This window comes from Paraburkholderia sp. SOS3, assembly GCF_001922345.1.
Lineage (GTDB): Bacteria > Pseudomonadota > Gammaproteobacteria > Burkholderiales > Burkholderiaceae > Paraburkholderia.
Window position 1 is genome coordinate 57,672 of the sequence record NZ_CP018811.1, and the last position, 115,343, is coordinate 173,014.

Below are 115,343 nucleotides of genomic sequence, written 5' to 3' on the forward strand. Positions count from 1 at the left end.
TGCCGCTCCTGATGCATGCGTATCGTGCCGTAATGCCCGTTATTCACGACGATAAAAATCACCGGCAATTCATATTGCATTGCGGTCGCCAGTTCGTGGCTCGACATCATGAAGCAGCCGTCGCCCGCGAAGGCGACGACCATTCGTTGCGGATACATCGACTTCGCCGCGACCGCGGCCGGCACGCCGTAGCCCATCGCACCGCTGGTCGGCGCCAGTTGCGAACGGAAGTGACGGTACGCGAAATGACGATGCAGCCAGATCGCGTAGTTGCCGGCGCCATTCGTGACGATCGCGTCGTCGGGCAAGCGCGCACGCAGTTGCTGCACGATCTCGCCAAGCTGCACGTCGCCCGGAATCGCGCGCGGCTTGCGCCATTCGAGATACGCCCGGTGCGCTTCTTCCGCGGCGCCATGCCACGCCGGTTGTTCAACCGACGGCCGCGTCGCCGCGAGCGCGGATGCGATCTCCGGCATGCCCGATACGATCGGCAAGTCCGCCGCATAGACGCGTCCGAGTTCGTCGGCGCCTTGATGCACGTGCACGAGCGTCTGTTTCGTCTTCGGGATGTCGAGCAGCGTATAGCCGCCCGTCGTCGATTCGCCAAGACGTGGCCCGACGACGATCAGCAGATCGGCGTCGCGAATGCGTTGCGCGAGCGCCGGATTGATGCCGAGGCCGACATCGCCTGCGTAGTTCGCGTGCTCGTTGTCGAAAGTGTCCTGGAAGCGGAATGCCAGGCCGATCGGCAACTGCCAGTTTTCGACGAAGCGGCGTAGATCGGCGCACGCATCGGGTGTCCAGCCGCTGCCGCCTGCAATCACCATCGGCCGCTGCGCGTCGTCGAGCAGTGCCGTCAGCCGCGCAATCTGCGCCGGCGACGGCGCGGCCGCGACGCGCTGATAGGCCGGCGCGCCCGGCACCATGGCGCATGCGTCGCTCAGTACGTCTTCGGGCAACGCGAGTACGACCGGCCCCGGCCTGCCCGACGTCGCCGTATGAAACGCATGGCTCATATATTCGGGAATGCGCCGCGCGTCGTCGATCTGCGCGACCCATTTCGCCATCTGACCGAACATGCGCCGGTAGTCGATTTCCTGGAAAGCCTCACGGTCGAGATGCTCGCGCGCGCATTGGCCGATCAGCAGAATCATCGGCGTCGAATCCTGAAACGCCGTGTGGACGCCGATCGAAGCATGCGTCGCGCCGGGTCCGCGCGTAACGATCGCCACGCCAGGCCGCCCGGTCAGCTTGCCGACCGCTTCGGCCATATTCGCGGCCGCGGCTTCATGCCGGCAGACCACCGTTTGAACGCGTTCGGTTTCGTCATGCAGCGAATCGAGCACGGCGAGAAAGCTCTCGCCCGGCACGCAGAAGACGCGCTCGACGCCATGCGTGAGCAGCGCATCGACGATCAGCCGCGCGCCCGTGGTCGTATCGGAAGAGGAATCAGCGGAAGCATTCGACTGAGGCATTGCGATGAGTCTCCGAATGGTGTTGTCGGGTGGGCGCCGCCCTGCAGCCATCAGTTCAGCACTCGATGATGTTCACCGCAAGGCCGCCGCGCGACGTTTCCTTGTATTTCGTTTTCATATCGGCGCCGGTCTCGCGCATCGTCTTGATGACCGAATCGAGCGACACGTAATGGCTGCCGTCGCCGCGCAGCGCCATGCGCGCCGCGTTGACGGCCTTCACCGACGCCATCGCATTGCGTTCGATGCACGGAATCTGCACCATGCCGCCGACCGGGTCGCAGGTGAGCCCGAGGTTGTGCTCCATGCCGATCTCGGCCGCGTTTTCGACCTGCGACGGCGTGCCGCCCATGACCGCGGCCAGCGCGCCGGCCGCCATCGAGCACGCGACGCCGACTTCGCCCTGACATCCGACTTCGGCGCCCGAAATCGACGCATTGAGCTTGTACAGAATGCCGATCGCCGCGGCCGTCATCAGAAAATCGATGACGCCTTGCTGGTTCGAGCCCGGCATGAAACGCGTGTAGTAGTGCAGCACGGCCGGGATAATGCCGGCCGCGCCATTGGTCGGCGCGGTGACGACGCGTCCGCCCGCGGCGTTTTCTTCGTTGACGGCGATTGCGTACAGATTGATCCAGTCGACCATCGACAGCGGATCCTGCAGCGCGCGCTCGGGGTTATTCGCGAGCGCGCGATACAGCTGCGGTGCGCGGCGCTTCACCTGGAACGGACCGGGCAGCGTGCCGTCCGCGTCGGGGTTGCCGATGCCGCAGCCGCGCGCGACGCACGATTGCATGACGTCCCAGATCTGCAGCAGGCCGGCGCGCGTTTCGTCGTCGGTATGCCATGCGCGCTCGTTTTCCCACATCAGTTGCGCGATCGACTTGCCCGCCGACTGGCACATCTCGAGCAGTTCGGTTCCGGTACGGAACGGATGCGCGCGCTCGTCGACGGCCGCTAGCACCTTCGTATTCGGCGCGCCCGCGGTGACGACGAATCCGCCGCCGACCGACAGATACGTCGATTCGCGCAACGTGCCGCCTTGCGCATCGAACGCGCGCAGCTTGAGCCCGTTCGGATGCTCGGGCAGCGCCTGGCGGTAAAACGAAATCTGATCTTTCGGCACGAACGGCACGTCGTGCTTGCCGAGCAGCGCAAGCGTGCGCGACGTTCGGATTGCGTCGAGCCGTTCGCCGATGGTTTGCGGATTGACGGTGTCGGGCGCGTCGCCGAGCAGGCCGAGCATGACGCCGCGGTCGGTGCCGTGGCCTTTGCCGGTCGCGCCGAGCGAGCCGTAGAGGTCGACCTTCACCGCTGCGGTCGATTCGAGCAGGCCATCGCGTTCGAGTCCTTGGGCAAACATCAGCGCGGCGCGCATCGGGCCGACGGTGTGCGAACTGGACGGACCGATTCCGATTTTGAAGAGGTCGAATACGCTGACTGCCATGTCTGCTCCTGCGATGAGTGATGCCGGGGCGATTCGCCTTGTGAGCGTGCCGCCGCAGTGGCCGCGGTGGCGGCCCTTTAACTGCTTTTTACTCTCTTTTGGCGCGATCCATTCATCGCGCCATGGCCGGGGCATTGCGGCCCGTCGAGCCTCGATGCGCCGTTACTGCGCGCGCTGCTACGGACGTTACTGCGCGCGCGCCGGCAACGGCAGGCACACGGCGAGCCACGCGGGCGGCGTCGGCGCCAGTTTTAGCGCGATCGGCGTGTATTTGCCGTCGAGCCGCGCGGCGAGGTGAAAGAGCTCCGCCGCGTCTTTCGGGTTCCAGGGCCCCGTGAAGCCGGGAATGCCCGCTTCGCGTCGTTTCGCATCGAATGGCACTTGCGAATGCACGAATTCGTCGTGTGTTTTCGCGCCCGTCGCGTACGGCGTGAGCCACGCGAGCGCCGCGGCCAGCGTCGCGCCGCTCGGCGCGCGTTGCGGCAGCCAGTTGCGGTTGTGCCGGCGCGCGGCGAGCGCCGCGACCACGAGCGGCTGCAGGTCGTACGTCACGTAGTGCAGCGCGTCGCGCTCGGCGAAATCGACGGTCGAGCCGTCCGGTGCGATGTTGTCGTTGATGTGCTCGATAAAGAGACGCTGCGCCGCATCGATCATCTTGCGGTTATCGAGCGTAAAGGCCGCCATCGAGATCAGCTTCACGCGGTGGCTTTGCCAATTGTTGCGAAAAGTGCCCGTGAGCGGCCGCGGCTGCGCGTCGATCTGCGCGATATAGCCATTTGCGAGCTTCGTCAGAAACGCCATGGCCGCATTGCGCGTTTTGACGGGCAGCGCGCTCGCGGTCATGTCGTAGGCCAGAATCAGTCCTTCGAACGGCGATTCGTCGATCGCGTTGAAGCTCGGCTGGTAGGTGGTCACCCATGCGTAGAGCACGCGGTCGACGTACTTCAGATAGCGCTCGTCGCCGGTTGCGCGCCAGGCGAGCGCCGCGTCGCGCAGCAGGTCGAGATCCTGCTCGGCCGCCTTGCTCTGATCGTAGATGCCTTCGTGCGGCAGCGTGCCTTCGGTGTGCAACTTCGGCAAGGCGCGCGGCGAGTCGTTCAGATGCGCCTGCACGTTCGCGACGAGCGCTTTCACGCCCGGGTCGGAGTTGGTGCGCTCGCTCGATTGCAGCGCGGGCGCGGCGCAGAAGTTCATTGCGGCGCGTGCTTGCCGGGACGGCAGCAGGGCGGCGCCGCATACCAGCAGGAAGATGATGGCGGCGCTGACTGGCCTTGTCTGCGATGGCTTCGGCGCATGCCTCGTGATCGCTTTCCACTGCCGCATTGTGCAAAACTCCTTTGGCCCTATCCGGGGTGGAATGTTATCTGGTCTTGTACGGGAATGGCAGCTAAAAACGTGCAAAAACCGCCCTTGCGCGGGCCGCCACAGCTTGTTCCCGACGCTCTGGCCGCGCACGTTTCGAGGCTGTGCCAGCCGGCCGGCGGTCGTTGCCCGGACCGCCCAACCGGCAAATTGACCTGTGTTCCGCCGGTTATTCCACGGCTTACCGGGAGGCGATCTCGCGGATACTTCAAAAGAATGACTGTAAGGAGGCTCCATGAGGGAGAAGAATCGGGTGATCGTCGGTGATTCTGCTTTCGCGGAGATCGCGCGCGAATACTTCGATCACGATTTCGACTATCAGGCGGTGGCGCATTCGGTCGAGCAGCCGTACCTGGAGCGGACAGAGCTGCATGGCTTGCCGGTGGTGAAATTTGCAACGCTCGATCAGCAGTTTTCGCCCGCGAATCATCGTGTGTATATGGCCATCGTCTACACGCAATTGAACCGGCTGCGCGTACGGCCCGCCAACACGGTGCGCGAGAAGAGCTTCGCGCTGGCGTCGTACGTTAGTTCGCGCGTTCGCGTGGCACAACGTGTCGCTCGGCGAACATGTGTTCATCTTCAAAGACGACACGGTTCAGCCGTTCGTGAAGATCGGCAACAATGTCGTATTGTAGAGCGGCAATCACATCGGCCTTCGCAGCGTAGTACGCGACAACGTTTTCCTCTCCTCGAACGTCGTGATTGTGGGCTTCTGCGACATCGGCGAATACAGCTTTCTGGGCGTCAACGCGACGCTCGCCAACAATCTCACGCTGGCCACGGACAACTGGCTCGATCCCAACAGGGTTATCGTAAAGACCACCGAACCCAGTGCGTTGTTCAAGGCCGAGCATGCCTACGACGCCGCCTTCTCGGTCAGCCGCATGTTCAGAGTGCCGACATGAAGTGGCTGAATCACGGCGTGGTGTGGACGCCCTCGGGGTCGCAATGGTGGGCGCGCAGTCACGCCACCTGCCCGACGCAGGTCTGGCTCGACGAACAAACCCTGCGCATCTATGTGCAATGCCGCAGCGAGCACAACGTGGGCCGCGTGGGCTATGTCGATTTCGATCCACGGGACCCGCGCAACGTGATCCGGTGTCGCGAAGAGCGGGTGCTGGATGTCGGCGCACCCGGCACGATCGACGACAACGGCGTCCTTCAGACCATTGTGCTACGCACTTCGGGTGGCCCGCTGCTGATGTATGACATAGGTTTTGAGCTATGCCATCAGATCCGTTACCGGTTGCTGACAGGCGTCGCGGTAAGCGAAGACAACGACGCGACGTTTCAACATGTGCAGACGACGCCGTTGCTTGAGCGGTCGCCCGGGGAAGAGCATTTCCGCTGCGGCCTGTGGGCAACGGAGGACGCGGGACGTTTTCGCATGTGGTACGTCGCGGGCGACTCGTGGAAGCAGATCGGCGATAAGCCGATGCCCGTGTACGACACTCGTTCCGGCGAGTCGGAGGACGCATTCACTGGCCGTCTCAGGGACGTCTCGTATTGCTGCTAGACCTCGCCAAAGAACACTTTTTGGGACGGCCCGTGGTGCGCCATGGACCGAATGGCCATTGCATATATTGTTCGATCCGGAATCGCCACCCTACGCGTTATCTGATCAGCTACTCGGAGTTCCGCGACGGCGAGGCCGAAGCAGGACACGGTCGCGCACGCGCAATATATTGCGTCCAGCGAGACCGGTTACGAGGTCAACGCGCTGGACCTTGTGTTCGAAGCGGCAACCGAGCAAAAAACGGCCTCCCTGCAAACGCATTTTCGATCTCGGCATCCGCACGGAAAACCAAGGGAGTCACTCTCAACGAAGGGCTCAACCGTTTCAAGAATGAGTTCGACGCGCGGGTGCATCGTCCACGAATTCTACGAACTCAATCCAAAAGGAAGTAGCGATGCCGCTGAATGATTGCCGAATCATCGAGCTGCCGAAGATTACCGACCCGCGCGGCAATCTGACCTTCGTCGAAGGCGGCAATCACATTCCATTCGACATCCGTCGCGTGTATTACCTGTACGACGTGCCGGGCGGGTCGGATCGCGGCGCGCACGCGCACAGGAATCTGCATCAGTTCGTGGTGGCGATGTCGGGCAGCTGCGACATCGTGCTCGACGACGGCGACCGTCAGCGGCGTTTTCATCTGAACCGCTCGTACTACGGTCTCTATATCTGCCCGATGATGTGGCGCACGCTCGACAACTTCTCATCGGGCGGCGTGTGCATGGTGCTAGCATCGGAAGTCTACGATCCGGCCGACTACATTCGCGACCACAACGAATTTCTGTCGATCGCGCGCCGCAAAGAAACCGTGACGGCCTGATCGTCAGCGACACACCCCACGCCTTGCCATGACAATCGATTTTCTCAATCTCAAACGGGTCAACGCGCCGCACGATGCGGCGATTCGCGTGGCGATCGACCGGGTGCTGCAATCCGGCTGGTATGTGCTCGGCGACGAAACGTCGGCGTTCGAGCGCGAGTTCGCCGATTACTGCGGCGTTGCGCATTGCATTGGGGTCGCCAACGGCCTCGACGCGCTGCACCTGATCTTGCGCGCGTACGGAATCGGCGCGGGCGACGAAGTGATCGTGCCGTCCAACACGTTTATTGCGACCTGGCTCGCGGTGAGCCAGGCGGGCGCGCGCGTCGTGCCCGTCGAACCGGACGAGCGCACCTGCAACATCGATCCGAAGCTGATCGAAGCCGCCATCACACCGCGCACGCGCGCCATCATGCCGGAGCATCTGTACGGCCAGCCAGCAGACATGGAACCGATCAACGCGATCGCACGAAGGCACGGAGTGCGCGTGATCGAGGATGCCGCCCAGGCACACGGCGCGCGCTATCGCGGCCGGCGCGCGGGCAGCCTCGGCGACGGCGGCGCCATCACCACGAACGACCACGCGCTCGCCGCAACGCTGCGCAAACTGCGCAACTACGGATCGAGCGTGAAATACGGGCACGACATGGCGGGCGTCAATTCGCGACTCGACGAGATGCAGTCCGCTGTTCTGCGCGTGAAGCTGCGTCACCTCGATGCCGAGAACGCTCGACGTGCCGCGGTGGCTGCCGCCTATACGGAAGCGCTCGGGCATACGCCGCTGGAATTACCGCATGTGTTGGAGGGCGCCGAGCCCGTGTGGCATCTGTACGTCGTCAGAGCCGCGAATCGCGCTGCGCTGCAGGCGCATCTGAACGCAAAAGGAATCGGCACGCTGGTGCACTACCCGACGGCGTGTCACCGTCAGCAAGCCTATGCGAACGAAGCGTGGCCCGCGTTACCGATTGCTGAGCGTCTGCAGGATCGCGTACTGAGCCTGCCGATGGCGCCGTACCTCGACGCCTCCGACATCGAAGCCGTGACCGCGAGCGTGCTCGAGCATTTCTCCTGACCGCTTCTCTTTTCCGCAACCGTTAGTGCGAACCCAAGCCTCTCATGCAAATCACCACCGTTGTCCCAGCGTTCAAGCCAAAGTATCTAAACGAGCTTCTGACGGCGCTACATCATCAGACGGTCAAGCCAGCGCGAATCATTATCTCGGACGACAGCCCTAACGGCGCCTTCAAGGCGGCGCTGCTGAGCGAGCCGCTCAAGTCCGCAACCCAGGCGATGAATATCGAGGTGATCGACGGCCCGCGCCAGGGCGCGTTCGCCAATTGCCGTCATCTGCTGAAAGCGTGGAACGGCGCGACACCACTCATCCATTTCCTGCTGGACGACGACGTGATCTACCCGCTCTTCTACGAACGGCACACGATGGCTCATGCGACCGGCAAGTTCGATTGCACGGTCAGCATGCGCTGGACGGCCATCGAGTCGGGGCAACCGGTCGCGCAATTGCCTCGTCCCGATGTGATTGCGCAGCATCAGCATCGCATCCTGTCGCTGGAGCCGGATTTCGTATTCGCTACCACGATCCCTCAATGCAATAACTGGTTTGGCGAGCTATCGAATGCAGTGTTCAATCATGAGGTCGCGGACTTGCTGGCGGAATCGCGTATGGAAGGCATCTCATTCGAAGGCCTCGGCGATATCGGCTTCTTCCTGTCCGCCAGCCTTAAAAAGCCTCTTGGTTACCTGAACGAACCGCTCAGTTATTTCCGGACCAGCCCGACGCAGAACACGCAACAGATTGCCAGTCACGATTTCAAATGCGGGCTGATGGCCTGGATTGCGCTCGCGCTGGCCGGCAAGCGCATGCAGAAGGTACAGCCGCAGCAGGCGGCGCAATGCTTCGCTCAAATAGGGGCAGCGCTGCAGCATCGCTATCCGGCTGACCAACAAATGGCGCAGTTTTGCGAACTGGCATCCGCGATGGCTCGCGGCGATGCGCATGCCGAAGCGCGTTTCGTGGACGCGTGGCACGCTTTCATTCCGGCGCGTTGATACGCGCTTTAGTTCAGCTGCAACTTCACTTACGACCGCAACTCACCGCCGCCGCGACGCACGCCACATCGAGGCGCGTGCGTCGCCGGGCGGAAACTCGCCTTAGCGCTTACTCGTAATCCGCCACCGGCACGCACGAGCAAAACAGATTGCGATCGCCATACGCGTTATCGGCACGACCCACCGGCGGCCAATACTTCCGCGCGATCAGCGTCGGCAGCGGATAAGCAGCCGTTTCGCGCGAATACGCGTGCTTCCAGTCATCCGCCACCACCGCCGCCGCCGTATGCGGCGCGTGCTTGAGCGGATTGTCCTCGCGATCGGCGCGGCCTTCTTCGACGGCGCGGATTTCGTCGCGAATCGCGATCATCGCTTCGATAAAGCGGTCGAGCTCTTCCTTCGACTCCGACTCGGTCGGCTCGACCATCAGCGTGCCCGGCACCGGGAAGCTCATGGTCGGCGCGTGGAAGCCGTAGTCCATCAGCCGCTTCGCGACGTCGTCCACCGAAATGCCGCTCGTGTCCTTGATCGGCCGCAGATCGAGAATGCACTCGTGCGCGACGAGCCCGCCCGGCCCCGCATACAGCACCGGATAGTGCGGCGCGAGCTGCTTCGCGACGTAGTTCGCGTTCAGGATCGCGGTCTCGCTGGCCGCCGTGAGATTGGCCGCGCCCATCATCGCGATATACATCCACGAGATCGGCAGAATCGACGCCGAGCCGTATGGCGCCGCGGACACCGCGCCGATGCCGTGCGCGTCGCGCTCGTAGCCGGTCGACGTCTGGTTCGGCAGGAACTGCGCAAGGTGCGCGCCGACCGCAACCGGCCCGACGCCCGGTCCGCCGCCGCCGTGCGGAATGCAGAACGTCTTGTGCAGATTCAGGTGCGACACGTCGCCGCCGAACTGACCCGGCGCGCTCAACCCGACCATCGCGTTCATGTTCGCGCCGTCCACGTAGACCTGGCCGCCGTGCGCATGCACGATCTCGCAAATCTCGCGCACGTTCTGCTCGAACACGCCGTGCGTCGACGGATACGTGATCATGATCGCGGCGAGCTTTTCAGCGTGCTGCGCGGCCTTCTTCTTCAGATCTTCGATATCGACGTTGCCCTGCCCATCGCATGCAACGACCACCACCTGCATGCCCGCCATTTGCGCCGACGCCGGGTTCGTGCCGTGCGCGGACGCCGGAATCAGGCACACATTGCGATGCCCTTCGCCGCGCGACGCGTGATACGCGTGAATGATCAACAGACCCGCGTACTCGCCCTGCGAGCCTGCATTCGGCTGCAGCGAGACAGCCGCGTAGCCGGTCGCGGCGACGAGCATCTGTTCGAGCTGATCGATCATTTCGCGGTAGCCGACCGTCTGCTCGGCCGGCGCGAACGGGTGGATCTGGCCGAACTCGGGCCACGTGACCGGCAGCATTTCCGAGGTCGCGTTCAGCTTCATCGTGCACGAGCCGAGCGGGATCATCGAGCGGTCGAGCGCGAGATCCTTGTCCGACAGGCTGCGCAGATAGCGCAGCATTTCCGTTTCCGAATGGTGCCGGTTGAACACATGATGCGTGAGGTACGCGCTCGTGCGTTCGAGCGACGCCGGAAACGTGTTCGAGGCGCCCAGTTGCGCGTCGAGTTCGTCGACGGTCGGCACGTTATCGACGAACGCAGCTTGCGCGAAAGCGGCGAGCAGATCGGCGAGGTCCGCGCGCGTCGTGGTTTCGTCGAGCGAGAGGCCGACGCGCGTGTCGCTGACATGGCGCAGATTGATGCGCTTGCCCGTCGCCGCGTCGTGCAGCGCCTGCGTGCGCGCGCCCGTTTCGAACGTCAGCGTATCGAAGAACGTTTCGTTGACGAGCGTATAGCCGAGGTGTTTCGCGCCTGCTGCAAGCAAGGCGGCCATGCGGTTCACGCGCAGCGCGATCGTCTTCAGGCCTTGCGGGCCGTGATAGACCGCATACATGCTCGCCATGATCGCGAGCAGCGCCTGCGCGGTACACACATTCGACGTCGCCTTTTCGCGGCGGATATGCTGCTCGCGCGTTTGCAGCGCGAGACGCAGCGCCGGGTTGCCCTGCGCGTCGACGGTCACGCCGACAAGGCGCCCCGGCATCTGCCGCTTGAATTCGTCGCGCACCGCGAGATACGCGGCATGCGGGCCGCCGAAGCCGACCGGCACGCCGAAGCGCTGCGAGTTGCCGACGGCGACGTCCGCGCCCCATTCGGCGGGCGGCGTCAGCACGGTCAGCGCGAGCAGATCGGCGGCGGCGATCACGTGGCCGCCCGCTGCGTGCACCGCATCGGCGAGCGCGCGGTAGTCGCGCACATCGCCGTTCGCGCCCGGATACTGCAGCAGCACGCCGAACGCGTTCGCTTTCGCGGCATCGGCAGCCGGGCCCACTTTCACTTCGATGCCGACCGGCGTCGCGCGCGTTTTCACCACTTCGATGGTTTGCGGCAGAACGTCGTCGGCCACGTAGAACACGTTCGACTGCGATTTGCCGACGCGCTGCAGCAGCGTCATCGCTTCGGCGGCAGCGGTCGCTTCGTCGAGCAGCGACGCATTCGACATCGCGAGGCCCGTCAGGTCGACGATCATCTGCTGATAGTTGAGCAGCGCCTCGAGACGGCCTTGCGAGATTTCCGGCTGATACGGCGTGTACGCCGTGTACCACGCCGGGTTCTCCATCACGTTGCGCAAAATCACGGCCGGCGTGTGCGCGTTGTAGTAGCCCTGCCCGATATACGAGCGGAACACCTGGTTCTTGTCCGCGAGCGCGCGCAACGCAGCGAGCGCCTCTGCCTCGCTTTTCGGTTCCGCGAACGGACCGAGCGGCAGCGCATCGGCACGCCGGATCGCCTTAGGAATCACCGCATCGATCAACGCGGCGCGCGAGGCGAAGCCAAGCGCGTCGAGCATCGCCTGCTGATCGGCGGCATCGGGACCGATGTGCCGTTCGGCAAAGGCATCGTGCACTTCGAGCGCAGCGAGCGAGAGAGGGGTGCGGTTCATCAGACGGTCCGGGTGTTCGAGCTTCATTGAAAATTCCTGCTGGCGCGGCGTGTACGGCTGATGCGACGTGTGTGCGTGTCGGCCCGCCGCGCCGGTTGTTGAAAGTTACTCGCCGATCGACTTGCCGTAGGCGGCGGCGTCGATCAGCCGGTCTTGCGCTGCGCCGGCGGTCGGCTTGACCTTGAAGAGCCAGTTTTCATACGGTGCGCTGTTCACCGAATCGGGCGTATCCACCACGCTCTGATTCATCTCGATGATCTCGCCCGAAACCGGCGCATAGATATCGGAAGCGGCCTTGACCGATTCGATGACGGCGACCGTGTCGCCGGCTGCGACGGTCTTGCCCAGTTGCTGCACTTCGAAGAAGACGATATCGCCGAGCGCTTCCTGCGCGTGGTCGGTGATACCGACCGTCAGCGTGCCGTCCGCTTCGGTGCGGACCCATTCATGCGATTCGGTGTATTTCAGATCGGCCGGGATGCTCATCGGTTGCTCCTGTGCGGTTGATTGCGCGATTGATGCGGTTAGAGGTGAACGGGGAACGCACGCGACGGACTGGACTGCGCGTCGTCGATGGCCGGACCGCCGTTCAACTGACGAGCACCTTGCCGTTGCGCACGAACGGCAGTTTTACCACGCTTGCGGGAAACGCTCTGTCGCGGATGTGCACATGCACGACATCGCCGGGCTGCACGCCTTTGGGCACGCGCGCGAAGGCGATCGATTCCTGCATCGTGGGCGAGAACGTGCCGCTCGTGATCTCGCCTGCGCCATGCGGCGTATCGACTTTCTGATGCGCGCGCAGCACGCCCGCGGCCTTGCCGTTTTCCTTCTGCAGGATCAGGCCGACGAATGCCTGCTGCGAGCCTTTCGCCTCGAGCGCGGCACGGCCGACGAAGTCGCGCGGCGCGCTCAGGTCGACGGTCCAGGCAAGGCCGGCATCGAGCGGCGAGACGCCGTCGTCCATATCCTGGCCGTACAGGTTCATGCCGGCTTCGAGGCGCAGCGTGTCGCGCGCGCCGAGGCCGGCCGGGCGCACGCCCTGCGCCTGCAGCGCTTTCCACAACGCTTCGACGTGCACGGCCGGCGCAATGATCTCGAAGCCGTCTTCGCCCGTGTAACCGGTGCGCGCGACGGTCAGGTCGCCGAACGGCGTGGCGTTCACCCGCGCCGCGTTGAACGGCTTCAACGCTTCGGTCGCGGTGCGCGCGGCCGGCACCGTTTGCCAGACTTTTTCACGCGCCTGCGGACCTTGCACCGCGACGATCGCGAGATCGCGGCGCGGCGCGATCGTCACGCCGAAGCCGCGGTCCGCGTTGAGCTGGTTGAACCACGCGATATCTTTGTCGGCGGTCGCCGCGTTGACGACAATGCGAAAGTTCGTTTCGTCGAAGAAATAGACGATCAGATCGTCGATCACGCCGCCTTCGGGATTGAGCAGGCACGAGTACAGCGCGCGGCCTGCCGTTTGCAGCTTGCCGACGTTGTTGGCAAGTGCGTAAGCGAGGAACTCACGCGTGCGCGGGCCGCTCAGATCGACGGCGCACATATGCGACACGTCGAACATGCCGGCGTCGGTGCGCACGGCTTTGTGCTCTTCGATCTGCGAGCCGTAGTTGACGGGCATGTCCCAGCCGCCGAAATCGACCATGCGTGCATTGAGCGCACGATGCGTGGCGTTGAGCGGGGTGCGTTTGAGTTCGGTCATCGGGGCGCGGCCTCAGGGTGTTCGACGGATTCGGAGCCATGCTGTGCAGCCTCGCAGCCCTTCGGCCGACGAGTGATGCCTGCATGCCCCCTCTGTCCTCGGTACCTGAGAGATTGCGCCGACGTTGCTACGTAGCGCGCGCCCCTTCGGTGGGCAGCTTGCGTGCGCTGCACGCTACTGCCGCTCTCCAGAGTGCGAAGAACCGGTGCCCGATCGAGCCCGTTAGCCCGATGAGCCAACGATTGTCAGACGGATTCTTCGACGCGGTCGGTCCTTTTGCCTGAGAGTTTGCGGGTGTGCCCCTTCGGCGGCGCGGCTTTGCATGGCGTATGTTGCGATGCGGCCAGCGCGCTCTCCCGACGCGTGCGGCGAATGTACGCGACGGTATTTCGCTTGTCAATTGAAGCTTTGGGCGCGGGCGTCCTGACGCGGGTCGGGCCCGCGGCATGCGCCGCACGCGCGAGGCGCGGAGCAGATTGTGCGCTGCGGTGGATGCTCTGCGCTTCGCGCGGTCCGATTGCCGATTTGTCGAAGTCGGCGCAATCAGCGAGATCAGCGAGATCAGCGGTTATCAGCGGTTGATGGCGATCGCGGTCGAATCGAGTTCGTCGTTCAGCGTGCGCTGCTCGTCGCCGGAAATGCCGCCGTCACGGTGTGCGGCCATCTCGTTTGCCTGGTGGCGGATCGTGTCGAGACGGCGGTGCATGTCGGCGCCGACCGGCGGCGGATAGTAGCCCTGGTTCACGCGCGCGTCGACATGGCGGCTCATATTGTCGATCCGACCTTCGACCTGGTCGAAGCGCTGCACCGCGACTTCATGCGGGTTAGGGATAGGACGCGCGGCCTGCGGCGGCTCGACGACGCAAGCAGCCAGCGACGAAACCAGCACGCAGCAGCCGAGTGCGCGAATCAGACGTTGCATGGAAGGCTCTCCTTATCAGGGTTGGTTATTGTGATCGATAAGGGGAAGCAACGGGCGAACGGCCGCTCGCGATGACGCGGCCGTGTCACGTTTGTGTAACTGTTGGTTGCTCGTGCGGTGAGAAGAAACCGAGACCGCTGTCGAAACCTCGCGGTCGAAATCCGATTGTCAGCTTAGCTACTGCGCTTGAACGGCAGGCGCACGCCTTCGTCATTGCTGCGCTGGGCCAGTTCGATCACCGTCATCACGTCGACGGCATCCTGCGCGCTGACCGGGAACGGCGCGCCGTCGCGAATCGACGCGGCCAATGCGCGATAGAAATCGACGTACGCCCCGTCGCGAGTCGGCCATGCACGCTCGACTTCCTGAGCGCCTGCTGCGTCGAGCGCGCGCAGCGTGCCCGCTGCGTTGCCGCCGCCGAAGCCCGCATCGCCAGGCCGCAAGCCGGCTTTGAGCTGGTCCTCCTGCGTATCGAGGCCGTACTTCACGTAGCTGCCGCGTGTGCCGTGAATCGTGAAGCGCGGCGCGACGATCGCCGTCAGCGCACTCGCATGCAGCAGCACTTCATGCGATGCATAGCCGAGTTGCAGGTGCACGTAGTCGGGCGCGGCGGCCCGATCGCGATGCGCTTTCACCGATGCATAGACCGTCTGCGGTACGCCGAACAACGCAAGCGCCTGATCGATCAGATGCGGGCCGAGGTCGAGCAGCAGGCCGCCGCCGCGCGTTGCGTCCTCGCGCCAGCGTTGCCGGATCTCCGGGCGAAAGCGGTCGAAGTGCGATTCGAAGACGGTGACGCGACCGAGTTCGCCGCTTTCGAACAACGCGCGCACGGTCATGAAGTCGCCGTCCCAGCGGCGATTGTGGAACGGTGCGAAGACGCGCTTGCGGCTAGTCGCAAGGTCGGCCAGTGTGCGTGCTTCGGCGGCCGTCAGTGTGACCGGCTTGTCGACTACGACGTGCTTGCCTGCTTCGAGGACGCGCTTCGCAAGTGCGAAGTGCGTGTCGTTCGGCGTCGCGATCACGATGCATTCGATGTCGGCAAGCGCGAGCAGCGCATCGAGATCGGGCACGACCGTGGCCTTCGGATAGTCGGCGCGCGCCTTGTCGGGCTGGCCCGTCGCGATTGCCGCGACCTGCGCCCGGCCGCTGTGTTCGATGACCGGCGCGTGAAATGTCGCGCCGGCAAAGCCATAACCCATCAATCCAATTTTCAGCGGCGAAGTCATGCGAACGTCGTGCTCCTGCAAAAACGGCGCGCGGCGGGGGCTGCGCGCACGCCTCAATTGTGGCATGCGCGCGGACGTCACTCATTGGATTTGCTAACGCTCAGTCGTCCACCAATACCGCCTCGGCGACCGGCTGCGGCACGACCGTCGGGCGGCTTGGCGTGCGCCACGTCACCGGCTCGCGCCGCTCGCGATCGACGGTCAGCGAAAACACATCGAAGCGGTTGTAGTAACCGACCACGTCGTGAAACTGCTTCGGCTCGATGCACCGGTTCAGATCGAATTGCGCGTACGCAATGCCTTCTTCGTCGGACAGCATGTCGCCAAGCGGCGTGCCGGTCGGGTCGACGAACATCGTTGCGGCGCGCGGCGAGCCGTCCAGCACCGCGGCAGCCGCGGGGTCGCGCGCAACGAGAAAGTCGCGCATCTCCGCATCCATATAGCCCGCGCAGATAATGCCGAACGCCTTGGCTTCGAACGAATGCGCGCCGGCGCGCAGCCGGTTGGCCGCGACGTTGTCGAAGTTGCCGCCGGTAACCGGGCGGCGCGTCGGCCACAGCGCGGGCCAGCTCGAAATATGAATCTGTTCGCCCTGAGCGATCAGCGAATAGCGCGCGAGCGGATTCGTGTTCTCGCCGCAAATCAGTCCGCCGATGCGGCCGATCCGCGTATCGGCCACTTGCAGACCGGCGCCGTCGCCTGCTGCCCACACGAGTTTTTCGTAGAACGTCGGCACCAGTTTCCGATGCAGGTTCAGCACTTCGCCGCGATCGTCGATCAGCACGTTCGAATTCCACAGGCAGCCGACACTCGCGTGCGAACGCTCGCTGAAACCCATCGATACGAACACGCCGTTGCGCTCGGCTTCGGCGGCGATTTCCGCGATTTCGCTGCCGTCCGCGTAGAGGCTTTCGTTCGCGAACCGTTCGAACAGATCGTGATTGTCGATCGGCGCCCACAGCGACGCCCACACCGGAAACGCGGGGATATACGACTCGGGAAACGCGACGAGTTGCGCGCCGTGGCGGCTCGCCTCGCGGATCAGCGAAACGGCTTTCGCGACCGTTGCGCGCTTGTTCAGGAACACGGGCGCCGCATGAACCGCGGCAACCTTCACGACAGGAAGAGAGGACATGGTGATAGAACTCGAAGGGTGAATGTCAGTGATCGACGGCGGTCATCGCGCCGTAGCCCGTCTCGCGACGCACGACGAGTTCGGCCCAGCGCTTGCGCGCCGAGGCGTCCCGCGTGAACAGCGAAACCATGAAAACCAGCAGGAATCCGATCGGAATCGAAATAATTCCGGGATTGCGCAAAGCGATAAGCGGCGCTTTGAGCCCGACGATGCTCGTCGCGTCGGGCGCGATCGCATCGGCGGCCGATTGCGCGGCGGCGCGGGTGCTCAGCAACTGCTGTTGCTTTGCGGTATCGACTAGCGGCGCGCCGGCGGCCAGTTGCCGGTCGATATCGGCGACCTGATGCAGCGCCTGCGCGCGGACCATCGCCGGATACGTCATGTTCGGCGAGACGAGCACGAGGCCAATCGCCACGAGCGTTCCGCCGACGATGCCGACCAGCACGCCTTGCGTCGTCGTGCGCTTCCAGTAAAGCGTGAGCACAAGCGCCGGAAGATTCGCCGACGCCGCGACCGCATAGCCGAGGCCGACGAGCTGTGCGACGTTCTGTCCACGCTCGAGAATGCTGACCGCGATCGCCACCGCACCGACCACGAGCGTCGCGATACGCGCGGCCGTGACCTGCTGCCTGTCCGTCGCGCGTCCGCTCTTCACCGCGCCGACATACACGTCGTGCGCAAGCGACGAAGCAGCGGCCAGCGTGAGGCCCGCGACCACGGCCACGATCGTCGCAAACGCCACTGCGGCAATAAACGCGAGCATCAGGTCGCCGCCCACGCTGCCCCGGCCGCCGGCCAGCGCCTGAGCGAGCAGCGGCGCCGCGAGGTTGCCGCCCTTGTCGAGCGAAGCGATCAGCGGCGCGCCGACGAAATACGCAGCCGCAAAACCGATCACGACGATCGACAGATGACAGACGCCGATGCCGAGCATCGCCCACATCACCGACTGGCGCGCCGCTTTCGCATCCTTCACGGTGAACAGGCGCATCAGGATATGCGGCATCGCGGCGGTACCAAGCACGAGTGCGAGCCCGAGCGACAGCAGTTCGAGCGGCTTGTTCAGATACAGGCCCGGTTCGAGGAAGCGCCAGCCGAGTGCGTCGCCGGTGAGGCCGTGCGCGGCCGACATCGATGCGACGTGAGCCTGTACGAACGGACTGTGCACGACGGCATCCATGAATGCGGGCACATGGAAACCGAACGGCAGCCACGCGAGCACGACGAGCACGAACGACGTGCCGATCAGCAGCACGGCCTTGATGACCTGCACCCAGGTGGTTGCCTTCATGCCGCCGCACGCGACGTACACGAGCATCAATCCGCCGACGCCGCAGACCGACACGTTGTAGTCGATGCCGACGAGCGCGCGCACGATCACCGCGCCGCCGACGATCTGCGGAATCATGTACGCGAGCGCAACGACCACGCTCGACACGGCCGATACCGCTTTGGTCGAACGGAAGCTGTTGCGCGCGACGAGCACGTCGCCGATCGTGTAGCGGCCGAGATTGCGGCACGGTTCGGCGATAAACAGCAGCACCGGGATGAACGCCGCGAAGAAGCCGACCAGATAGATCATGCCGTCGAAGCCGTACAGCGCGATCAGCCCTGACGCGCCGAGGAACGCGGCGGCGGACAGATAATCGCCGGCGATCGCAAGGCCGTTTTTCGCGGGGCCGATGCCACCGCCCGCCGTATAGAAGTCGCCTGCGGTGCGGTTGCTGCGCGAGGCGAACCATGTGATCAATAGCGTCGAGGCGATGACGAGGGCAAACACCGTGTAGGTCAGCAGCGGATGGCTGACGGCGCTACCGCCGGCGCCCGTTCCGGCGGCATGCGCGCAGAGCGTCGTGCCGCCGAAGATCGCCGCCGCCCAGGCGGCGCGCAGCAGACTAGAACGCATGATGTTCCTCCGCGAGGGAAATGCCTGCTTCGGGCTGCTGCCTGGCAAGACCGGCTGCCGTGCGATCGAGCGCAGCCGTGCGGCGCATGAAAACGTAGACAATCAGTCCGCCGAACGGATACTGCGAGACCGCGAACACGGTGCCCACATTGAGGCCCGCGGCCAGCTTGATGCGGAACACGTCCGGGCCCCACGCGATCAGCGCGGGAATCGAAAAGTAGTAGATCGCGGCCAGCACGCCGAGCACGACGATCGTGTTGCGGCGCTGGCGCGCCAGCCGTTTGAAGCGTTCGCTTGCGAGGATCGCTTCCCAGTCCGTGTCGCTTTGGGCCATCGGTGTTCTCCGTCAGGTCGTCAGATGGGCCGCGACGAAGCGCCGGCCACTGATGCGAAGTCTATGAAAGCAACTTGTCAACGCGAACCGGAAAACAATCTATGGCATGTGCAAATTTGCACTGCGAGAATGGCGCCATGAAAACAGAACACCGGCTGCTGCCATGAACATGAATCGTCTGAGCTGGGACGACTTGCGGGTGTTTCTCGCGGTGGCGCGCGCGGGCAATCTTTCGAAAGCGGGGCGTGTGCTCGGCATGGACCACGCAACGGTCGGCCGGCGCATCTCGGCGCTCGAATTCGCACTCGAAACGCCGGTATTCGAACGCGACCGGCAGGGCTACCGGCTCAATGCGCAGGGGCGCGAGATGCTCGCGCATGTCGAAGCGGTCGAGGCGAATGTGCTGACGCTCGGCGATCTGCTGAACGGGGAGCAGCCGGGGTTATCCGGTCATGTGCGCATCGCGACGATGGAGGGCATTGCTTCGCTGTATCTGAGCGAGCAGTTTGTCGAGTTCAAGCGGCGTCAGCCGGGGATCGTCGTGGAGCTCGTGACGTCGGCGACCGATGTACGCATTTCGCACCGCGAGGCGGACCTCTTTCTCGGTTTCTTCGAACCGCGCGGCAATAACCTCAATATCGAGCCGATCGGGCGCTTCACGCTTTATCTGTATGCGCATCCCGATTACCTGGCGTCGTTCGGCACGCCGCACAGCGTCGAGGCGTTGAGGCAGCACCGCTTCGTCGGTTATGTCGACGATCTGATCCAGCTCGACGCGGTGCGCTGGCTCGAAGATGCGATCGACAATCCGCCGATCGCGTTTCACTCCACGAGCATGATCGCGCAGATGTTTGCGGCCGCGGCCGGTGCGGGCATCGTCATGCTGCCGACGTTCGCGCGCGCGGAGCGCTTCGGGCTTGTGCGGATTCTGGCGGAGCAGGTGCAGGTGAAACGCGATGTGTGGATGAGCGCGCATCAGTATTTGCGGCGCGTGCCGCGGATTACGGCGGTCGCGGCGTTTCTTGCCGAGGTGATGAAGCGCGATTATCCGTCGGTGTGAGGGATGGGGCGCTGCGGCGTGATGGGTTGTTGATGATCGACGTCTTGCCACCGTTGCGCCCCGGTCATCCGTGTTAACATCGCGGGTCCTTGCAAGCGGCAGCGCGAGTCGAACCCATCCGCGCCGACGGTTCGCGCTTTTCGCGCGCGGTTATCGCCGCCGCTCGCAGCAGCCACGTATCACGGGCCGGGCCTTTGCGCCGCGCGCCCTTCATTGCCAAACCCACTGACGATGTCCGCAGGCCTTAACTCCGCGCAAAGCGAAGCGGTGCGCTATCTCGACGGTCCCTGTCTCGTGCTCGCCGGCGCGGGCAGCGGCAAGACGCGCGTCATCACGCAGAAAATCGCGCACCTGATCGAAGCGAAGGGCTTCGAGCCGCGCCATATCGCGGCCGTCACCTTCACGAACAAGGCCGCCGCCGAAATGCGCGAGCGCGTCGGCAAGCTGCTCGAAGGCAAGACGCTGACCACGCCCGGCAAGGAAGGCCGCAAGGTACCCGTCAATCAGTTGACCGTCTGCACGTTCCACTCGCTCGGCGTGCAGATTCTGCGTCAGGAAGCCGAGCATGTCGGCCTCAAGCCGCAGTTCTCGATCATGGATGCGGACGACTGCTTCGCGATGATCCAGGAGCAGGTCGGCTCGACCGACAAGGGCTTTATCCGCAAAATCCAGTCGATCATTTCACTGTGGAAAAACGGGCTGATCATGCCCGATCAGGCGATGGCGATCGCCGCGAACGAAGACGAGCATCAGGCCGCGATCGTCTACCGCAATTACGTCGCCACGCTGCATGCGTATCAGGCCGTCGACTTCGACGATCTGATCCGCCTGCCCGCCGAGCTCTTCGCGCAGAACGAACCGGTGCGCGACCGCTGGCAGAACAAGCTGCGTTATCTGCTGATCGACGAGTATCAGGACACCAACGCGTGCCAGTACGAATTGCTGAAGCTGCTGGCCGGCCCGCGCGCCGCGTTCACCGCGGTCGGCGACGACGATCAGGCGATCTACGGCTGGCGCGGCGCGACGCTCGAAAATCTCGCGCAGCTCGGCAAGGATTTCCCGAAGCTGCATGTGATCAAGCTCGAGCAGAACTACCGTTCGACGGTGCGCATTCTGACCGCCGCGAACAACGTGATCGCGAACAATCCGAAACTGTTCGAAAAGAAGCTGTGGTCCGAGCACGGCATGGGCGATTCGATCACCGTCACGCCGTGCAACGACGAGGAGCACGAGGCCGAGTCCGTCGTGTTCCGGCTGTCCGCGCACAAGTTCGAGCGGCGCGCGCAGTTTCGCGATTACGCGATTCTGTATCGCGGCAATTTTCAGGCGCGCATTTTCGAGCAGGTGTTGCGGCGCGAGCGGATTCCGTATGTGCTGTCGGGTGGGCAATCGTTTTTCGATCGCGCGGAGATCAAGGATATTTGCGCGTACTTGCGGCTGATCGCGAATGCCGACGACGATCCGGCCTTTATCCGCGCGATCACCACGCCGCGGCGCGGCGTCGGCAATACCACGCTCGAGGCGCTCGGCTCGTTCGCGGGACAGGCGAAGGTGTCGCTGTTCGAGGCCGTGTATATGGGCGGCATCGAAGCGCGGTTGTCGGCGCGGCAAGTCGAGCCGCTGCGCATGTTCTGCGATTTCATCCAGCGGCTCACCGAGCGCGCCGATAAGGATCCGGCCACCACGGTGCTCGACGATCTGATGGAGGCGATCCATTACGAGGCTTATCTGTACGATGCGTTCGACGAACGGCAGGCGCAGACGAAATGGCAGAACGTGCTCGAGTTTCTCGAGTGGTTAAAGCGCAAGGGCACGAAGCCCGAGCCTGAAGTGACCGAAGACGGCGACGCCACCGGCTTCGATAACGCCGACGGCCTCGCGGACACCGGTAAAAACCTGCTCGGCCTGATTCAGACGGTCGCGCTGATGTCGATGCTCGAAGGCAAGGAAGAAGACCCGGACGCGGTGCGGTTGTCCACCGTGCATGCGTCGAAGGGGCTCGAGTATCCGCACGTGTTTCTCGTTGGTGTCGAGGAAGGGATCATGCCGCACCGCGGCGGCAGCGACGACGATACCCCGGTTGACGATGCGCGCATCGAGGAAGAACGCCGGCTGATGTACGTCGCGATTACGCGCGCGCAACGCAGTTTGCATCTGAACTGGTGCAAGAAGCGCAAGCGCGCGCGAGAGACCATTGTGTGCGAGCCGTCGCGCTTTATTCCGGAGATGGGGCTCGACGAAGCGCCGCCGCCCACCGAAGACGAAGCGCCGATGACGCCGAAGGACCGGTTGGCGAGTTTGAAGGCGTTGTTGCAGAAGGGGTGAGTCGGACGATTTGCTTTGCTTGCTCAATGAAAAATCCCTGCGAAAGAGGCGTTGATTGCCTTTTGTTCGCAGGGATTTTTTTTGTCCCGGTTTGGTGACGCTGGACCGGGGCGCCCGAGGCCGGTTCCGGACCGCGCGCGTCCGGGTCCGGGTTCGGTGACGCCTATTTGGCCGCGTTGAGCATATAGTCGACGGCCGCTTTGACATCCGCGTCGGACGCGTTCGAACCGCCTTTCGGCGGCATGGCGCCTTTGCCGTGCAATGCGTAGTTGTAGATCGTGTCGATCGGGTCTTTCAGGCGCGGCGCCCATGCGGCTTTATCGCCGAACTTCGGCGCGTTCAGCACGCCGGCCGCGTGACACGCCTGGCAAACTTGCTGGTACAGCGCCTTGCCGGCCTGGGCCGAATCCGCGGCGGTTTGCTGACCGCCGCCCGCGGCCGTTTGCGGCACGTTGGCGAGGGCCGCGACGGCGGCGGCCGCTTGTGCGGCGCCCGGTTCGGAGGCGGCTGCGCCCTGATCGGCAGCGGCGACGGCGCCGGAGGCACCGGCCGCACCGGCGGGCGCGGCAGCGGACGACGCGCCCGCTGCGGGCGCGCCGGGCACGGGCTTGGGCGGGTCTTCGAAATGGGCGCCGGCGTTGTTGGCCATGTAGGCGACGGCGCGGCCGATTTCGTAGTCGCTGTAGTCGTCGGGGCTGGTGCCGCCGCGCGGGGGCATGGCGCCTTTGCCGGTCAGCGCGGTGTGCCAGAGCGTGTCGAAGCCTTGGGCGATACGCGGGGCCCAGTCGGCGGTATTGGTGAATTTGGGGGCGCCGGCGGCGCCGGTCGCGTGACAGGCCGAGCAGACGGCCTTGTAGACCTCTTCGCCGGTCTTGTAGGTGCGCGGCGCGTTCGCGTCGCGGATCTCGACTTGCGCGATGGGGGCGATGCGCTTGGCCACTTCCGCGTCGGACAGGCCGTCGGTACCGGCGCCGGTGCGGGTCGAACTGTCGACGTAATGAGCGAGCAGAACGATGACGATAATGGGGATGGCAAAGCTGGCGATGACTGCGGCAATCAGCTGCCCGGGGGTTTTGATCGGGGCTCCGTGTGGTGCTTCGCTCATGCTTGTCTCGTCTCCCGTGAATTGTGAGCGGTACAGCGCGACGGCAACGACTGTTATTGTTGATCAGGCCACGGTCGATTATAAGCGGAAGGTTTCGGCGCGGGCGAGCGTGCGGCGGGGGTGTTCAGCAGGCGTTTACCCGCAGTTTTGGGTTGTTTGTTGCGCGATTTGGGGTGGGTTTGGGGGGAGTTCGATGCAGGGCGGATAGGCGCCGCGCGGCTGACGCGGTGGACGGGTCAGGGGAAACAAGGTATGCTTTCGGACTTGCCTGGCGCTGGTTTTGTTTGGTTTTTCTCGTTTGTTCCGGTTTTTTCCGGGTCTTTCGGTTCTCAGCGCCTGCGCAGCATCCCTCCCGATACGCGCCCGTAGCTCAATGGATAGAGTACTGCCCTCCGAAGGCAGGGGTTGCTGGTTCGATCCCAGCCGGGCGCGCCAAAATTCGAAGTGGTACGTAAATCCAGGCCCTAAGGCAAATGCCGAGGCTTTTTTCATTTCCAGCGTCGTCCGAAACACCGCCTTATGCTCCATGTAGCGGAAAAGCGGCAGACTTGCGATTAGTCCAGACGCAACAAGAGCACAAAACGTCCGGAACGATGGTGGAATATGAAAAAAGGGCAACTACTTCAAGCCGAGATTCGTAGCGTGAGGTAACCCAGACCGTTGCTCGGCAGTCGTTCGAATGTGCCCCGCTTCGTGGAAAATGCCAAAGTGACGGTCAACGTAGCATCACTGCGGACCGGAGAGCCTACCTCCCCGGCCCTAACACTCTAAATCAAGCAGGCGTTATAACAAGCCTCCCCTTCTCCACTTCCACCCGAACCTTCCCAGAAATATCAAACCCCGCCTCATTCAGCCAGCGCCCCGAAAGACGAATCCAGGGCACAGGCGGATAGTCCTCGTAGCTGCTCTTCCAGGACGGCCAATGCTTAGGCCGATTAAACGGCTGGCGTAGTCTAGACACGGTCAAGTAGCGAACCGAAGTTCCGTTCTCTGTTTTATGATTGCGTTCAGCCATGGTCAACTCTCCTGTGAGTTGGTTGTGGTTAGCGGGTCGTTTGGGTTGCCGCCCATTCGGCCCGCGCTTCTTCTCCTTCCTCTCCTCTCTTATCGCGAAGTTCATCCCTTGCCGGGACTACGTTCTAATTGATTAGCGATCCAATCAATTTTCCCCGATAGTTTTGGATAATGCAAACCAGCTACCGAAGATGGGAAGGATCCGAATGTTCTGCTCAAGACATTTGAATAACTAAGACAACATCTCTCCAAATCTTCATTCGTTTGCCTTAGCGATTAGCGCCGCGCCACACACTGTCGAATATCGGCAATCTAGGCCGGTCCCCTGTTTGCCGACGCAACACTCGACCGCTGCTGCACGCAAGTCGGCGAAGACCGCCTCGCAGCGCTTCAGGCAAACAACAAGCCCGCCAAGGAACCGCGTGCGGATTGCGTGATCCTCGCCACCAAGGTTTATCGTATCGGCGGCCACACCGCCGTGATCGAAGACCTGCTCAAGACCAAACGCTTCGGACCGCGCACCGTCCTCATGCTCACCGACGCGCTGAACACGGCTGATCTCTCCGTTATCGGCGAACGCTTCGGCAAGGCCGTGATAAGCGAGGTCGCACCGAAAGGCGGTCTGGCCGGCAAGCTCGACTGGACGTTGAACCGCTTGCGCGCGCTTCGTCCGCGCAAGCTGATCCTGATGAATCACCACAACGATCCGGTGGCGATCGCAGCGGCTCAGAAATGCGCTGATCTCGCTCGGCATCCCGCCGCAACGTTTCGTGCATATACCGTGGGTGCGCAGCGTATGGAAGGCGTTTCAGTCGCTAGGGATCGACGTCGTGATCGCGTCCTTCCCGCAAGGCGGGGGCAAGGCACTGATCGAGGCGATGGGTTCCGCTACGCCGGTGATTGGTCACCCGTGCTATCGCTCGTCGTTCCTCGGTGGAGTGGATCTGTACTATCCGGGCGCATTCCACTGGATTCGCATCGAAGAACTGTTAGAACACCTGCGCGGCTTGACACCCGCCCAGCTTCAACGCGAATCAGACGATGCGAGACGGCATTTCGAACAGTTTCATACGGTTGAGGCGCTTTCGCGGGCAATCGATGGCGGGCCGGATGCGCCGGTGGTTCCGGCGCCGCGCGCACATCAATACGATCCGCTGCAATCGTTTCTCGATGACATTGCTAACGCGCAGCGCGATTACACAATCCACATGCATCTGATCAAGTGAATCCTGTATTCGAGGCGGCGTGCAATGCCGCCTCGTTCCCGGTCGCTACTCCTCATACTTCCGCAAATACCGCTCATACCCTTCACGCCAACTCGGCGTCCCAAACGCCCCACCGCTTTCATGCACAACCGAAAGCGGCCAGGTCCCCATCCTCAGCCCTTTCAATTCCGCCTGACGGCAGAAGTCCATGTCATAGAAGTGGAACTTGAATTGATCGTCAAAGCGCAGCCCGGTTTGAACCAGCTTCGCGCTATCGGCAACCAGCATGAGCCCATCGAGCAGCTTGCACTCCTGCCCCGCAGGCCCGAACGAAGACACGTTCTCGCAAGGAAACCCCTTGCCATGCCCAACCGTCCCGCTCAGAAACTGGCGCTCGTCCCATTTGAAGTCAGCCGTCACAAACGCCCAAGCCGGCTGTCGCGGCACGCGGCGCGTGTTGCCCGCAAGCCCCACCACATCGAAGCGCCCCAGCGCTTCATGAATCCGCTCGAGCCAGAAGAAGTCCTGCAACCAGATGTCATCGTGAATAAACACCAGAATGGCCGGTTGCTGCTCGGCGTACCGAATCGCTTCGTTATAGATCGTGGATAGCCCGCGACTGTTGCTGTCGAACAGATGCAACTGCGCTTGCTGCGCATTATGGTTGTAGAGCTTCAGCGAGCGTCCCAGCGCAGTCTCGGTCGAGAACTGCTGCCGGGTGCTGCGCGTGCCACAGACTAATCGGATCGGCTTCATGGGTCACAAAGGATGGGCGACCGGGTCGGACGTCCGCGCAACGTCGCTGTGAAGCGCCAGCTGCAAACCCATCGCAGGTCGACCCGATGTGGCAAAAGCACGACCGCGCGTCGTCTCCCGGACGCGCTGGACGTGCTGACTTAGGGAAGCAGTCTATCGATCCCTGGCGCAACCGATTCGATGAGTAAGCGCCGGATTCCCTTGCTTTTCGCCCGAATTGAAACTGCAGCGCGCCTTTCTTCGCTAACCGTGGGCATAGGGCCCGCGGTATTTGAGTTGATGTATTCATGAGAATGCCCAGACGCATCATCAATCGCCGCCATACCGCCTTCTGAACTGAAAGTACCGTAGCCAATCGCCGCGCCAGCACTCGTGTTGAATTGCCATTTACTCCGTCTCAGAACCTTCAATGATTCCTCCAGTTCTCGAAGGACTCGCCGCGTAACCCGGTAACGACGAAAGCGGCCGCGAGAAAGGAGACGAAAAGAGGCCATTTCCACAAATCGACAGTGCTGTCGATCATGGCCGTGGCGCCGGGGTCAGTTGGACGATATCGAATCAGAATTGTCTGACCAGCTTCGAAGGACCGCGTTGTCCCGGTTGGCCGCTCATAACGCCGCCCATCGTTCGCGGTAAAAGCTATCTGAGGGTGATGTCCCCCGGCATTCAAGCGAAGTACCGTGCCAGCGGTCGTGACCGATGACAGTTGAAAATCAATGGCCAAATAAATGGAGATCGCTGCCGCGACGGATGCGCACACCCCTATCGCCAGCGCGAAATGGTTTGTGCGTTTCATCGCTCGGCATTCTCGTTGATGTCGAAGCTGGCGGCGATGGTCCCCGCATTTCCCCCGCGTGGATTTTGCAACGTGTATTCCTGCTGCACACGCGAGAAGGATAGTCCGACGTGTTCGCAATAGCTCGCGCCAACGATGATCGGCTCGACAGACGTAATAATCACATTCCTCACTGTGATTTTCAGAAAATCGACCGGCACACCGCCTGCCTTTCGCATGGAGAGCACGACCTTAGGAACTTTGACAAATATGTCCGACACGTCGCCCTCCCAAAACTTGGTGAGGGGCTTTTATCATCGTCCAAAACCTGGATTGTCGTAATTTGCAAAGGCTCGAATTTCGATCGCTTCGACGTGGCTCCAGCGATTACGCATTCAACCGCTATTTCAACGGACGGGACAGCGCGCAGCTCTAGCGATACGACGACGAGGCGCACCGCATCGCCATCAACGCCGAAGCGAGCAATCAATCCCGATCGATCAACGAAGTCTTCTTCGTCTCCGGCATCAACAGATAGGTAATCAACGAAGCGCAGATACAAGCCGACACGTACCAGAAGAACCAGTTCTCGTGTCCTTCCTTGCGCGTCCACAGCGCGATGTACTCCACCGTTCCGCTAAACACGGAGACGCTGATCGCATACGGCACCGCCAGCCCGAACGTGCGCACTTCAACCGGAAACAGTTCCGCCTTGGTAATCGTGCTCACCGACGAATACATCGCCACCGCAGCCAGCGCAGCCATCACCGCCACGAACGCGACGTAAGGACTTTGTGTGCCCTTGAGAAATGTGAACAGCGGCACCGTCCCGAACGTCCCGAGAATGCCGAACGTGAGCAGCAACGGCTTGCGCCCAATCCGATCCGACAACGCGCCATAAACCGGCTGCAACACGGTAAAGCCAACCAGCGACAACACCGAAATCAGGCTCGCCGTGCTCTTGGCCATTCCCGCACTATTCACGAGAAACTTCTGCATATAAGCCGCAAACGCGTAGTTCCCCACCGACCCGCCAAGCGTCAGCCCAAACACCATCCAGCACGCCTTCTTATGCCGCAGCGCCTCGCGAATCGCGCTGACCTTCTTCGCCTTTTTAGCGTGCTTCCGAAACGATTCCGTTTCCTGCATATTCCGCCGCAACAGAATGCCGACCACGGAAATCAATGCGCCAATCAGAAACGGAATTCGCCATCCCCAGCTCTGCAGTTGCTCCGCCGTCAAAAACAACTGCTGCAACAGCACGAGCGTGGCCATCGCAAGCAGTTGCCCGAGCGAAATGGTCGTATAGAGGAAACTCGAATAGAAACCGCGGCTGCCTTTCGGCGCAGTCTCACTCAGATACGCGGCCGCGCTGCCGCCCTCGCCGCCAATGCTCAAGCCCTGCAGAATCCGCGCGAGCAGCAGAATAAGCGGCGCGGCAATCCCGATCGTCTGATACCCTGGTGTAAGCGCGATCATCAGCGAACCGAAGCACATCATCGAAACCGATAGCAGCAGCGCCGCACGTCGGCCGTGCTTGTCGGCGTAAATCCCCAGCACCCAGCCGCCGATCGGCCGCACCAGAAACCCGATCGCAAAAACCGCGGCGGTCCTTAACAGCGAGACCGTCGCATCGCCGGACGGAAAGAACGCTTTAGAAAAATAAATCTCGAGCCCGACATAAACGAACCAGTCGTAATACTCGATCAGGTTCCCTATCGATCCGCTGAAAATGCCCCACAGCCGCGAGCTCGTTTTCATATCGGCGGCGGCTGCATAGCGCCGGTCTTCCGCGCGCAGACGAGCGAAGTCGTCCGCGCTCTCGCGTACGTCCTGAGTCATGTGTGTCCCCTCCGCGCATTGCTTCGTTTTTGGTTTTTGCAATGCGCTCAGATGTATTCCGATACCGCCAGCGTGACGACAGGCGTCACGACTGGCGCTACAACGACAACCAGCAACAGGCCAGGCAATCGATACTTAGCCTTTCGAGCCGCCGCTCTTCTTCGCCCACTCGGCATAGCGCGCCTTGTTGGCCTCGTTCGGCGGATACAGGCCCGGCAGCGACGCACCGTTAGCCACTTCATTCATGATCCAGCCCTCGAGCTGCTCCTGTTCGACCGATGCCGCCACCACCTCGTTCACCATCGCAGCGGGAACCACCACCGCGCCGTCCTGATCGATCACGATCACGTCGTTCGGGAATACCGCCACGCCGCCGCACGCAATCGGCTCCTGCCAGCCGACGAACGTCAGGCTCGCCACCGATGGCGGCGCCGCAGTCCCCTGGCACCACACGGGCAGCTGGCTCTGCAACACGCCTTCCACGTCGCGCACCACGCCGTCCGTCACCAGCCCCGCCACGCCGCGCTTGTGCATGCGCGAGCACAGGATGTCGCCGAAAATACCTGCATCGGTCACGCCCATCGCATCGACCACCGCGATGCAGCCCTCGGGCATCGCTTCGATCGCGGCACGCGTCGAAATCGGCGAACCCCACGAGGCCGGCGTCGCAAGGTCCTCGCGAGCCGGCACGAAGCGCAGCGTGAAGGCGCGTCCAACGAGTCGCGGCTGGCCCGGTGCGATCGGCCGCGTGCCGCGCAGCCACACATTGCGCAGCCCGTGCTTGAGCAGCACCGTCGTCAGCGTGGCAGTCGACACGCCCGCGAGCGCGGAGATCACGCCTGCATCGAGAGGCTTGAATTCGGTAGTCATAGGTCGAGGTTCGAGAAGGGTTGCTTGAAGAAGGAAATCAGACGCTCGCGATCAGTCCGCCGTCGATGCGGATCGTCGAGCCGGTGATATACGACGCGCGCGGACTCGCGAGAAACGTCACCATGTCGCCGTATTCGCGCGGCTCGCCATAGCGGCCCACCGGAATCGATGCGGTGCTTTCGGCCGACACGTCTTCAACCGGCCGGCCTTCGCGCTTCGCTTTCGCTTCGTCGAGGAAGCGGATGCGATCGGTTGCAATGCGTCCCGGCAATACGATGTTGCAGGTCACGCCGTCGCGGCCGACCTCTTTCGCCAGCGTCTTCGACCAGCCGACCAGCGACAGCCGCAGCGCATTCGAAAGACCGAGATTCGGAATCGGCGCGACCACGCCCGACGACGTGCTCGTGATAATCCGGCCGAATTTGCGGCTCTTCATGCCCGGCAGCACGCGGTCCGTAATCGCGACCACGGACAGCACCATGCTGTCGAAGTGCTTGCGCCACAGCGCCGGATCCTGCCCGCTCGCCGGTGTCGGCGGCGGCCCGCCCGTGTTGTTCACGAGGATATCGACAGGGCCGAGTTCGCTTTCGATCTTGCTCACATGCCCATCGATGCTCGCGAGATCGGCGAGGTCCCATTGCACGGACAGCGCGCGGCCGCCAGCATCGTCGATCGCGTGCGTGGTCTTTTCCGCAGCGGCCAGATCGACATCGGCCACCGCGACGCGCACACCCTCAGCGGCAAGCGCACGCGCAATCGCGCCGCCCAAACCGCCGCCGGCGCCGAGTACGAGCGCCACCTTGCCATTCAGTTGCAAATCCACCGAGATCCTCACTTAGGCAGTCGACCGGACGACTGCACGGACCTCGTCTCCTTGAGGCTCGCGTCGCGATCGAAGTTGAAAGCCAGTATAGGAACGAGGGAATTTGCGTGTAAAACGGAAATTTACGGGGCTTAGCCTAAGAAAATTAGATAGCTCGTGATGTCGGTCGCGCGAATCGGCGCGCTGCTGCGCGGTCCGCAACTGCGACTTTTATTCGATGCCAGGCGGGTGAGAATCGACATCGACGCCCGTCAATTTCGCGATCGGACTCCACAGCAGAGGGTGGATAACCGGCTTGTCGAACGTCTGGAAGATCGGCCCGAGCCCGCTTGCCGAAATGAGCGTTTCGGCAGTCGCGTGAAGCCCTTTCGCCACCTCGCCGAAGCCGCCAAGAATGTTTTTCGGCGCTCCGGTCGAGTCGCCGGAGGGAGCCGCGTTGGGCTCCACATTGATTTCCTGATACGAGTGTTGCGAAGCTTGTCCTACCATCATTGCGCGTTACCTCTTCATTAGGGCGTCGATCGCCTCAACGTCGGGTTGCAGCGAACCCTTCCTTGAAGCCAGTGAATGGTTCCTCGCGTATTGCAGGAACCGTTCTGAAAGGCTAAGGCGCTTTCTGATGAAGAGGGTCGTAATCGGCTATCGCACGCCGCGCATCACACCGCATGACCGGCCGGGGTCATCAGGCGGACCGGCCTGAACGCTTGCCGATTTTCGATGCCTGCACGGTGAGGCTGTCGACGAAGGTTTGCGTCGAAGGACGGTCGAACACTTCGAGTCGCACGAGAATGCCGATCTCGCGAATCAACGGGCTGCCCGGTAAGCGCAGCGTCTTGATGCCGCGCGCTTTGCCGACCGGAACGAGATCGCCCGGAATGATCGAACAGCCAAGCCCTTCGCTGACCATGTTCAGGATCACCGAGGGTTCGTCGAGCTCCATCGTGTCCATCGTCGCGAGCCCGTGTTGCTTCAGATAGCGGTCGACCAGCTGGCCGCCCGGCGAGCGGCGGTCGTAGCGGATAAACGGTTGCGTGCGCAGCACGTCGCCGAGGTCGCCCGCTGTTCCTTTAGGCGCGATGCCCACATACCGCTCGCGAATCAGCGGAATCCATTTGAGGTCCGGCGGCAAGCCGAGCCGCGGCTTGATCATCACGGCGAGATCGAGTTCGTGCGAATCGACTTTCGCGAGCAGGTCGGTCGATACGCCAGGCGCGATATTGATCGACGCGGCAGGCTGCGCGCGCCTGAAATGCTGCAACGCCTTCGGCAGCAAGCTCGCCTGGACCGTCGAAATCGCGCCGATATTCAAGCCGCGCGGGTCCGGAAAACCGCGCTGCTGTTTCATGCCGTCGAACAGATCGAGAATCTGCGTCGCCTGTTCGAGCGCATGACGGCCCTCGCTGCACAGCGTGACCGACTTCGCCTTGCGGTCGAATAGCGGAAAGCCGAGCTCGTCCTCGAGCCGTCGTATCTGGGTGCTGACCGCCGACTGCGTCAAGCCGAGCCGGTTGCCGGCCGCCGAAAACGACTCGGCCTCGGCCGCGACGACGAAGGTGCGAAGATAGCGGATCATGATGCGATGTTCTGTCCCGTCGTGCAGCGGTTGAAAAGCGGTTGAAATGGGCAACCTGACGATCTTATAGCCGCTCGCGATACCGCGTCACCAAGGCCCGAATCGCGAGGTCCGCCGGTACCGCCCGCATCGTTTATACTCGCCGCGCATCGATCCGTTCCTGATTGTAAGGAAAAGCGGTAGATTCACATTCGTGGTTAATGAAACAAGTCGGAGGTCGGTGAGTATGTTTAAGCGCTTAATCGCTTTGTCGTTGTTGATGGGTGGCCTGCTGGCCCTGGTGGGCTGCAACACGGTAGCAGGGGCGGGTAAAGATTTGACGGACTCCGCCAATGCCGTCAAGCACGCGCTATAAGTTGCGTGCAAGACCGGCCGCGCGACCGAGGCCTGGTCGCGACTACGCAGTACCGATGAGGACCGGGGCAAGCCCCGGTCTTCTCACATCAGGATCACAATAAGCCGCAATGGAAGGGCTATTCGTGTCGATCAGGAAGCCGGCAGCCGAGATTGGCCGTGCGTGCGCGGCGCCTTCGCCGCATGGCTCGATCGTATCGAAGGCGCGGCCCTCTTGGCTCGGCGTCCATGATCGAACGGCTGCACGACGCGACGCGGCGATATCAAGCGATATCAAGCCACATCCGGCGACGTCCAATGCCGCCCCTCGCGCTCATTGCGGGCCGCGCATCTGCACAAGCGTGCGCTGCCCCCAACCGAAAAGCCAGCTGACCAGAAGCGTCGACAGCGTACCGATCACCACCTGGACGAGCCTGAACAGCGGCACATCCCACAACGGTCCTTGCATCGGCACGAGCAGCACGATCGTCGCGGTGATTGCGCCGAGCCGCGCAGCGCTACCTACATTCACGCACCAGCACGCGACGATAACCGCGGCGACCGTCGTCGCATAGCCGAGCAGTTCGTGCGCGCCCGCGCCAAGCCATGCACCGGCGAAGCCGAACAGCCCGCCCGCCATCGCGCCGATAAACTGGTCGCGCGACAGGTTGCGCGTATCCGCGTAGTTATGCTGCGTAACCGCGATCGCGGTAATCGCAGCCCAGAACGGCTGCTGCGTATGCAGCGCAATCGACAGACCGTAGGCGAGACACGCGCCGCACACCGCCTGCAATGCGACGAGACCGCCCTCGAGCACGCGTTCGCGAAACGGCAGGCTTTTTACGAGGCCGATCAGGATGTCGGCGGCCCGGGTCCGCGCTTCGTGCCGTGTCTGCCTGGTGTCGTTCATCGTTTGGTTGCCGTTGTCGGTCGGGAGCGGCTTCATTATGCGGCAACGCTGCGCGCACGCGGCGCAGCGTTGCCGCAGGATGGCTCAGACCGGCCCGGACGCGGCGGCGCGCGTCTGTTGCGGCACGGCGCGGAGCGCCGCATAGACGAACGCCGGCTTCATGTCGGGGCCGAGCGCGTTCGCACCGAAGTACGGGTCGCAAAAGCCCGGCGGCCCGACGCAGTCGCCCGGACCATTGGGCTGTCCGTGCAGGCCGGCGCAGCCCGATAGCGCCGCCGCGGCCGCCACGCCGACAGCGGCGCGCCATATATTCGCAATGATGTGTCGTTTCATATCGATTCACGTCCCGTCTTTCATATCGAAACCAAAGTCGCCGTCGCGCGGCAACGCCCTCGCTCACCTGCTCACCCGGATCGGGCCGGGCGCCGCTGCTTTCGCCGCCGCTTTCGCCGCTTCCTTGCGAGCCCGTGGAATCCAGCATAGAGACGCGAGGGTTCCGTTACGCCAACACAAACATGAAGAGAAATTTAAGGCGATCGCGACGATCCGCCGTGCGCGCACGCGCGCCTGTTTAAATTATTTTTCATCTTCGCTTCATGGCTTTTTAAATGGGCGTGTCTCGCGCGACCCGATAATCGCTGACGTTTAGGGAACAAGCCGCGTGCAGGCGTCCGGTGTCATCTGCACGAGCGGCTTACGATCTTTGCCGCGATCACCAGCGCGACTTCGTTCGCAAGGCCTGCAAAATGAACCAACTACAAGCCATGCGCGTGTTCATGCGCGTCGTCGAACTGAGCAGCTTCAGCGTCGCCGGGCGGCAGCTCGGCATGTCCGCGGCGGCGGTCACGCGAAGCGTCAGCATGCTCGAAGCGCATCTGAACATGCGCCTCCTCAATCGTTCGACGCGCAGTCTTTCGCTCACCGAAACCGGCCGTCTGTACCTCGAAGGTTGCCGCGCCGTGATCGAAAAATTCGATCAGGTCGAGTCCGATCTTCTGCGTGCGACACGCAATCCGAGCGGCATGCTGCGCATCGCCGCGCCGGTTCCTTTTGCCAATACCGAGCTCGCGCCGCTGTTTCGCGCTTATCGCCTGGCCAATCCGCGCGTCGAGTTCGAGGTGACGTCTTACGACACGCAGATCGACATGATCGAAGGCGGCTTCGATATCTGCTTTGCGACCAACCGTCATCCGGTCAACGCATCGCTCGTCAGCCGCAAGCTGATTGCCGTGCGAGAGGTCGCGGTCGCGTCACCCGCTTATCTCGCCGAACGCGGCATTCCGCCCTCTCCGCTTCAGTTGGCCCAGCACGACCGGCTCACGCTCTCGGAGCAGTCGCGCGTCTGGGAGTTCTCCGGTGCCGACGGCGTCCAGCGCATCGAGGCAAGCGGGCCGCTCAGCGCGACCGGCTACACGATGGTCCGTGCCGCGGCGCTGGCCGGCATGGGCATCGCCCTGCTTCCCTATCATTTCGTCGCCGGCGACCTTGCGGCAGGCGCCCTGAAAACCGTGCTTCCTCAATACGAGGTCACGGGCGGAACCCGCTACGTCTCCATCGTCTACTCGGGCCGCAACTATCTGACCACGAAGGTTCGCAATTTCATCGACTTCACGGTCGAGCAGTTCCGGCAATCGCCCGCAGGCCTGTCGGGCACCGCGTCGCCGTTGCGCGCGGTCGCATGAGGGAGCGCCGTCGCGAGCCGCGCATTCTGGGTACTTCCTGAAATTCTCAGTTTTCGATTGCGCTGCGTTCAGCGGAAATTGGCTTCTTAGACTGCACACGGTTTCACATTCATTGCGCACATCGTCGTAGCGATGACTGTGCTAACCACGGTACATGCTTAGGCATCCAAAGTCATGATTCGTCAATCGACGCTGAGAACCCACACAATGAAGAGATTCAGATGGACTGTATTGGCCTTTCCCTTGATGACGCTGTGCGGTGCGGCCCACGCACAAAACAGCGTGACCCTGTATGGCCTCATCGACGAAGGCGTCAATTTCACGAACAACGCGGGATCGGGGTCCGCCGTTCAGTTGCGTAGCGGCGATACCGCCGGCGACCGCTGGGGACTCAAGGGCAGCGAAGACCTCGGCGCCGGTCTTTCCGCTATCTTTCGCGTCGAAGGCGGCTTCAATGGCAGTAACGGCCAGCTGGGCCAGGAAGGTCGGCTATTCGGGCGCCAGGCTTATGTCGGGTTGAGCTCGGACCGCTACGGCACGCTTACGCTCGGGCGTCAGTACGATCCGACCATCGACCTGTTCAGCTCGATTACCGCCGCGGGCAGCTGGGGCGGAGACGTCGGCGCCGTGCCGTTCGACAACGACAACGCCGATTGGGATTTCCGCGTCAATAACTCGGTCAAGTACACGACGCCGAATTACCGCGGCCTCACCGGCGAAGCCATGTACGGCTTCAGCAATACGGCGGGCGGCTTCCAGAACAACCGCATGTACAGCGCGGCGGGGCAGTATCAGCATGGCGGCCTGACCGCGGAAGCCGCTTATATGCGCATCGATCATCCGGGCAGCGGCACGTCCGGCGCGGTAACGGACGACGCCGTGTTCAGCGGGTCTTCGCAGGAAAACATCGATGCGGGCGTCGCGTACAAGTTCAGCAACCTGCAACTGGGCCTCGCGTATTCGCACACGAAAATCGACGATCCGACCAACAACGCATTCCTGAGCGGCGATCAGAATCCCGCCAACGGCGGCACGTGGACAGGCTGGCGCTTCGACAATCTTCAGGTCAACGGCGACTACTACTTCAAGCCCGACCTGTGGCTCGCGGCCTCGTACACGTACACATGGGGCGAGCTGTCGTCCACCGAGGGAGACTTCGCTCCGCGCTGGCACAGCCTCGCGTTGATGCTCGACTACGACTTGAGCGGTCGCACATCCGTGTACATTCAGGGCGCCTATCAGCACGTCGAAAGCGCGCATACGGGCACGCAGTTCGACGATGCGCAGAGTCTTCTCGCCCCGGGCGCGTCTTCGTCGCCGAATCAGCTCGTGTACCGCGTGGCGATGATTCACCGGTTCTAGCCGCCGGCTCCAGACACCGATCGCCGCGCGCGGCGATGGCGCAAAAAAAGCCCCGCGAGCGCGTTTCCGCTCGCGGGGCTTTTTGCTTACGACTACTTCACCGGTTACAGTCGCAAATCATGCACCGGCACGCAGCGGACCGGCTTACTTGCCGCCCACGCTCTCGAGCGTCGTCCACTTGCCGTCGACCACCTTGTACAGCGTGATGCCGCCGTTCTTCAGGTCGCCCTTGCTGTCATACGCGAGATCCTTCGTCGTCACGGCCGGCATATTGGTCTTCGCGAGCACCGGCAGGTACTTCGCCGGATCGGTCGAGTTCGCCTTCTTCATCGCGTCGAACATCGCCATCGCGCCGTCGTAGGCGTACGGCGAGTACGTCTGCACGTCTTCGTTGAAGCGCTTCTTGTACTTCTCCACATAGTCCTTGCCGCCCGGCATTTCTTCGAGCGGCAGGCCCGCGAGCGACGCCACCGTGCCATTCGCCGCATCGCCGGCCACGCTCAGGAAGGTCGGCGTATGGACCATTTCGCCGCCCATCAGCGGCGCCTTGATGCCGAGCGTCTTCATCTGCTTGACCATCGGCGCAGCCTGCGAATCGGCGCCGCCGTAATAGATGAGGTCCGGGTTCATCGACTTCAGCTTGGTCAGGATCGACTTGAAGTCGACGGCCTTGTCGTTCGTGTATTCACGGTCGACGATCGTGGCGCCCGACGCTTTCGCGGCCTTCTCGAACTGGTCTGCGAGACCCTGGCCGTAGGCGGTGCGGTCGTCGACAATCGCGATCTTCTTCATGCCGAGCTTCTTGACCGCGAACGTGCCGGCCACCGAACCTTGCTGCGTATCGGACGTCATCATCCGGAACGTGGTCTTGAAGCCCTGCTGCGTGTATTCGGGCGCGGTTGCCATCGCGATCTGCGGAATGCCCGCGTTCGCGTAAATGCGCGAAGCCGGAATCGTCGTGCCCGAGTTGAAGTGGCCGAGCATGCCCTTGATGCCGTCGTCGACGAGCTTCTGCGCGACCGTCGTGCCCGTGCGCGGGTCGGCCTGATCGTCGGCCACATCAAGCACGAAGCGAACCGGCTTGCCGCCGATCGTCGGCTTCGTCGCGTTCATGTCTTCGACCGCGAGCGTGATGCCGTTCTGGAAGTCCTTGCCGTAGTGCGCCTGCGCACCGGTCATCGGGCCTGCGAAACCAATCTTCACTTCTTCGACCTGCTGAGCGTGCGCTGCCCCCGCAAGCGACATAGCGGCAACCAGCGTTGCGCCTGCCAGCTTTTTCATCGTGTGTTGCATATCATCTCCTTGGTACCAGGTGTGGATGGAGCGGATGTCGGGGTCGCCGTGCCGCTGCCGTTTTTTTGAATCGATTGGCGAAGGTTCGCTCAGCCGATCGTCATCAAATTCGCATTACCGCCTGCCGCCGCCGTGTTCACGCTGACCGAACGCTCCGTCAGCAGACGCTCGAGCGCATAGTCTTCGTCGCCGTTTTCGAGCGCCCGTGCCGCGACGCCCTGCACGGAGACGATCGGACCATCGCGCTTCGCGATCTCTTTCGTCAGCGCGAGCAGTTCGTCGCTGTCGCCTTCGAACAGCACGGCATCGAACGAGGCATCGGCATTCTTCTTCGTGCTCGCATAGCGTTTCAGCGAGGCGGGCAGCGCAGCAACGAGTGCCTCGCCTGCCGCGCCCTCGAACAGCGCGCGATTATCGGTCGCCAGCACGGCCGCGAGTTGCACGCGCGCGCCGCTTGCCGTCGACGCGATGCACAGCACCGTGCCGCGCGCGCCGAGCGAATACGTATTGCGCTCGCCGGTCGGGCCCGGCAATACCGCCGTCGCGCCAGCCGGCACGTTTGCGATGTAGCCGTCGCAGCGCGCCGCGAGCGCGGGCTCGCGCTCGGCGATCAGCCAGTCGCGCAGCGCGGTCAGCGCGGCCGATGGCTTGTCGTTGCCTGCGGCGCCGTCGCCTGTTCCGCTTCCCGCTGCGTTGGCCGCCGCGCCGTTCTGCGCGGATGCGGATGCCAGCGCAGGCTGCTGCACCGGCGCGTCCGCGATCAACGTCTGCGCGAGCGACCTCGGCAAGCCCGCCGGCCGCTTCGCGAGCAGCCGCTGCAGATACAACGCGCCGCCCGCCTTCGGCCCGGTGCCCGAGAGACCTTCGCCGCCGAACGGCTGCACACCGACCACGGCGCCGATCACGTTGCGATTCACGTAGATGTTCCCCACGTGCGCGCGGCTAATCACATGCGCGATCGTCTCGTCGATGCGCGTGTGGATGCCGAGCGTGAGCCCGTAACCGGTCGCGCGAATCTGCTCGAGCAGCTTATCGAGCGCGCTGCGGCGATAGCGCACCACATGCAGCACGGGCCCGAACACCTCGCGTTTCAGTTCGTCGATGCTGTCGAGTTCGATCAGCGTCGGCGGCACGAAGGTGCCGGCCGCGCAGCCTTCCGGCATCGGCATCTGTACGACGTTGCGGCCCTTCTCGCGCATCGCCGCGATATGCGCATCGATGCCGCGCTGCGCTTGCGCGTCGATCACCGGCCCGACGTCGGTCGACAGACGGTCGGGGTTCGCCACCGCCAGTTCCTTCATCGCGCCGGTCAGCATCTCGAGCGTGCGGTCCGCAATATCTTCCTGCAGACAAAGAACGCGCAGCGCCGAACAGCGTTGACCGGCCGAGTCGAATGCCGATTGCAGCACGTCCGCGACGACCTGCTCCGCGAGCGCCGACGAATCGACGATCATCGCGTTCTGGCCACCGGTTTCGGCGATCAGCGGAATCGGCTTGCCGTCCGCATCGAGGCGCTCGGACAGCGTTTTATTGATGTACCGCGCAACTTCGGTCGAGCCCGTGAACATTACGCCGCGCGTGCGTGCATCGGCGACGAGCGCCGCGCCGACCGTTTCGCCGTCGCCGGGCAGCAGTTGCACCGCGCCCGCGGGCACGCCGGCTTCGCGCAGAATGCGCACGCCTTGCGCGGCGATCAGCGAGGTCTGCTCGGCCGGTTTGGCGAGCACCGTATTGCCGGCCGCCAGCGCCGCGGCCACCTGGCCCATGAAGATCGCGAGCGGGAAGTTCCACGGGCTGATACAGACAACCGGGCCCAGCGGCCGGTGCGTATCGTTCGAGAACTCGTTGCGGATCTGCATCGAGTAGTAGCGCAGGAAGTCGATCGCTTCGCGGATCTCCGACACCGCGTTCGGCAGCGACTTGCCGGCTTCGCGGACGACGAGGCCCATCAGCGTGTGCATTTGCGCTTCGAGCAGATCGGCGGCACGCGCGAGGCAATCGGCGCGCGCGTCGACGGGCGTCGCCTGCCAGATCGGCGCGGCGGCCAGCGCGTGCGTCAGCGCCGCGCTCACATGCTCGGGTGTCGCATCGACGACCGTGCCGACCAGATCGCGATGATCGGCCGGGTTGCGCACGTCGCGCGCGGTGCCGCCGTGGATGGCCGCGGCGTCGTCGGCGAGCATCGGCGCGGCGCGCCACGGATGATGCGCGCTTGCGAGCAGCGCCGACGACAGCGACGCGAGCCGATGTTCATTCGACAGATCGAGGCCCATCGAATTGACGCGCTCGGCGCCATAGAGCTGACGCGGCAGCGCAATCTTCGCGTGCGGCGCGCCGAGCGGCACGATCTTCGATGCGTCCTCGACCGGGTCGGCGACGAGTTCCTTGACCGGCACGGTTTCGTCGGCGATGCGATTGACGAACGACGTGTTCGCGCCGTTCTCGAGCAGACGGCGCACGAGATACGCAAGCAGCGTTTCATGCGTGCCGACCGGCGCGTAGACGCGGCACGGACGGTTCAGTTTGTCGCGGCCCGTCACTTCCTCGTAGAGCGGTTCGCCCATGCCGTGCAGGCATTGAAACTCGTACTGGCCCGGGTAGTAGTTCTGGCCCGCGAGGTGATAGATGGCCGACAGCGTGTGCGCATTGTGCGTCGCGAATTGCGGATAAACCGCGTCGGGCGCGCCGAGCAGCTTCTTCGCGCACGCGAGATACGACACGTCCGTATAGATCTTGCGCGTGTACACCGGATAGCCTTCGAGGCCGTCCACCTGCGCGCGCTTGATTTCCGTGTCCCAGTACGCGCCCTTCACGAGCCGCACCATGATGCGGTGACGGCTGCGGCGCGCGAGGTCGACGATATAGTCGATCACGAACGGGCAGCGCTTCTGGTACGCCTGCACGACGAAACCGATGCCGTTCCAGCCCGCGAGCTCCGGATCGAAACACAGCGCTTCGAGCAGATCGAGCGAGATTTCGAGGCGGTCCGCTTCTTCGGCGTCGATATTGAGGCCGATGTCGTAGCGGCGCGCGAGAATCGCGAGCGCGCGCACGCGCGGCAGCAGTTCGCTCATCGTGCGTTCCTGCTGCGAGCGCGAATAGCGCGGATGCAGCGCGGAAAGCTTGATCGAAATGCCGGGGCCTTCGTAAATACCGCGGCCGCCCGCGGCTTTGCCGATCGCGTGAATCGCCTGCTCGTACGACGCGTAGTAGCGCTGCGCGTCCGCTTCGGTAGTCGCTGCTTCGCCGAGCATGTCGTACGAGTAACGGAAGCCGCGCGCTTCGTATTTGCGGCTGTTCGCGAGCGCCTCCGAGATGTTCTCGCCGGTGACGAACTGCTCGCCCATCAGGCGCATCGCCATATCGACGCCCTTGCGGATCAGCGGCTCGCCGCCCTTGCCGATCATGCGCGTGAGCGCCGACGAAAGCCCCGTTTCGCTATTCGTCGTCACGAGCTTGCCGGTGATCATAAGCCCCCACGTCGCCGCGTTCACAAACAGCGACGGCGCGTGGCCGACGTGCGAGCGCCAGTCGCCCTTGCTGATCTTGTCGCGAATCAACGCATCGCGCGTCGCGCGGTCCGGAATGCGCAGCAGCGCTTCGGCGAGGCACATCAGCGCGACGCCTTCCTGGCTCGACAGCGAGAACTCGTGAATCAGCCCTTCGACGCCGCCGCCCTTGCTTTTCGAGCGCAGCGTTTCGACGAGCTTCGCGGCCATCTTCTGGACGTCGGCGGCAAGGTTCGCCGGCAGGCGCGCCTGGCCGAGCAGAAACGGCACGCACTCGGGCTCCGGCCGGCGGTACGCGGCCGTGATCGCCGCGCGCAGCACCGATTGCGGCTGCACGCTTTGCGCGAATTCGAGGAAGGGATGCGAGGCACTGTCTTCGTCCGAGGCGCCGGTGGTGCCCTCGAGATCGACGCCGCTGTGGGTGGCGGACAGTTCCGCGGGAAGCTGGCCGTGCTCGATTTTTTCGAGGTACGCGAAGATCGCCTGCTTGATCAGCCAGTGCGGCGTGCGCTCGAGGCGCGTGGCGGCGTCTTTGAGCCGGGAACGCAGGAGATCGTCGACTTTGACGCCGAGGGTAGTGCTCGCCATGTTTCCTTCTTGATGCTGAAGCGCCGGCGCGCGGGCACCGGCCAGAGACTGAAAAGTTGGCGCATCGTACCTCTCTCAATAAAAAGGTGCAACCAGTTTGCAAGCTTGGTTGCACCCACGCCGAATCCTTGCTGGGCAAGGCTTTCCGGAACCCGCGAGCGGCTGGTCGCACCACAGCGGCGCTCGGTACTTTCCCTGGCGATAAAGTTTGCGCGACACCCTAAGCGATTGGCGCGGCGCGCCGTTATACAGGAAAGCAATACGCGTAGTTGCATTTAACAAGTAAAAACGACCGGTAATCAGGGAAGAAGTGAAATGGAAAAGTGGTGGGTAGTCGCAGCAATCTGGACCCTGTGTGCGATGTGCGCGGCGCTGTTCATCCGCGGCGCCGCGAGCGGCGCGTCACGTGGCGAGCGTGGGCCGCGCCGGAATGTACGTTCCGGCAACGTGCGCGTTCGCGGCTAACGACGCGTCAGGTTCTTGCGGTTGCAGGTTGCCAGCGGGTTGCGGCAGGGTGTAGCGCGGGGTCTGTCGTGCCGTGCCGGTCCACCATGCGCGTGCGCGCAGGCGGCCGGCACGAACATCGGCGCGAAGGCGCGTGCCTTTGCGCGAACGGATTGCAGGCGTCGTCGGGCGACACGAAGCGGTCGTGCAGCGTGCACCGCCGCGTCGTGGTCACGCTCGCACCGAAGCCTGAACTGAAGACAGCGAGGCCGGGAATGCTCTGTTCGATGGAATGCCGATCGTCGGCGCGGTATCGGCAACCGGCGCACCGCGGCCGGCGCGCGGCGAGGTCAGCGGCCACATTTGCAGGTTCCGCGAGCGGCGGTATGCACCGTGCGGACCGGCCAGGCGCGGCGGTGCTCACGAGCCCTGCCCCAAGCTGTTCAAGTACGGCGCGAACAGCACGTAACCGATCGCGATACTGACAGCGACACCGCCGCAAAGGCGACGAACCCGGCGATGCTTGTGCTTTTAGCCCGTCGATGGATACGCGCCGGCCGGCAGCGTATGTTTCGTATCGCTGATCATTCATTTCCGCGAGTCCGATGGCGACAGGCCGCATGCCGATTCTCGCTAAAACATACGGCAACGGATTTGCGCGGACGCCGATATCCGTTCAGATATCGAGCGGATCGACCTCGATACTCCAGCGCAGTACGCCTTTAAGCGTGCGAAGCATCGGCTGCCATGCGCGCAGTGTCGCTTGCAGCGCCGCACGCGACGCGCTTTCGACGAGCAGCTGGGCGCGATGCACATGCATCACCTTCACGATAGTCAGCGGCACAGCGTCATACACCGTCACGCGTTCGGCCGCGGGAATCTCATGCAGCGCCCGCGCGGCTTGCTGCAAAAACGCGAGCGCGGCCTCCAGCGTGCGGCCCTCGGCACGCAGCATCGCCTGATAGACGAACGGCGGCAGATGCGCGTCGCGCCGTTCGGCCAGCGTTGCGTTCGCAAAGCCGATGTAGTCGTGACGCGAAAGCGCGTGATACAGCGCATGCCGCGGATAGCGCGTTTGCACGAGCACTTCGCCGGGCAGGCCGGCCCGGCCCGCACGGCCGCTGACCTGCATCAGCTGCGCGAAGAGGCGCTCGCCGGCGCGAAAGTCGTGTGAGAACAGCGCCATGTCCGCATTCAGCACGCCAACCAGCGATACGCGACGAAAATCGTGACCCTTCGCGACCATCTGCGTGCCGACGAGAATGTCGACTTCGCCCGCGTGCACATCCGAAAACAGCGCCTGCGCGCTGCCTTTGCGGCGCGTGCTGTCGGCATCGATGCGCAGCACGCGCGCGCCCGGCACGACCGTCGCGAGCGTTTCCTCGACGCGCTGCGTACCGCGACCGAGCGGCGCGATATCGACGTTGCCGCACTCGGGGCACGCGCGCGGAATGCGCGCCTCCCAGCCGCAGTGATGGCAACGCAGCGCGCGCTCGGGCTTGTGCAGCACGACGTACGCGCTGCAGCGCGGACAGCCCGCGACCCAGCCGCACGCGTCGCAAGCGAGTTGCGGTGCGTAGCCGCGCCGATTCAGAAACACGAGGCTCTGCTCGCCGCGCTCGAGACGCGCTTTCAGCGCGGCGATCAGCGGACCCGACAGGCCTTCCACCGATGCGCGGCCGCGGCGCCGTTCGTCTTCGAGATCGATCAGCTTGACCGCCGGTAGTGCGGCGTCGGCGACGGCGCGGCGCGCAAGCGTCAGCCGCTTGTAGCGGCCCTGGTCCGCTTGCCACCAGCTTTCGAGCGACGGCGTCGCCGAGCCGAGCACGACCGGAATGCCCAGTTGCTTCGCGCGCCAGATCGCGAGGTCGCGCGCCGAATAACGCAGGCCTTCCTGCTGCTTGTAGGCCGGGTCGTGCTCCTCGTCGACGCAGATAATCGCGAGACGCGGCAGCGAGGCAAGCACCGCGAGGCGCGTGCCGAGCACGATGCGCGCGCGGCCCGTGTGCGCGGCGAACCAGTTGCGCGCGCGCTCGCCTTCGGCAAGGCCGCTGTGCAGCGTGACGATGGCACCGTCGTCGAGCGCGGCAAAACGCGCGCGAAACGCGGTTTCGAATTGCGGCGTCAGATTGATTTCGGGCACGAGCACCAGCGCTTGCGCGGTCGGGTCCGTCGCGAGCAAAGCGGCTAGCGCGCGTAGGTAGACCTCCGTTTTGCCGCTGCCGGTCACGCCGTGCAGCAGAAAGGCGGCGAAGCCGTGCGCGTCGTGGATCGCGGAGACGGCGGCGGATTGTTCGTCGGTGAGCGTGGGCAGCGTGGCGGCCGGGTGGGCGTCGTCGATTGATGCGGCGGGCGTCTGGATGCCGCCCGGTGTGGCCGTCGCGGCCGGCGACGTCGACGCGGCCGCAGCCTCGATCACCTCGAGCTCGACCCAGCCTTTCGCCCGCCAGGCGTCGAGCGTAGCCACCGCCTTCGGATGCAGCGCCCGCGCTTCGGCTGCCGACAGCGATCCGGCGCGCACGAGCTCGTCGGCCAGCCGCCGCAGCGCGCTCGCGCGCACCGGCAACGCATCGGGCAACGAATCCCGCCCGGCCGCCAGCAACCGATAATGCTCTTCGGGCGCGAGCAGCCGCGTCCACCGCGACGCATCGCGCAGCGCCTGCGGCAGCGCCGGCAATGCAACTTCGCCGAGGCCGCGCTGATAGTAGTCGGCCGCAAACGACACAAGCTCGAGCCATGACGCGGACAGCGGCGGGCATGCGCTGCACAGGTTATCCACCGAGCGCAGGCGATCTTCCGGCACCTCGCTGTGAGCAGCCACTTCGCAGACGAGACCGACCACCATCCGCTTGCCGAACGGCACACTGACGAGCATGCCGGGTTGCGGCGCGGCCTCGACGGCGCCCATTTCGCATCGGTAATCGAAAAGAGTCGGCAGCGGATGGTCGAGCGCGACCCGGACGAACATCTGGCTCACAAGCCGACGCAGCGACGCGCCGCCGATGCGCGAATCAGCACAGACAGCGAACACGCGCGCGTGGCCTCACCGAACTTAAAGTGAAACATCACATTTGGCGCTAAGTTTTGGATTCGGCAGAACAATTGGCTGCTTCCGGGTCCTGTGGATAACTTTGTTGAGAACTTGGTCCCGCGTGCTCGCAGACCGAGTCCACGTGGGCCTTTTGTGGTTTCCCGCACATATGTTCCGGCCCCGGTCAAACCCTTACTGGCTAAGGCGCTCACACGAAGTTCCCGCGTTTGGCAAGCACAATCTGACCTCGCGCCCCTCTTCCGCGCCGCAGCGTGATGAATGTGTATAAGTCAAGCCTTGACAACCAGCAGAACGCCATTCGACGGGCTGTGGAATGTAATTTTCCCCTTAGGGCGAGAGCCCACGTCATTGCGACGCAACAAAACTGTCATCACCTTGACGTAGTGCTGATCGCTTACGCCTCGCCCGCTGCGCGTAGCGCACGGCTATGCCGATGCACTTCGTCGACGAGTTCCGCGACGTGCTCGGGCGGCGTGTACTGCGAAATTCCGTGCCCGAGATTGAACACGTGGCCACGGTGATTGCCATAGCTGTCGAGCACCGCGCGCGCCTCGGCGCGGATCGTGGCCGGCGGCGCGAACAGCACCGACGGGTCGATGTTGCCCTGGAGCGCGACCTTGCCCGCGACGCGTTCGCGCGCGCGCGCGAGATTCACGGTCCAGTCGAGACCGACTGCGTCGACGCCTGACGCGGCAATTTCTTCGAGCCACAGGCCGCCGCCCTTCGTGAAGGCGATGACGGGCACGCGGCGCCCCTCGTGCTCGCGCTCGAGCGCGCTCACGATCTGTTCGATGTAGTGCAGCGAGAAGCGCTGATAGATTCCGTCCGCAAGCGTGCCGCCCCACGTATCGAAGATCATCACGGCCTGCGCGCCCGCTTCGATCTGAGCATTCAGATAGGCGGTAACCGCGCGCGCGTTCACATCGAGAATGCGATGCATGAGGTCCGGCCGCGCGTACAGCATCGACTTCACGGTGCGGAAGTCGTCCGAGCCGCCGCCTTCGACCATGTAGCACGCAAGCGTCCACGGGCTGCCCGAAAAACCGATCAGCGGCACGCTCTGCCGACCTTGCGCATCGGTCAGCGCGCGGCGGATCTGGCTGACCGCATCGGTCACGTAGCGCAGCGTCGCGTCGATGTCGGGTACCGCGAGGCGCGCGACGTCGTCTTCGGTGCGCACCGGGTGTGCGAATTTCGGGCCCTCGCCGGCAGCGAACTCGAGGCCGAGGCCCATCGCGTCGGGAATCGTCAGAATGTCGGAGAACAGGATCGCGGCGTCGAGCGGATAGCGCTCGAGCGGCTGCAGCGTTACTTCGGTGGCGTAGTCGGGGTTCTTCGCGAGGCCAAGGAAGCTGCCGGCACGGCTACGCGTCGCGTTGTATTCGGGCAGATAGCGGCCCGCCTGTCGCATGAGCCAGATCGGCGTGTAGTCGGTCGGCTCGCGCAGCAGCGCGCGCAGGAAGGTGTCGTTGATCAGTTGTTGAGCCACGTCGCGTAAGCCTGAAAGCAAAGGGCCATTCTACCGGACACGCGTTTGCGCGGGCATCGCTGGCCGGTCACCGGTTGTCTGCGCCGAACATCGCTTGATCCGTCAGGCCGGGTTGCCGCGTCAGCGACGGTTTTCAGCGCTCGCTACGTAGAATGGACGGCGCCTTGAAGAGGAGATTCCATGAGCAAAGCGTTATCCGTTTCGCAACGCGTGTTGTCACGCACCTTCGCAGGCGCGCTGTCCTGCGTGTTGTCCGGGGCGCTGTTGTATGCGGGTCCGGCCGGTGCGCAGGCGCCGTCGTCATCGACGGTCGCCGCTGCGGGTTCGTCGCAGTCGCGGCTCGATGAAGTGATCGCGCGCGGCACCTTGCGTGCATGCACGACCGGCGATTACAAACCCTACTCGTATTACAAACCGGACGGTCAGTTCGAAGGCATCGACATCGATATGGTCGAATCGCTCGCGAAGTCGCTCGGCGTGAAAGCGGCGTTCATCAAGACGACGTGGCCAAACCTGACGAACGATTTCATCGCGAAGTGCGATATCGCGGTGGGCGGCGTATCGACGACGCTCGACCGGCAAAAGCGCGCATTCTTCACGCAGCCGTATCAGGTCGACGGCAAGACGCCGATCGTCCGTTGCGACGATGTGCGCAAGTACCAGACGGTCGAACAGATCGACCAGCCGTCGACACGCGTCATCGTGAATCCGGGCGGCACGAACGAGCGCTTCGCCAAGCAGTACTTCCCGCACGCGAAACTGACCGTCTACGCGGATAACGTGACCGTGTTCAAGCAGATCCTGGCGGGCAAGGCGGACGTCATGGTCACCGACGCGTCTGAAACGCTCCTGCAGCAGAAGCTCAATCCTGGCCTTTGCTCGGTGCATCCCGACCAGCCGTTCCAGTACGGCGAGAAGGCGTGGATGGTGCCGCGCGGCGACGTCGTTTTTCAGCAATATGTCGACCAATGGCTGCATCTCGCGCGAGAAAGCGGCGAGTATCAGGCTATTTCGGACAAGTGGCTGAAGTAGATCCGGGAGCCGGCGCGCACCGGCGATAACACGCGCGCTCCGACGCGGTGAACCTGTAGCCGGTGCGGCGCCGAGGGCTTCATTCCGCCGTGCGCTTCATTTCTTTGACGGCGTCGTCGTCCAGGACCGCGCAGCCGCGGTCGCGCGCTGCGCCGCATCATTTCTTGCGAACGACTGTTTCCCATCTTGCAAAGCGATTCAGAACGACTACGCTTCAACCGATTCTCGCGGCGGACCCGCTTATTCAAGGTAAAAATGCTTGCTGCATATGCGCGGTGAAGCAGCGCAAATGCAGCGCCACTCGAATTAGCTGTCTACGATTTATTCGATTTCAGCCGATCGGTAAAAACGAACTTTTAACCGGAAAATAACGGCAAAAAATCCCGGAGAGCCTTATCTGGCGGGCGTTACAACCTGAAACACTTTGTTACCGCGCTCCCGGTTTAATTCGCCCACAATGCCTCTCACGGGTTCAACACGGATGTGGCTTGGTGTGCGGTGTGAGCGGACATCTTTTACCAAGCCGGTCGGCAGATTGCCGGGTCCCTGCGAAGGGGCATCCCTGTTGGAGTCGTGTCGACGATCGCGTCGTCGAGTCGATTCCTCCTTTGGTCTCCTCGCGCTAACCCCGTAGCGTGTGGTTTTTAGCGGGCTCCAGGCCCGCTTTTTTTTTGCCTCGCTAAACGTTTGCGCACTGCAGCGGTTGGCGCTCCCCAAAGCGCGTCGTTCTCGACGCGCTTTTTGCATTTGAGGTCTGCGCACCCTCGGTTTGCGCACCGTTGCCGTGCTCGCCGCCCGCAGCGCTCAGGCGGTCTTGCCGACCGCTAGCTTCAGCTCTTCGATCATCCGCTCGCGCATCACGAACTTCTGGATCTTGCCGGTCACCGTCATCGGCAACTCGTCGACGAAGCGGATGGTCTTCGGCACCTTGTAATGCGCGATCTGGCCGTGGCAAAACGCCTGGACATCGTCTGCAGTCATCTGCTCGCCGGAGCGCAACACGATCCAGGCGCAAACCTCCTCGCCGTATTTGGGATCAGGCACGCCAAACACTTGCACGCTCTGAATCTTTGGGTGGCGAAATAGGAATTCCTCGATCTCGCGCGGGTAGATGTTTTCGCCGCCGCGGATCAGCATGTCCTTCAGGCGGCCAACGATATTGCAGTAGCCGTCTGCATCGATCACGGCGAGGTCGCCCGTATGCATCCAGCCGTCGACAACGCTTTCGCGCGTTCTCGCATCGTCGTTCCAGTAGCCGCGCATCACCGAATAGCCCTTCGTGCAGAGTTCGCCGATTTCGCCGACCGGCACGATGTTGCCGGCGGCATCGACGACCTTCACTTCGAGATGCGGCTGCACGCGGCCGACGGTCGTCGTGCGCCGGTCGAGCGGATCGGTGGTCGAGCTCTGGAACGACACCGGGCTCGTCTCGGTCATCCCGTACGCGATCGTGATCTCCGATAGATGCATCTTCGAAACGACGCGCTTCATCGTCTCGATCGGGCACGGCGAGCCGGCCATGATGCCGGTGCGCAGATGCGAGAGATCGAAGGTGTCGAAGCCGGGGTGATCGAGCTCGGCGATGAACATCGTCGGCACGCCATGCAGCGCCGTGCATTGTTCTTCGGCGACGGCCGCGAGCGTCGCCGCCGGGTCGAATGCTTCGCCCGGGAACACCATGTTCGCGCCGACCGACACGCACGCGAGCACCGCCAGCACCATGCCGAAGCAGTGATACAGCGGCACGGGAATGCACAGCGAATCGTGCTCCGAGAGCCGCATCGCCATGGCGATAAAACGCGCGTTATTGACGACGTTGCTGTGCGTCAGCGTCGCGCCTTTCGGGCTGCCTGTCGTGCCGCTCGTGAACTGGATGTTGATCGGATCGTGCGGCGACAGGCTCGCGGCGATCGCGTCGAGTTTCGCCGTATCGAGCGTCTCGCGGCCGAGTTCGATCACTTCCGAAAGGCAATGCATGCCCGGCGCTTCCGTGTCGCCGAGGCGGATCACGATGCGCAGATCGGGCAAGCGCGCGATGCGCAGGTCGCCGGGCGTTTGCGTCGCGAGTTCCGGCGCGAGCTCGCCGAGCATGTCGAGGTACATCGACGACTTGAAGCGTTCGGCCGCGACGATCGCCTTGCAGCCGACCTTGTTCAGCGCGAATTCGAGTTCGGCGAGCCGGTACGCAGGATTGATGTTGACGAGGATCGCGCCAATACGTGCAGTCGCGAACTGCGTAAGCAGCCATTCGATGCGATTCGGCGACCAGATGCCGACGCGATCGCCTTTGCCGATGCCGAGCGCCGTGAAACCGGACGCCAGAATGTCGACCTCTTCGGCGAACGCTTTCCAGCTCCAGCGGATGCGTTGCTCGCGAAATACGACGGCTGGCCGGTCGGCAAAGCGTCGTGCGGTCTCGCGCAGGAACTGGCCGACCGTCGCGGTGCTAAGCGGGATGTCGGTTGAGCCGCGCACGTATGAGAGGCCGTCTTTCGGCGCAATCTGTGCGGGGGTGCCTGTCGCTTGCATGCTTGCCTCCTGAGTCCTGTGCCGACCGGACGAGCGAAGGTCGTGCTTTGACGCGCTTCGCGCAGTCTCGTCGAAGGTGAATGCTGGAAAGGGATGCCCGCTGAAGGAAACTGGTGGCGAAAAGATTGTGCGCCGGCTGTATCGTGCGCGGCATCGAGGCTTTCCCTCACCGTTCGGCGTGCGCCGAAGAAGCCGGCACGCCGCCCAAATAAAAAAGCAGCCGCGAGGGCTGCCTTTCTATCATCGTCGCGCGAGTCGACGACGGTGCTTCCTAGTGCTGTCCGCGCAGTTTCCGCAGACGCTGGATCGCCGCAAGCTGAGCCGTCGCATACGCGAGTTCCGCCTGCGCGGTTGCGTATTCAAGGTTCGAGCCCGTGTTCTGCAGCGCCTCTTCCGCGCGCTTGCGGGCCTGCTCGGCCTTCGCCTCGTCGAGATCCTTGCCGCGGATCGCCGTGTCGGCCAGAACCGTCACCGCACCGGGCTGCACCTCGAGAATGCCGCCGGCGACGAACACGAATTCCTCTTCGCCATTCTCGGCCTCGATACGCACCGCACCCGGACGAATCCGCGTGATCAGCGGCGTGTGGCCCGGCAGAATGCCGAGCTCGCCCGCCTCGCCCGGCAGCGCGACGAACTTCGCCTGGCCCGAGAAGATTTCCTCTTCCGCGCTGACGACGTCTACCTTGATAGTTGCCATAAAGTCTCGACTCCTGTCGACAGGTTGAGTGTAGGACGAGGCGCCGGTTGAAGCGGACCGGATACGTCGGATACGTCACGCGTACCGATACACGCCGGCCGGCGCCACCTTCGTTACACCCAGCCGTTACTGGATCTTCTTGGCCTTTTCAAAGGCTTCGTCGATCGTGCCGACCATGTAGAACGCCTGCTCCGGCAGGTGATCGCACTCGCCCTCGACGATCATCTTGAAGCCGCGGATCGTTTCCTTCAGCGGCACGTACTTGCCCGGCGAGCCCGTGAAGACTTCCGCGACGTGGAACGGCTGCGACAGGAAACGCTGGATCTTGCGCGCGCGAGCGACCGACAGCTTGTCTTCCGGCGACAGTTCATCCATGCCCAGAATCGCGATAATGTCGCGCAATTCCTTGTAGCGCTGCAGCGTTTGCTGGACCGAGCGCGTAATGCCGTAGTGCTCTTCGCCGATCACGTGCGGATCGATCTGGCGCGATGTCGAATCGAGCGGGTCCACCGCGGGGTAGATACCGAGCGACGCGATGTCACGCGACAGCACGACCGTTGCGTCCAGGTGGCCGAAGGTCGTAGCCGGCGACGGGTCCGTCAAGTCATCGGCAGGCACGTACACGGCCTGCACCGACGTGATCGAGCCGGTCTTCGTCGACGTGATGCGCTCTTGCAGCTTGCCCATTTCTTCAGCGAGCGTCGGCTGATAGCCCACGGCCGACGGCATACGGCCGAGCAGTGCCGACACTTCGGTGCCAGCCAGCGTGAAACGGTAGATGTTGTCGACGAAGAACAGCACGTCGAGGCCTTCGTCACGGAAGTGCTCGGCCATCGTCAGGCCCGTCAGCGCAACGCGCAGACGGTTGCCCGGCGGCTCGTTCATCTGGCCGTACACGAGCGCGACCTTATCGAGAACGTTCGAGTCCTTCATTTCGTGGTAGAAGTCGTTGCCCTCACGGGTACGCTCGCCCACGCCCGCGAACACGGAGTAACCGCCGTGCTCCTTCGCGATGTTGTTGATGAGCTCCATCATGTTGACGGTCTTGCCCACGCCCGCACCGCCGAACAGACCGACCTTGCCGCCCTTCGCGAACGGGCAGATCAGGTCGATCACCTTGATGCCCGTTTCGAGCAGCTCGGTGGACGGCGACAGTTCGTCGAACGCCGGCGCCTTCTGGTGGATCGAGCGCATCGTGTCGCTCGCGATCGGGCCCGCTTCGTCGATCGGGCGGCCCAGCACGTCCATGATGCGGCCCAGCGTCGGCTTGCCGACCGGCACGCTGATCGGCTTCGCGGTGTTCTTCACCACGACGCCGCGGCGCAGACCATCGGACGAACCCAGACAGATGGTGCGGACCACGCCGTCGCCCAGCTGCTGCTGGACTTCGAGCGTCAGCTCCGAACCTTCGAGAATGAGCGCGTCGTACACCTTCGGCATGTGTTCACGCGGGAATTCCACGTCGATCACCGCGCCGATGCACTGTACGATCTTGCCTTCTACCAAAGCAGTTGTACTCATCGCTTTTCCTTTAGATACTCAATTCTTCACTCGCGCTACGGCGCGGTTGGTTGCCCGCAGCTCATTTTCTTTGCGCGGTCGCTTTCGATTGCTTTCAGTCGCCTGGCGCGTCGTCGCTACGCTCAGACTGCCGCGGCGCCGCCGACGATCTCCGACAGTTCCTTCGTGATCGCGGCCTGGCGGCTCTTGTTGTACGACAGCTGCAACTCGTTGATGACCGTCTTTGCGTTATCCGAAGCGGCCTTCATTGCGACCATGCGTGCCGACTGTTCCGACGCCATGTTTTCCGCGACGGCCTGATAGACCAGCGCTTCGACATAACGCACGAGCAGTTCGTCGACCACCGTCTGCGCGTCCGGCTCGTAGATGTAGTCCCACGACGTGCTCGGCGTCGCCTTGTCGCCTTCTTCCGTCGCCTCGAACTTCTCGGCCGACAGCGGCAACAGCTGCTCGATCACGGGCTCCTGCTTCATCGTGTTGATGAAGCGCGTGTACGCGAGGTACACCGCCGAGACCTTGCCTTCCGAGTACAGGTCGAGCTGCACCTTCACCGCGCCGATCAGCTTCTCGAGGTGCGGCGTGTCGCCGAGCTGCACGACGTTCGATGCGACCTTCGCGCGCAGACGGTTCAGAAAACCGAGGCCCTTGCTGCCGATCGCCGTTGCGTCGATCGTCTTGCCTTCGGCTTCGAGCTCCTTGAACTTCTGCAGCGACGCACGCAGGATGTTCGTGTTCATCCCGCCGCACAGACCTTTGTCAGTCGTGACGAGGATGAAACCGGCCGTCTTCGCGCCCTCGTTCGCCACCATGAACGGATGGCGATACTCGGGGTTCGCACGGCTCATGTGCGCGGCGATGTCACGGACCTTGTCGGCGTACGGACGGGCAGCGCGCATGCGCTCCTGGGCGCGGCGCATCTTCGATGCCGCGACCATCTCCATCGCTTTCGTGATCTTGCGCGTGTTTTGCACGCTCTTGATCTTGCCGCGAATTTCCTTCATTCCAGCCATTGCTTGCTCCTTGATCGAAACCGCGCGGGCTTATTTCGCTGCTTCAGTTGCCCGCGCTGCTTCGAGGTCCGGTTATGTCTCGCGGATCGGCTCAGTACGCGATCAATAAGCGCCGGACTTCTTGAAGTCCTTCAGAGCCGCATGCAGCGCGGCTTCGTCGTCCTTCGACAGGTCCTTGTTATCTTCGATGCGCTTGATCAGATCGGCGTGGCTCGTCTTCAGGTATTCGCGCAGGCCGCGCTCGAATGCGAGCACGTCCTTCACTTCCAGATCGTCGAGGTAACCGTTGTTCGCGGCGAACAGCGCGACCGACAGTTCCCACACCTGCAGCGGCTGGTACTGCGGCTGCTTCAACAGTTCCGTCACGCGGCGGCCGCGCTCGAGCTGCTTGCGGGTCGCTTCGTCGAGGTCCGATGCGAACTGCGCGAATGCCGCCAGTTCACGGTACTGCGCGAGGTCGGTACGGATACCGCCCGACAGCTTCTTCACGACCTTCGTCTGCGCCGCGCCACCGACTCGCGACACCGACACGCCGGCGTTGATCGCCGGGCGGATGCCTGCGTTGAAGAGGTCGGTTTCGAGGAAGATCTGGCCGTCGGTAATCGAAATCACGTTCGTCGGAACGAACGCGGTCACGTCGCCGGCTTGCGTTTCGATCACGGGCAGCGCCGTGAGCGAGCCGCTCTTGCCCTTCACTTCGCCCTTCGTGAATTTCTCGACGTACTCTTCCGACACGCGCGCGGCGCGTTCGAGCAGACGCGAGTGCAGATAGAACACGTCGCCCGGATACGCTTCGCGGCCCGGCGGACGGCGCAGCAGCAGCGAGATCTGACGGTAGGCCCAGGCCTGCTTGGTCAAATCGTCGTAAATGATCAGCGCGTCCTGGCCGCGGTCGCGGAAGTATTCGCCCATCGTGCAACCGGCATACGGCGCGAGGTATTGCATCGCAGCCGATTCCGACGCCGAAGCGGCGACGACGATCGTGTATTCGAGCGCGCCCGTTTCTTCGAGCTTGCGCACCACGTTCATGATCGACGAAGCCTTCTGGCCGATCGCGACGTAGATACAGATCAGATCCTTGCCCTTCTGGTTGATGATCGTATCGACAGCCACCGCGGTCTTGCCGCACTGACGGTCGCCGATGATCAGCTCGCGCTGGCCACGGCCGATCGGCACCATCGAGTCGATCGACTTCAGACCCGTTTGCACCGGCTGCGACACCGACTTACGCCAGATCACGCCCGGCGCGATCTTTTCGATCGCGTCGGTCAGCTTCGCGTTGACCGGGCCCTTGCCGTCGATCGGGTTGCCGAGCGCATCGACCACGCGACCGACCAGTTCGGGGCCGACCGGCACTTCGAGAATGCGGCCCGTCGTCTTGACGATGTCGCCTTCCGAGATGCTTTCGTATTCGCCCAGAATCACGGCGCCGACCGAGTCGCGCTCGAGGTTCAGCGCGAGGCCGTACACGTTGCCCGGAAATTCGAGCATTTCGCCCTGCATCACTTCCGACAGGCCGTGAATGCGCACGATGCCGTCGGTCACGGAGATCACGGTGCCCTGGTTGCGAACGTCTGCGCTCGCTTCAAGGCCCTGGATCCGGCTCTTGATCAGCTCGCTGATCTCAGAGGGATTGAGTTGCATTATTCGCTCCTGATAGTCAATTCTGTTGCGTGCCAGCGGCTCTGCGATTCACGCGCCGACGTCTGCAAAATCACGCGGTCAGCGCCGTCTGCATTCTGGCGAGCCGCGCGCGGACCGAGGTATCGAGCACTTCGTCGCCCACCGTCACGCGCACGCCGCCGATCAGCGACGCGTCCACTTCGACGGTCGGCTTCAGCTTGCATTTGAACTTGCGCTCGAGCGCCGCGACGAGTTCGTCCAGTGCCTGGCCTTCGAGCGGGAATGCGCTCACGATATGCGCATCGGCCGCGCCTTCGCGTGCGTTCTTCAGCGCGTCGAACTGCGTCGCGATTTCCGGCAACAGCGGCAGCCGGTGATTGTCGACCAGCATCTGCACGAAGTTCTTTGCCTGCGCGTCGTCTTTAAGTGGCGACTTCACCGCGGCGAGCACGAGGTCGACGACCTGCGCGCGGCCCACCTTCGGGCTCGTCGCGACCGATTCGACTTCGGGCAAGCTCGCAACCTGAGCCAGTTCCTGCACGAGCGTGGACCAGGCGTTGACGTCGCCCGCTTGCGCGACGGCAAACAGCGCTTCAGCGTACGGACGGGCGATGGTGGCAAGTTCGGCCATGATCAGAGCTCGGTTTTGAGTTGATTCAGCAGATCGGCGTGAACCGACTGGTTCACTTCACGCTTCAGGATCTGTTCGGCACCCTTCACCGCAAGCGCCGCCACTTCACCGCGCAGCGCTTCGCGCGCCTTCACGATTTGCTGGTCGGCATCGGCCTTCGCCTGAGCGATGATCCGGGCGGCTTCGGCATGCGCCTGCGCCTTGATTTCGTCAGCGACGGACACGGCGCGCTTTTCGGCTTCGGCGATGCGCTGCTGGCCGTCGTTGCGAGCCTGCGCAAGCTCCTCGCCGACGCGCTTGTGCGCGGCTTCGAGTTCCGCCTTGCCCTTTTCGGCAGCCGACAGGCCATCGGCGATTTTCTTCGCGCGCTCGTCGAGGGCGTTGACCAACGGCGGCCACACGAACTTCATCGTGAACCACGCGAGGATCAGGAACACGACCATTTGCGCAAACAGAGTTGCGTTGAGATTCACGGTGTTTCCTTAAATGTTGCTAGTTCGGACGGGGAGACGGGAAACGGCAAGGCGCTCATCGAATCAGTGCTCGATCAGCGCCCAGTACCCGTTCCGCTTAGCGCCATTCCTGTTATAGGTCAGGGCGCGCAGTTCCGAGGAACCTCAGCCTGCCAGCTTCGACAGCAGCGGGTTCGCGAACGCAAACAGCATGGCCACACCAACGCCGATCAGGAACGCCGCATCGATCAGACCCGCGAGCAGGAACATCTTCGTTTGCAGCGGGTTCATCAGTTCCGGCTGGCGGGCGCACGCTTCGATGTACTTGCCGCCCATCAGGCCGATACCGATACAGGCGCCGATTGCACCCAGGCCGATGATGATGCCGATACCGATGGCGGTCAGACCCTGGATGTTGGCGATGAAAGCTTGCATGATCACTCCTTTGTGAAAAGTCTTTTTGGAACTGGGATTTAGAAAAATAAAAGCGATTCTTTTAGCCGACAGGACCGGGGTTAGTGGCTGTCGTGTGCCTGGCCGATATACACCAGCGTCAGCATCATGAAAATGAACGCCTGCAACAGAACGATCAGGATGTGGAAGATCGCCCACACGCTGCCCGCGATCACATGGCCGATGAAGCCAAGCACCGTCGTGTCCGCACCGAAGTTCCAGATGCTGCCCAGCAGGGCGATCAGCAGGAACAGCAGTTCACCCGCGTACATGTTGCCGAAAAGCCGCATGCCGAGCGAAACCGTCTTGGCGACGAACTCGATGATGTTCAGTGCAAGGTTCGGGATCCACAAAAGCGGATGCGCGCCGAACGGGGCCGACAGCAGTTCGTGCACGAAGCCGCCCGCGCCCTTGATCTTGAAGTTGTAGTAAATCATCAGCACGAACACGCCGAGCGCGATGCCGAGCGTGCCGTTCAGATCTGCCGTCGGCACGATGCGATGATGGGGGATGATTTCCGAGAGGCCCAGCCAGCCGATCACGCGGCCCGGCAGGTCGACGGGGATGAAGTCGAGCGCGTTCATCAGCGCGACCCAAACGAACACCGTGAGCGCGAGCGGCGCGATGAAACGGCGGTTGCCGTGGATCATCGCTTTCGATTGGTCTTCGACCATTTCGACGAGCATCTCGACCGCGCACTGGAAGCGGCCCGGAACGCCCGGCGTGGCTTTGCGCGCAGCGAGGCGCAAGATGAGGATGGTGACGAGGCCGCAAACGATCGACCAGAAGAGCGTATCCAGATTCCAGACATGGATGTCGAAAATCGACGTCTGATGCGCGGTGGAGAAATTCTGCAAGTGATGCGCGATGTACTCGGACGGATCCAGAGCGCGCGTTCCTTCGCTAGCTGCCATATCGTTATTGCCACCCAAATTGTCGAAAATCGTTCCAGGCCGCCTGCCGCCGTTCGCGTCGCAGGCCAACCCGGTGCGAGCCGTCTCGAGCCCGCACGCCGTTCGGCGACGCGTTGCCGCGTCAGCCAGTGTTCTTTACCTTCGCTTGACCTGCGTTACCGCCAGGCTAGTGCTATCCAGTACGTCTTGAGCGCGACCAGGTAGGTCACGAGCAGCGGAACCCACTGCACGCCGTGATACCCGAACGCGATGGCAACGAACATGGCGATCGTCGCCCCCATCTTGAGCGCTTCGCCGATCATCCAGCTCATCACCGTCTCGGCGCCGCTCAACTTCTTCAGACGTGCCGCGAACAACGCGCTCGGCACCCAGCAAATCGCTCCCCCGAGAAATGCGGACAGCGCAGCATCGCCCGGCGGCTTGTAGAACAGCCACCACAGCAGCGTCGCACCCAGGGACAAAACCATTTGCGCCGCCACGACCTTGTAAGGCGTAACGCGCGATGGACGACTCACGTTCGGACCGAATAGCTTCTCAGCCTCTGCCCGAGTGAGCGGAACGATATTGTTATCTTGCTGCTCGACATCCCACGCATCGTCATGCCCGGTTCGCTGCTCATTACGCTGAACAACGTGCTGAACTTTCGATGGATCTGAAGCCGTTCCAGAGACGCCATGCTCAGTACGGTGTTTGTCGTCGCTTTGCTTCGGCGCTTGATGCAGCGCCGCGTCCGACTTTTGTACCGCCATTGCAGTGTCCCGCCAAGTTCTGTTCAGCCCGCGAGCTTACTCACCGCTTACGGGGGTGCCAAGCAAATAAATCCGGGGGATTGTAAGCGATAGTTGCAACCAATTCAAGACTTTAGGGTACTCAATAAATACCGTGGCGGCGTGTCTCGCGACACGCAAATATGCCTTTTTTGAATGAATCGCCCTGCGATTGTAAGCGACCTGCCAATGCATCGAAGTCGCGCGCTTTTCGACATTTTTCCTTCCCTTCGCCGATGCTTCATGCAGCGAAGGCCGATGTCAGAAATGCAGCAGAATCCATCCGCCGAACACGCCGGCGATTATCCAGAAAGGCACTGAAAAAAGATGAAACTGCGTCCACATGCCGCGCTCGTTCGAGAGCCGCATCGCGATCAGATTCGCGAGCGAGCCGATCGCGAAACCGAAGCCGCCGACGCTGACGCCGAATGCGAGCGCGCGCCAGTCTTTGGAAAATTCAGCGAGCATGATCGCAGCCGGAACGTTGCTGATGCCTTGCGACAAAACCGCGCCTGCCACATAGGTTCTGAATGGCGTCGCGAGGTGCCACGCACTCACCGACTGATGGACGAACGGCAACGCGGCGACGCTGCGCAGCACGATAAACATCAGCACAAAGATCAGCAGCAGCAGCCAGTCGATCTTCAGCACAATCGATGGGCGCCACAGCAGAAAACCGATTGCGACGCCCGCAAGGCCGATGCCGGGACGATGCGCGTCCGCGAGCACGACGAATGCGATGAACAGCAAAGCCGCCACGCCGACGAGCGGCCGGTCCACCGGATGCGGCTCGACGTCCTTCGACAGATCGAGCGGCGCGCCGCGGAAAGACACTGCCGTCATCACATACAACATCGCCATCAGCACTGCGCATAATGGCGCGAGCGCCCAGACGAAGCGGCCGAACGACACGCCGCTCGTTTGCCACAGGAACAGATTCTGAGGATTACCAAGCGGTGTCAGAATCGAGCCCGCGTTGACCGCGAGCGCGATGAAGATGACGAGGCGCCTGAGCGGCAACGGCGTCAGTTTGTGCAGCGACAACGCAAGCGGCACGACGACGAAGAGCGCGACGTCGTTTGTCAGTAGTGTCGATAATGCGGCCGCGAGCCCGATCAGCAGACACGCGAGCGCGCGCTCCGTATGGATATGATGAACGACACGATGCGCGGACCACATCAGGAATCCTGAGCGTTCCACGGCTTTCGTCAGGATGAGCAGACCGGTGAGCGTCAGCACGGTCTGCCAGTCGACGAGCGACGGCAGCGACGTCCATGCGCGCGGGTGGAGGATTTGCAACAGGATCAGTGCGATCGCGAGGATCGCGAGCACCGGTTCCTTTGCGACGAATAGCCAGACGGCCCGCAGCACATGGTGCGCGGGCGTCGACGCGCGTTCCGCTGACGGCACGATCGAACGCGCTTACGCAGGAGCGTTGGTGCCACGCAGACGCGCGAGAATACCCTCGAGCGCGTCCAGGTCGCCGAATTCGACCGTTACCTGGCCCCGTCCGCGGCGGCCGAGCTTGATCTTCACCGTTGCCGCGAGCAGATCCGACAGTTCTTCTTCGAGGCGCCGCGTATCGCGGCCGCCGTCGTGGTCGATGCGCGCTTTCGGCGCCGGCGTGGCCTTGTTGGTCGCGGTCACGAGCTTTTCGGTTTCGCGTACCGACATGCCCTTGTTGACAACCTGGTTTGCGAGCGTGATCTGCGTCGCCGAGTCGACGGCAAGCAGCGCGCGCGCGTGACCCATATCGAGATCGCCAGCGAGCAGCATGGTCTGCACAGGCGCCGCAAGATTCAGCAGACGCAGCAGGTTCGATACCGCACTGCGCGAGCGGCCGACCGATTCCGCCGCCTGCTCGTGCGTGAACTTGAATTCGTCGAGCAAACGCTGGATGCCCTGCGCCTCTTCGAGCGGGTTTAGATCTTCGCGCTGGATGTTCTCGATCAGCGCCATCGCCGCGGCGGCCTGGTCCGGCACGTCGCGCACGAGCACCGGCACTTCTTCGAGGCCCGCGATATGCGCGGCGCGATAGCGGCGCTCGCCCGCGATGATTTCGAATCTGTCGCCGCCAATCGGCCGCACGAGAATCGGCTGCATCAGACCCTGCGCACGGATGCTCGCCGCGAGCTCCTGCAAGGCGCCCTCGTCCATCCGCGTACGCGGCTGGTATTTGCCCGCCTGCATCCGCGACAACGGCAGCGTATGCGGCGCACCATCGATCTTGACCGCTTCCGTGATGTCCGCGCTTCCGCCAAGCAGTGCCTCGAGTCCTCTGCCTAGCCCCTTCTTTCTTGCTACTGCGTTCATCGTGTTTCCTCGATCCGATTTCGACGATTGGCGTTGTGTACTCATAGCGCGCGCACCCGTTCGATCATTTCCGCGCCGAACTGCACGTAGGCTTGCGCGCCGCGCGACGCACGGTCGAACACGACGCCGGGCAGCCCGTAACTGGGCGCCTCGGCCAGACGCACGTTGCGCGGGATGACCGCGTCGAACACCTTGTCGCCGAAATGCTCTTTCAACTGGTCGGACACCTGTTGCTGCAAGGTGATGCGCGGATCGAACATCACGCGCAACAGGCCGATCACTTTCAGATCGCGATTCATGTTCGCGTGAACCTGCTTGATCGTATTGACGAGGTCCGACAGACCTTCGAGCGCAAAGTACTCGCATTGCATCGGGATCACGACGCCGTGCGCGGCGCACAGGCCGTTCAGCGTCAGCAGCGACAGCGCCGGCGGGCAGTCGATCAGCACGAAATCGTAGTCTTCGACGACATGCAGCAGCGCTTCCTTCAGTTGACGCTCGCGGTTTTCGACACCGACCAGCTCGATCTCGGCGCCCGCGAGTTCGCGGTTCGCCGGCAGCACATCGTAGGAAACCGCTTCGGATTTGACGCGCGCGTCGGCTACCGCGACGCCGTCGCACAGCACCTCATAGACGGTGTTCTCGCACGCGGCCTTGTCGATACCGCTGCCCATCGTCGCGTTGCCCTGCGGATCGAGATCGATAAGCAGAACACGTTGTCCCTGCGATGCGAGGCTCGCGGCGAGATTGACAGCTGTCGTCGTTTTGCCGACTCCGCCCTTCTGGTTCGCAACGCAGAAGATTTTTGCCATCTTGGATGTGTCCCTTTGCAGCCTTGGATGTTTGGTATGAATTCGCTTGTGCGTCGGCTTTGCCACCTGCGCTCGCCGCGTCGACCTGGCGACGTCGGCCTAGTTTGACGCACGCGCAGCCGCCGCACCAGGTTCTTCGACAAGAATTTCCAGCAAATGCCGCTCAGCATCGAGCGAGGGCACATCAAGCCGGATAATTTGCTTCACTTTCGCACCGGCGGGCAACCGCGCGATCTCGGCATCGGGACGCACACCCTTCATCGCCCAGATCGAACCCTTTTCCGCGACGAGATGCCGGGCCAGTGTAACGAAATCCGCGAGCTCTGCGAATGCGCGCGATACGATCACATCGAATTTTTCAGGCACTTCGATATCGGGACGCAACGTTTCGACACGCCCGGTCACCACCGACAGATTCGCAAGGCCCAGTTCGGCCTTCGCCTGCGCCTGAAACGCGGTTTTCTTATGAACGATGTCGTTGAGCGTGACGCGCCAGTCCGGCAACGTGATTGCGAGCACGATGCCGGGCAGTCCGCCGCCTGACCCGACGTCGAGCACCGACGACGCGGCTCGCCCCGCCAGAAGATGCGGCACGATCGATAGCGAGTCGAGAATGTGCTGGATCAGCATCTGCCGCGGGTCACGTATCGCCGTCAGGTTATAGACGGCGTTCCATTTCGCGAGCAACGCGACGTAGTCGAGCAGCTTTGTGTGTTGCGTATCGGTGAGTTCAATGCTCAGCGCGCGCGCGCCTTCGACCAGCAGTGCCGCCAGCGACTCGCGACTGGCAGCGACCGGACCGCTGGGACGCGCCGTCATTGAGCTACCGGCGTGCTGTCCGTGCCGGAATCGGTGTTGACTGGCTGCGTCGCGGCCACTGGACGGCGGCCCAGACCACGCTTCAGGTGGACCATCAGCAGCGAGATCGCGGCCGGCGTGATGCCCGAAATCCGCGAAGCCTGACCGATCGTCTCGGGACGGTGCTGCGTGAGCTTCTGGCGCGCCTCGAACGACAGTCCGCGCACGTCCGCGTAGTCGAGCGCGTCCGGCAGACGCGTGTTCTCGTGCGCCCCGTTGCGCTCAATCTCGTCGGCCTGACGCTCAATGTAGCCTTGGTACTTGATGCCGATTTCGATCTGTTCCTTGATCTGCTCGAGCAGAATCGGATCGTCGGCGAGTGCCTCAATGGGCGCACACGCACCGTCACGCAATGCGCAGACGCCATCGTATGAAACGCCCGGACGGCGCAACAACTCCGCGAGGTTGTACTCGTGATCGATCGGTTTGCCGAGCAAGGCCGTGGCTTCGTCAGAGGAAAGTGTCTTCGGTGTGACCCATGTCGCGCGCAATCGCTCTGTTTCACGTGAAACCGCGTCGCGCTTGCGACTGAAAGCGTCCCACCGCTCGTCGCCGACGACGCCAAGTTCGCGACCGATCTCCGTCAGACGCATATCGGCATTGTCTTCGCGCAGACTGAGACGATACTCGGCGCGGCTCGTGAACATCCGGTACGGCTCGGAAACGCCGCGCGTGACCAGATCGTCGACCAGCACGCCAAGATAGGCCTGGTCGCGGCGCGGGCACCATGCTGCCTTGCCCTGCACCTGCAATCCGGCATTAATGCCGGCGAGAAGACCTTGGGCGGCGGCTTCTTCGTAGCCGGTTGTCCCGTTGATCTGCCCCGCAAAGAACAGTCCGCCGATCGCCTTGGTTTCAAGCGAAGCCTTCAGCGCGCGCGGATCGAAGTAGTCGTATTCGATCGCATAGCCGGGCCGCAGGATATGCGCATGCTCAAGGCCACGCATCGAGCGGACCAGATCCAGTTGCACATCGAACGGCAGGCTCGTCGAGATACCGTTCGGGTAGAACTCATTAGTGCTCAGCCCTTCCGGCTCGAGGAAGATCTGATGCGATTCCTTCGACGCAAACCGATGGATCTTGTCCTCAATCGAAGGACAGTAGCGCGGACCGACGCCTTCGATCACGCCCGTGTACATCGGCGACCGATCGAGGCCGCCGCGGATGATGTCGTGCGTCTGCGCGTTCGTGTGCGTGATCCAGCACGGCACCTGACGCGGGTGTTGTTCGGCCCGACCTAGGAATGAAAACACCGGCACCGGATCGAGATCGCCAGGTTGCTCTTCGACCTTCGAAAAGTCGATGGTGCGACCGTCGATGCGCGGCGGGGTACCGGTCTTCAGGCGCCCTTGAGGCAGCTTCAGTTCCTTGAGGCGTGACGATAGGGACACGGCCGCCGGATCGCCGGCGCGGCCGCCCGTGTAATTGTTGAGCCCGACGTGAATCTTGCCGTCCAGAAACGTCCCGGCCGTCAGCACCACGGCGCGCGCGCGAAAACGGATACCAACCTGCGTAACAGCGCCGACCACGCGATCGCCTTCCACCATCAGATCGTCGACCGACTGCTGGAACAGCCACAGATTCGGCTGATTTTCGAGGCGGCTCCGGATCGCCTGCTTATACAGCAGTCGATCCGCCTGCGCCCGCGTCGCGCGGACCGCGGGCCCCTTCGAAGAGTTCAGGATCCGAAACTGGATACCGCCTTCGTCGGTCGCAGCCGCCATCGCACCGCCGAGTGCGTCGACTTCCTTGACCAGATGGCCCTTGCCGATACCGCCAATCGACGGATTGCAGCTCATCTGGCCGAGCGTTTCGATGTTGTGTGTGAGCAGCAGCGTCTTGTTGCCCATGCGTGCCGAAGCCAGTGCGGCTTCAGTGCCGGCGTGCCCGCCACCGACGACGATTACGTCAAACTCTGTGGGATAAAGCATCGGAGATCTCACGCGGACCGTTGGCGTGAGCCTTTCAGAAAAATGTATTGGCGAATTATAACGGGTTCGCTTTTGGCCCGATTTACGTCGAGTTGTGCACGGATATAAAAACGGCGTGTTTCACGTGAAACACACCGTTCCCGCGGGACGAAATTCGTGGAACCGCTGCAAATCACCACGCGGCGGACGAATCTTCCGCGCCGCAGCAACCCGGCGACAGGTGTCAAGCGACCTTCTTCGCCAACCCGAGATAGGTTTCTATCACCCGCGGATTGTGCGCCAGTTCGGCCGCCACCCCCTCGAGCGCGATTTCGCCCGTCTCCAGAACGTAGCCATAATCGGAGATCTGCAGTGCCGCCCGCGCATTCTGCTCGATCAACAGCGTTGCGACGCCGGTCTCGCGTAGCGCGCTGACGATATGAAAGATCTCCTTCACGATCAGCGGCGCGAGCCCAAGGCTCGGCTCGTCGAGCATCAGCAGATCGGGCTTACCCATCAGCGCGCGCCCGAGCGCGAGCATCTGGCGCTCGCCACCCGACAAGGTCCCAGCCGCCTGCTTCCGACGCTCCTTCAGCCGCGGGAACAAGCCGAATACCGGATCAAGTTGATCGAGGTAATTGCGCTCACCCGACTTTCTCCGTCGATACGCACCGAGCACGAGATTGTCCTCGACCGTCATCGTCGCGAATAGCTCACGCTTTTCCGGGACGAGGCACATTCCACCGGCAACCCGCTGTTCGACTGGCAACGCGCTAACGTCGCGCGAGCGAAACAGAATCTCGCCCTTCGAGAATCCCGTCACCGGCAGCGAACCCATGATCGCGTTCAGCAGCGTCGACTTCCCTGCTCCATTCGGCCCGATCACCGAGACGATCTGCCCCGGCCGCACCTCGATCCGGGCGCGATGCAACGCTTCGACTTTCCCATAACGGACCGACAAACCGTCGACTCGCAAAATCGGCCCCGACGTAGCGGCCGTTACGTTAGTCATCGTCATCACTCCACCCCGCCCAGATACGCTTCGAGCACAGCCGGATTTTTTTGCACCTCCTCCGGTAAACCTTCGGCGATGCGTGTACCGAACTCCATCACCACAACCCGATCCGTCAGATTCATCACGAAGTCCATATCGTGCTCGACAAGCAGAATGCTCATCCCCTCTTCGCGCAGCCGGCGCAGCAACGCAGCCAGCTGCTGCTTCTCCTGATAGCGAAGGCCGGCGGCCGGCTCGTCGAGCAGCAGCAACAACGGATCGCAGCACAACGCGCGCGCAATCTCGAGAATTCGCTGCTGGCCAAGCGCGAGGCTTCCGGCTTCGTCGTCCCTATGCTGCTCGAGCCCGACGCGCCGGATTTGCCTGGCGGCTTCGGCCATCAAGCGCGCTTCCTCCGCGCGGTTGAGCCGCGCCATGCTGCGCCACACGCCGGCGCGGCCGCGCAGATGCGCGCCGATCGCGACATTCTCGAGTACCGACATGCCCGGCAGCAGCTTGACGTGCTGAAATGTCCGCCCGATTCCGCGCCTCGCAATCGCGCGTGAATTCAGCCCATCGATCCGCTCGCCGCGGAACGTGACCGTACCGCGCGTTGGCGGCGTCACACCGGTGACAAGATTGAAGGTGGTCGACTTGCCGGCGCCGTTCGGTCCGATCAGCCCGACGATCTCGCCCGACTTCACATCGAAACTGACGTCGTTCACAGCGACGAGCCCGCCGAACTCCTTACGCACGTTGTCGACACTCAGCAACCGTTCGCCAGCCGCCGGCTTACTGCGCATCGGCAACGGCGGCTGCATGTCGTCCGGAACATGGACGCGCGGCCCGCGAGGGAAAAATCGGGCGACCCACGGCCAGACGCCGCCGCGCGCGTACTGGAGCAGCACAACCATCAGAATGCCGAACACGATCACTTCGAAGTTGCCGTTCTCGCCGAGCAGCTTCGGCAGCAGCGTTTGAAGATAGTCCTGCAGCACCGTCAGAATCGCGGCACCGAGCACGGCGCCCCACACGTGCGACACGCCGCCGACCACGGCCATAAACAGATACTCGATGCCGTGATTGAGTCCGAACGGCGTCGGATTCACCGCGCGCTGCAGATGCGCATAGAGAAAGCCCGAAACTGCCGCCAGTACCGCTGCATAGATAAAGATCACGACGCGCATCCACGCGGTATCGACACCCATCGCCTCAGCCATCGATCCACCGCCGCGCAGCGCACGAATCGCTCGTCCGGGCCGACTATTAAGCAGATTCTGAACAGAGACGACTGCACCGAGCACGACGACCCAGATCAGGTAATAGATATGCCGCCCCGTCTCCAGATCGATGCCGAGCAGGTTCAGCGCTGGAATGCCGTTGATGCCGTCGTACTTGCCGAGCCATTCGAGATTGCCGAACAGAAAGAACAGCGCGAGACCCCACGCGATCGTGCCGAGCGGCAGAAAATGCCCGGACAGCCGCATGGTGACAAGGCCGAGCATGAGCGCGATCAATGCGGTCAACAGGACGCCGGCGATCAATCCAAACCACGGCGATACGCCGAATTGCGTCGTCAGATACGCAGTCGAATACGCGCCGATGCCGACGAATGCAGCCTGCCCGAAACTCGTCATGCCTCCGATGCCCGTCAACAATACGAGGCCGATTGCGACGATCGAATACAGGCCGATGTAGTTGAGCAGCGTGATCCAGTATTCGGGCACGTGAACCGGTTTCGGCAGGACCGGCAGCGCAAACAGCACGACCAGAAATAGATAGAACGGTCCGTTCCGAACGAGGCGTTTCATCGTGTCACTCCTCCGCCTCTTCTGCGTGCGGCGTCGCGAGACTACGCCACAGCAGCACCGGAATGATCAGCGTGAACACGATCACTTCCTTGTAAGCGCTCGCCCAGAACGACGAGTACGACTCGAGTAAGCCGACCAGCAACGAGCCGGCTGCCGCGAGCGGATAGCTGACGAGCCCGCCGATGATCGCGCCGACGAAGCCCTTGAGACCGATCAGAAAGCCGGAGTCGTAGTAAATCGTCGTCAGCGGTGCGACGAGCATGCCGCACAGCGCGCCGAGACCCGCTGCGAGCGTGAACGCGAGGCGCCCCGCCTGCGTCGTGCCGATGCCGACCAGTTGTGCGCCGACGCGGTTCACCGAAGTCGCGCGCAGCGCCTTGCCGGAAAGCGAGCGGTCGAAGTACAGATACAGCGCGACGATCAGCACGAGCGCCGTGCCGATCACCCAGAGGCTCTGCCCGGAAATCGCCAACGTGCCGACATTGAATGTCGCGTCCGAGAATGCATTCGTGCGCGAGCCTTCCGCGCCGAACATCACGAGCCCCAGGCCCACCATCGCGAAGTGCACCGCGACTGCGACGATCAACAGCAGAAGCGTCGTGGTTTCGGCGATTGGCTCGAAGGCCAACCGGTAGACCAGTGGACCCATGGGAATCACGATCAGCAGCGCGAGCGCGATCTGCACGGCCATCGGCAGCGGATGCATGAAGAGCGCGCGCGTCAGCGCATAGACGGCGACCGGGAACAGCAGATACTTGCCGGCCAGCACAGCGAACGTGCGCGCCGCAGCGCCGCGTCGTTCGGGATGCCGAACGAGTCCGGCCGCTTCCACGACGAAGCACGCGGCGCCTAACGCGACGAGCATCGTGCACGTAGCCGGAAACTTCTGCGATTGCAGGCCGGCGAGCGTCAACGCGCCATATGAAACGAACTCTCCTTGCGGGATAAAGATCACGCGCGTCACCGAAAAAACGAGCACGAGCGCGAGTGCGAGCAATGCGTAGATCGCGCCGGTCGTGATGCCGTCCTGCGCGAGGATCGCCGCGATTGATAGATCCATAAAGAATCGTCCTTCGTGGAGCGTCGAAAACCGGAATGGGGAGAAACAGAAAGCGTGTGGAAAAGCGGGAACGCGTCGCGCGCTGGTCAATGCCTCATCGCGACCGTCGATCGCAACGATTCATCGACACAGCGGCGCCTGCCATTGTCCCCGATACGAAGCTTGCGCGCCGACGTCGCGGCCGCAGGCTACGGAAGGCGTGTTCTAGTCTTTCTGCAGTTGCCATTTGCCGTCGACGATCCGCACGATCACGCGTGCGCGACTGTCGAGGCCATTGTGATCGGTCGTCGTCATGTTGAAGATGCCGTGCGACGCGGGCATGTTTTTCACGTTTTCGAGCGCATCGCGCAGCGCGGTGCGAAACGCGACCGTGCCCGGCTGCCCCTTCTTCAGCGCCTCGGGGACCGCCCGCTGCAGCAACTGGCCGGCATCCCATGCATGGCCGCCGAACGTCGACACCGAGCCCGCGCCATAGACCCTCTCATAGGCATTCTTGTAGGCTTGCGACGACTGCTTGACCGGGTTCGAGTCCGGCAGCTGATCGGTAACGAGAATCGGCCCCGCAGGTAGCAGTTCGCCGTCGCAATCCTTGCCGCACACGCGCAGGAACTCGTTATTCGCGACGCCATGCGTTTGATAGATGTTGCCCTTGTAGCCGCGCTCCTTCAGCGTCTTCGCAGGCAACGCGGCGGGCGTGCCGGAACCTGCGATCAGCACCGCATCGGGGTTCTGCGACATCATTTTCAACACCTGGCCGGTTACCGATGCATCGGTGCGGTTATAGCGTTCGTTGGCAACGAGCTTCAGATGATGCGCGTTCGCAGCCGCATTGAAGACCGAGTACCAGCTCTCGCCATACGCGTCCGCAAAGCCGAGAAACGCGACCGACTTCACGCCGTGCTGCTCCATGTAAGCGGCGATCGCATCGGCCATCAGCGCATCGTTTTGCGGCGTCTTGAACGCCCATTCGCGCTTCGCATCGATCGGCGCGACGATCGACCCGGATGCTGCAAGCGAGATCATCGGCGTTCTGCTTTCGGCAATGGGGTCGAGCATCGCCAGCGAGGCGGGCGTGACCGTCGAGCCGATGATCGCATCGACATGGTCTTCGTCGATCAGCTTATGCACGTTCTGCACCGCATGCGTGCTGTCGCTTGCATCGTCGAGCACGATGTATTGCACGCTCTTGCCGCCGATTTGTTTCGGCAGCAGCGCGATGGTGTTCTTCTCGGGAATGCCGAGCGACGCGGCAGGACCGGTCGTCGACAGCGTCACGCCGATCTTCACCTGCGCCGCGGCCGAGCCGGCGCCGCAGACGAATGCCGCGGCGCACGTGGCCAACACCGCGGCGCGCATCCATCGTTTCCTGTTGTTCATGGTTCGACCTGTTCAGATATCCGGGGCTTCGGTTTCGCTGCGAGCAGGCAGAAAAAAAGGCGCGTCGAGCTGCACGCGCCTTCTTTCCGGGGATGCATCAATGCACCGGCACCGATGCAAATCAGTCCGACACGAGCTTCCACTTGCCATCGACGATCTGCACCATCACGCGCGCCCGCTCGTCGAGGCCGGCGTGATCGTTGGCGCTCATGTTAAAGATGCCTTGCGAAGCCGGCAGGTCATGCGTGCTTTCGAGCGCCGCACGCAGCGCTTCGCGGAACGCCGGCGTACCCGGTTGACCTTGCTTGAGCGCGATCGGAATCGCACGCTGCAGCAACAGTCCAGCATCCCACATATGACCGCCGAATGTCGACACTGACCCGGCGCCGTACGCGGATTCGTACGCATGCTTATACGTAAGTGCGGCCTGTTTCGCGGGATTCGACGCCGGCAGCTGATCGGCAACGAGCAGCGGACCGGCCGGCAGATAGGTGCCGTCGCAATCCTTGCCGCACACGCGCAGGAAGTCGTTGTTCGCGACGCCGTGCGTCTGGTAGTACTTGCCGTTGTAGCCGCGTTCCTTGAGCGTGCGCTGCGGCAACGCGGCCGGCGTGCCGGCGCCCGCGATCAGCACCGCATCCGGGTGCTGCGCCATCATTTTCAGCACTTGCCCTGTCACCGAAGTGTCATTGCGCGCAAAGCGCTCGCTGGCGACGACCTTGATGTTCGCCTGCTGCGCCGCCTTCGAGAACTCCTTGAACCAGCTCTCGCCATAGGCGTCCGCGAAGCCGATGAACGCGACCGTTTTCACGCCGTGCCTTGCCATATGCTGCGCGATCGCACTCGCCATCAGGATGTCGTTTTGCGGCGTCTTGAACACCCAGGCCCGCTTCGCATCCATCGGCTCCACGATCGCCGCGGCCGCGCCGAGCGAAATCATCGGCGTGTGAGCTTCGCTTGCAATGTCGATCATCGCAAGCGAGTTCGGCACGACAGTCGAGCCGATCAATGCGTCGACGTGGTCTTCGCTTATCAGCTTGCGCGTGTTCTTCACGGCCTGCGTCGAATCGGTCGCATCGTCGAGCACGATGTAGTCGACCTTCTGCCCTGCAATTTCTTTCGGCAGCAACGTGGTGGTATTTTTCTCGGGGATGCCGAGCGACGCCGCCGGGCCCGTCGCCGATACCGTGATGCCGATCTTTACGCCTGCCGCTATCGCGCCGTGATATGCCACACACAAAAGCGCTGCGCTCATCCATCGCCATGCCGACTTCATTCCACTCCTTACGCCCGTAGTCGAAAAGCAATCGATATAAAGGGCCGGTTTTAAGTGGCATGACCTTGTGGCCACACCAGGAACGTCAATATCAGGGAATGGCGAGTGTAGCCGAACGCGCCAAGGCGTGCGGCGAGGCGAGCAAGGCGGTATCGCGACCGTCGGAAAAAGAAGCAAGGCTTATCGAGGGGCCTCGCGCACGGAAACTCAGCTTCCGGCGCCATTCATTGACGCGGCAAGATGCGCGCGCCGGATACTTCGCGAAAGGACAGACAAAAAGTAAAAAGCGCTGTTGGATCCAGTCCAACAGCGCTTTTGTATGGGCGCTTAGCGCCTCATTGTCTCCTCGTTCTCCACCTGCAAAATTCGGGTGCATCAGAACTGTGTGAAGATTAAACAAGCGGGCTTTATCGAACAACTAGCATTTACCCTAGTGGTGCAGCTGCGCACCGTATCGGGGCGCGCGGTGTCGACACTTTGACATGCTTGTCGAACTCGTTTCGCGCTCGTTTGACTGCGCTAATTTTGCATCGGATAACGAAGCAACGAGACATGGCCGGAAGCGTTTCCACCTCGCCCTGCCCGACCCGCTCACGCACGCAACGGCTTCACCCGCGCGACGATTTCGCCGACAATGCCGCGCCTGAATGCCAGCACGCAAGCGATAAAGATCAGGCCCGTGACGATCGTCACCGATTCGCCGAGCGAGCGGAACCAGTCGAGCCCCGTTGCCGACGCGATCACGTTACCGATATCGCCGAGCCGCTCTTCGAGCGAGACAATCAGCGCGGCGCCGAGCAGCGGCCCAAACAGCGTGCCCATGCCGCCGACGAGCGTCATCAGCACGACGAGGCCCGACATCGTCCAGTACGCATCGCTCAACGTTTCGAACCCGAGCACGAGCACCTTCATCGAACCGGCGAGACCCGCGAGACCCGCGGACAGCACGAACGCGAGCAGCTTGAAGCGGTTCGTATCGTAGCCAAGCGAAATCGCTCGCGGCTCGTTCTCCTTGATCGCGACCAGCACCTGCCCGAATGGCGAGTGCACGATGCGCACGATCAGCATGAACGCGAGCACCATCACGAGCAGTACGACGAAATACAGCGTGAGGTCCGACGAGAGATCGAGCAGGCCGAACAGCCTGCCGCGCGGCACGCCCTGCATTCCATCCTCGCCATGCGTAAACGGCGCCTGCAGAAACACGAAGTAGATCATCTGCGCGAGCGCAAGCGTGATCATCGCGAAGTAGATGCCCTGCCGGCGGATCGCGAACAGCCCGACAATCAACCCCAGCAGCGTCGCGGCCGCGGTGCCGGCAAGCACGCCGATTTCAGGTGTCGTGCCGAGCGACTGGATCGCATAGCCGGTGATATACCCTGCGCTCGAGAGAAACATCGCATGCCCGAACGACAGCAGCCCCGTGTAACCGATCAGAAGATTGAACGCCGCCGCAAACAGCGCAAAGCACAGCACCTTCATCACGAACACCGGGTACATGCCGGCAAACGGCGCGACGATGAGACCGATGAGCAGCAGCACGTAAAGCGCTTTTCTCTGCATTATTTCTCCTTGCCGAAAAGGCCTGTCGGCCGCACGAGCAGCACGAGCGCCATGATCACGAATACGACGGTGGCCGACGCCTCCGGATAGAACACGCGCGTGAAGCCTTCGATCACGCCGAGCAGCAGGCCCGTCAGAATCGAGCCCATGATCGACCCCATCCCGCCGATCACTACCACGGCGAATACCGTGACGATCAGCGGTTGCCCCATCAGCGGCGAGACCTGGATGACAGGCGCGGCCAGCACGCCGGCAAACGCCGCGAGCGCGACGCCGAAACCATAGGTGAGCGTGACCATCAGCGGCACATTGACGCCGAAGGCTTCGACGAGCTTCGGATTCTCGGTACCGGCGCGCAGGTAAGCGCCAAGGCGCGTCTTATCGATCACGAACCACGTCGCGAAGCAGACGATCAGCGACGCGACCACCACCCACGCGCGATAGTTCGGCAGAAACATGAAGCCGAGATTGGTCGCGCCGGAAAGCAGATCGGGCACATCGTACGGTTGACCGGACGCGCCGTAGATCGAGCGGAACACGCCTTCGACGACCAGCGTGAGCCCGAACGTCAGCAACAGCCCATACAGGTGATCGAGCTTGTAGAGCCAGCGCAGCATCGACCGTTCGATCAGCATCCCGAACAATCCGACGATGATGGGCGCGAGCACGAGCATCACCCAGTACGGCAGGCCGAAATACGCGAGGCCCATCCAGGTGAGCATCGCGCCGAGCATGAACAATGCGCCGTGCGCGAAGTTGATCACGTTGAGCAGACCGAAAATCACCGCCAGCCCGAGGCTCAGGATCGCGTAGAACGAACCGTTCACGAGACCGAGCAGCAACTGGCTCAACATGGCCGGCAGCGGGATGCCAAAGATATCCATTGAACGCGTCGTCAAAGTGAAAGCAAAAGCGCGCTGGGCGCATCAGGCCAACCGCACATCCACCGTAGCCCAATGCGCCCAGCACGCGGAACGTGCGCGCCTGCCGCCGCCTGTCCGCGGCAGGCCATCGCCGGCGCTTATTTCCACAACGCGCAGCGCGTTTCCTGCTTTGTCGTAAATGCCTGTTCGCCCGGAATCGTCGCCGTGATCTTGTAGTAGTCCCACGGTTCTTTCGACTCGGCGGGCGTCTTCACCTGCATCAGGTACATGTCGTGAATAAAGCTGCCGTCCTGGCGGATATAGCCCTTACCGTAGAAATCGTCGATCTTCGTCTTCTTGAGCTGCGCCATCACCTTGTCCGGATCGGTCGAGCCGACCGCCTTCACGGCGTTCAGATACGTCATCGTGGCCGAGTAGTCGGCTGCCTGCAGGCTCGACGGCATCTTCTTCATCTTCTCGAAATAACGCTGCGCCCATTTGCGCGTGTTCGCGTCCTTGTTCCAGTACCAGCTGTCGGTCGCGATCAGGCCTTGCGTCGTCTCGAGCCCGAGACTGTGGATGTCGTCGATGAAGATCAGCAGTGCGGCGATCTTCATCGTCTTCGTGATGCCGAATTCCTTAGCGGCCTTGATCGCATTGATCGTATCGCCGCCCGCATTCGCGAGCCCGAGAATCTGCGCCTTCGACGCTTGCGCCTGCAACAGGAACGACGAGAAGTCCGATGCGGACAGCGGATGCCGCACTTCGCCGAGCACCTGGCCGCCGTTGGCCTTCACGACGTCCGCGGTGTTCTTTTCGAGCGCCTTGCCGAATGCGTAATCGGCGGTCAGAAAATACCAGGTCTTGCCGCCCTGCTTCGTGATCGCGGAACCGGTGCCTTTGGCGAGCGCGGTCGTGTCGTACGCATAGTGGACCGTGTACGGCGTGCACTGCTCGTTGGTCAGCGTATCGGCGCCCGCACCGATGTTGATGTACACCTTGTGCTTCTCGCCCGCGACCTGGTTCGTCGACAACGCGGTTGCCGAGTTCGTGCCGCCGATCACGGCGTCGACGCCGTCGCGGTCGAACCACTCGCGTGCGCGCGAGGCGGCGATATCGGCCTTGTTCTGGTGGTCCGCGTAGAGAATCTGGATCGGCTTGCCGTTCACCTTGCCGCCGAAATCCGCAACGGCCATGCGAATCGCCTCGAGGCCGCCCTGGCCATCGATGTCCGCATAGAGCCCCGACATGTCGGTGATAAAGCCGATCTTCACGGCGTCGTCGGCTGCCCGCGCGCTGCCCGCGGTCAGCGCGATACCGGCGGCGGCCGCGAAACAGAGGGACGTGAGGCGCGCGAGAGTTTTCCTTTTCATCTGTGTGTCTCCTTGGTTCTGCGTTGTGTTTATCAGAGGCAATGTGCGTCGCGCGAGCGGTGGGCGCGGTGCCGCGACATCGAAGCGCCCGCGCCGCTTACACGCCGAGCAGGTCGTGCAGGACCGGCATTTTGCTTTCGAGCTCCTGCGCGCCGAAATGCTCGACGATGCGGCCGTGCTCCATCACATAGAAGCGATCCGCAAGCGGCGCGGCGAAGCGGAAATTCTGCTCGACCATCACGATCGTGTAGCCGCGCGATTTCAATGTGACGATCATTCGCGCAAGCGCCTGCACGATCACCGGCGCGAGTCCTTCCGAGATTTCGTCGAGCAGCAGCAGGTTCGCGCCGGTGCGCAGAATGCGCGCGACCGCGAGCATCTGCTGCTCGCCGCCCGATAGCCGCGTGCCCTGGCTCATGCGGCGTTCCTGCAGATTCGGGAACATCTCGTAGATTTCGGAAAGCGACATCATGTGTGCCGCGTCGCCGACCGGCGGCGGCAGCAGCAGGTTTTCCTCGCACGAGAGGCTCGAGAAAATGCCCCGTTCTTCGGGGCAGTAACCGATGCCGCAATGCGCGACGCGGTGCGTGGGCAGATCGATCGTTTCGCGGCCGCTCACGCGTATCGAACCCGTACGACGCCCCGTCAGGCCCATGATCGCGCGCAAGGTGGTCGTGCGACCGGCGCCGTTGCGGCCAAGCAGCGTGACCACCTCGCCGCGCGCAACGGTCAGATCGACGCCGTGCAGGATGTGCGACTCGCCGTACCACGCCTGCAGCCCGGCGATTTCGAGCGCGGGTTCCGCGCTCAACGCCCCGTTCGTTTCGACGTTCTCGTTCTCGGTGACCGTGCTCATGCGTGCGCTCCGGCCAGCGCGGCATCGGCACTGCCCATATAGGCCTGCGTCACGAGCGGATTCTTCGATACGTCCGCATAGGTTCCTTCAGCGAGCACCTCGCCGCGCTGCAGAACCGTGATCGTATCGGAGATGCCGGCAATCACATTCATGTTGTGTTCGACCATCAGGATCGTGCGGCCCGCCGATACTTTTTTGATCAACGCCGTGACGCGGTCCACGTCTTCGTGGCCCATGCCCTGCGTCGGCTCGTCGAGCAGCATCAGTTCGGGCTCCATCGCGAGCGTCGTCGCGATTTCGAGCGCGCGCTTGCGGCCATACGACAGTTCGACCGTCGGTACGTCTGCGAAATCGGCAAGGCCGACTTGCGTGAGCAGATCGAGCGCATTGTCGTCGAGCCGATGCAGCGTGCGCTCGCTCTTCCAGAAATGAAACGCGGTGCCTAACGCGCGCTGCAAGCCGATGCGCACGTTTTGCAAGGCGGTCAGATGCGGGAAAACTGCGGAAATCTGAAACGAGCGGATGATGCCGCGCCGCGCGATCTGCGCCGGCCGCTCGCGTGTGATGTCGACGCCGTTGAAGACGATCTGCCCGGCTGTCGGTTCGAGAAACTTCGTAAGCAGATTGAAGCAAGTGGTCTTGCCCGCGCCGTTCGGGCCGATCAGCGCATGAATCGAGCCGCGCCGCACCCGCAGGTTGACGCCGTTGACCGCCGTGAAACCCTTGAACTCCCTCGTCAGCCCGCGCGTCTCGAGTATCGTATCGCCGAGAATCATGTTCCCTTCCATGCGAAGTAAGGCGAAGCACTACGGTAATCCGCGCAGCGTTGCGCAAGGTCGGATGGCGTTGAAACCCCCGTTGCCGGTCGTGGCGTGATGCACCAATACAGACGGCAAGCCATGCCGCACTACGCAGCATGGCTGCCATTGTCGCGCCATTGATGCAGCGCATTCATTGGGATTTGCACTAACTGATGCTGCGCACACCCGGGGCAGGCACCCGCCGAAGGCGCCCCCTCAGGCATGCGCCGCCGCCAGTAATGTCACGCGACCGACACGGTCGCCGCGGCAGACGTCGCTTCGTTTTGCATCGTGCTGCGCTGCGCGCGGCGATCGGCACGGATCATTTCGCTCGCGCGCTCGGCGATCATTAACGTCGGCGAGTTCGTGTTGCCCGATGTAATGTTGGGCATGACCGATGCATCGACCACACGCAAGCCGTCGACACCGATCACGCGAAGCCGCGTATCGACTACCGCAGCGGGATCGTCGGTCGTTCCCATGCGGCATGTGCCGACCGGATGAAAGATCGTCGTGCCGACCTCGCCCGCCGCGCGCTGCAATTCCTCTTCGGTCTGAAACTGCACGCCGGGCAGAATCTCTTCGGGCGTGTAGCGCGCGAGCGCCGGTGCAGCCGTAATGCGGCGCGTGAGCCGCAACGCGTTGGCCGCGACATGCCGGTCGTAATCGGTCGACAGATAGTTCGGTGCGATCAGCGGCGGCGCATGTGGATCGGGCGAGCCGATATGAATGCTGCCGCGCGACGTCGGCCGCAGGTGGCATACCGACGCCGTAAACGCATTGAAACGATGCAGCGGTTCGCCAAAGCGGTCGAGCGACAGCGGTTGCACGTGGTACTCGAGGTCAGGACGCGTAATCGACACATCGCCGGCATCCGATTTCGCGAATGCGCCGAGCTGCGACGGTGCCATCGACATCGGACCGCTTTGCATCAGCAGATACTGAAGCCCGATCATCAGCTTGCCCCACCAGTGCGCCGAAGACGTGTTCAACGTCCGCACGCCGCGCACTTTATAAGCCATCCTCAATTGCAGATGATCCTGCAGGTTCTCGCCGACGCCGCGCAAATCCCGCACGACGTCGATGCCGAGGTTCTGCAGGCGCGCACCATTGCCGATCCCCGACAACTCGAGCAATTGCGGCGAATTGACGGCGCCGGCGCTCAGGATCACCTCGCATTTCGCCTTGGCGACGTAGTCGACGTCGTTGCCGCGATATTCGACGCCGACGCAGCGTTTGCCTTCGAACACCAGACGCTGCGTATGCGCACCCGTGATGATCGTCAGATTCGGCCGCCCGAGCGCAGGCCGCAAGAATGCCTTCGACGCATTCCAGCGAATGCCGTGCTTCTGGTTCACTTCGAAGTAGCCGACGCCGCTGTTGTCGCCACGATTGAAATCTTCGGTATGCGGAATGCCGGTTTCGTGCGCCGCATGGGCGAACGTCTCGAGAATCCTCCATTTGAGGCGCTGTTTCTCGACGCGCCATTGGCCGCCCGCGCCGTGCCATTCGTTGCCGCCGCCGTGATGGTCTTCGCTGCGTTTGAACACCGGCAGCACCGCATCCCAGGCCCACGACGAATCGTTCGTGACGCGCGCCCATTCGTCGTAGTCTTCGCGCTGGCCGCGCATATAGATCATGCCGTTGATCGACGAACTGCCGCCGAGCACCCTGCCGCGCGGATACGACAGCGAGCGTCCGTTCAATCCCGGCTCCGCTGCTGTCTTGTAGAGCCAGTCGGTGCGCGGATTGCCGATGCAGTGCAAGTAGCCGACCGGTATGTGGATCCAGTGATAATCGTCCCTGCCTCCCGCTTCGAGCAGCAGCACCGACACGTCGCGGTCCTGGCTCAGACGGTTCGCGAGCACGCATCCCGCCGTGCCCGCCCCGATCACGATGTAGTCGAATTCGCCTTCGAGCGTTCGTTCACCTGCTGCACGTCCACTTGCTGTGCGCGTCGTTTGCGACGTTACGTTAGTCATGCTCACTGCTGGTCTCCTTGCGCGTTGCGCCGCTAGCCGTTCGGCACAGCGCGTTCGCTCTATCGCTTTCACTCTGAACCCTATCCGCCGCCCGCTACTTCGCGACCGGCATCGTGAATTCCGCACCCTTCGCGATGCTGTCCGGCCAGCGCTGCATGATGCTCTTGTAGCGCGTGTAAAAGCGCACGCCTTCCTCGCCATAGGCGTTGTGATCGCCGAACAGCGAGCGCTTCCAGCCGCCGAACGAATGCCATGCCATCGGCACCGGAATCGGCACGTTGATGCCGACCATGCCGATCTGGATCTGCCGCGAGAATGCGCGCGCGATACCGCCGTCGCTCGTGAAGCACGATACGCCGTTCGCATACTCGTTCCTGTTGATGAGCTCGACGGCCGATGCAAAATCGGGCACGCGCACGACGCACAACACCGGGCCGAAGATTTCGTCGCGATAGATCGACATATCGGTCTTGACGTTATCGAACAGCGTGCCGGCAAGAAAGAAGCCCTTCTCGTGCCCGGCCACTTCGTGATTGCGGCCATCGACGACGAGCGTCGCGCCCTCCTTCACGCCCGCATCGACGTAGCCCGACACCTTCGAGCGATGCGCAGCGGTGACGAGCGGGCCCATCTCCGCCGCGGGATCCATGCCATTGGCGATCTTCAGCGCCTTCACGCGCGGCGTCAGACGTTCGACGAGCTCGTCGGCGATATGGCCGACCGCGACGGCCACTGAAATCGCCATGCAACGCTCGCCGGCCGAACCGTATGCGGCGCCGATCAACGCATCGACGGCCTGATCGAGGTCCGCATCGGGCATCACCACGAGATGATTCTTCGCGCCGCCCAGCGCCTGGACGCGCTTGCCGCGCTTCGTGCCTTCCGTATGGATGTATTCGGCGATCGGCGTCGACCCGACGAACGACACGGCGCTGATGTCGGGATGCGCGAGCAGCGCGTCGACCGCAACCTTGTCGCCATGCACGACGTTGAATACGCCATCGGGCAAACCCGCTTCCTTCAGCAATTCGGCAAGCCGGATCGATGCGGACGGATCGCGCTCCGACGGCTTCAAAACGAACGTGTTGCCGCATGCGATTGCCATCGGGAACATCCAGCACGGCACCATCATCGGGAAGTTGAACGGCGTGATGCCGGCGACCACGCCAAGCGGCTGCCGCAGGTTCCAGTTGTCGATACCGCCGCCGATCTGATCGGTGAAATCGGTCTTCAGCAGATTCGGAATGCCGCATGCGAATTCGACGACTTCGATGCCGCGCGTCACCTCGCCCTTCGCATCGGAAAACACCTTGCCGTGCTCGCGCGTAATCAGTTCGGCGAGTTCGTCGTGGTGTCTGTCGAGCAGTTCCTTGAACTTGAACATCACGCGTGCCCGCTTGAGTGGGGCAGTCTCGCTCCACGCGGGAAACGCAGCCTTCGCCGCCGCGACCGCCGCATCGACTTCCGCGACGCTTGCGAACGGCACGCGCGCCGCGATGCTGCCGAGTGCCGGGTTGAACACGTCGCCGAAGCGCTCGCTCGTGCCCTCGACCAGACGTCCGTTGATTGCGTGCGCCAACTCCCGCACGCGCGAAGGGTTCCGATCTGTCTCGCTCATGTTTTCCTCGCCGAAAAAGTCGATGGATGTCGCGCTCTTATGTCGCCTTTGAACCGAAGCGTAATCGCGTTCAACACGCGAAATCCAATGAGTTCTGCTCAACTGCGATATAAGTCGCGCTAATATCAGCCGATGGACCTGACACTGCTGAGGGCGTTCGCGACGGTCGCGCGCGAGGGCAATCTGACGCGCGCCGCCGCGCAGCTGCATCTGACCCAACCCGCCGTGAGCCTGCAGATCAAACATCTGCAGGAAGCGCTCGGCGTGACGCTGTTCACGCGCTCGTCGCACGGACTCACGCTGACGCGCGACGGCCAGGCGCTGTTGCCGCATGCCGAGCGCGCGCTCTCGGCGGCCGGCGACGTCGAGCGCGCGGCAGCGACCCTGCGCCAGGAAGTGCGCGGGCGCCTGCGTATCGGCACGATCCTCGATCCTGAATTTCTACGCCTCGGCGGGTTTTTGCGCCAGTTGGTGGAAACCTGGCCGCATATCGAAACCGCGCTGCGGCACGGCATGTCGGGCTGGGTCCTCGAACAGGTCCGCGCGGGCGAACTCGACGTCGGCTTTTACATCGGCCAGCCGGCCGAAGACGATGCGCGCGACGCCGCGCTGTTTCACTCGATTACGCTGACGCGCTTCCAGTACCGCGTACTCGCGCCGGCCGGCTGGAAAGACCGCGTCAAAAAGCGCGCACGACTGGCGCGCGCTCGCCGCGCTGCCGTGGATCTGGACGCCGCCGGCCTCCGCGCATAACCGCCTGCTGTCGCGGCGCTTTGACGAAGCGGGCGTGAAACCGGTCAAGGTCGCCGAAGTGGACCAGGAGCCGTCGATGCTCGATCTCGTCAAATCGGGCGTCGGCCTCTCGCTGGCACGCGATGCGACGGCGATCGCCGAAGCGCATGCGCATGCGTTGACGATCGTCGAAGGTGTGACCGTGCCGACCGAACTGAGCTTCATCACGCTCGCCGCGCATAAGGACGAGCCCGCGATCGCCGCTGCGCTGAAGCTGATCGAAATGCAATGGGCGATATGAGGCGCGCTCATGTCAGACAAAGTAGTACGCTGCGTCAACGCACCGTCACGCGCTTTTTGCTAGATTGACGGTTCCCCTGCCTCACGGCTCTTCCGCTTTCCCGTCCGGTTTCTCATCCGTTCGCGTGGTAAGCGGCATGCATCGATTCCCGGTGCGCATGTCGCATCTCGCTTGCGGCTGCGTTGCCATTGCGTCGGTCGCCGTACGGAGCATGTGTCTTTTCTGGTGCGTTAGCGCCGACTTTCTCTCTCAACAGGAGCACTACATGGCCCGCAACATCGAAATCAAAGCCCGCGCCCACCAGTTCGATCTGCTTCGCGAGCGCGCCGCCGCCCTTTCGCCAGACGCTCCGTTGATCTTTCGCCAGCTGGACAGCTTCTACGATGTGCCGCGCGGCCGCCTGAAGCTGCGCCAGTTCGACGACGGCACGCCTGCCGAACTGATTTTCTATCAACGCGACGATCGCGATGGCCCGAAGGTTTCGTATTACACGAGAAGCCCGGTGACCAATGCGGAAGCGATGCATTCGCTGCTCGCGACCGCGCTGACCACGCGTTGCGTCGTATCGAAAGAGCGGCACGTGTATCTGGTCGGCCGCACGAGGATTCATCTCGATCGCGTCGACGGGCTCGGCGATTTCATCGAACTCGAAGTGGTGCTCGCGCAGGATGACGACGAAGAAGGCGGCGAAGCCGAAGCTCACGATATGTTCAGGAAGCTCGGCGTGCCCGAGTCGGATCTCGTTGCAGTCGCGTATGCGGATCTGCTCGATGCGACGCAGGAACCGTTGAAGGTGGCTTGAGCCTGACCGCCCTGACCAGTGCGCCGCGATATCGCTATTCCGTTTCAGTCGCGCTGCCCGGCGACAGGTGCCCGAGCGGCAACGGGCCATTGCGCTTGAATGTCGTGAGCACGATGTTCGAGCGCACGCTGTCGACGCCCGGCACGCGCATCAGTTTCTTCATCACGAACGACGACAACGCGGTCAGGTCGGGCGCGACGATGCGCAGCAAATAGTCGGCGTCGCCGACCACGGCGTGGCATTCGAGCACTTCGGGCAGCGTGTCGATCTGCTGTTGAAACTGCTCGATGATCGAATCGCCGTGGTGCTTCAGCTTCAGGCTCGTGAACGCCGTCACGCCGAGGCCGAGCTTTTCCGGCCTCAACACGACGCGATAGCCGTCCACCACCCCGATCGCTTCGAGCCGCTGCAAGCGCCTGCCGATCTGCGACGGCGAAAGCGGCACCTGCTCGCCCAGCTGCTGATGCGTTGCGCGCCCGAAGCGCTGCAGCACGTCGAGAAGCGCGAGATCGAAATGATCAAGCTCCACCATGACTTTTCCTCGCCTGTTCGGCCGATTCGACGCGCAATTATGGCACGCGATGGAGCCCGGAAAAGGCTGTCTCGCCCGCCGCGCGGGCGTCCTGCCGAACTCGCTGCAGCGTCTTTTCTTCCGTGGAAAAATGGCGCGGCCTGATGTGTGACGGGCTATGACCGGCTGATGCGGGGAATCTTCCGATGAGCGGCAAATGAGTGACAAATGAGTGCCAAACCGACCGCCAAATTGAGCGCCGAAGAACGGGCAGCGAGATTGCGCGAATTAAAGGGCTGGCAAAGCGTCGCCGAACGCGACGCGATCGAACGCCGCCTTCAATTCGCCGACTTCAACGAAGCATTCGGTTTCATGACGCGCGTGGCGATCAAGGCTCAGGAAATGGATCACCATCCCGAGTGGTCGAATGTCTATAACGTCGTGAGAATCACACTTTCTTCGCACGACGTGAACGGAGTGACCGAACGCGATGTCGAACTCGCGCGGTTTATCGACCGCATCGCCGGCAGCGCATAAACCGAACCGGTCAGACGTAACTGGCGAATGACCCGCGGCCCCGCGAAATGAAAGGCTTTTGGAGGTATTCAGGCCACCAAACCTTCACTTCTACAGGCCATCCTTAAGGCGAACGTAAGAATTCCACGCATCACGTGCAGACTGCTCAAGCGCTTCATGCGACACAACCTGGTGTCGCTGTACAATCATCAACGCATACGGCTTGGAGAGCGCGCTTGCCTCCTTGCACAGAACGAGTTCGTCGCCTGCTGAAGGCGAACGGGCGCGCCAGAAGTTGATCGCGGCTTCGAGTTCGTTGATCGTGATTTCGGACATGACTTTCGTGATCATCCCCGCCGCGGCATGCGGCGGCCTCCTGTGTAGCAGGCGCACCGGCGAACCGCGTGCCTGACATGCCTAACCCATTGTACTTGAGCGAAACCCATGCGACTCCTTCTGATCGAAGATGACCGTCCGATTGCACGCGGCATCCAAAGCAGCCTCGAACAAGCCGGCTTCACGGTCGACATGGTCCACGACGGCATCTTCGCCGAACAGGCCCTCACGCAAAACCGCCACGAACTCGTGATCCTCGATCTGGGCCTGCCCGGCATTGACGGCATGACGTTGCTGTCGCGTTTTCGTCAGAGCAACCGGCATACGCCGGTTATCGTGCTGACCGCCCGCGACGAACTGAACGACCGTGTCCAAGGCCTCAATTCGGGCGCCGACGACTACATGCTGAAGCCGTTCGAACCGGCCGAACTCGAGGCGCGCATTCGCGCCGTCATGCGCCGCAGCGGCCCGCACGGCGATATGCCGCGTCCGGAAGTGTCGTTGGGCGGCGTACGCCTGTCGGGCGTCGATCGCCGCATCTTCAACGACGACAAGCCGCTCGAACTGTCGCCGCGTGAATTCGCGGTGCTCGAAATGCTGCTGCTGCGTCACGGCCGCGTCGTCAGCAAGGCGCAACTGCAGGATCACCTCACGCACTTCGGCGGCGATCTCGGCGACACCGCGATCGAAGTCTATGTGCACCGGGTCCGCAAAAAGCTCGAAAGCTGCCGCGTCGAAATCGTCACGGTGCGCGGTTTCGGTTATTTGCTGCAAGAGATCCGTCAGGCTGCATAATGGTCGTATGACCGCAGTCGGATGACGGTGTAACGGAGCAACGCGCGGGCGCGATACGCAACAGACGTCCCGCGCATCCGCTCCGGATGCCGGCGCCATGCGCCGCGCGCCGCTTTAAGTTGCTTGAAGCCGCTTTACGCGATACGGGCCGGATCAGGCCTGATAACAACGTAAAGCCGCGGCAGTGCGCCGGCATTGTCCCTTTGCCTGCGGTCGACGTCCGCGGGCCTCATGCATCGCGGTTCTTCGCCGTTTCCCTTTTCGCGGGTTCGAGCATGTCCTATCCGGCCGCGAACAGTCTGCGCCGCTCGCTGCTGCGCCGCCTGGCCGCTCCTTTGTCGCTGCTCGCGCTGATGAGCGGCCTGATCGCGTACTGGCTCGCGTGGCAATACACGCAGCATGTCGTCGACCGGTCGCTGGCCGATCTCGCCACCGCGATCTCGAAGCAGATCCAGATTGCCGGGCCCAATGCGCGCATCGCCGTGCCGCCGCTCGCGCAAGCGATGTTCTCGGACCCTGTCGAACATCTCGTCTACCGCATCAGCACCGGTGAAACGGAAATTGCCGGCGATCCGAACCTGCCGCTGCAAGGCACGAGCGTGCGGCGGATGCACTATGCATACGTCTTCGAAACGAAGCACGAGGGCGTGACGGTGCGCGTCGCGCAGGTGCGCGTCGATCAGCCGGTCGGCAATCCGATCGTCATCGAAGTCGGCCAGCCCGTGCGTCATCGTTTCCGCATCGCGGCCGAGTTTCTGATCGCGATCATGATGCCGTTGCTGCTTCTGCTGCTTGCCGGCTGGGTGATCGTCTGGCGTGTCGTGAACCAGCAGTTGAATCCGCTCACCGATCTCGCCGATTCGCTGAACCGGCAGACGCACACGTCGCTCGAACCGGTCGACGAAACTTTTGTGCCGGTCGAGATCCGGCCGCTGACCGGGGCGTTGAACGGTCTGCTCGACCGCCTGAAAACCGCGCTCGATTCGCAGCGCAAGTTCATCGCCGATGCGGCGCACCAGCTGCGCACGCCGCTGACCGCCGTGAAGCTGCATGCGGAACAGGCCGCCGTCGCGCGCGATCCGCAACAGACGCTCGCCGCGGTGCGCGAGCTGCGCGCCGCCGCCGATCGCGCGGTGCGGCTGTCGAACCAGTTGCTGTCGCTTGCGCGCGCCGAGCCGGGCGAGCAGGCCGCGCGCTTCGTCAATATCGACATGGCGGCGCTTGCCTTCGACACCGGCGCCGAATGGGTGCCGCGCGCGCTAGCCGCGCACGTCGATCTCGGCTTCCAGCGTCTCGACGATCCGTCGAACGACCGCCCCTTGATTGCGCGCGGCAACCCCGTGCTGCTGCGCGAAGTCATTGCCAACCTGCTCGACAATGCGCTCAAGTACGTACCGCTCGCGCGCCTGCACGGTGGCCGCATCACGATGACGGTCGAGGAAACGGTGATCGACAGCGTCGGCATGGCGGAACTCACCGTCGAGGACAATGGGCCCGGTGTGCCCGCTACGCAGCAGCCTGACCTTTTCAAGCGGTTCTTCCGCGGCGACCGGCATCGCGAATCGCAAAGCGGCGTCGACGGCGGCGCCGGGCTTGGCCTCGCCATCGTCCACGACATCATGGTGCTGCATCACGGCAGCGTGCATTACGAAGATGCGCCCGAAGGCGGCGCGCGCTTCATTGTGCGCATCCCGATCGTGATCGGCGCGGCACGCCGCGCAGACGGCAAAGAGTGCCACGACGAGCGGGACGGCGAGAAAGGCAACGAGCACGCCGAGCGTGTCGAGCATGACGCGGCGCTGCCTCAGGGCGCAAAAAAATCGGCGCATAACGCGCCGATCGATCTGTGATTGCGATTCGCTGATCGCGCGTGCAGCCGCGCGTGGCCACCGACATGGCAGCCTGACAAGGCTGCCGCCGCTCATTTCTTTTTCTTTTTGCTCTTCTTCTCTTTCCCGTCTTTTTCCGGCGGTGCGAGCATCGTGCCGCGACATTTGCGGGCTCCGCAGCGGCATTCGTATTCGCGCTTCAGTTTCTTCGTCTGACGCGCGTCGATCACAAGGCCGTAATCGTAGAACAGCTCTTCGCCGGCCTCGATATCGCGCAGCGCATCGATAAACACATGTCCGTCGATCTCTTCGGCTTCGCAATTCGGCGCACAGGAGTGGTTGATCCAGCGCGCGCTGTTGCCGTTCACTTTGCCGTCGATCACGCCGCCGTTGTCGAGCGCGAAGTAAAACGTGTGATTCGGTTCGTCCGGGTCATGCGGATGACGCCGCAATGCCTCTTTCCACGAGATCCGCTCCCCCTTGTACTCGATCAGGCGTTCGCCCGCTGCGATCGGTTCGAGCGCAAACACGCCTTTGCCATGGACGCCCGATTGGCGCACGGCGATCCTGCGTGAACTCATTGAATGAATCCTTGTGAAAAACTAAGGTGGACTTTCCGTCCGCTTTCCGACTGTTTTTTTAGTCCGGATAGCAAACGCGGCGCCCTCATGGCGCCGCGTCGACAGTTGATGCGCATCCGCATCACAACCGGCATCCTACACGGTCGATATGATTTCGTTCAAGCGTCGGCGCGCACACGAAGCACCTTCCTGCGCATCGCTCGGAAGATCACCGCTGCCCGAACGAAATATCGCCGAACAGCGCCTTCTGGTCGCGCGGCTGCGAACGCCAGTATTGCGGGGGCGCCTGCACCGACGCGCCCAGTTGTGCAGCGGCGTGCCATGGCCAGCGCGGATCGTACAGCATGGCGCGCGCCATGGCGACGAGATCGGCGTCGCCTTCCTCGACGAGCCGGTTTGCGTGTTCGGGATCGCTGATCAAACCGACCGCGATCGTCGGCAAGCCGGTCGCTTCCTTGATCGCCTTCGCGAATGGCGCCTGGTAACCGGGTTCGACCGGAATTTTCTGCAGCGGCGACACCCCGCCGCTCGACGCGTCGATCCAGTCGCAGCCGCGCTTTTTCAGTTCCCGCGCGAAGGCGATCGTGTCGTCGATCGTCAGTCCGCCGTCGACCCAGTCCACGGCCGAGACGCGCACGCCGACCGGTCTGTCGGCCGGAAAGGCGGCCCGCACGATATCGAAAATCTCGAGCGGAAAACGCATGCGGTTTTCGAGCGACCCGCCATATTCGTCGCCGCGCCGATTCGCAATCGGCGAAAGGAATTCGTGCAGCAGATAGCCGTGCGCGCAGTGAATCTCGAGCGCATCGACGCCAAGCCGCGCCGCGCGGCGCGCCGCTGCGCCGAATGCATCGCGAATGCGGTTGAGGCCCGGATAGTCGAGTGCGAGCGGCGGCTCCTCGCCGGCCTTGTGCGGCAATGCCGAAGGCGCGTGCGGCAACCAGCCGCCGTCGGATACCGGAATCAGCTGACCGCCCTCCCACGGCGTATGGCTAGACGCCTTGCGGCCCGCGTGCGCGAGCTGCATCGCAACCGGAATGTCGGAATACTTGCGAATCGCGGCGAGCACCGGCACGAGCGCGGCCTCGGTCATGTCGTCCCACAGGCCGAGATCGCCCGGCGTGATGCGCCCGTCCGGCTCGACAGCAGTCGCTTCGATGATCAGCATGCCCGCGCCCGACAGCGCAAGATGCCCGAGATGGATCATGTGCCACGCGGTCGCTTCGCCGCGTTCGGCGGAGTACTGGCACATCGGCGAGACGACGATGCGATTCGGCAGCGTCACGCTACGCAGCGTGAGCGGAGAAAACAGGGCGCTCATGGGATGGGACTCGGTGGAACGTGAGGAGGAGCGTTCGAGAATAGCACCGGGTCCGAAGTGCTGCACACGCGGGCGAATCGTTGTTTTTGCTGTTGTCCGGCCGCGGCTTGCTCTCAACGGCATTGCTTCGGGCGCGGGTCAATCCGCAGGCGTATCGAGCCTCCTGCTCCACGATTCGACCGCGCCGTTCGCGAGCCGCTTCGCGGCCGTCGCACGCCATGAAGGTGTCAGCGCGTCGAGATTGGCCATCTGCTCGAGCGCGGTGCGGTTGTCGCGATCGACGTAAAGCACATGCAGCAGGCGCTCGACGGTCCACTGCGGATGCACGCGCGCGAGCCGCTCGATGCGATCGCCGGCGCCGATCTTGCCTGCTTCGAGTACGCGGTAGTACCAGCCGGTGCGCAGCGTCTGCTGCACGCGCCGCGACATATCGTCGCGTGCGAAGCGCAGGTTCAGTTTCCAGCACGGCTGGCGCGGCTGAGAGAGCTGTACGATCGCGTCGCCGATGCGGTAAACGTCGCCGACGCATACATTTGCTTCGGTCATGCCGAGCGTACTGATGTTCTCGCCGAATGCGCCGCGCGATGCCAAACGCGCAACGCCCGGCGCGGCCGTTGCGCAAACGTCGCAATCAACGCCGTTGCTGCGCTGAAGCCATTCGCTGCGCCATGTCGCGTAATGATCGAACGGATAGTGATGCAGCGCTTTTTCCACGCCGCCATGATGCTTCGCGTCGGCCTGCTCGTCGCCGTCGAGGCCCGTTTCGTCGAGGCGAACGCGTGCGGCGACCGGATGCTTGTCGATCGCGCTGCGCTTTCCGGAATCGCCAAGCGGTGCGACCTTGCCCATCAATAGCGCGTCGACGCGGCACAGAATGTCATTCATGGCGGGTATGGACAATCGACAAGGCAAAGCGGCTGGTCATTCTCACGACAGTCTTACGACTGCTGCGCGTCGAGTCGATCGAGCCACTCGCCGAACATCCGCGATGCGGCAGCTTCGAGCGCCGGGCCGAAGCGCGCCGTCTCTTCACGCAATTGCGATACGTCGATGCCGTGCGTGACGAGTTCGCTCGCGTGACCAATCAGCCATGGTTCGAAGCGTTCGGTGCGAATCTCAGGATGGCATTGCAAACCGAGTACGTGATTGCCGAATGAAAACGCCTGGTTTTCGCAAAGAGGTGTGGACGCGAGGCGTGTCGCGCCCGCGGGCAAGTCGAACGTATCGCCATGCCAATGGAGCATCGACGTCGATCGACCGTCAAGATGACGAATTGATGACGCGCATCCCGCTTCGGTCAACGTCAACGGTGCCCAGCCGATTTCCGCGTGCCGGGCCGGATAAACGCGTGCGCCCATCGCTCGTGCGATCAACTGCGCGCCGAGGCAGATGCCGAGCGTCGGCAAGCCCGCGGCGACGCGCTTTTCGATCATCGAAAGCAGCGGCCCCAATGTGGGATAGCGGTTGTCGTCGTAGGCGCCGATCGGCCCGCCGAGCACGACCATCAACGACGGCGCGACCGGATTGGGCGCCTCGATGCGCGCAAAGCCGACGTCGAGATAACGGACGGGCCATCCGCGCTCGCCGAGCACGAGTTCGAGACTGCCCAGATCCTCGAAGTGCACATGGCGAATGGCCAGAACTTCGTGATTCATCGGCATATCTCACTTCGCGTTGACAAAAGACGCGCCTTCCCGCCGACGCGGGAGCATGCGCAGCAAGCTGCTGCCGCCACGGCGCGATACTGCATGCTGCATGGCGAACGCATTGCAAACGGGCGGAGCGTCGCGCCCCGCTACGTTGCTGAAACTGGCGTTTTCACGCAGCGCAAGCGCTGCTGGCGAGCCGGCCCCGCAGTTTAGCGGAGTCAGGCCTGCTGCGCGAAGATCTTCCAGGTTTTCTTTTGCGTCGCGAGATCCGCGGTTTCGTGGACCGAGCAATCGAGCCGCAGATCGGTATCCGACATCGTGATGTCGAGCAGCGCGCAGCGATGCAGCGACTTCTTCGGATTCTTGCTCGGCTCGAAATGCGTGCAAGTGACACACATGCGGTGCACGGGAATCTGGCCTTGCACTTCGAGTTGCCGAACCGTCTTCAGCAACGTGCGATAGAACATGGCCTGTTCATCGTCGCGCAATGTGCCGACTGCCTTCGACAGGAAGTCCGGCCACTGCGCCGCACGCTTGGCCGCCGTGCGCCCACGCGCCGTCAAACGGACCGCGAGAGCGCGACCGTCGTCGAGCGCCCGTCGCTTTTCGACGAGACCCTTGCCTTCCAGCGTGCTCACCGCATCGCTCGTCGTCGCGGCGGTCAACGCCGTTTCGCGTGCGATTTCGCCGAGACGCATCGGGCCCTTGCGCTGCATCAGCAGCACGAGAATTTCACCCTGGGTGGGCGTCAGGCCTGCGCCCTCCGCCCATTCCCATGCCTGGCTACGCATTGCCGTGCTGAGTCGTAACAGACTGTGGGTCACCCGCCCGGTAGCCTGCTCTCCGTAAACGCCTTCGCTCATAGTCATTCGTTGGTTATTGACGACGTGCCTCTGCGTGTTGGCAGCAATGCAAACCGCCGGCAGCCGTGTGGGGTTGTCCCGCCAGAAAAGCCGGCGAGCCGATTCCTACTATCTCAAAAATTTCCTGCTTTGCACGCCTGTCCCGGCGCGTTAATGGGAGAGTCGCATACTCTCTTTTTGTCCGCAGCGACCATTGCACCCGTTTGATCGAAAAAATCCGCCGACAGACCCACCGCGAGACCTGCCGATAGACCTACCGATAACCGACACCGGATCCTTCGAATCAACCTCAACCGGGAGCAGCGGGACCATTCGCTGCGGCGAAGTCGTCATTCTATGCGAGAGCGGCGAATCGTACAGCTAAGTTGTCCAACGCAATCTGTGGATAACCACGGGAAAGACCGTTGACTGCCTGTGCGTGAATTCTTGATAACGCGCAACCGCGTCAAAGTCGGATCCAGGCTGTCAGCCGTTGCAAGCGTTGATCCAGCGGCGCTGCGCATGGTTATGATTTTCGCAGTGCTTTGACTTTTCAGGAGATTATTCTGTTGTCCACAGACAAGTGCAATGCTTGTTAACTACTACTACGTTTGTATATGTAAACATTGGAAAGAACATGGGAGCCCGAAGCCGGGGCCTTTTAAACGAAAAAACCCGCTAAAAGCGGGTTCATCAAGATGACAGAATTTGACGGAGCTTTTATCCGCTTGCCTATGCGCGCCATTGCAGGCATTGCTGACGCACTGCTTCGTGCAGCGATTTTTCGTCGTGGTAAACCGTGCGCAGCCACGTTGCATCGTTGATCTGACCGCGCGCGATCGAGCCGACCTCGTCGAGCGCCTTCGTCGAACTCAATGCTTCGGCGTGCGGCGCGATTTGCTCGAGCGTTTGAATGATGTCTTCGGAGATCGTGCGGCGTTCTCCCGTTTGCGGGTCGATACAGGTGCCCGCAAGGCCGAAACGGCATGCTTCGAAACGGTTAAACGTATAGACGAGGTAGTCGTCCTCTTTTGGCGTAAGGGGTTTGTCCAGAAGCAGATGCCGCGCGAGCGTCTGGATATAGCAGGCGATGGCGGCCGCGCGATCGACCGACAGCGGCGTGTCCATCACGCGAACTTCGATCGTGCCGAAACCTGGCTTTGGGCGAATGTCCCAGTAGAAATCTTTCATGCTGTTGACGACACCGGTATGGACCATCTTCGAAAAGTATTCTTCGAAGCTGTCCCACGTCAGCACGAACGGCGCGCGGCCCGATAGCGGAAACGCGAAGACCGAATTCAGACGTGCCGAATGAAATCCGGTGTCGACGCCCTGCACGAACGGTGACGAAGCCGACAGCGCAATGAAATGCGGAATGAATCGGGACATCGAATGAAGCAGGAATAGCGCGCTATCCGAATCGGGGCAGCCGATATGGACATGCTGTCCAAACACCGTGAACTGCTTGGCAAGGTAACCGTAGAGTTCCGATAAATACTGAAAGCGCGGCGTATCGACGATCTGCCGCTCGCTCCATTGCTGGAACGCATGCGTGCCGCCGCCGCACAGGCCGACGTTGAGCCGGTCAGCCGCGGCCACGAGCGTATCGCGGATGGTGCGCAGATCGGCCACCGCCTGTTCGTGAGACGTGCAGATGCCGGTCGACAGCTCGATCATGCTTTCGGTGATTTCCGGCGTGATATTGCCTGGAATCTTTTCGTCCTTGATCAGGCGCAGCAGATCGGACGCGGCTTTGGTCAGATCATAGTCATGCGTGTTCACAATCTGCATTTCGAGTTCGATACCGAAGGTGAACGGTTTCGAATCGACGAAGGGTTCGAGTGACATGGCGTCCTTTACGAGGTTCGAGCGTTATCGCGTCGTTCGCCGACCAGCGCAAGGCTGCGGTAAACGAGCCACGGACCCACGAGCTGCAGCACGACGATCGAGCACATGATGACCGCGCGCAGCATCGGATCGAAATTCGGGTACATCGTGTAGGTGTCGTCGACGAGCAGATAGGCAAGCGCCGACATCGGCGACAGCGACAGACCGAGCGCCGCGCCCTGCTTCCAGTTCAACCCGCTCGGCTTCGCGAAAACGAGCACGCCCACCAGTTTGCCGACGAGGCGCGCGACGATCAGCCCGCACGCCGCGACACCACCGAGCGCGATATCGCGCCACTCGAAGGTGGTCAGTGTCAGCACGAACAGAATGACGGTGAGCAACCAGCCGGCCGTGCCGAAATGCTGCGGCCACAACTGCGGCCGCGCTTCGAGATTCTTGACGATGATGCCGGCCGCGAGCAAAGCCAGAATGGTCGATAGCTTGAAGACATGCGCAATCGCGATGGCGAGGAGCACGAGCCCGAACAACGCGACGAACGAATGCTCGTCCTGCATGTTGACGCGGCGATAGAAGAACGTGCAGGTGCGCGCGAGCAGATACGCGAGGATCAGCGAACCGACGAGCAGATAAAGCGGCTGGAGAATCGTCGCGAACACGTTGCCGTAAATTTCCTGATGCAGCCAGCCGGACGCGAGCTTTTCGATTACGACCGCATACATGCTGTTCAACGCCGTCAGCGTCATCAGACGCTGCGTGACCTGCCCTTCGGCGCGCAACTCGGTTTTGAGCTGGATCACCATCGCGGGCGACGTCGCCATCGCAATCGATGCGAGCACCATCGCAGTCATGACCGGCACGTGCACGAACAGCAGGACGGTCAGCACGAGCACGAAGGTCAGCGTCGCTTCCGCGATGCTCGAGAGGATCAGCCACGGATTGCGGCGGATCCAGCGCAAGTCGAGCCGGCTGCCGAGCTCGAACAGCAGCAGGCCGAGCGCCACGTCGAGCAATGGCCGTGCTGCGCTCGCAGACTCCGCATCGATCACGCCCGACCCCGCGGCACCCGCGATCAATCCGATTACCGCATAACCGGAAATGCGCGGCAAATGCCAGGCGCGATAGCAGAGCTCGCCGCACAGGCCCGCAGCCAGCAGCGCGAGCCCCGCCCAAAAAATGGCATCGGGCGTGAGAGGCCAGGCGGGAAAAAATGAAAACGCCGACTTCATCGTGATGGGTTCTCCTTGTGAGACAACCGCAGCAGGCCGGAAAAGCCGGAATGGACGGAATCTGCCCAAAGGGAGCGGCTGACGAGCAAACCCCTGAGCAAATCCCGGACTCGGAGAAGCGGCTCGTCGCAACGGGCGCTCGCGCCGACCTGTGTTGCGCTTGTCAACGATCGGGTGAAAAACGGGACGAACATGCCGATGCCACGTCACTGCGCGCACATCGTCACGGGTGATAGAACGCCGTCGACTTTCGAATCAGATTCTGATGAACCGGCAACCGTTCCTTGGGTGCGCTGCGCCACCATGAGCGGCACTCGGCGCGTGAAGAACGGCGATTGTGCCATAGCTTTCTTCTACCAGCTGGCAAAAGCGCCGAACTCACCGTCAAAGAGGTAAAACGTACGACATCTGGATAACAAAGGGAAAAAGAGACCTTTGTCGGCAGGCACCGGGGGCGGTTCTTCCGTCCGCAGATTGAGTCTGCAAGCGCTTTGAAATGTGCTTTGACCTGCATTCCAGCCTGCATTCGGGAAGGCCTGCGGGTTTCCGTTTGGCCTGCTTCTGGACGGAAAGTTTGCGATGTCCTGCATGGAGTCGGCCGACCACACCGGTGCGGGTCTTCTACTCAAAGGTTTACCTGTATGTATACGTAGTAGAAGTTAACAAGGGCATGCCGCTTTTGTGGACAACACCGGTTTACCGAAAGAAATCATGGTTTTGACGCGCGCATAACCGGACGCATAGCGTGTGCGTGCAGCGGTTGCTTCTGCTGGTAACTTTTGGGTCTTAAACGACTGGGCTCGACTTACCCCGTTTACGTCCACATCGATTCCACACGCGTTTCGCGTCGAATTCGACCGGTTATCCACAGACGCGCGGGGATAACCGGTCGGCGGTGCGGTGCGATTGTGTTCAGTCGAATTCGTCGTGCCGCAATGCGCGCAGCAGGAAACGGGCGGGGTCGATTGCTTCGGCGAGCTCGCGCTCGAGCGGCCATGGTTCGCCTTCGAGCTGCGAGGCGATCAGTTCGGCGCCGAGCGTGGCCCAGACGAGACCGCGCGAGCCGTAGGCGAATGCGCCGAAAAGTCCGTCCGAGCGCGGCAGATCGCGCGGCCACGCGCCGCGCAGCTTCGCGGCATCGGCTATCGCTGCGGCTTCGTCGGCGAGCATGCCGATCATTGGCAGCCGGTCGCTCGTAACGCAGCGAAATGCGACGCGGCCTGTCAGCAAGTGCGACGCTTCGCATCGGTCGGTTTCATTCGATGAGAACGGGCCAGCAAGCGACGGCAGCATTCGCGCGACGCGCTCGATATTTTCGAGGTGCGCTTCGACACGCACTGCGGTGTCGGTATCGTCGATGTCGTAGGTGGCGCCCGCGAGTGTCGTACCGTCGGCCAGCGGCACTGCGTAGCCCTCGCCGATCACAGGAAGGCGCAGGCCTTCGAGCGTGCCGATCGGGTCGATCGTGCGATCCGGCAGCAAGGTCAACTGCCCGCGCACGCTGCGTGTCGGCGCATGACTCAAGCTCGCGACGCGCGCCGCTTCATGAGCATTCGCAACGATGACGACCGGCGCGCACGCGAGTACCCGGCCCTCGGCATCGAACACGGCCCACTGGTCGCCGGCACGTTCGACGCGGGCGGCTTCGACACCGTAACGCCGCACGAGAAGATCGCCGGCGCTTGCACATTGCGCTGCGCACAGTTGCGAAGGATCGATCCATCCGCCGCGGGGAAAAAAGCAGCCGCCTCGCGTGACCGGTAAGCCCGCGATGCTTGCGGCTTCATCGCGTGATACGGCGGTCACGAACTCGGCCGGATACGCAAGCGATGCCAATACCTGTGCGAACGACTGCGCTTCCTCTTCGGATTCGGCGATCTGCAGCAGGCCGTCCGCACGATGCGTGATAGGCAAGTTGAGATCTGCAAGCGTCGACCAGCGTCGCAACGCGTATAGAAAACCTGCACGCGTGATGCGCGAGGCGACGCTGTCGTCGCGCGCGAGCATCGGGTGAAAAACGCCAGCCGGATTGCCCGATGCTTCGCGCGCCGGCGCGCGATGTCGTTCGAGCGACGTGATGCGCCAGCCGCGCGCTGCAAGCCGTTCTGTTATTGCGCAACCGGCCAGCCCGGCGCCGATCACGATCGCGTGCCGCTCGCTTACCGGAAGCGGCAGCGGCGGTTCATAGCGCCGCACGCGCCAGCGCGGCGCGAAGCGGCCGACTAGCATTGCGCGCTTGCCCGCAAAACCGCCGACCTTCGTGCATTCGAAGCCGGCTTGCGCGAGCCCGCGTTTGACGTCGCCGGCGCTCGAGTAGGTGGCGACCGTTGCGTCGTCGGCGGCGAGCCGCGTGAGCGATCTGAAAACCTGCGGGCTCCACAGGTCGGGATTTTTCGATGGCGCGAAGCCGTCGAGATAAATCGCGTCGGCGCGCATCGATAGCGACGGCAGCGTGTCGAGCGCATCGCCGAATACGAGCGTGAGCGTCACGCGCCCTGCTTCGAATTCGAGACGGTGCATGCCGGGCACGAGCATCGGCCATGCCTCGGCGAGCAAGCGCGACAAATGCGAGATCGATGCATCCGCAACGATCGTTGCATGTGCGGTGCGCAAGTCGGCCGCCGAAAACGGATGCTTTTCGACCGATACGAAGTGAAGTCGCTCGCAGCGCGCCGGGTCGGCGCGCCACTGTGCCCACGTGGTCAGGAAATTGACGCCGAGGCCGAAGCCGGTCTCAAGAATGCTGAATATCCGGCGTTCGCGCCACCGCTCGGGCAGCGCGTTGCCGTTCAGAAACACATGCCCGGCTTGCGCAAAAGCGCCGGCGGCGCTGTGGTAGATGTCGTCGTGGCGTGGCGAATACGGCGTGCCGTCCGCGCGAAAAACGAGCGTAGCGGGTGTGAGCGTCGTGGCCATGCGAGGTGAAAGACGGTCTGGCGGTTCGGAGGCAATGCTGCGTCGACCCGACTGGAACCGCTTGCGGCGGGCGCTTTGCGCGTGCTCGACGAGCGTTTCGATGACGCTCGAAGTGCCGTTGCACGCGCAAAGCCGCTCCCGTGCGCGCGCAAAACGTTGGCAAAAACCAACGCTGAAACGCCCCGAAACCCCGTCCGGGACGCGAATCCGACGCTAAAGGAGCGCAAATTGCCGATTTCCATGCTGGATCAGGCGCAGCGCGATGTAATTCTTCGAAACCCTTGTCCAGATTGGGTTTGCGCTGAGCTATCATAGCAAGCGCCGCGAGGGAAGCGGCAGCACGGCGTTCGATGCAGTGCGGCAGCGCGCTGCTTAGGTCGGGGAATTCCCAAGTCGTCGCTGCTCGACGGCGCGGCGCGCGCACGTATAATCGGCGCGTTCGCGCTGTTCGTGTCAACCTAAACCAGAAAGGAACCTTAATGAACAAACAGGAACTGATCGACGCCGTCGCAGGGCAGACGGGCGCCAGCAAGGCTCAAACCGGCGAAACGCTGGACACGCTCCTCGAAGTAATCAAGAAGGCAGTGTCGAAGGGTGACTCAGTTCAGTTGATCGGCTTTGGCAGCTTCGGTTCGGGCAAGCGCGCAGCACGTACGGGCCGCAACCCGAAGACCGGCGAAACCATCAAGATTCCGGCCGCCAAGACGGTCAAGTTCACGGCCGGTAAGGCATTCAAGGACGCAGTCAACAAGCGTTGAGCGAATTTCTTTTTTAGCTTCGCTGCATTTGTTGGCACCCGCCGTGAGGCGGGTTTTTTTCGTCCGCGTGTTTATCGCATTGCTCAATGACGATGCACGATCTGACCTTCGCGATGGTCGTGACTGTCGTCGTGCGCATGGTCGTGATCATGATCGTGCGTTTCGTCGTCTTCGAAATTCGCGTCCCAGGAAGGAAACGGATCCACGAACTGCAGCCAGCCGTCCGGGCCGAGCGCGTATTCGTCGTCGGTCAGCAAGCAAGCGTCGAACTTCGCCTGCCAGTGCGCGCGATCGATGTCGACACCGATCATCACGAGTTCCTGGCGGCGATCGCCGATCGTCGCGTCGTCCAGATCGCCGTACCAGTCCGCGGTGATTTCAGCCATCAGCTCGTCATCGCCCTCCGGCCATTCGCTGCGATCCTGCGCTGCCCACCACATGCCGGCCGGCCCGTGCCGGCACGCGCCGCCCGCTTGCGACAGCATGCCGCCCATGTCGTTGCGCGTCGCGAGCCAGAAAAATCCCTTGGTACGCAGGATTCCTTGCCACTCTTCGTGCATCAGCGCCCATAGACGTTCGGGATGAAACGGCCGCCGCGCGCGATAAACGAAATGGCCGATGCCGTACTGGTCGGCTTCGCCGGTATGTGCATGCTCGTGGTCGTGATGCAGCGACGCGAGCCAGCCTGGCGCATTCGACGCGCTGTCGAAATCGAAGCGTTTCGTGTCGAGGAGTTCGGATAACGGCACGGCGCCGAAGCGGCTCACGATTTGCACCGCGCGCGGGTTGATCTGCGCGAGGATGCGTTGCAGCTTCGCCAGCTCATCGGCACTGACAAGATCGGCCTTGTTCACGACGAGCACGTCGCAGAATTCGATCTGGTCGATCAGCAGTTCGACGAGCGTACGGTCGTCTTGTTCCGATGCGGCGATGCCGCGCTCGGCAAGACCGTCTGCGCACGCGTAGTCGCGTAGGAAATTGAAGGCATCGACGACGGTCACCATCGTGTCGAGCCGCGCGATGTCGGCAAGCGACGCGCCGTCGTCATCGACGAAGGTGAAGGTTTCGGCGATCGGCATCGGCTCGGCGACGCCGGTCGATTCGATCAGGATTGCATCGAATCGATTTTCGGCGGCAAGGCGCCGGATCTCCGCCAGCAGATCGTCGCGCAGCGTGCAGCAGATGCAGCCGTTCGACATTTCCACGAGCTGCTCTTCGACATGCGAAAGTTCGGCGGCATCGCGCACCAGCGCGGCGTCGATATTGACGGCGGCGAGGTCGTTGACGATAACGGCGACACGAAGTCCTGCCCGGTTCGCGAGGATGTGATTGAGGAGCGTCGTCTTGCCGGCGCCCAGAAAACCGGAGAGCACGGTGACGGGCAGTGGCGGCTGGTTCATTGCGGTACCGGAAACGTGAGCGGAAAAACGCAGTATGCGGCAGGCCGGGACGGGCCGGAGCGTTTTACCGGTGTTTGCAAGGCGTCGCGGACGCAGCGCCCGACGGGGCGGACAGATGCGGCAAGTGCGGCAGATGCGGCAGATTCCGTCGATACGAAAGGCGGGCGGCCGGCGCGCGGCGTGAAGCCGCATTGTGCATCAAATGGCGGGAATCCGTCGCGCGTGGCGCGGGGAACGGACGAAGCGGATTTGCGGGAGCACGCCGGCAACATCGAACGGCGCGCCGTGGCGCCGTCACTTCGTAGCCGGCATCAGCTTCCACTTTTGCAGGATCGCGACGATCTGCTGCGCGTACTTGTCGCGCAGCGCCGGCGTTTCCGAATGGTAGGCGCCGACCGCCTGCCACGTATTGCCGTACTTGTTCATTTTCTGGCGCAGATGCCATGCGGCGATATAGACGTTCTTGCACGGCTCCATCAGCGTGCCGCTCGAGATGCCGTATTGAGCAAGCGCGGGCAGATGCACGGAATTGATCTGCATCACGCCGTAGTCGGTCGAGCCGTTCGCATTCTTATGCAGCGCGTCGGGCCGGTTATGCGATTCCTGCCATGCGATGGCCCGCAGAATCAGCGGATTGACTTTCTGGTACTGGGCTGCCTCGTCGAAGCAGTCCGCCCGCGCGGTGCCCGCCGCAAGAAGCGCGGTCAAGGCGGCGGTAACGGTCAAAAAGATCGGCTTCATCGGGCTTTAACGGTAAATGGAAGCAGAACAGCCGCCGTCGGAATTAAAGGTCCGGCAACGACCATCAAGATGACTAAGCAAATCAAAAATAAAAAATAAAGACGGTGCGCATGCTCACAAAAAATGCCTGGGCGGCGTGGCCGACCTGTGCAATTGAGCACACCATCGGGGAAAACCCGCTCTAGCCAGGCGTCTTCGTCGTCTCGAACCGCCCGTATCATACCGGCAGACGATCGCGCGTCAATGTTGCCGGGCCGACATATACCGCGCGAATCGTGGCGTCCGTGTGTCATTGCGCACGCAACAAGATCGAATGCTTTCAACACCTTACGGAGCCGCAGACCGTCAGTGAGAACTCAGGCAGTCACCTGGTTTTGTGACATTTCCGACACGAAAAGCTGGTACTGTTGCTGCTTTTCCGAATACCGGACCGCTGGCGCCCGTATGGCGATCGAGACCCAACGAGTGTGCCAGTCGATGACGGGGGCGATGTCTTACCGCGGTATTCGCTGCGAACAGTCGGCGTAAAACGCCGGCATCCATATCAGATCCATGAGAAGAAACCGTTTTGTGTTGCGTCGCTCGGCAACGGCGCTGGTACTGGCTGGCCTTCTTGCCGCGCAAGTCGCGTATGCGCAGGTCACGCTCAACTTCGTCAATGCCGACATCGATCAGGTGGCCAAGGCCATTGGCGCCGCGACGGGCAAAACCATCATTGTTGATCCGCGTGTCAAAGGGCAGCTGAATCTGGTGTCCGAAAACCCCGTACCGGAAGACCAGGCGCTCAAAACGTTGCAGGCCGCCTTGCGGATGCAGGGCTTTTCGCTGGTGCAGGATCATGGGGTGCTGAAAGTCGTACCGGAGGCCGACGCGAAACTGCAAGGCGTGCCGACTTACGTCGGCAATGTACCGTCCGCGCGCGGCGACCAGGTCGTTACGCAGGTCTTCCAGCTCAGAAACGAGTCGGCGAATAATCTGCTGCCGATCCTGCGGCCGCTGATCTCGCCGAACAACACGATCGCCGCGTATCCGGCCAATAACACGCTGGTCGTGACCGACTACGCGGATAACATCCGCCGTCTCGCGCAAATCATCGCGGGCGTCGATACGGCGGCCGGTCAGCAGGTGGTCGTCGTGCCGCTTAGAAACGCGAATGCGCTCGACGTCGCGCAGCAGCTCACGAAGGCGCTCGATCCCGGTGCGATCGGCAGTACCGACGCGACGCTGAAAGTGTCGGTGTCCGCCGACCCGCGCACCAATTCGCTGTTGCTGCGCGCATCGAATGTCGCGCGCCTGAACGCCGCGAAGACGCTCGCGAGAGAACTCGATGCGCCGACCGCCGAACCCGGCAACATGCACGTCGTGCAACTGCGCAATGCCGATGCGGTAAAACTCGCGAAGACCTTGCGCGGCATGCTCGGTAAAGGCGGCGGCGATAGCTCGTCAAGCGGGGGTGCCGGCGGCGGCGGCGCGAACTCGTTCAGTCAGAATCAGGGCGCAGGCGGATTCGGCAACAGCTCGACCGGCACGTCGGGCACGCCGCCGTTGCCGGGCGGTTCGTCGAGTTCGTTCGGCGGTTCGTCCTCGCTCGGCGGCGGCAGTTCGTTCGGCGGCGGTTCGTATGGCAGCGGCGCGGGCAGCAGTTCGCCGTTTCTCAGCAGCGACAAGGATCAGGACGACAATCAGCCAGGCGGCATGATCCAGGCCGATTCCGCGACGAATTCGCTGATCATCACCGCATCGGACCCTGTCTACCGCAATCTGCGCGCGGTGATTTCGCAACTCGACGCGCGCCGCGCGCAGGTTTACATCGAGGCGCTGATCGTCGAGTTGAATTCGAATACGAGCGGTAATCTCGGCATTCAATGGCAGGTCGCGAACAACTCGGTTTTTGCCGGCACGAACCTTCAGACAGGCCAGTCCAACAGCATCATCAATCTGACGGCCGCGGCCGCGACCGGAACGCCGCCTGGTCTCGCGGGAGCGATCGCCAACACGGGCGGGCTTCAACAGGGCCTGAACGTCGGCTGGATCCACAATATCTTCGGCGTGCAGGGGCTCGGCGCGCTGCTGCAGGCGCTGTCGCAGACGTCCGATGCGAACGTGCTGTCCACGCCTAACCTGATTACACTGGACAACGAGGAAGCAAAGATCGTCGTCGGCACGAACGTGCCGATCACGACGGGTTCGTTCTCGAATTTGACGAGCGGCAACACGGCCAACGCATTCAACACGTTCGACCGCGTCGACGTCGGCTTGACGTTGCACGTGAAGCCGCAGATCACCGACGGCGGCATTCTGAAGCTGCAGCTTTACACGGAAGACTCGGCAATCGTGACCGGCACGAACAACGCGGCGACCAACCCGGCAGGTCCCGAATTCACCAAGCGATCGGTGCAGTCGACGGTGCTTTGCGACAACGGCGAGATCATCGTGCTCGGCGGTTTGATGCAGGACAACTACCAGGTTCAGAACAGCAAGGTGCCGTTGCTCGGCGATATTCCGTGGATCGGCCAGCTGTTCCGCTCGGAACAGAAGACGCGCGAGAAGACGAACCTGATGGTGTTCCTGCGGCCTGTGATCCTCAGCGATGCCGCGACGACGCAGGCCGTGTCGGCGAATCGCTATGACTACATTCAGAATTTGCAGGGCGCGTACAAGTCGGACAACAACATCATGAGGGATAAGGATGACCCGGTGGTGCCGCCGATGCCGGTCGGCCCGAGCGAGGGCGGTTCGGCACTGAACCTGTTCGATCTCGACAAGATGCGGCGTCAGCAGATGGCGCCGCCGCCGGCTGCGGTTCCCGCTCCGGCGCCTGCACGGATTCCGGCTCCGGCTCAGGCGCCTGCCGCGGCGCCGGAGCCGACGCCGGTTCCCGCCTGGGTTCCCGAGCCCGCGACCGCTACGCCTGCTCCGGCTCCAGCGATGATTCCGGCGGCGCCCCCGCCGGCGATCGGCACGGGACAAGGCATTCAGTCTCCGGGAGCGCATCCGTGAGTACGCAGCCGATGGCCGCATCGCACGCGCCGATCGGCGCGGACGGCGCGCGCGATGCGAAGGAGTTGTCGGCCGGAGCGCCGGCCGGCAACCGCGAGGGACCGTCGGCGCTCGCAGCACGGCTCGTGCCGTATGGGTTCGCGCGAAGCGGCCAGATTCTCATTGCGCATCAGCATCCGGACTCGCTCGAAGTGTGGATCAGCGACCGCACGAGTGATGCGGCGTTGGCTGAAGTCGCGCGAAATTTCGGCGTACTGTCCGTTGTGCGGATGCCGGCCGATGAGCTTGCGCAGGCGATCAACACGGCCTATGCGCGCCAAGACGGCAGCGCGGCGCAGGTGGTCGGCGAAGTGGAAGGCGAAGTCGATCTGTCGCGGCTGATGCAGGACATCCCGGAAGTCGAAGACCTGCTCGAGTCCGAAGACGATGCGCCGATCATCCGCATGATCAACGCGCTGCTCACGCAGGCGGCGCGCGAGCAGGCTTCCGATATTCATATCGAGCCGTTCGAGAATGCATCGGTCGTGCGCTTTCGCGTCGACGGCACGCTGCGCGATGTCGTGCGGCCGAAGAAAGCGCTGCACGGCGCGCTGATTTCGCGGATCAAGATCATGGCGCAACTCGACATCGCCGAGAAGCGTCTGCCGCAGGACGGACGCATCACGCTGCGCGTGGGCGGCCGTCCGGTCGACGTGCGCGTGTCGACGCTGCCGACCGGTCACGGCGAGCGCGCCGTGCTGCGTCTGCTTGAAAAGGACGCGGCGCGTCTGAATCTCGAAGCGCTCGGCATGGCGCAGGACACGCTCGGGCAGTTCGACAAGCTGATTTCGCGGCCGCACGGCATCGTGCTCGTCACGGGTCCGACGGGCTCCGGTAAAACGACGACGCTTTACGCATCGATGTCGCGCCTCGAGACGGCCACGACCAACATCATGACCGTCGAGGACCCGATCGAATACGATCTGTCGGGCATCGGCCAGACGCAGGTCAACGAGCGCATCGGCATGACGTTCGCGCGTGCGTTGCGCTCGATTCTGCGTCAGGATCCGGACGTGATCATGATCGGCGAAATCCGCGACCTCGAAACCGCGCAGATCGCGGTGCAGGCATCGCTGACGGGCCACCTCGTGCTCGCGACGCTGCACACGAACGATGCCGCTTCGGCGGTCACGCGTCTGACCGATATGGGCGTCGAGCCGTATCTTCTGGCGTCGTCGCTGCTCGGCGTGCTCGCGCAGCGTCTCGTACGGCGCCTGTGCCCCGTGTGCAAGGAAGAGCGCGAAGAAGACGGCCATAAACAATGGCATCCGGTCGGCTGCGACAAATGCGGACACTCGGGTTATGCGGGACGGCGCGGCGTCTACGAGTTGCTACTGGTCGACGAATCGATCCGCACGCTGATCCACCGCAACGCCGCCGACGCCGAAATTCTCGAAGCCGGCCGCAAGCAGGGTATGCGCACGCTGCGCGAAGACGGCGATCGCTGGCTTGCGACCGGCCTCACGTCGCTCGAAGAAGTGATTCGCGTAACGGGCGGAGCCTGATCGAATGCCTGCATTCCGGTTCGAAGCGATCGACGCCGCAGGCAAGGCGCAAAAAGGCGTCCTCGATGCGGACAGCGCGCGCGGCGCACGCACGCAATTGCGCACACAGGGACTGACGCCGCTCGTCGTCGAACCGGCCGCGACGCGCACGCGCGGCGAACGCAGCCAGCGCCTGTCGCTGGGCCGCAAGCTCTCGCAGCGCGAGCAGGCGATTCTGACGCGTCAGCTCGCAAGCCTGCTGATCGCCGGTTTGCCGCTCGACGAAGCGCTTGCAGTGCTGACCGAGCAATCGGAGCGCGACTATATCCGCGAACTGATGGCTGCGATTCGCGCCGAAGTGCTCGGCGGCCATTCGCTCGCCAACGCGTTGTCGCAGCATCCGAAAGACTTCCCCGACATCTATCGCGCGCTGGTCGCGGCCGGCGAGCATACGGGCAAACTCGGGCTCGTGCTGTCGCGCCTCGCCGATTACATCGAGCAGCGCAACGCACTGAAGCAGAAGATCGTGCTCGCGTTTACGTATCCGACGATCGTCACGATCATTGCGTTCGGCATCGTCACGTTCCTGCTCAGCTACGTGGTGCCGCAAGTCGTCAACGTATTCGCCAGCACGAAACAGCAATTGCCGTTTCTGACGATCCTGATGATGGCGCTGTCCGGATTCGTTCGAAGCTACTGGTGGGCGATGCTGATCGCCGTGGTGGTGATCGTGTACGTCGTGCGGGCGATTCTGAAGCAGCCTGGACCGCGCCTCGCATTCGACCGGTGGCTGCTGACCGCGCCATTGTTCGGCAAGCTCGTGCGCGGCTACAACACGGTGCGTTTCGCGAGCACGCTCGGCATTCTGACCGCGGCTGGCGTGCCGATTCTGCGCGCCTTGCAGGCAGCCGGCGAAACGCTGAGCAACCGCGCGATGCGCTTGAATATCGACGATGCGATCGTGCGTGTGCGCGAAGGTACGTCGCTGTCGCGCGCGCTCGGCAATACGAAGACGTTTCCGGCGGTGCTCGTGCACCTGATCCGTTCAGGCGAAGCGACCGGCGACGTGACGACGATGCTCGATCGCGCGTCGGAAGGCGAATCGCGCGAACTCGAACGCCGCACGATGTTCCTGACGAGTCTGCTCGAACCGCTGCTGATTCTCGCCATGGGTGGCGTCGTGCTCGTGATCGTGCTCGCGGTGATGATGCCGATCATCGAACTGAACAACCTCGTGCAGTAAGCGCGAGGCGATGAGCTGCGTCGGCGAAAAATCGATGCGATGCGGCAGTGGAGATTCAGCGGCGCGGGTTCAGCGTACGTAGATGGTGGGCCCCGGTGCGTTCGCCGGCAGGAACACTTCCGAATGCGAGCCGTTGCGATCGATGATGATCGAGCGCGCGCGCACTTGGGAGAGTTTCGCGCCTTCCATGATCGCGTTGCCGAGCGACACGGCATGCGGCGGTTCGCCGCCCACGCTGACGATCGCGGCGGCGCCGTCGCGCAGCGCGAGGATGCCGTAAAGGCGCACGTCCTGATTGACGGTGCGCGTGAGCTGACCGCCGAACAGCGTTGCCGCCTGATCGACCGACACCGGCACGCGCGCCGCGGCGGCGGGCACGCTGGGACCGCGATGTGACGTCAGCGTGACGACCCAATAGGTTGCCGTCGCGCAGAACACGGCGAAGCACAGGAGCGAAATGAGGCGAACTTGGAGGGCTGTCATGCGCGACATTGTACGGATAAATGTGAAAGTTGCGATGTATCGAAGCGCCGCAACGGCATCCCTTTAGAATGACCGGCCGCATCACCGGAAAGTGTGCTGAAAGGGACTGCGGAAAATGCGCCGTTCACGCCGAAAGGCGCAAGATACGCCCCGGTCCGGGCGAGTCCCGCCTGGCCGGAGCAACAGCGAACAATCAATTGGAATGAGGTAGCAAGCTATGCAAATGTGGACGAATCGCCGCACGGAAATCGTGGGTGCCCGCGCCCGTCGTCAACGGGGGTTCACGCTGATCGAAATCATGGTCGTGATCGCGATTCTCGGCATTCTCGCCGCGCTGATCGTGCCGAAGATCATGAGCCGGCCCGACGAGGCTCGCCGGGTTGCCGCGAAGCAGGACATCGGCACAATCATGCAGGCGATGAAGCTCTATCGCCTCGACAACGGTCGCTATCCGACCCAGGAGCAGGGGTTGCGCTCGCTCGTCGAAAAGCCGACCACCGACCCCGTGCCGAACAACTGGAAGGACGGCGGCTATCTCGAACGCCTGCCGAACGATCCGTGGGGCAATCAGTACCAGTATCTGAACCCCGGCGTGCACGGCGAAATCGACGTATTCAGCTATGGCGCGGACGGCAAAGCCGGCGGCGAAGGCAACGATGCCGATGTCGGTTCGTGGCAGTGACGGACGCGAAATCTTTCATGGTTCGGTAGTCGGGTTTCATCGCGCGCCATGCGTTCACTTCCCTGCCCGGCTTTCGCGCGTCGCGCTGCTTCGCGCGGCGCGCGCGCGCCTCTCACGAGCCGGACCCGCGTGAGGCCCGACGGCCCGTTTCGGCGGCAGCGCGGCTTCACGCTGCTCGAGATGATGGTCGTGCTCGTCATCGCGGGCTTGCTGGTTTCGCTCGCGTCGCTGTCGTTGTCGCGTAATCCGCGCACCGATCTGAACGAGGAAGCGCAGCGTCTTGCGCTGCTGTTCGAATCGGCCGGCGACGAAGCGCAGGTGCGTGCGCGGCCGATCGCGTGGATGCCGCTCGAAAACGGCTTCCGTTTCGATATCCATACCGAAGACGGCTGGCGGACGCTGCGCGACGATCTGCTCGGCCCACGCAACTGGGAAGGCGGCGTAACCGGCGTATCGATCAATTACCCGGGCTCGGACAAACAGGGCGACCGCCTCGTGTTCGGCACCGAGAGCATCGACACGCCGGTCACGGTGACGCTCCATTCGGGCGTCGGCAGCGCGACGATCGTCGGTACCGGAAACGGCCGGTATGAGGTGCGTTGACGATGCGGCGCACGCATTTCCGCCATCGCAGCAGTCCCGGCAGGCCTCGCCGTTGCGGCAGCCGCGGCTTCACGATGATCGAGGTGCTCGTCGCGCTCGCGATCATCGCGGTCGCGCTGGCCGCCTCGCTGCGCGCGGTCGGCGCGCTCGCGACCGGCGAAGCGGATCTGCATCGCCGGCTGCTGGCCGGCTGGAGCGCGGACAACACGCTGGCGCAGTTGCGGCTCACGCACTCGTGGCCCGAAATCGGTTCGCAAAGTTTCGATTGTTCGCAGGGCAACCTGCAGCTGATCTGCACGGAGAACGTCTCGACAACGCCGAATCCGGTGTTCCGGCGCGTCGAGATCGTGGTGACGATGCCGGGGCGGTCCGGCGTGCTCGCGCAGATGGTGACGGTGGTCCCGAATGAAACGAACCGGCCGCTTTGAACGCGGCGTGGCCGGCGGCACGGCGCGCGGTTTCACGCTGATCGAGCTGCTCGTCGCGATCGCGATTCTCGCGGTGATCGCCGTGCTGTCGTGGCGCGGCCTCGATCAGATCATCCGTGGCCGGCAGACGGTCACGAACGCGATGGAGGACGAGCGCGTATTCGCGCAACTGTTCGACCAGATGCGCATCGACGCGCGCGAGGCGGCCACCGAGGACGAAGTCGGCCAGCCGTCGGTGTCGGTGGCATCGAGCGGGCTGCAGATCGTGCGCGAGCTGTATGAGCCGGGTTCGCCGCCGCGGCTGCAGGTCGTCCGGTATCGCGTGTCCGCGGGACGCATCACGCGCTACGCATCGCCGCCGCTGAAAAACCTCGGCGAAGTGCGGCGCGCGATGTCGGGCGACGAGAACGCCAACTGGGGCGCCGTGCCGCTGATGGGCGGCGTCGGCATGATTACCGCGCGTATCTATGTGACGAAGGCCGGCTGGACGACCGAAATGAAGGACGTGCAATCCGCGATGACCGAGAACGTGAACAACCTGAAAGTGCCGCAACTCGGCAACGCGCCGATTCCGCGCGCGGTGACCGGGCTCGAGGTCAGCATCGGCGCGGCGGCGTTGAAACGCCCGGTGACGCGGGTGTTCCTCGTCGGGGAGTGAAGGCCGTGAACCGCCTGCCGCGCGCGTGCCGCGCATGTCCGAAACCGCAACCGCGACAGCAACCGCGAGATAAATTGCGCATCGCTTCGCGCATCGAGTCGCGAGCGCGGTCGCGCGAAACGGGCGTCGCGATTATCAGCGCGTTGCTCGTCGTCGCGCTGTCGGCGATTCTCGTGTCGGGCATTTTGTGGCGGCAGCAGGTGCAGGTGCGGCGCATCGAGAATCAGCGACTGCTTGCGCAGGCGCAATGGGTCGGCCGCGGCGCGCTCGACTGGACGCGGCTCATTCTGCGCTCGGAAGCCGATACGTCGGCCGGCATTACGTATCTGGGCGGCATCTGGGGCGTGCCGATCGCAAAGACGCGCCTGTCCGATTTTCTCGGGCAGATCGGCGACGCGCACGGTTCGGAAGGCTCGGACACGTTTCTCTCCGGCTCGATCGAAGATGCGCAGGCGAAGTTCAACCTGCGCAATCTCGTATCGAACGCGACGCCCGGCATGCTGCAGCTGAACCTGCAGCAGATCGAAGTGTTTCAACGGTTGCTGTCCACGCTCGGGTTGAACAGCCAGCTCGCGAAAAATGTCGCGCTGCAGATGCGCGCGAGCCTCGCACATTCCGCGACGCGTTTCCAGTCGATCAACGCGACGAATCCGACCGGCGTGCCGGGTGCCGCCAGTTCGCCGGTCGTCGCGGGGGGCGCCGCCGGCGGCGAGTACACCGATAAGCCGGGACTGTCGGATTCCGACTCCAACCCGTCGGTCGCGCCGCTGCAAATGACGAGCATCGACTCGCTGCTCGACGTACCGGGCTTCACGCGCGAGACGGTCGAGCGCTTGCGTCCGTTCGTCACGGTTCTGCCGACGGTGACCGCGATCAACATGAATACCGCGCCTGCGGAAGTGATCGCGGCGATCGTGCCGGGCATGAACGTGTCGAGCGCACAGGCGCTCGTCGCGCGCCGCGAGACGGTGTTTTTTCACAACGTCGCCGATGTGCAGCTCGCGCTCAGTGCAGCGGGTGTGCCGGCCGGCGTGTTCGACCCGGGCCAGATGGACGTGAATTCGAGCTACTTCGTCGTGCACGGGCGCGTGCAGCACGAACGCGCCGAAGTCGATCGCACGACGCTCGTCTATCGCGACGCGCTGACTCATACGACGCGTATCGTACGGGAGCGGGACCAATTATGAATAACGCTTTTCCCAAAGAGAGTGGGCCTTGAGCACGCTGATCGTTCTACTGCCGCCGCGTGATCCGGCGGTGCCGTCGCAGGAATGGCAACTGCCGGACATGCCGTTTCTGCTCATCGACAAGTCGGGCCGCACGATGCGCGCCGGCGACGCTTCGCTTGCGCTTTTGCCGCGCGCGTCGTCGACGGTGCTGATGGTCGCCGCGCGAGACCTGCTGATGATGCCGGCCGCCGTGCCCGCGCTGAAAGGTCCGCGACTGCGCCAGGCGCTGCCGAACGTCGTCGAGGATCAGCTGATCCAGGATCCGCAGACCTGCCATATCGCGATCGATGCGCAGCCGCTTGCCGATGGGCGGCGTCTGCTGGCGATCGTCGATCGCGGGTGGTTCCGCTTTATTCACGAGGCGTTTGTCGGCGCCGGACACCGCAATCTGCGCGCGGTGCCCGTGACGGCGTGCTTGCCGCGGCCGCTGTCGGCCGTGGCGGCCGACGATGCGCTTGCCGAGGCGATGTCGGATGCGCATGCCGAAGCGAGCGTGGCGGCTGCAGCGCCCGCTTCCGAAGCTGGTTCGAGTACCGCCTCTGGCGCTTCCGCTGCCGCCGGCGGCACCGACCCAACGGCCGATGCGACCGCCCCGTCGCGCGAACCGATCGTTGCCGCATTGCTGGGCGAAGCCATCCAGTCCTCGCCCGCTGTGCTGCTCGGCGACGTGCCGCAGGACGCGCCGGCGCCGCGCGTCGAGCTCGCGATCGCGCGCGGGCGCATCGGCGAAGGCTTTGCAGTGCCTGCGGACGCGGTCGGCGCGACGCTCGCCGCACTGGCCGGCGACACGCCGCTCACGCTGTATGCACTGACCGGCGTGCCCGGCAGCGAGCCGCATGGGATGTCGACTTCGGCAATCGACGCGCCGATGCAGCGCGCTATCGATAGCGTTGCGCATCGGACGACTGCGCATCCGCTGACGTTCGAGACGCTCGCGCAGCGCGCGCTCGAATGCCGCTTCGATCTATGCCAGTTCGAATTCACGTCGCAGCCGTGGCGTCTGGACCGCGCGACGCTGCGCCGCATGCGCGCGCCGATCGCGCTCGTCGCCGCTGCTGCGCTGGTCGCGATCATCGGTGCCAACGTGCAGTGGCTGGTCCTCGCGCGACAGCGCGATGCGATCAACGCGCAGATGACCGAGGCGCTGCTCAACGCGTTCCCGAAGACGACCGTGGTACTCGACGCGCCGGGCCAGATGACGCGGCAATTGCAGCAGTTGCGCGTCGCGGCCGGCGAATTGTCGCCGGAAGACTTCCTGTCGCTCGCGGACGGGCTCGCCCGCTCGCTCGGACCGTTGCCGGTCAACGGACTTGCCGCGCTCGATTATCAGAACCACCGCCTCGACGTGACGTTCAAGCCTCAGGTGAAGGTCGATGCCGACTTCGCTCAGCGCCTTGCGCGCAACGGGCTGAACGGCGCAATCGATAGCAATACGGGCAAGTGGACCATCAGGAGCGGACAATGAAAGAACAACTGCTCGAGGCATGGGCCGGCTTCTGGGGCGCGCGCAACGCGCGCGAAAAGGCGCTGCTGACGTGGGGCTCGGTGGTGCTGGCTATCGTCGTTGCGTGGTCGGTGTTGTGGTCGCCCGCGCAGGACGGCCGCTCGCGGCTGCTCGAATCGCTGCCGGGCTTGCAGCGGCAGCTCGCGCAAATGACGGCTCAGGCAAACGAGGCGCGCGCGCTGGCCGGAAGCGTGCAAGGCGTCGCGCCGACCGGCGGCGCGCTCAAGGACGCGCTGACCACGTCGCTTTCCGACCACGGACTGAACGCGACGCAGGTGCAGGTGATCGGCAATGCGGTGCAGATCCAGCTGAAGAACGCGTCGTTTCCCGCGTGGACCGCGTGGCTCGACGACGTGCGCCGCCAGTTCAAGGTGCAGGTGTCCGAGGCGCATGTCACCGCGCTGAAGGAAGATGGCCAGGTCGATCTGACCGCGTCGCTGCAGCCGGCGACGATCAAGTGATCCGGCTCGGATAGGACCTGTGAAGAATCTCTGGATGCGCCGCATGGGCGCCGCGTTGCCGTGGGTCATCGTCGCGTTGCTGTCGTGCGGCGCGGTGCTGCTCGTCACGCTGCCGGCCGCATGGATCACGCCGCAATTCGCGAAGGCGACGCATGGGCACGTGAACCTTATCGAGCCCGACGGATCGCTGTGGCAAGGCTCCGCGGTGCTGATGCTCGCCGCCGGTCCCGATGGCGGCGGTGCGACGCTGCTGCCCGGGCGTATCGAATGGCGCACGTCGTTCTGGCCGCTGTTCACGGGCCGCGTGCGGATGCGGATGCGGCAAACCGATGCGATGCCCGACGCGATTCAGGTCGACGTGTCGCGCCTCGGCGCAACGATGACGGCGGGCGCGATTCAGGTGCCCGCGTCGCTGCTCGCGGGGCTCGGTGCGCCGTTCAATACGCTGAACCTGCAAGGCGACGTGCGGCTTTCGTGGACCGACTGGCGCAGCTTCGGACACGACGCGTTCGGGCAGCTTTCGGTGCTGCTCAACGAAATGAGTTCGAGCGTGTCGCGCGTGAAGCCGCTCGGCTCGTATCGCGTCGTGATTCAGGCCCAGGGCGCGACCGCGAGCGTCGATCTGTCGACGATAAAGGGGCCGTTGCTCCTGAATGGGCGTGGATCGTTCGGTGGACGTGCGACGTCGTTTCAGGGCACCGCGAGCGCGACGCCGGATCAGCTCGACAATCTCGCGGGGCTGCTGAACCTGATCGGCCCGCCGGTCGGGAAAGGGACGGTTTCGCTCGATTTCGCACATTGACGCAGCCATAGGGGCGGCTGGTTGATCGTGCGGCCGAGGCGTTGTGCCCGAACGGACGAACGCGATTGACCGGCGCTTCGCGGCGCCCGGCACGGCCACCATTTCATCGCGGTGCCCGAGACTTCCGCTCTGTTAGTCGTTGCGCACTTCGGCGGCAGCAGCGCCCTTCTGCGCGACCGGCGCTGAACCGGCCGCGGCCTGCGGGGCCGATGCGCCGGAGTCTTGCACGGGTGCCGGTGCGGCTATCCCGCCATCTTCGCGATTCATCTGCGCGACATCCCAGCCGCCGCCGAGCGCCTTCACGAGTCCGGCCGACGACACCATCCGCTGACCCGCGATGCTCGCGAGCTTTTGCTCCGCGGTAAATGCGGTGGTTTGCGCGGTCAGCACGTTCAGATAGTCGACGGTGCCGGCCTTGTACTCGTTCGTGACGATCGCAAGCGCCTGCTGCGCCGACTGCACGGCCTGCTGCTGCACGACGATTTCCCTGCCGAGAATGCGCAGCGACGCGAGGTTGTCCTCGACGTCCTGGAATGCGGTGAGCACCGTCTGCCGATAGGTGGCCACGCTTTGGTCGTACGCCGCGCGCGCCGCGTCGGTCTGCGCGCCGCGCAGGCCGAAGTCGAATAACGTCGCGGCGAGTTGCGGGCCCACGGTCCAGAAGCGCGACGGTGCCGTGAGCAACTGCGAGAACACCGAACTTTCGAAGCCGCCGGTCGCGGAAAACGTGAGCGTCGGGAAATAGGCGGAGATTGCGATGCCGATCTGCTCGTTCGCGGCAGCGGCTTTGCGCTCGGCCGACGCGATGTCGGGCCGCCGCTCGAGCAGCGCTGACGGCAGCTGCGCGGGGACGTCGGGCGGCGTCGCATCGAGCGGCGCCGGCGGCAACGAAAACGTCGATGCAGGCTCGCCGATCAGCACGGCAATGGCGTGCTCGTTCTGCGCGCGCGCGACGCCGTTGTCGATCGCCGCGGCCTGCGCGGACTGCAGTTGCGTCTGCGCCTGGATCACGTCCGAACGTGCGGCGACGCCCTGCGCATAGCGGTTTTGCGTCAATTGCAGCGACTTTTCGAATGACACGACGGTGTCGTCGAGCAGTTTTTGCTGCGAGTCGAGCGAGCGCAGCGTGAAGTAGGTTTGCGCGAGCGTGCCCTGCGCGGACAGACGCGCGTTTGCGAGATCGGCCGCGGCGCCCTGCTGGCCGGCTCGCTGCGCCGCGACGGTACGGCTCACCTGACCCCACAGATCCGGCTCCCACGTCGCATCGGCGGACAGGCGGAAGCTATTGGTGATCGAGCCCGACGACCCGACCGAGCCCGTGCCGGTGACGAAACCGCCGCTGCGCGACGGCGATTGTTGCCGCTCGCCGCTGCCGTTCAGCGTGACCACGGGGAAATAGGCCGAGCGCGCTTCCGCGACGAGCGCGCGCGCCTGGCGGTAAGCGGCGGCGAATTGCGCGATCGACTGGTTCGATGCGTTGAGCTTGTCCTCGAGCGCGTTGAGCTGCGGATCGTTGTAGATGGTCCACCACGGGCCGCGATCGTGCTGATCGTTTGGCTGCGCAACCTTCCAGCCTTCCGCGGCTTCCTTGTAGGACGCCGGAATCTCGGTCGTCGGCCGCTTGTAGTCGGGGCCGACCGCGCAGCCGGCCAGCATCGCGGCGAGCGCCGCGGCGACGACGATCGTCATCGCGCGGGGCGCGGCGGCGCTAAGGCGCGTCGTGAAATCGGACTGCATGCAAATGAATTCCTTGATTCCTGTCGATTCGGCCCGCGAACGACGCAGAACGGCAGGCGGGCTGCGAGTGGTCTGGTGCCTGATGACGACAATCGGAAGTGAACGGAGCCGCGGCATGAACTGGCCGCGAGGCGCGACCGCTAGCTTACTGCGCCTCGCCCGGAGACAGAAGAGTAATGCCGTGTGCCTTGCAGATGTGTTACGGAGGGTGTTCGCAAGGTTACGTGTCGTTACTGCGCCAAACGCGGTTCATGCGGCGCGGGCGAGCCAGGACGAGCGGCGGGTTGTCGAGCGCTGCGTCTCGCGCGCAGGCCGCGCGGCGCGGCATTGCGCGTCGTTTGCCCAGATGTGCGAGGGTGTGGCGGAAATGGCCGCTCGACAGATAGGACCGCGCGGCGCGGCCAGTTCAACGGTGAACTGGCGCTGAACCATGGGTTTCGCCGTGAACGCAATGGCGATGCGCTTGCGTTGCCGACGATGGCGACATCAGGCGCGAAGGTCGGCCGAGCCCTGACGGGCCTGTTTGCCGGCGGCCGCGCGGCATGCCGGCGCATCGGAACGCGCCTGGCAGACGGCTGCGCCCGGCGCGATGCCTTTCGTGGCGGACGGCGCTTTCGCTTTTATCGATGCCGTCGCGAGAAGCGCCACCGGCTTGTTTATTGACGCAGGTTTCACAGCACGCCGCGCACGCCGATGATCGATCCACGCGAGAAAAAGCACCCCAAGCGATCCACCCGGCAACACGAAGACGACCGCATAGAGCGCGAATTTCCACCAGCGATACGGCTTCTGAAAATTGAGCAGCGCGGAATCGATCAGGGAGCGGCTCAAGCCGCCAAGGGTGTTTTTCAGGTACAGCATCGCGGGATTCCTCTGCGGCCGGCGCGGGCGGGCTCGCTTTGAAGCGGTCAGAACATGGTCTCGAATGGCGCAGATCGCGCGTAACTCGTTGACTGACATAATATTGACTATGCAATTAAGTTTCAACATAGTTCTCGCGAAACCCTTGATCGAGTGTTGTTTTTCTGGCGGGCGCGCTGGAGCGTTGCTGTTCGTCCGATGGGCGGAGCGGGTGGCAGCACACCAGCTTTATATGCATCCGTAATATGCAAGGATGCATCGGATTTTTGCGCCGGATACAATGAATTACGCGGAAAAGTGAGCGCTTGCTAACAGGAGGATTGCCGAGAGTTCTGCGGGCGCGATTCGACTGCAGCCGGGTAGCGCGCATTCAGAGCCCGACGCGCGTCGGGCACAGCAGCGAAGTCGGTGGCGAAACGGAGATCGTCCCAGAAGATGGCCGCTCCTTTAGTTGCCTAGGCATGAATGCTATCGCGGGTATTTGCGCGTCCTATCGATGGACGCCGGTAGCCGGGGGGGCGCTCGCGACCCGTACGGACGAAAAAAAACGGCACCGGCCAGAAGCCGATGCCGCCGCGCAATACGGGTCCGGGGAACGACGGCCCGTGTTTTCTGGCGGAAAAGAAATCGCGAAGTGGTTTGCCTTACTGGCCGTCGACCTGAATCTCGACGCGGCGATTCTTCGCGCGGCCCGCAGCCGTCGCATTCGTATCGACCGGCGATGCGCTGCCGTAACCGTTCACGCTGTACTGCGCGGCGCGCAAGCCGTGCGAACCGAGATACGCCTGGACCGAGCGCGCCCGTGCGGCGGAGAGCCGCTCGTTCAGCGCGGCAGAACCGGTCGAATCGGTGTAGCCGGCGATCGTCAGCAGCTGGATATCGACGCCGCGATTGGCCGCGATGAATTCGTCGAGGTTTGCCTTGGCGGCGGGCGTCAGCGTCGCGCTGTTGGTGGCGAAATTCGCGTCGCCTTGCAGCGTCACCTTGCG

Annotated in this window: 98 protein-coding genes, 1 tRNA gene, 1 pseudogene and 2 riboswitches (2 of these 102 cut by a window edge); of the genes and pseudogenes, 28 read left to right on the forward strand and 72 right to left on the reverse strand. The window is 63.1% G+C overall.

The window, feature by feature from the left end:
- The 4 genes from BTO02_RS00260 to BTO02_RS35490 form a co-directional block, all read right to left on the reverse strand.
- Positions 1–1,475, reverse strand: partial view of a thiamine pyrophosphate-binding protein gene (locus BTO02_RS00260; protein ID WP_075155309.1) — the 5' portion only. It extends 241 nt beyond the left edge of the window; only the first 1,475 of its 1,716 coding nucleotides appear in the window; it begins with the start codon at positions 1,473–1,475; its stop codon lies beyond the left edge, outside the window.
- Positions 1,476–1,530: 55 nt separating this feature from the next.
- Positions 1,531–2,919, reverse strand: a complete 1,389-nt coding sequence (locus BTO02_RS00265; RefSeq protein ID WP_075155310.1) for an L-serine ammonia-lyase — start codon at positions 2,917–2,919, stop codon at positions 1,531–1,533.
- A gap of 186 nt (positions 2,920–3,105) precedes the next feature.
- On the reverse strand, positions 3,106–4,113 hold the full coding sequence (locus BTO02_RS00270) for an alginate lyase family protein (RefSeq protein WP_232243551.1): 1,008 nt from the start codon (positions 4,111–4,113) through the stop codon (positions 3,106–3,108).
- 695 nt (positions 4,114–4,808) lie between these two features.
- Entirely contained in the window at positions 4,809–5,138 is a 330-nt protein-coding gene (locus BTO02_RS35490) for a hypothetical protein (protein ID WP_332262252.1), read from the reverse strand.
- A 47-nt stretch (positions 5,139–5,185) separates the two neighbouring features.
- Between BTO02_RS35490 and BTO02_RS00280 the strand changes: the two genes are divergently transcribed.
- From BTO02_RS00280 to BTO02_RS00295, 4 genes are all read left to right on the forward strand, one after another.
- Positions 5,186–5,800, forward strand: a complete 615-nt coding sequence (locus tag BTO02_RS00280) for a hypothetical protein (protein ID WP_075155312.1) — start codon at positions 5,186–5,188, stop codon at positions 5,798–5,800.
- 394 nt (positions 5,801–6,194) lie between these two features.
- A complete protein-coding gene (locus tag BTO02_RS00285; protein WP_075155313.1) occupies positions 6,195–6,620 on the forward strand; it encodes a sugar 3,4-ketoisomerase in 426 nt (141 codons plus the stop codon).
- A 28-nt stretch (positions 6,621–6,648) separates the two neighbouring features.
- Positions 6,649–7,692 (forward strand): DegT/DnrJ/EryC1/StrS family aminotransferase, encoded by a 1,044-nt coding sequence (locus BTO02_RS00290; protein WP_075155314.1) that lies wholly within the window; start codon positions 6,649–6,651, stop codon positions 7,690–7,692.
- Positions 7,693–7,736: 44 nt separating this feature from the next.
- The gene (locus BTO02_RS00295; RefSeq protein WP_075155315.1) at positions 7,737–8,687 is read left to right on the forward strand and encodes a glycosyltransferase family 2 protein; all 951 of its coding nucleotides are present in this window, start codon (positions 7,737–7,739) and stop codon (positions 8,685–8,687) included.
- A 109-nt stretch (positions 8,688–8,796) separates the two neighbouring features.
- Here BTO02_RS00295 and gcvP read toward each other — a convergent pair whose 3' ends face one another.
- The 8 genes from gcvP to BTO02_RS00335 form a co-directional block, all read right to left on the reverse strand.
- Positions 8,797–11,727, reverse strand: a complete 2,931-nt coding sequence (gcvP, locus tag BTO02_RS00300) for an aminomethyl-transferring glycine dehydrogenase (protein ID WP_075155316.1) — start codon at positions 11,725–11,727, stop codon at positions 8,797–8,799.
- 78 nt (positions 11,728–11,805) lie between these two features.
- A complete protein-coding gene (gcvH, locus tag BTO02_RS00305) occupies positions 11,806–12,186 on the reverse strand; it encodes a glycine cleavage system protein GcvH (RefSeq protein ID WP_075155317.1) in 381 nt (126 codons plus the stop codon).
- 103 nt (positions 12,187–12,289) lie between these two features.
- Complete coding sequence (gcvT, locus tag BTO02_RS00310) at positions 12,290–13,408, reverse strand: glycine cleavage system aminomethyltransferase GcvT (protein ID WP_075155318.1); 1,119 nt, start codon at positions 13,406–13,408, stop codon at positions 12,290–12,292.
- Positions 13,409–13,490: 82 nt separating this feature from the next.
- Positions 13,491–13,609: riboswitch (glycine riboswitch) on the reverse strand.
- A gap of 57 nt (positions 13,610–13,666) precedes the next feature.
- Positions 13,667–13,777: riboswitch (glycine riboswitch) on the reverse strand.
- Between the two features lie 202 nt (positions 13,778–13,979).
- Complete coding sequence (locus BTO02_RS00315) at positions 13,980–14,330, reverse strand: hypothetical protein (protein ID WP_075155319.1); 351 nt, start codon at positions 14,328–14,330, stop codon at positions 13,980–13,982.
- A 173-nt stretch (positions 14,331–14,503) separates the two neighbouring features.
- On the reverse strand, positions 14,504–15,559 hold the full coding sequence (locus BTO02_RS00320; protein WP_075155320.1) for an oxidoreductase: 1,056 nt from the start codon (positions 15,557–15,559) through the stop codon (positions 14,504–14,506).
- A 100-nt stretch (positions 15,560–15,659) separates the two neighbouring features.
- Positions 15,660–16,694 (reverse strand): carbon-nitrogen hydrolase family protein, encoded by a 1,035-nt coding sequence (locus BTO02_RS00325; RefSeq protein ID WP_075155321.1) that lies wholly within the window; start codon positions 16,692–16,694, stop codon positions 15,660–15,662.
- Between the two features lie 25 nt (positions 16,695–16,719).
- A complete protein-coding gene (locus BTO02_RS00330) occupies positions 16,720–18,597 on the reverse strand; it encodes a solute symporter family protein (RefSeq protein WP_075155322.1) in 1,878 nt (625 codons plus the stop codon).
- Positions 18,587–18,931, reverse strand: a complete 345-nt coding sequence (locus BTO02_RS00335; RefSeq protein WP_075155323.1) for a DUF485 domain-containing protein — start codon at positions 18,929–18,931, stop codon at positions 18,587–18,589. Before BTO02_RS00335 ends, BTO02_RS00330 begins: the two co-directional genes overlap by 11 nt.
- Before the next feature lie 163 nt (positions 18,932–19,094).
- Between BTO02_RS00335 and BTO02_RS00340 the strand changes: the two genes are divergently transcribed.
- Positions 19,095–19,991: a LysR family transcriptional regulator gene (locus tag BTO02_RS00340; protein WP_075155324.1), complete on the forward strand. Its 897-nt coding sequence runs from the start codon at positions 19,095–19,097 to the stop codon at positions 19,989–19,991.
- 231 nt (positions 19,992–20,222) lie between these two features.
- A complete protein-coding gene (locus BTO02_RS00345; RefSeq protein ID WP_075155325.1) occupies positions 20,223–22,316 on the forward strand; it encodes a UvrD-helicase domain-containing protein in 2,094 nt (697 codons plus the stop codon).
- A 163-nt stretch (positions 22,317–22,479) separates the two neighbouring features.
- Here BTO02_RS00345 and BTO02_RS00350 read toward each other — a convergent pair whose 3' ends face one another.
- Complete coding sequence (locus BTO02_RS00350) at positions 22,480–23,421, reverse strand: c-type cytochrome (protein ID WP_075155326.1); 942 nt, start codon at positions 23,419–23,421, stop codon at positions 22,480–22,482.
- A gap of 359 nt (positions 23,422–23,780) precedes the next feature.
- Here BTO02_RS00350 and BTO02_RS00355 point away from each other — a divergent pair.
- Positions 23,781–23,856 (forward strand) — tRNA-Arg (locus tag BTO02_RS00355).
- Positions 23,857–24,193: 337 nt separating this feature from the next.
- Here the strand turns inward: BTO02_RS00355 and BTO02_RS35595 are convergent.
- Both BTO02_RS35595 and BTO02_RS00365 read right to left on the reverse strand, forming a co-directional pair.
- The gene (locus tag BTO02_RS35595; protein WP_083614936.1) at positions 24,194–24,541 is read right to left on the reverse strand and encodes a SymE family type I addiction module toxin; all 348 of its coding nucleotides are present in this window, start codon (positions 24,539–24,541) and stop codon (positions 24,194–24,196) included.
- Between the two features lie 150 nt (positions 24,542–24,691).
- Positions 24,692–25,189: a hypothetical protein gene (locus BTO02_RS00365; RefSeq protein ID WP_075155327.1), complete on the reverse strand. Its 498-nt coding sequence runs from the start codon at positions 25,187–25,189 to the stop codon at positions 24,692–24,694.
- 16 nt (positions 25,190–25,205) lie between these two features.
- Between BTO02_RS00365 and BTO02_RS00370 the strand changes: the two genes are divergently transcribed.
- Positions 25,206–25,661 (forward strand): glycosyltransferase, encoded by a 456-nt coding sequence (locus BTO02_RS00370; RefSeq protein ID WP_156883723.1) that lies wholly within the window; start codon positions 25,206–25,208, stop codon positions 25,659–25,661.
- 45 nt (positions 25,662–25,706) lie between these two features.
- On the opposite strand, the gene BTO02_RS00375 is transcribed toward BTO02_RS00370, so the two are convergent.
- The 10 genes from BTO02_RS00375 to BTO02_RS00420 all read right to left on the reverse strand — a co-directional run bounded on the left by BTO02_RS00375 (position 25,707) and on the right by BTO02_RS00420 (position 33,855).
- Positions 25,707–26,396, reverse strand: coding sequence for a glycosyltransferase (locus BTO02_RS00375; RefSeq protein WP_075155329.1), 690 nt, complete (start codon positions 26,394–26,396; stop codon positions 25,707–25,709).
- Positions 26,397–26,802: 406 nt separating this feature from the next.
- Complete coding sequence (locus BTO02_RS00380; RefSeq protein ID WP_075155330.1) at positions 26,803–27,192, reverse strand: DUF3592 domain-containing protein; 390 nt, start codon at positions 27,190–27,192, stop codon at positions 26,803–26,805.
- Positions 27,189–27,452, reverse strand: a complete 264-nt coding sequence (locus BTO02_RS00385) for a type VI secretion system tube protein Hcp (RefSeq protein WP_156883724.1) — start codon at positions 27,450–27,452, stop codon at positions 27,189–27,191. Before BTO02_RS00385 ends, BTO02_RS00380 begins: the two co-directional genes overlap by 4 nt.
- 205 nt (positions 27,453–27,657) lie before the next feature.
- The gene (locus BTO02_RS00390; protein ID WP_075158486.1) at positions 27,658–28,932 is read right to left on the reverse strand and encodes an MFS transporter; all 1,275 of its coding nucleotides are present in this window, start codon (positions 28,930–28,932) and stop codon (positions 27,658–27,660) included.
- A gap of 216 nt (positions 28,933–29,148) precedes the next feature.
- A complete protein-coding gene (locus BTO02_RS00395; protein ID WP_075155332.1) occupies positions 29,149–29,883 on the reverse strand; it encodes a ribonuclease activity regulator RraA in 735 nt (244 codons plus the stop codon).
- 37 nt (positions 29,884–29,920) lie between these two features.
- The gene (locus BTO02_RS00400) at positions 29,921–30,706 is read right to left on the reverse strand and encodes an SDR family oxidoreductase (protein WP_075155333.1); all 786 of its coding nucleotides are present in this window, start codon (positions 30,704–30,706) and stop codon (positions 29,921–29,923) included.
- Positions 30,707–30,916: 210 nt separating this feature from the next.
- Positions 30,917–31,198, reverse strand: a complete 282-nt coding sequence (locus BTO02_RS00405; RefSeq protein ID WP_156883725.1) for a hypothetical protein — start codon at positions 31,196–31,198, stop codon at positions 30,917–30,919.
- Positions 31,199–31,388: 190 nt separating this feature from the next.
- Positions 31,389–32,279 carry a LysR family transcriptional regulator gene (locus tag BTO02_RS00410; protein WP_075155335.1) on the reverse strand — a complete coding sequence of 297 codons (891 nt, stop codon included), beginning with the start codon at positions 32,277–32,279 and terminating at the stop codon, positions 31,389–31,391.
- 667 nt (positions 32,280–32,946) lie between these two features.
- Positions 32,947–33,522, reverse strand: a complete 576-nt coding sequence (locus BTO02_RS00415; protein WP_075158487.1) for an FUSC family protein — start codon at positions 33,520–33,522, stop codon at positions 32,947–32,949.
- A gap of 84 nt (positions 33,523–33,606) precedes the next feature.
- Positions 33,607–33,855 (reverse strand): hypothetical protein, encoded by a 249-nt coding sequence (locus BTO02_RS00420; RefSeq protein WP_075155336.1) that lies wholly within the window; start codon positions 33,853–33,855, stop codon positions 33,607–33,609.
- Between the two features lie 413 nt (positions 33,856–34,268).
- Here BTO02_RS00420 and BTO02_RS00425 point away from each other — a divergent pair, with 413 nt between their 5' ends.
- Together BTO02_RS00425 and BTO02_RS00430 are read left to right on the forward strand one after the other, a co-directional pair.
- Positions 34,269–35,204, forward strand: coding sequence for a LysR family transcriptional regulator (locus BTO02_RS00425; RefSeq protein WP_075155337.1), 936 nt, complete (start codon positions 34,269–34,271; stop codon positions 35,202–35,204).
- Positions 35,205–35,411: 207 nt separating this feature from the next.
- A complete protein-coding gene (locus tag BTO02_RS00430) occupies positions 35,412–36,566 on the forward strand; it encodes a porin (RefSeq protein ID WP_075155338.1) in 1,155 nt (384 codons plus the stop codon).
- A 144-nt stretch (positions 36,567–36,710) separates the two neighbouring features.
- On the opposite strand, the gene BTO02_RS00435 is transcribed toward BTO02_RS00430, so the two are convergent.
- The 4 genes from BTO02_RS00435 to hemE form a co-directional block, all read right to left on the reverse strand.
- Positions 36,711–37,859: a branched-chain amino acid ABC transporter substrate-binding protein gene (locus BTO02_RS00435; RefSeq protein WP_075155339.1), complete on the reverse strand. Its 1,149-nt coding sequence runs from the start codon at positions 37,857–37,859 to the stop codon at positions 36,711–36,713.
- 89 nt (positions 37,860–37,948) lie between these two features.
- Complete coding sequence (gene putA / locus BTO02_RS00440; RefSeq protein WP_075155340.1) at positions 37,949–41,956, reverse strand: trifunctional transcriptional regulator/proline dehydrogenase/L-glutamate gamma-semialdehyde dehydrogenase; 4,008 nt, start codon at positions 41,954–41,956, stop codon at positions 37,949–37,951.
- A gap of 1,120 nt (positions 41,957–43,076) precedes the next feature.
- The gene (locus tag BTO02_RS00445) at positions 43,077–45,368 is read right to left on the reverse strand and encodes a primosomal protein N' (protein ID WP_075158488.1); all 2,292 of its coding nucleotides are present in this window, start codon (positions 45,366–45,368) and stop codon (positions 43,077–43,079) included.
- Between the two features lie 478 nt (positions 45,369–45,846).
- Positions 45,847–46,941: a uroporphyrinogen decarboxylase gene (gene hemE, locus BTO02_RS00450; protein ID WP_075155341.1), complete on the reverse strand. Its 1,095-nt coding sequence runs from the start codon at positions 46,939–46,941 to the stop codon at positions 45,847–45,849.
- A 180-nt stretch (positions 46,942–47,121) separates the two neighbouring features.
- On the opposite strand from hemE, the gene BTO02_RS00455 reads away from it, so the two are divergent.
- On the forward strand, positions 47,122–47,973 hold the full coding sequence (locus BTO02_RS00455) for a transporter substrate-binding domain-containing protein (protein ID WP_075155342.1): 852 nt from the start codon (positions 47,122–47,124) through the stop codon (positions 47,971–47,973).
- Between the two features lie 804 nt (positions 47,974–48,777).
- On the opposite strand, the gene BTO02_RS00460 is transcribed toward BTO02_RS00455, so the two are convergent.
- The 27 genes from BTO02_RS00460 to BTO02_RS00590 all read right to left on the reverse strand — a co-directional run bounded on the left by BTO02_RS00460 (position 48,778) and on the right by BTO02_RS00590 (position 80,036).
- Complete coding sequence (locus BTO02_RS00460) at positions 48,778–50,502, reverse strand: AMP-binding protein (protein WP_075155343.1); 1,725 nt, start codon at positions 50,500–50,502, stop codon at positions 48,778–48,780.
- A 271-nt stretch (positions 50,503–50,773) separates the two neighbouring features.
- The gene (locus BTO02_RS00465; RefSeq protein ID WP_075155344.1) at positions 50,774–51,199 is read right to left on the reverse strand and encodes a F0F1 ATP synthase subunit epsilon; all 426 of its coding nucleotides are present in this window, start codon (positions 51,197–51,199) and stop codon (positions 50,774–50,776) included.
- 126 nt (positions 51,200–51,325) lie between these two features.
- Positions 51,326–52,720 (reverse strand): F0F1 ATP synthase subunit beta, encoded by a 1,395-nt coding sequence (atpD, locus tag BTO02_RS00470; protein WP_075155345.1) that lies wholly within the window; start codon positions 52,718–52,720, stop codon positions 51,326–51,328.
- A gap of 122 nt (positions 52,721–52,842) precedes the next feature.
- Entirely contained in the window at positions 52,843–53,730 is an 888-nt protein-coding gene (gene atpG / locus BTO02_RS00475) for a F0F1 ATP synthase subunit gamma (RefSeq protein ID WP_075155346.1), read from the reverse strand.
- A gap of 102 nt (positions 53,731–53,832) precedes the next feature.
- A complete protein-coding gene (gene atpA, locus BTO02_RS00480) occupies positions 53,833–55,374 on the reverse strand; it encodes a F0F1 ATP synthase subunit alpha (RefSeq protein ID WP_075155347.1) in 1,542 nt (513 codons plus the stop codon).
- Positions 55,375–55,444: 70 nt separating this feature from the next.
- A complete protein-coding gene (locus BTO02_RS00485; RefSeq protein WP_075155348.1) occupies positions 55,445–55,984 on the reverse strand; it encodes a F0F1 ATP synthase subunit delta in 540 nt (179 codons plus the stop codon).
- Between the two features lie 2 nt (positions 55,985–55,986).
- Positions 55,987–56,457: a F0F1 ATP synthase subunit B gene (locus BTO02_RS00490; protein ID WP_075155349.1), complete on the reverse strand. Its 471-nt coding sequence runs from the start codon at positions 56,455–56,457 to the stop codon at positions 55,987–55,989.
- A gap of 144 nt (positions 56,458–56,601) precedes the next feature.
- Positions 56,602–56,871, reverse strand: coding sequence for a F0F1 ATP synthase subunit C (atpE, locus tag BTO02_RS00495; RefSeq protein ID WP_007180033.1), 270 nt, complete (start codon positions 56,869–56,871; stop codon positions 56,602–56,604).
- Between the two features lie 80 nt (positions 56,872–56,951).
- Entirely contained in the window at positions 56,952–57,803 is an 852-nt protein-coding gene (gene atpB, locus BTO02_RS00500) for a F0F1 ATP synthase subunit A (protein ID WP_075155350.1), read from the reverse strand.
- Between the two features lie 155 nt (positions 57,804–57,958).
- Positions 57,959–58,552, reverse strand: a complete 594-nt coding sequence (locus BTO02_RS00505) for an ATP synthase subunit I (RefSeq protein WP_075155351.1) — start codon at positions 58,550–58,552, stop codon at positions 57,959–57,961.
- Between the two features lie 279 nt (positions 58,553–58,831).
- Positions 58,832–59,980 (reverse strand): SLC13 family permease, encoded by a 1,149-nt coding sequence (locus BTO02_RS00510; protein WP_075155352.1) that lies wholly within the window; start codon positions 59,978–59,980, stop codon positions 58,832–58,834.
- 12 nt (positions 59,981–59,992) lie between these two features.
- Positions 59,993–60,883, reverse strand: a complete 891-nt coding sequence (locus tag BTO02_RS00515; RefSeq protein WP_075155353.1) for a ParB/RepB/Spo0J family partition protein — start codon at positions 60,881–60,883, stop codon at positions 59,993–59,995.
- Positions 60,884–60,924: 41 nt separating this feature from the next.
- On the reverse strand, positions 60,925–61,695 hold the full coding sequence (locus tag BTO02_RS00520) for a ParA family protein (protein ID WP_075155354.1): 771 nt from the start codon (positions 61,693–61,695) through the stop codon (positions 60,925–60,927).
- A 99-nt stretch (positions 61,696–61,794) separates the two neighbouring features.
- Positions 61,795–62,514 (reverse strand): 16S rRNA (guanine(527)-N(7))-methyltransferase RsmG, encoded by a 720-nt coding sequence (rsmG, locus tag BTO02_RS00525; RefSeq protein ID WP_075155355.1) that lies wholly within the window; start codon positions 62,512–62,514, stop codon positions 61,795–61,797.
- The gene (mnmG, locus tag BTO02_RS00530) at positions 62,511–64,484 is read right to left on the reverse strand and encodes a tRNA uridine-5-carboxymethylaminomethyl(34) synthesis enzyme MnmG (protein WP_075155356.1); all 1,974 of its coding nucleotides are present in this window, start codon (positions 64,482–64,484) and stop codon (positions 62,511–62,513) included. The genes rsmG and mnmG overlap by 4 nt, the downstream gene beginning before the upstream one ends.
- Before the next feature lie 223 nt (positions 64,485–64,707).
- Positions 64,708–65,475, reverse strand: coding sequence for an ABC transporter ATP-binding protein (locus BTO02_RS00535; RefSeq protein WP_075158489.1), 768 nt, complete (start codon positions 65,473–65,475; stop codon positions 64,708–64,710).
- Positions 65,476–65,480: 5 nt separating this feature from the next.
- Positions 65,481–67,268, reverse strand: coding sequence for a branched-chain amino acid ABC transporter ATP-binding protein/permease (locus tag BTO02_RS00540; protein WP_075155357.1), 1,788 nt, complete (start codon positions 67,266–67,268; stop codon positions 65,481–65,483).
- 4 nt (positions 67,269–67,272) lie between these two features.
- A complete protein-coding gene (locus BTO02_RS00545; RefSeq protein WP_075155358.1) occupies positions 67,273–68,328 on the reverse strand; it encodes a branched-chain amino acid ABC transporter permease in 1,056 nt (351 codons plus the stop codon).
- Positions 68,329–68,532: 204 nt separating this feature from the next.
- The gene (locus tag BTO02_RS00550) at positions 68,533–69,705 is read right to left on the reverse strand and encodes an ABC transporter substrate-binding protein (RefSeq protein ID WP_075155359.1); all 1,173 of its coding nucleotides are present in this window, start codon (positions 69,703–69,705) and stop codon (positions 68,533–68,535) included.
- 121 nt (positions 69,706–69,826) lie between these two features.
- Complete coding sequence (locus tag BTO02_RS00555) at positions 69,827–70,981, reverse strand: ABC transporter substrate-binding protein (protein WP_075155360.1); 1,155 nt, start codon at positions 70,979–70,981, stop codon at positions 69,827–69,829.
- 591 nt (positions 70,982–71,572) lie between these two features.
- Entirely contained in the window at positions 71,573–72,544 is a 972-nt protein-coding gene (locus tag BTO02_RS00560; protein WP_075155361.1) for a branched-chain amino acid ABC transporter permease, read from the reverse strand.
- Positions 72,544–73,428 (reverse strand): branched-chain amino acid ABC transporter permease, encoded by an 885-nt coding sequence (locus BTO02_RS00565; RefSeq protein ID WP_075155362.1) that lies wholly within the window; start codon positions 73,426–73,428, stop codon positions 72,544–72,546. Before BTO02_RS00565 ends, BTO02_RS00560 begins: the two co-directional genes overlap by 1 nt.
- 137 nt (positions 73,429–73,565) lie before the next feature.
- A complete protein-coding gene (locus tag BTO02_RS00570; protein ID WP_075155363.1) occupies positions 73,566–74,780 on the reverse strand; it encodes an ABC transporter substrate-binding protein in 1,215 nt (404 codons plus the stop codon).
- A gap of 97 nt (positions 74,781–74,877) precedes the next feature.
- Entirely contained in the window at positions 74,878–75,636 is a 759-nt protein-coding gene (locus BTO02_RS00575) for an ABC transporter ATP-binding protein (RefSeq protein ID WP_075155364.1), read from the reverse strand.
- Positions 75,633–76,412, reverse strand: a complete 780-nt coding sequence (locus BTO02_RS00580) for an ABC transporter ATP-binding protein (protein ID WP_075158490.1) — start codon at positions 76,410–76,412, stop codon at positions 75,633–75,635. Before BTO02_RS00580 ends, BTO02_RS00575 begins: the two co-directional genes overlap by 4 nt.
- 266 nt (positions 76,413–76,678) lie before the next feature.
- On the reverse strand, positions 76,679–78,418 hold the full coding sequence (locus tag BTO02_RS00585) for a GMC family oxidoreductase (protein ID WP_075155365.1): 1,740 nt from the start codon (positions 78,416–78,418) through the stop codon (positions 76,679–76,681).
- A 94-nt stretch (positions 78,419–78,512) separates the two neighbouring features.
- Positions 78,513–80,036: a CoA-acylating methylmalonate-semialdehyde dehydrogenase gene (locus tag BTO02_RS00590; RefSeq protein ID WP_075155366.1), complete on the reverse strand. Its 1,524-nt coding sequence runs from the start codon at positions 80,034–80,036 to the stop codon at positions 78,513–78,515.
- Positions 80,037–80,168: 132 nt separating this feature from the next.
- Between BTO02_RS00590 and BTO02_RS00595 the strand changes: the two are divergent.
- Positions 80,169–81,069 (forward strand): annotated as a pseudogene (locus BTO02_RS00595) (LysR family transcriptional regulator).
- A 265-nt stretch (positions 81,070–81,334) separates the two neighbouring features.
- Entirely contained in the window at positions 81,335–81,871 is a 537-nt protein-coding gene (locus tag BTO02_RS00600; protein WP_075155367.1) for a class IV adenylate cyclase, read from the forward strand.
- Positions 81,872–81,905: 34 nt separating this feature from the next.
- On the opposite strand, the gene BTO02_RS00605 is transcribed toward BTO02_RS00600, so the two are convergent.
- Positions 81,906–82,403, reverse strand: coding sequence for an Lrp/AsnC family transcriptional regulator (locus tag BTO02_RS00605; protein ID WP_075155368.1), 498 nt, complete (start codon positions 82,401–82,403; stop codon positions 81,906–81,908).
- A 207-nt stretch (positions 82,404–82,610) separates the two neighbouring features.
- Between BTO02_RS00605 and BTO02_RS00610 the strand changes: the two genes are divergently transcribed.
- Positions 82,611–82,919 carry a 4a-hydroxytetrahydrobiopterin dehydratase gene (locus BTO02_RS00610; protein ID WP_075155369.1) on the forward strand — a complete coding sequence of 103 codons (309 nt, stop codon included), beginning with the start codon at positions 82,611–82,613 and terminating at the stop codon, positions 82,917–82,919.
- Between the two features lie 90 nt (positions 82,920–83,009).
- Here the strand turns inward: BTO02_RS00610 and BTO02_RS00615 are convergent, their stop codons facing one another.
- Entirely contained in the window at positions 83,010–83,234 is a 225-nt protein-coding gene (locus BTO02_RS00615; RefSeq protein ID WP_075158491.1) for a DUF3717 domain-containing protein, read from the reverse strand.
- A gap of 108 nt (positions 83,235–83,342) precedes the next feature.
- Between BTO02_RS00615 and BTO02_RS00620 the strand changes: the two genes are divergently transcribed.
- Together BTO02_RS00620 and BTO02_RS00625 are read left to right on the forward strand one after the other, a co-directional pair.
- Positions 83,343–84,029, forward strand: a complete 687-nt coding sequence (locus BTO02_RS00620) for a response regulator (protein WP_075155370.1) — start codon at positions 83,343–83,345, stop codon at positions 84,027–84,029.
- A gap of 275 nt (positions 84,030–84,304) precedes the next feature.
- Positions 84,305–85,879 carry a sensor histidine kinase gene (locus BTO02_RS00625; protein WP_075155371.1) on the forward strand — a complete coding sequence of 525 codons (1,575 nt, stop codon included), beginning with the start codon at positions 84,305–84,307 and terminating at the stop codon, positions 85,877–85,879.
- Between the two features lie 71 nt (positions 85,880–85,950).
- Here BTO02_RS00625 and BTO02_RS00630 read toward each other — a convergent pair whose 3' ends face one another.
- From BTO02_RS00630 to mnmC, 8 genes are all read right to left on the reverse strand, one after another.
- Positions 85,951–86,439 (reverse strand): SET domain-containing protein, encoded by a 489-nt coding sequence (locus BTO02_RS00630; protein ID WP_075155372.1) that lies wholly within the window; start codon positions 86,437–86,439, stop codon positions 85,951–85,953.
- A 208-nt stretch (positions 86,440–86,647) separates the two neighbouring features.
- Complete coding sequence (locus BTO02_RS00635; RefSeq protein WP_075155373.1) at positions 86,648–87,760, reverse strand: NADH:flavin oxidoreductase/NADH oxidase; 1,113 nt, start codon at positions 87,758–87,760, stop codon at positions 86,648–86,650.
- A 138-nt stretch (positions 87,761–87,898) separates the two neighbouring features.
- A complete protein-coding gene (locus tag BTO02_RS00640; protein WP_075155374.1) occupies positions 87,899–88,645 on the reverse strand; it encodes an MOSC domain-containing protein in 747 nt (248 codons plus the stop codon).
- 53 nt (positions 88,646–88,698) lie between these two features.
- On the reverse strand, positions 88,699–89,415 hold the full coding sequence (locus BTO02_RS00645) for a glutamine amidotransferase (protein ID WP_075158492.1): 717 nt from the start codon (positions 89,413–89,415) through the stop codon (positions 88,699–88,701).
- 212 nt (positions 89,416–89,627) lie between these two features.
- Entirely contained in the window at positions 89,628–90,272 is a 645-nt protein-coding gene (locus BTO02_RS00650) for a MarR family winged helix-turn-helix transcriptional regulator (protein WP_075155375.1), read from the reverse strand.
- A 711-nt stretch (positions 90,273–90,983) separates the two neighbouring features.
- A complete protein-coding gene (locus BTO02_RS00655) occupies positions 90,984–92,099 on the reverse strand; it encodes a YbdK family carboxylate-amine ligase (protein ID WP_075155376.1) in 1,116 nt (371 codons plus the stop codon).
- Between the two features lie 8 nt (positions 92,100–92,107).
- Entirely contained in the window at positions 92,108–93,325 is a 1,218-nt protein-coding gene (locus tag BTO02_RS00660; RefSeq protein WP_075155377.1) for a cation:proton antiporter, read from the reverse strand.
- Between the two features lie 912 nt (positions 93,326–94,237).
- Positions 94,238–96,241 (reverse strand): bifunctional tRNA (5-methylaminomethyl-2-thiouridine)(34)-methyltransferase MnmD/FAD-dependent 5-carboxymethylaminomethyl-2-thiouridine(34) oxidoreductase MnmC, encoded by a 2,004-nt coding sequence (gene mnmC / locus BTO02_RS00670; RefSeq protein ID WP_075155379.1) that lies wholly within the window; start codon positions 96,239–96,241, stop codon positions 94,238–94,240.
- A gap of 479 nt (positions 96,242–96,720) precedes the next feature.
- Here mnmC and BTO02_RS00675 point away from each other — a divergent pair, with 479 nt between their 5' ends.
- Positions 96,721–96,999, forward strand: coding sequence for an HU family DNA-binding protein (locus tag BTO02_RS00675; protein WP_018441348.1), 279 nt, complete (start codon positions 96,721–96,723; stop codon positions 96,997–96,999).
- A gap of 83 nt (positions 97,000–97,082) precedes the next feature.
- On the opposite strand, the gene BTO02_RS00680 is transcribed toward BTO02_RS00675, so the two are convergent.
- Positions 97,083–98,399, reverse strand: a complete 1,317-nt coding sequence (locus BTO02_RS00680) for a GTP-binding protein (protein ID WP_075155380.1) — start codon at positions 98,397–98,399, stop codon at positions 97,083–97,085.
- A gap of 294 nt (positions 98,400–98,693) precedes the next feature.
- A complete protein-coding gene (locus BTO02_RS00685; RefSeq protein WP_075155381.1) occupies positions 98,694–99,140 on the reverse strand; it encodes a lytic transglycosylase domain-containing protein in 447 nt (148 codons plus the stop codon).
- Positions 99,141–99,692: 552 nt separating this feature from the next.
- Here BTO02_RS00685 and gspD point away from each other — a divergent pair.
- The 3 genes from gspD to gspF are packed head-to-tail and all read left to right on the forward strand — an operon-like array spanning position 99,693 to position 104,906.
- Positions 99,693–102,140 (forward strand): type II secretion system secretin GspD, encoded by a 2,448-nt coding sequence (gene gspD / locus BTO02_RS00690; RefSeq protein ID WP_075155382.1) that lies wholly within the window; start codon positions 99,693–99,695, stop codon positions 102,138–102,140.
- Between the two features lie 11 nt (positions 102,141–102,151).
- Positions 102,152–103,684, forward strand: coding sequence for a type II secretion system ATPase GspE (gene gspE / locus BTO02_RS00695; protein WP_075155383.1), 1,533 nt, complete (start codon positions 102,152–102,154; stop codon positions 103,682–103,684).
- A gap of 4 nt (positions 103,685–103,688) precedes the next feature.
- Complete coding sequence (gspF, locus tag BTO02_RS00700) at positions 103,689–104,906, forward strand: type II secretion system inner membrane protein GspF (RefSeq protein ID WP_075155384.1); 1,218 nt, start codon at positions 103,689–103,691, stop codon at positions 104,904–104,906.
- Positions 104,907–104,975: 69 nt separating this feature from the next.
- Here gspF and BTO02_RS00705 read toward each other — a convergent pair whose 3' ends face one another.
- Positions 104,976–105,389, reverse strand: coding sequence for a type II secretion system protein N (locus tag BTO02_RS00705; protein WP_075158493.1), 414 nt, complete (start codon positions 105,387–105,389; stop codon positions 104,976–104,978).
- Between the two features lie 217 nt (positions 105,390–105,606).
- On the opposite strand from BTO02_RS00705, the gene gspG reads away from it, so the two are divergent.
- The 8 genes from gspG to BTO02_RS00745 all read left to right on the forward strand — a co-directional run bounded on the left by gspG (position 105,607) and on the right by BTO02_RS00745 (position 111,756).
- The gene (gspG, locus tag BTO02_RS00710) at positions 105,607–106,071 is read left to right on the forward strand and encodes a type II secretion system major pseudopilin GspG (protein ID WP_075155385.1); all 465 of its coding nucleotides are present in this window, start codon (positions 105,607–105,609) and stop codon (positions 106,069–106,071) included.
- A 48-nt stretch (positions 106,072–106,119) separates the two neighbouring features.
- A complete protein-coding gene (locus BTO02_RS00715) occupies positions 106,120–106,674 on the forward strand; it encodes a GspH/FimT family pseudopilin (protein WP_075155386.1) in 555 nt (184 codons plus the stop codon).
- Positions 106,675–106,676: 2 nt separating this feature from the next.
- Complete coding sequence (gspI, locus tag BTO02_RS00720) at positions 106,677–107,102, forward strand: type II secretion system minor pseudopilin GspI (protein ID WP_075155387.1); 426 nt, start codon at positions 106,677–106,679, stop codon at positions 107,100–107,102.
- A complete protein-coding gene (locus BTO02_RS00725) occupies positions 107,080–107,760 on the forward strand; it encodes a PulJ/GspJ family protein (protein WP_075155388.1) in 681 nt (226 codons plus the stop codon). The genes gspI and BTO02_RS00725 overlap by 23 nt, the downstream gene beginning before the upstream one ends.
- A gap of 74 nt (positions 107,761–107,834) precedes the next feature.
- Positions 107,835–108,947, forward strand: coding sequence for a type II secretion system minor pseudopilin GspK (gspK, locus tag BTO02_RS00730; RefSeq protein WP_083615189.1), 1,113 nt, complete (start codon positions 107,835–107,837; stop codon positions 108,945–108,947).
- A 28-nt stretch (positions 108,948–108,975) separates the two neighbouring features.
- A complete protein-coding gene (gene gspL, locus BTO02_RS00735) occupies positions 108,976–110,454 on the forward strand; it encodes a type II secretion system protein GspL (protein WP_075155389.1) in 1,479 nt (492 codons plus the stop codon).
- Complete coding sequence (locus tag BTO02_RS00740) at positions 110,451–110,954, forward strand: type II secretion system protein M (RefSeq protein WP_075155390.1); 504 nt, start codon at positions 110,451–110,453, stop codon at positions 110,952–110,954. The genes gspL and BTO02_RS00740 overlap by 4 nt, the downstream gene beginning before the upstream one ends.
- 34 nt (positions 110,955–110,988) lie before the next feature.
- Entirely contained in the window at positions 110,989–111,756 is a 768-nt protein-coding gene (locus tag BTO02_RS00745; RefSeq protein ID WP_075158495.1) for a type II secretion system protein N, read from the forward strand.
- A gap of 132 nt (positions 111,757–111,888) precedes the next feature.
- Here the strand turns inward: BTO02_RS00745 and BTO02_RS00750 are convergent, their stop codons facing one another.
- The 3 genes from BTO02_RS00750 to BTO02_RS00765 form a co-directional block, all read right to left on the reverse strand.
- Positions 111,889–113,493, reverse strand: a complete 1,605-nt coding sequence (locus BTO02_RS00750; protein ID WP_075155391.1) for an efflux transporter outer membrane subunit — start codon at positions 113,491–113,493, stop codon at positions 111,889–111,891.
- A 486-nt stretch (positions 113,494–113,979) separates the two neighbouring features.
- Positions 113,980–114,483 (reverse strand): hypothetical protein, encoded by a 504-nt coding sequence (locus tag BTO02_RS00755; RefSeq protein WP_442953430.1) that lies wholly within the window; start codon positions 114,481–114,483, stop codon positions 113,980–113,982.
- A gap of 515 nt (positions 114,484–114,998) precedes the next feature.
- Positions 114,999–115,343 carry the 3' end of an OmpA family protein gene (locus tag BTO02_RS00765; protein WP_075155394.1) on the reverse strand. Its footprint extends 360 nt past the window's final position, so only the last 345 of its 705 coding nucleotides appear in the window; its start codon lies beyond the right edge, outside the window; it ends in the stop codon at positions 114,999–115,001.

What these genes read in the sequence shown, in the direction of transcription:
- BTO02_RS00265 (WP_075155310.1), bottom strand. Translation starts at nt 2,919, where the DNA reads ATGGCAGTCAGCGTATTCGACCTCTTCAAAATCGGAATCGGTCCGTCC.
- BTO02_RS00270 (WP_232243551.1), bottom strand. Translation starts at nt 4,113, where the DNA reads ATGAACTTCTGCGCCGCGCCCGCGCTGCAATCGAGCGAGCGCACCAAC.
- BTO02_RS35490 (WP_332262252.1), bottom strand. Translation starts at nt 5,138, where the DNA reads ATGCTCGGCCTTGAACAACGCACTGGGTTCGGTGGTCTTTACGATAAC.
- BTO02_RS00280 (WP_075155312.1), top strand. Translation starts at nt 5,186, where the DNA reads ATGAAGTGGCTGAATCACGGCGTGGTGTGGACGCCCTCGGGGTCGCAA.
- BTO02_RS00285 (WP_075155313.1), top strand. Translation starts at nt 6,195, where the DNA reads ATGCCGCTGAATGATTGCCGAATCATCGAGCTGCCGAAGATTACCGAC.
- BTO02_RS00290 (WP_075155314.1), top strand. Translation starts at nt 6,649, where the DNA reads ATGACAATCGATTTTCTCAATCTCAAACGGGTCAACGCGCCGCACGAT.
- BTO02_RS00295 (WP_075155315.1), top strand. Translation starts at nt 7,737, where the DNA reads ATGCAAATCACCACCGTTGTCCCAGCGTTCAAGCCAAAGTATCTAAAC.
- gcvP (WP_075155316.1), bottom strand. Translation starts at nt 11,727, where the DNA reads ATGAAGCTCGAACACCCGGACCGTCTGATGAACCGCACCCCTCTCTCG.
- gcvH (WP_075155317.1), bottom strand. Translation starts at nt 12,186, where the DNA reads ATGAGCATCCCGGCCGATCTGAAATACACCGAATCGCATGAATGGGTC.
- gcvT (WP_075155318.1), bottom strand. Translation starts at nt 13,408, where the DNA reads ATGACCGAACTCAAACGCACCCCGCTCAACGCCACGCATCGTGCGCTC.
- BTO02_RS00315 (WP_075155319.1), bottom strand. Translation starts at nt 14,330, where the DNA reads ATGCAACGTCTGATTCGCGCACTCGGCTGCTGCGTGCTGGTTTCGTCG.
- BTO02_RS00320 (WP_075155320.1), bottom strand. Translation starts at nt 15,559, where the DNA reads ATGACTTCGCCGCTGAAAATTGGATTGATGGGTTATGGCTTTGCCGGC.
- BTO02_RS00325 (WP_075155321.1), bottom strand. Translation starts at nt 16,694, where the DNA reads ATGTCCTCTCTTCCTGTCGTGAAGGTTGCCGCGGTTCATGCGGCGCCC.
- BTO02_RS00330 (WP_075155322.1), bottom strand. Translation starts at nt 18,597, where the DNA reads ATGCGTTCTAGTCTGCTGCGCGCCGCCTGGGCGGCGGCGATCTTCGGC.
- BTO02_RS00335 (WP_075155323.1), bottom strand. Translation starts at nt 18,931, where the DNA reads ATGGCCCAAAGCGACACGGACTGGGAAGCGATCCTCGCAAGCGAACGC.
- BTO02_RS00340 (WP_075155324.1), top strand. Translation starts at nt 19,095, where the DNA reads ATGAACATGAATCGTCTGAGCTGGGACGACTTGCGGGTGTTTCTCGCG.
- BTO02_RS00345 (WP_075155325.1), top strand. Translation starts at nt 20,223, where the DNA reads ATGTCCGCAGGCCTTAACTCCGCGCAAAGCGAAGCGGTGCGCTATCTC.
- BTO02_RS00350 (WP_075155326.1), bottom strand. Translation starts at nt 23,421, where the DNA reads ATGAGCGAAGCACCACACGGAGCCCCGATCAAAACCCCCGGGCAGCTG.
- BTO02_RS35595 (WP_083614936.1), bottom strand. Translation starts at nt 24,541, where the DNA reads ATGAACTTCGCGATAAGAGAGGAGAGGAAGGAGAAGAAGCGCGGGCCG.
- BTO02_RS00365 (WP_075155327.1), bottom strand. Translation starts at nt 25,189, where the DNA reads ATGCCGAGCGAGATCAGCGCATTTCTGAGCCGCTGCGATCGCCACCGG.
- BTO02_RS00375 (WP_075155329.1), bottom strand. Translation starts at nt 26,396, where the DNA reads ATGAAGCCGATCCGATTAGTCTGTGGCACGCGCAGCACCCGGCAGCAG.
- BTO02_RS00380 (WP_075155330.1), bottom strand. Translation starts at nt 27,192, where the DNA reads ATGAAACGCACAAACCATTTCGCGCTGGCGATAGGGGTGTGCGCATCC.
- BTO02_RS00390 (WP_075158486.1), bottom strand. Translation starts at nt 28,932, where the DNA reads ATGAAAACGAGCTCGCGGCTGTGGGGCATTTTCAGCGGATCGATAGGG.
- BTO02_RS00395 (WP_075155332.1), bottom strand. Translation starts at nt 29,883, where the DNA reads ATGACTACCGAATTCAAGCCTCTCGATGCAGGCGTGATCTCCGCGCTC.
- BTO02_RS00405 (WP_156883725.1), bottom strand. Translation starts at nt 31,198, where the DNA reads ATGATGGTAGGACAAGCTTCGCAACACTCGTATCAGGAAATCAATGTG.
- BTO02_RS00410 (WP_075155335.1), bottom strand. Translation starts at nt 32,279, where the DNA reads ATGATCCGCTATCTTCGCACCTTCGTCGTCGCGGCCGAGGCCGAGTCG.
- BTO02_RS00415 (WP_075158487.1), bottom strand. Translation starts at nt 33,522, where the DNA reads ATGAACGACACCAGGCAGACACGGCACGAAGCGCGGACCCGGGCCGCC.
- BTO02_RS00420 (WP_075155336.1), bottom strand. Translation starts at nt 33,855, where the DNA reads ATGAAACGACACATCATTGCGAATATATGGCGCGCCGCTGTCGGCGTG.
- BTO02_RS00425 (WP_075155337.1), top strand. Translation starts at nt 34,269, where the DNA reads ATGAACCAACTACAAGCCATGCGCGTGTTCATGCGCGTCGTCGAACTG.
- BTO02_RS00430 (WP_075155338.1), top strand. Translation starts at nt 35,412, where the DNA reads ATGAAGAGATTCAGATGGACTGTATTGGCCTTTCCCTTGATGACGCTG.
- BTO02_RS00435 (WP_075155339.1), bottom strand. Translation starts at nt 37,859, where the DNA reads ATGCAACACACGATGAAAAAGCTGGCAGGCGCAACGCTGGTTGCCGCT.
- putA (WP_075155340.1), bottom strand. Translation starts at nt 41,956, where the DNA reads ATGGCGAGCACTACCCTCGGCGTCAAAGTCGACGATCTCCTGCGTTCC.
- BTO02_RS00445 (WP_075158488.1), bottom strand. Translation starts at nt 45,368, where the DNA reads ATGTTCGTCCGGGTCGCGCTCGACCATCCGCTGCCGACTCTTTTCGAT.
- BTO02_RS00455 (WP_075155342.1), top strand. Translation starts at nt 47,122, where the DNA reads ATGAGCAAAGCGTTATCCGTTTCGCAACGCGTGTTGTCACGCACCTTC.
- BTO02_RS00460 (WP_075155343.1), bottom strand. Translation starts at nt 50,502, where the DNA reads ATGCAAGCGACAGGCACCCCCGCACAGATTGCGCCGAAAGACGGCCTC.
- BTO02_RS00465 (WP_075155344.1), bottom strand. Translation starts at nt 51,199, where the DNA reads ATGGCAACTATCAAGGTAGACGTCGTCAGCGCGGAAGAGGAAATCTTC.
- atpD (WP_075155345.1), bottom strand. Translation starts at nt 52,720, where the DNA reads ATGAGTACAACTGCTTTGGTAGAAGGCAAGATCGTACAGTGCATCGGC.
- atpG (WP_075155346.1), bottom strand. Translation starts at nt 53,730, where the DNA reads ATGGCTGGAATGAAGGAAATTCGCGGCAAGATCAAGAGCGTGCAAAAC.
- atpA (WP_075155347.1), bottom strand. Translation starts at nt 55,374, where the DNA reads ATGCAACTCAATCCCTCTGAGATCAGCGAGCTGATCAAGAGCCGGATC.
- BTO02_RS00485 (WP_075155348.1), bottom strand. Translation starts at nt 55,984, where the DNA reads ATGGCCGAACTTGCCACCATCGCCCGTCCGTACGCTGAAGCGCTGTTT.
- atpE (WP_007180033.1), bottom strand. Translation starts at nt 56,871, where the DNA reads ATGCAAGCTTTCATCGCCAACATCCAGGGTCTGACCGCCATCGGTATC.
- atpB (WP_075155350.1), bottom strand. Translation starts at nt 57,803, where the DNA reads ATGGCAGCTAGCGAAGGAACGCGCGCTCTGGATCCGTCCGAGTACATC.
- BTO02_RS00505 (WP_075155351.1), bottom strand. Translation starts at nt 58,552, where the DNA reads ATGGCGGTACAAAAGTCGGACGCGGCGCTGCATCAAGCGCCGAAGCAA.
- BTO02_RS00515 (WP_075155353.1), bottom strand. Translation starts at nt 60,883, where the DNA reads ATGAACGCAGTAGCAAGAAAGAAGGGGCTAGGCAGAGGACTCGAGGCA.
- BTO02_RS00520 (WP_075155354.1), bottom strand. Translation starts at nt 61,695, where the DNA reads ATGGCAAAAATCTTCTGCGTTGCGAACCAGAAGGGCGGAGTCGGCAAA.
- rsmG (WP_075155355.1), bottom strand. Translation starts at nt 62,514, where the DNA reads ATGACGGCGCGTCCCAGCGGTCCGGTCGCTGCCAGTCGCGAGTCGCTG.
- mnmG (WP_075155356.1), bottom strand. Translation starts at nt 64,484, where the DNA reads ATGCTTTATCCCACAGAGTTTGACGTAATCGTCGTCGGTGGCGGGCAC.
- BTO02_RS00535 (WP_075158489.1), bottom strand. Translation starts at nt 65,475, where the DNA reads ATGACTAACGTAACGGCCGCTACGTCGGGGCCGATTTTGCGAGTCGAC.
- BTO02_RS00540 (WP_075155357.1), bottom strand. Translation starts at nt 67,268, where the DNA reads ATGAAACGCCTCGTTCGGAACGGACCGTTCTATCTATTTCTGGTCGTG.
- BTO02_RS00545 (WP_075155358.1), bottom strand. Translation starts at nt 68,328, where the DNA reads ATGGATCTATCAATCGCGGCGATCCTCGCGCAGGACGGCATCACGACC.
- BTO02_RS00550 (WP_075155359.1), bottom strand. Translation starts at nt 69,705, where the DNA reads ATGAACAACAGGAAACGATGGATGCGCGCCGCGGTGTTGGCCACGTGC.
- BTO02_RS00555 (WP_075155360.1), bottom strand. Translation starts at nt 70,981, where the DNA reads ATGAAGTCGGCATGGCGATGGATGAGCGCAGCGCTTTTGTGTGTGGCA.
- BTO02_RS00560 (WP_075155361.1), bottom strand. Translation starts at nt 72,544, where the DNA reads ATGCAGAGAAAAGCGCTTTACGTGCTGCTGCTCATCGGTCTCATCGTC.
- BTO02_RS00565 (WP_075155362.1), bottom strand. Translation starts at nt 73,428, where the DNA reads ATGGATATCTTTGGCATCCCGCTGCCGGCCATGTTGAGCCAGTTGCTG.
- BTO02_RS00570 (WP_075155363.1), bottom strand. Translation starts at nt 74,780, where the DNA reads ATGAAAAGGAAAACTCTCGCGCGCCTCACGTCCCTCTGTTTCGCGGCC.
- BTO02_RS00575 (WP_075155364.1), bottom strand. Translation starts at nt 75,636, where the DNA reads ATGAGCACGGTCACCGAGAACGAGAACGTCGAAACGAACGGGGCGTTG.
- BTO02_RS00580 (WP_075158490.1), bottom strand. Translation starts at nt 76,412, where the DNA reads ATGATTCTCGGCGATACGATACTCGAGACGCGCGGGCTGACGAGGGAG.
- BTO02_RS00585 (WP_075155365.1), bottom strand. Translation starts at nt 78,418, where the DNA reads ATGACTAACGTAACGTCGCAAACGACGCGCACAGCAAGTGGACGTGCA.
- BTO02_RS00590 (WP_075155366.1), bottom strand. Translation starts at nt 80,036, where the DNA reads ATGAGCGAGACAGATCGGAACCCTTCGCGCGTGCGGGAGTTGGCGCAC.
- BTO02_RS00600 (WP_075155367.1), top strand. Translation starts at nt 81,335, where the DNA reads ATGGCCCGCAACATCGAAATCAAAGCCCGCGCCCACCAGTTCGATCTG.
- BTO02_RS00605 (WP_075155368.1), bottom strand. Translation starts at nt 82,403, where the DNA reads ATGGTGGAGCTTGATCATTTCGATCTCGCGCTTCTCGACGTGCTGCAG.
- BTO02_RS00610 (WP_075155369.1), top strand. Translation starts at nt 82,611, where the DNA reads ATGAGTGCCAAACCGACCGCCAAATTGAGCGCCGAAGAACGGGCAGCG.
- BTO02_RS00615 (WP_075158491.1), bottom strand. Translation starts at nt 83,234, where the DNA reads ATGTCCGAAATCACGATCAACGAACTCGAAGCCGCGATCAACTTCTGG.
- BTO02_RS00620 (WP_075155370.1), top strand. Translation starts at nt 83,343, where the DNA reads ATGCGACTCCTTCTGATCGAAGATGACCGTCCGATTGCACGCGGCATC.
- BTO02_RS00625 (WP_075155371.1), top strand. Translation starts at nt 84,305, where the DNA reads ATGTCCTATCCGGCCGCGAACAGTCTGCGCCGCTCGCTGCTGCGCCGC.
- BTO02_RS00630 (WP_075155372.1), bottom strand. Translation starts at nt 86,439, where the DNA reads ATGAGTTCACGCAGGATCGCCGTGCGCCAATCGGGCGTCCATGGCAAA.
- BTO02_RS00635 (WP_075155373.1), bottom strand. Translation starts at nt 87,760, where the DNA reads ATGAGCGCCCTGTTTTCTCCGCTCACGCTGCGTAGCGTGACGCTGCCG.
- BTO02_RS00640 (WP_075155374.1), bottom strand. Translation starts at nt 88,645, where the DNA reads ATGAATGACATTCTGTGCCGCGTCGACGCGCTATTGATGGGCAAGGTC.
- BTO02_RS00645 (WP_075158492.1), bottom strand. Translation starts at nt 89,415, where the DNA reads ATGAATCACGAAGTTCTGGCCATTCGCCATGTGCACTTCGAGGATCTG.
- BTO02_RS00650 (WP_075155375.1), bottom strand. Translation starts at nt 90,272, where the DNA reads ATGAGCGAAGGCGTTTACGGAGAGCAGGCTACCGGGCGGGTGACCCAC.
- BTO02_RS00655 (WP_075155376.1), bottom strand. Translation starts at nt 92,099, where the DNA reads ATGTCACTCGAACCCTTCGTCGATTCGAAACCGTTCACCTTCGGTATC.
- BTO02_RS00660 (WP_075155377.1), bottom strand. Translation starts at nt 93,325, where the DNA reads ATGAAGTCGGCGTTTTCATTTTTTCCCGCCTGGCCTCTCACGCCCGAT.
- mnmC (WP_075155379.1), bottom strand. Translation starts at nt 96,241, where the DNA reads ATGGCCACGACGCTCACACCCGCTACGCTCGTTTTTCGCGCGGACGGC.
- BTO02_RS00675 (WP_018441348.1), top strand. Translation starts at nt 96,721, where the DNA reads ATGAACAAACAGGAACTGATCGACGCCGTCGCAGGGCAGACGGGCGCC.
- BTO02_RS00680 (WP_075155380.1), bottom strand. Translation starts at nt 98,399, where the DNA reads ATGAACCAGCCGCCACTGCCCGTCACCGTGCTCTCCGGTTTTCTGGGC.
- BTO02_RS00685 (WP_075155381.1), bottom strand. Translation starts at nt 99,140, where the DNA reads ATGAAGCCGATCTTTTTGACCGTTACCGCCGCCTTGACCGCGCTTCTT.
- gspD (WP_075155382.1), top strand. Translation starts at nt 99,693, where the DNA reads ATGAGAAGAAACCGTTTTGTGTTGCGTCGCTCGGCAACGGCGCTGGTA.
- gspE (WP_075155383.1), top strand. Translation starts at nt 102,152, where the DNA reads ATGGCCGCATCGCACGCGCCGATCGGCGCGGACGGCGCGCGCGATGCG.
- gspF (WP_075155384.1), top strand. Translation starts at nt 103,689, where the DNA reads ATGCCTGCATTCCGGTTCGAAGCGATCGACGCCGCAGGCAAGGCGCAA.
- BTO02_RS00705 (WP_075158493.1), bottom strand. Translation starts at nt 105,389, where the DNA reads ATGACAGCCCTCCAAGTTCGCCTCATTTCGCTCCTGTGCTTCGCCGTG.
- gspG (WP_075155385.1), top strand. Translation starts at nt 105,607, where the DNA reads ATGCAAATGTGGACGAATCGCCGCACGGAAATCGTGGGTGCCCGCGCC.
- BTO02_RS00715 (WP_075155386.1), top strand. Translation starts at nt 106,120, where the DNA reads ATGCGTTCACTTCCCTGCCCGGCTTTCGCGCGTCGCGCTGCTTCGCGC.
- gspI (WP_075155387.1), top strand. Translation starts at nt 106,677, where the DNA reads ATGCGGCGCACGCATTTCCGCCATCGCAGCAGTCCCGGCAGGCCTCGC.
- BTO02_RS00725 (WP_075155388.1), top strand. Translation starts at nt 107,080, where the DNA reads ATGAAACGAACCGGCCGCTTTGAACGCGGCGTGGCCGGCGGCACGGCG.
- BTO02_RS00740 (WP_075155390.1), top strand. Translation starts at nt 110,451, where the DNA reads ATGAAAGAACAACTGCTCGAGGCATGGGCCGGCTTCTGGGGCGCGCGC.
- BTO02_RS00745 (WP_075158495.1), top strand. Translation starts at nt 110,989, where the DNA reads ATGCGCCGCATGGGCGCCGCGTTGCCGTGGGTCATCGTCGCGTTGCTG.
- BTO02_RS00750 (WP_075155391.1), bottom strand. Translation starts at nt 113,493, where the DNA reads ATGCAGTCCGATTTCACGACGCGCCTTAGCGCCGCCGCGCCCCGCGCG.
- BTO02_RS00755 (WP_442953430.1), bottom strand. Translation starts at nt 114,483, where the DNA reads ATGTTGAAACTTAATTGCATAGTCAATATTATGTCAGTCAACGAGTTA.